The organism is Pseudomonas putida (assembly GCA_041879295.1).
GTDB classification, from domain to species: Bacteria; Pseudomonadota; Gammaproteobacteria; order Pseudomonadales; family Pseudomonadaceae; genus Aquipseudomonas; species Aquipseudomonas putida_Y.
On the sequence record CP047152.1, the window covers coordinates 2,347,960 to 2,462,515 of the forward strand.

The 114,556-nt window shown below is 61.4% G+C and carries 99 protein-coding genes and 4 pseudogenes (2 of these 103 running past the window's edge); 58 read left to right on the plus strand and 45 right to left on the minus strand.

Features of this window, described 5'->3' with window-relative positions; all coding sequences use genetic code 11:
- From GST84_10580 to argC, 3 genes are all read right to left on the minus strand, one after another.
- On the minus strand, window positions 1-1,347 hold the 5' portion of the coding sequence (locus GST84_10580; protein XGB12792.1) for a HAMP domain-containing protein. Its footprint begins 279 nt before the window's first position; the window shows 1,347 of its 1,626 coding nt (coding positions 1-1,347); it begins with the start codon at window positions 1,345-1,347; the stop codon falls past the left edge of the window.
- A gap of 277 nt (window positions 1,348-1,624) precedes the next feature.
- A complete protein-coding gene (locus GST84_10585) occupies window positions 1,625-2,311 on the minus strand; it encodes a GNAT family N-acetyltransferase (protein XGB12793.1) in 687 nt (228 codons plus the stop codon).
- A 78-nt stretch (window positions 2,312-2,389) separates the two neighbouring features.
- Complete coding sequence (argC, locus tag GST84_10590; GenBank protein XGB12794.1) at window positions 2,390-3,331, minus strand: N-acetyl-gamma-glutamyl-phosphate reductase; 942 nt, start codon at window positions 3,329-3,331, stop codon at window positions 2,390-2,392.
- Between the two features lie 156 nt (window positions 3,332-3,487).
- Here argC and GST84_10595 point away from each other — a divergent pair, with 156 nt between their 5' ends.
- Window positions 3,488-4,366: a LysR family transcriptional regulator gene (locus GST84_10595; GenBank protein ID XGB12795.1), complete on the plus strand. Its 879-nt coding sequence runs from the start codon at window positions 3,488-3,490 to the stop codon at window positions 4,364-4,366.
- Between the two features lie 63 nt (window positions 4,367-4,429).
- On the opposite strand, the gene GST84_10600 is transcribed toward GST84_10595, so the two are convergent.
- Entirely contained in the window at window positions 4,430-5,080 is a 651-nt protein-coding gene (locus tag GST84_10600) for an SH3 domain-containing protein (GenBank protein XGB12796.1), read from the minus strand.
- A gap of 281 nt (window positions 5,081-5,361) precedes the next feature.
- Between GST84_10600 and GST84_10605 the strand changes: the two genes are divergently transcribed.
- Together GST84_10605 and GST84_10610 are read left to right on the plus strand one after the other, a co-directional pair.
- Window positions 5,362-6,705, plus strand: a complete 1,344-nt coding sequence (locus GST84_10605; protein XGB12797.1) for an outer membrane porin, OprD family — start codon at window positions 5,362-5,364, stop codon at window positions 6,703-6,705.
- A gap of 188 nt (window positions 6,706-6,893) precedes the next feature.
- Window positions 6,894-7,373, plus strand: a complete 480-nt coding sequence (locus GST84_10610; protein ID XGB12798.1) for a VOC family protein — start codon at window positions 6,894-6,896, stop codon at window positions 7,371-7,373.
- 81 nt (window positions 7,374-7,454) lie between these two features.
- On the opposite strand, the gene GST84_10615 is transcribed toward GST84_10610, so the two are convergent.
- On the minus strand, window positions 7,455-9,200 hold the full coding sequence (locus GST84_10615; protein XGB12799.1) for a BCCT family transporter: 1,746 nt from the start codon (window positions 9,198-9,200) through the stop codon (window positions 7,455-7,457).
- A gap of 316 nt (window positions 9,201-9,516) precedes the next feature.
- Between GST84_10615 and GST84_10620 the strand changes: the two genes are divergently transcribed.
- The 4 genes from GST84_10620 (at window position 9,517) to GST84_10635 (ending at window position 11,730) form a co-directional block, all read left to right on the plus strand.
- Entirely contained in the window at window positions 9,517-9,834 is a 318-nt protein-coding gene (locus GST84_10620) for a hypothetical protein (GenBank protein ID XGB12800.1), read from the plus strand.
- Window positions 9,835-9,842: 8 nt separating this feature from the next.
- Window positions 9,843-10,043 (plus strand): DUF1289 domain-containing protein, encoded by a 201-nt coding sequence (locus GST84_10625; GenBank protein ID XGB12801.1) that lies wholly within the window; start codon window positions 9,843-9,845, stop codon window positions 10,041-10,043.
- A gap of 49 nt (window positions 10,044-10,092) precedes the next feature.
- Entirely contained in the window at window positions 10,093-10,734 is a 642-nt protein-coding gene (locus tag GST84_10630) for a LysE family transporter (GenBank protein XGB12802.1), read from the plus strand.
- 207 nt (window positions 10,735-10,941) lie between these two features.
- Window positions 10,942-11,730 carry a transporter substrate-binding domain-containing protein gene (locus GST84_10635; protein ID XGB12803.1) on the plus strand — a complete coding sequence of 263 codons (789 nt, stop codon included), beginning with the start codon at window positions 10,942-10,944 and terminating at the stop codon, window positions 11,728-11,730.
- Window positions 11,731-11,798: 68 nt separating this feature from the next.
- Here GST84_10635 and GST84_10640 read toward each other — a convergent pair whose 3' ends face one another.
- From GST84_10640 to GST84_10650, 3 genes are read right to left on the minus strand one after another with little or no spacing between them, the layout of a single operon-like run.
- Entirely contained in the window at window positions 11,799-13,142 is a 1,344-nt protein-coding gene (locus tag GST84_10640) for a c-type cytochrome (protein XGB12804.1), read from the minus strand.
- Window positions 13,143-13,158: 16 nt separating this feature from the next.
- On the minus strand, window positions 13,159-15,411 hold the full coding sequence (locus GST84_10645) for a molybdopterin-dependent oxidoreductase (protein XGB12805.1): 2,253 nt from the start codon (window positions 15,409-15,411) through the stop codon (window positions 13,159-13,161).
- Window positions 15,411-15,866, minus strand: coding sequence for a 2Fe-2S iron-sulfur cluster binding domain-containing protein (locus tag GST84_10650; GenBank protein ID XGB12806.1), 456 nt, complete (start codon window positions 15,864-15,866; stop codon window positions 15,411-15,413). The genes GST84_10645 and GST84_10650 overlap by 1 nt, the downstream gene beginning before the upstream one ends.
- Before the next feature lie 270 nt (window positions 15,867-16,136).
- On the opposite strand from GST84_10650, the gene GST84_10655 reads away from it, so the two are divergent.
- Complete coding sequence (locus GST84_10655) at window positions 16,137-18,323, plus strand: OsmC domain/YcaO domain-containing protein (protein XGB12807.1); 2,187 nt, start codon at window positions 16,137-16,139, stop codon at window positions 18,321-18,323.
- Window positions 18,324-18,532: 209 nt separating this feature from the next.
- On the opposite strand, the gene GST84_10660 is transcribed toward GST84_10655, so the two are convergent.
- From GST84_10660 to GST84_10695, 8 genes and pseudogenes are all read right to left on the minus strand, one after another.
- The gene (locus GST84_10660) at window positions 18,533-19,411 is read right to left on the minus strand and encodes a hypothetical protein (GenBank protein XGB12808.1); all 879 of its coding nucleotides are present in this window, start codon (window positions 19,409-19,411) and stop codon (window positions 18,533-18,535) included.
- 335 nt (window positions 19,412-19,746) lie between these two features.
- Entirely contained in the window at window positions 19,747-20,670 is a 924-nt protein-coding gene (locus tag GST84_10665) for a DUF4123 domain-containing protein (GenBank protein ID XGB12809.1), read from the minus strand.
- The gene (gene tssI / locus GST84_10670) at window positions 20,667-22,835 is read right to left on the minus strand and encodes a type VI secretion system tip protein VgrG (GenBank protein ID XGB12810.1); all 2,169 of its coding nucleotides are present in this window, start codon (window positions 22,833-22,835) and stop codon (window positions 20,667-20,669) included. Before tssI ends, GST84_10665 begins: the two co-directional genes overlap by 4 nt.
- 77 nt (window positions 22,836-22,912) lie before the next feature.
- The gene (gene hcp, locus GST84_10675) at window positions 22,913-23,428 is read right to left on the minus strand and encodes a type VI secretion system tube protein Hcp (GenBank protein ID XGB12811.1); all 516 of its coding nucleotides are present in this window, start codon (window positions 23,426-23,428) and stop codon (window positions 22,913-22,915) included.
- Between the two features lie 133 nt (window positions 23,429-23,561).
- Complete coding sequence (locus GST84_10680; protein ID XGB12812.1) at window positions 23,562-24,431, minus strand: DotU family type IV/VI secretion system protein; 870 nt, start codon at window positions 24,429-24,431, stop codon at window positions 23,562-23,564.
- Window position 24,432: 1 nt separating this feature from the next.
- Window positions 24,433-25,260 (minus strand): annotated as a pseudogene (tssK, locus tag GST84_10685) (type VI secretion system baseplate subunit TssK).
- Window positions 25,260-25,340: pseudogene (locus tag GST84_10690) on the minus strand (hypothetical protein). Before GST84_10690 ends, tssK begins: the two co-directional pseudogenes overlap by 1 nt.
- A gap of 5 nt (window positions 25,341-25,345) precedes the next feature.
- Window positions 25,346-25,501 (minus strand): annotated as a pseudogene (locus GST84_10695) (type VI secretion system contractile sheath small subunit).
- Window positions 25,502-25,917: 416 nt separating this feature from the next.
- Between GST84_10695 and tagO the strand changes: the two are divergent.
- From tagO to tssM, 3 genes are read left to right on the plus strand one after another with little or no spacing between them, the layout of a single operon-like run.
- Window positions 25,918-26,478, plus strand: a complete 561-nt coding sequence (tagO, locus tag GST84_10700) for a type VI secretion system-associated protein TagO (GenBank protein XGB15744.1) — start codon at window positions 25,918-25,920, stop codon at window positions 26,476-26,478.
- Window positions 26,466-27,929 (plus strand): type VI secretion system protein TssA, encoded by a 1,464-nt coding sequence (tssA, locus tag GST84_10705; protein ID XGB12813.1) that lies wholly within the window; start codon window positions 26,466-26,468, stop codon window positions 27,927-27,929. Before tagO ends, tssA begins: the two co-directional genes overlap by 13 nt.
- The gene (gene tssM / locus GST84_10710) at window positions 27,926-31,546 is read left to right on the plus strand and encodes a type VI secretion system membrane subunit TssM (GenBank protein ID XGB12814.1); all 3,621 of its coding nucleotides are present in this window, start codon (window positions 27,926-27,928) and stop codon (window positions 31,544-31,546) included. The genes tssA and tssM overlap by 4 nt, the downstream gene beginning before the upstream one ends.
- Window positions 31,547-31,623: 77 nt before the next feature.
- Here tssM and GST84_10715 read toward each other — a convergent pair whose 3' ends face one another.
- Window positions 31,624-33,477 carry an ATP-binding cassette domain-containing protein gene (locus GST84_10715; GenBank protein ID XGB12815.1) on the minus strand — a complete coding sequence of 618 codons (1,854 nt, stop codon included), beginning with the start codon at window positions 33,475-33,477 and terminating at the stop codon, window positions 31,624-31,626.
- 450 nt (window positions 33,478-33,927) lie between these two features.
- On the opposite strand from GST84_10715, the gene dapA reads away from it, so the two are divergent.
- On the plus strand, window positions 33,928-34,794 hold the full coding sequence (dapA, locus tag GST84_10720) for a 4-hydroxy-tetrahydrodipicolinate synthase (protein XGB12816.1): 867 nt from the start codon (window positions 33,928-33,930) through the stop codon (window positions 34,792-34,794).
- A 228-nt stretch (window positions 34,795-35,022) separates the two neighbouring features.
- On the opposite strand, the gene GST84_10725 is transcribed toward dapA, so the two are convergent.
- A complete protein-coding gene (locus tag GST84_10725; protein ID XGB12817.1) occupies window positions 35,023-36,711 on the minus strand; it encodes a M24 family metallopeptidase in 1,689 nt (562 codons plus the stop codon).
- A 79-nt stretch (window positions 36,712-36,790) separates the two neighbouring features.
- Between GST84_10725 and GST84_10730 the strand changes: the two genes are divergently transcribed.
- The 4 genes from GST84_10730 to GST84_10745 all read left to right on the plus strand — a co-directional run bounded on the left by GST84_10730 (window position 36,791) and on the right by GST84_10745 (window position 44,037).
- The gene (locus GST84_10730) at window positions 36,791-38,287 is read left to right on the plus strand and encodes an aminotransferase class I/II-fold pyridoxal phosphate-dependent enzyme (GenBank protein XGB12818.1); all 1,497 of its coding nucleotides are present in this window, start codon (window positions 36,791-36,793) and stop codon (window positions 38,285-38,287) included.
- 270 nt (window positions 38,288-38,557) lie between these two features.
- Window positions 38,558-40,183, plus strand: a complete 1,626-nt coding sequence (locus tag GST84_10735; protein XGB12819.1) for a HAMP domain-containing protein — start codon at window positions 38,558-38,560, stop codon at window positions 40,181-40,183.
- 740 nt (window positions 40,184-40,923) lie between these two features.
- Window positions 40,924-43,638 (plus strand): magnesium-translocating P-type ATPase, encoded by a 2,715-nt coding sequence (gene mgtA / locus GST84_10740; protein ID XGB12820.1) that lies wholly within the window; start codon window positions 40,924-40,926, stop codon window positions 43,636-43,638.
- 21 nt (window positions 43,639-43,659) lie between these two features.
- Window positions 43,660-44,037 carry a DUF2493 domain-containing protein gene (locus GST84_10745; GenBank protein ID XGB12821.1) on the plus strand — a complete coding sequence of 126 codons (378 nt, stop codon included), beginning with the start codon at window positions 43,660-43,662 and terminating at the stop codon, window positions 44,035-44,037.
- 106 nt (window positions 44,038-44,143) lie between these two features.
- Here the strand turns inward: GST84_10745 and GST84_10750 are convergent, their stop codons facing one another.
- The 3 genes from GST84_10750 to GST84_10760 form a co-directional block, all read right to left on the minus strand.
- Window positions 44,144-45,370, minus strand: a complete 1,227-nt coding sequence (locus GST84_10750) for an MFS transporter (protein ID XGB12822.1) — start codon at window positions 45,368-45,370, stop codon at window positions 44,144-44,146.
- Window positions 45,371-45,662: 292 nt separating this feature from the next.
- Window positions 45,663-46,538 carry a universal stress protein gene (locus GST84_10755; protein ID XGB12823.1) on the minus strand — a complete coding sequence of 292 codons (876 nt, stop codon included), beginning with the start codon at window positions 46,536-46,538 and terminating at the stop codon, window positions 45,663-45,665.
- Between the two features lie 206 nt (window positions 46,539-46,744).
- Window positions 46,745-47,563 carry a helix-turn-helix domain-containing protein gene (locus tag GST84_10760; protein XGB12824.1) on the minus strand — a complete coding sequence of 273 codons (819 nt, stop codon included), beginning with the start codon at window positions 47,561-47,563 and terminating at the stop codon, window positions 46,745-46,747.
- 1,234 nt (window positions 47,564-48,797) lie between these two features.
- On the opposite strand from GST84_10760, the gene GST84_10765 reads away from it, so the two are divergent.
- The 14 genes and pseudogenes from GST84_10765 (at window position 48,798) to GST84_10830 (ending at window position 62,023) form a co-directional block, all read left to right on the plus strand.
- Entirely contained in the window at window positions 48,798-49,679 is an 882-nt protein-coding gene (locus GST84_10765; GenBank protein ID XGB12825.1) for a hypothetical protein, read from the plus strand.
- A 117-nt stretch (window positions 49,680-49,796) separates the two neighbouring features.
- Window positions 49,797-50,649: pseudogene (locus GST84_10770) on the plus strand (IS5 family transposase).
- A 176-nt stretch (window positions 50,650-50,825) separates the two neighbouring features.
- Window positions 50,826-51,140 carry a DUF2834 domain-containing protein gene (locus tag GST84_10775; GenBank protein XGB12826.1) on the plus strand — a complete coding sequence of 105 codons (315 nt, stop codon included), beginning with the start codon at window positions 50,826-50,828 and terminating at the stop codon, window positions 51,138-51,140.
- Entirely contained in the window at window positions 51,137-51,562 is a 426-nt protein-coding gene (locus GST84_10780) for an MAPEG family protein (protein XGB12827.1), read from the plus strand. Before GST84_10775 ends, GST84_10780 begins: the two co-directional genes overlap by 4 nt.
- 71 nt (window positions 51,563-51,633) lie before the next feature.
- Window positions 51,634-51,867, plus strand: a complete 234-nt coding sequence (locus GST84_10785; protein XGB12828.1) for a hypothetical protein — start codon at window positions 51,634-51,636, stop codon at window positions 51,865-51,867.
- A gap of 217 nt (window positions 51,868-52,084) precedes the next feature.
- The gene (gene pstS, locus GST84_10790; GenBank protein XGB12829.1) at window positions 52,085-53,116 is read left to right on the plus strand and encodes a phosphate ABC transporter substrate-binding protein PstS; all 1,032 of its coding nucleotides are present in this window, start codon (window positions 52,085-52,087) and stop codon (window positions 53,114-53,116) included.
- A 70-nt stretch (window positions 53,117-53,186) separates the two neighbouring features.
- Window positions 53,187-54,155, plus strand: a complete 969-nt coding sequence (pstC, locus tag GST84_10795) for a phosphate ABC transporter permease subunit PstC (protein XGB12830.1) — start codon at window positions 53,187-53,189, stop codon at window positions 54,153-54,155.
- The gene (gene pstA, locus GST84_10800) at window positions 54,152-55,045 is read left to right on the plus strand and encodes a phosphate ABC transporter permease PstA (GenBank protein XGB12831.1); all 894 of its coding nucleotides are present in this window, start codon (window positions 54,152-54,154) and stop codon (window positions 55,043-55,045) included. Before pstC ends, pstA begins: the two co-directional genes overlap by 4 nt.
- 17 nt (window positions 55,046-55,062) lie before the next feature.
- Window positions 55,063-55,881, plus strand: coding sequence for a phosphate ABC transporter ATP-binding protein (locus GST84_10805; protein ID XGB12832.1), 819 nt, complete (start codon window positions 55,063-55,065; stop codon window positions 55,879-55,881).
- Window positions 55,882-55,975: 94 nt separating this feature from the next.
- Complete coding sequence (locus GST84_10810) at window positions 55,976-56,674, plus strand: hypothetical protein (protein ID XGB12833.1); 699 nt, start codon at window positions 55,976-55,978, stop codon at window positions 56,672-56,674.
- Complete coding sequence (locus tag GST84_10815; protein XGB12834.1) at window positions 56,674-57,273, plus strand: hypothetical protein; 600 nt, start codon at window positions 56,674-56,676, stop codon at window positions 57,271-57,273. Before GST84_10810 ends, GST84_10815 begins: the two co-directional genes overlap by 1 nt.
- Window positions 57,274-57,664: 391 nt before the next feature.
- Complete coding sequence (locus tag GST84_10820) at window positions 57,665-58,852, plus strand: porin (protein ID XGB12835.1); 1,188 nt, start codon at window positions 57,665-57,667, stop codon at window positions 58,850-58,852.
- A gap of 140 nt (window positions 58,853-58,992) precedes the next feature.
- Window positions 58,993-60,156 carry a GfdT protein gene (locus GST84_10825; GenBank protein ID XGB12836.1) on the plus strand — a complete coding sequence of 388 codons (1,164 nt, stop codon included), beginning with the start codon at window positions 58,993-58,995 and terminating at the stop codon, window positions 60,154-60,156.
- On the plus strand, window positions 60,125-62,023 hold the full coding sequence (locus GST84_10830) for a PAS domain-containing protein (protein XGB12837.1): 1,899 nt from the start codon (window positions 60,125-60,127) through the stop codon (window positions 62,021-62,023). The genes GST84_10825 and GST84_10830 overlap by 32 nt, the downstream gene beginning before the upstream one ends.
- Window positions 62,024-62,068: 45 nt before the next feature.
- Here GST84_10830 and GST84_10835 read toward each other — a convergent pair whose 3' ends face one another.
- The 6 genes from GST84_10835 to GST84_10860 form a co-directional block, all read right to left on the minus strand.
- Entirely contained in the window at window positions 62,069-62,734 is a 666-nt protein-coding gene (locus tag GST84_10835) for a response regulator (protein ID XGB12838.1), read from the minus strand.
- A gap of 54 nt (window positions 62,735-62,788) precedes the next feature.
- Window positions 62,789-63,337, minus strand: a complete 549-nt coding sequence (locus GST84_10840) for a PQQ-dependent catabolism-associated CXXCW motif protein (GenBank protein ID XGB12839.1) — start codon at window positions 63,335-63,337, stop codon at window positions 62,789-62,791.
- A 153-nt stretch (window positions 63,338-63,490) separates the two neighbouring features.
- Complete coding sequence (locus GST84_10845; protein ID XGB12840.1) at window positions 63,491-64,282, minus strand: ABC transporter permease; 792 nt, start codon at window positions 64,280-64,282, stop codon at window positions 63,491-63,493.
- Complete coding sequence (locus GST84_10850; protein ID XGB12841.1) at window positions 64,279-65,019, minus strand: ATP-binding cassette domain-containing protein; 741 nt, start codon at window positions 65,017-65,019, stop codon at window positions 64,279-64,281. The genes GST84_10845 and GST84_10850 overlap by 4 nt, the downstream gene beginning before the upstream one ends.
- Window positions 65,016-66,005: a PQQ-dependent catabolism-associated beta-propeller protein gene (locus tag GST84_10855; GenBank protein ID XGB12842.1), complete on the minus strand. Its 990-nt coding sequence runs from the start codon at window positions 66,003-66,005 to the stop codon at window positions 65,016-65,018. Before GST84_10855 ends, GST84_10850 begins: the two co-directional genes overlap by 4 nt.
- A gap of 30 nt (window positions 66,006-66,035) precedes the next feature.
- Complete coding sequence (locus GST84_10860) at window positions 66,036-67,229, minus strand: ABC transporter substrate-binding protein (GenBank protein ID XGB12843.1); 1,194 nt, start codon at window positions 67,227-67,229, stop codon at window positions 66,036-66,038.
- 150 nt (window positions 67,230-67,379) lie between these two features.
- On the opposite strand from GST84_10860, the gene GST84_10865 reads away from it, so the two are divergent.
- Together GST84_10865 and GST84_10870 are read left to right on the plus strand one after the other, a co-directional pair.
- The gene (locus GST84_10865; protein ID XGB12844.1) at window positions 67,380-68,654 is read left to right on the plus strand and encodes a HAMP domain-containing protein; all 1,275 of its coding nucleotides are present in this window, start codon (window positions 67,380-67,382) and stop codon (window positions 68,652-68,654) included.
- On the plus strand, window positions 68,654-69,292 hold the full coding sequence (locus GST84_10870; GenBank protein XGB12845.1) for a response regulator: 639 nt from the start codon (window positions 68,654-68,656) through the stop codon (window positions 69,290-69,292). Before GST84_10865 ends, GST84_10870 begins: the two co-directional genes overlap by 1 nt.
- A gap of 295 nt (window positions 69,293-69,587) precedes the next feature.
- On the opposite strand, the gene GST84_10875 is transcribed toward GST84_10870, so the two are convergent.
- Together GST84_10875 and GST84_10880 are read right to left on the minus strand one after the other, a co-directional pair.
- A complete protein-coding gene (locus tag GST84_10875; protein ID XGB12846.1) occupies window positions 69,588-70,247 on the minus strand; it encodes a pentapeptide repeat-containing protein in 660 nt (219 codons plus the stop codon).
- A 66-nt stretch (window positions 70,248-70,313) separates the two neighbouring features.
- Window positions 70,314-72,209: a PQQ-dependent dehydrogenase, methanol/ethanol family gene (locus GST84_10880; GenBank protein XGB12847.1), complete on the minus strand. Its 1,896-nt coding sequence runs from the start codon at window positions 72,207-72,209 to the stop codon at window positions 70,314-70,316.
- Between the two features lie 254 nt (window positions 72,210-72,463).
- Here GST84_10880 and pedF point away from each other — a divergent pair, with 254 nt between their 5' ends.
- From pedF to GST84_10935, 11 genes are all read left to right on the plus strand, one after another.
- The gene (gene pedF, locus GST84_10885) at window positions 72,464-72,925 is read left to right on the plus strand and encodes a cytochrome c-550 PedF (GenBank protein XGB12848.1); all 462 of its coding nucleotides are present in this window, start codon (window positions 72,464-72,466) and stop codon (window positions 72,923-72,925) included.
- A 5-nt stretch (window positions 72,926-72,930) separates the two neighbouring features.
- Window positions 72,931-73,806: a transporter substrate-binding domain-containing protein gene (locus GST84_10890; protein ID XGB12849.1), complete on the plus strand. Its 876-nt coding sequence runs from the start codon at window positions 72,931-72,933 to the stop codon at window positions 73,804-73,806.
- 8 nt (window positions 73,807-73,814) lie between these two features.
- A complete protein-coding gene (locus GST84_10895; protein XGB12850.1) occupies window positions 73,815-74,576 on the plus strand; it encodes a quinoprotein dehydrogenase-associated SoxYZ-like carrier in 762 nt (253 codons plus the stop codon).
- A 39-nt stretch (window positions 74,577-74,615) separates the two neighbouring features.
- A complete protein-coding gene (locus GST84_10900; protein ID XGB12851.1) occupies window positions 74,616-75,539 on the plus strand; it encodes a quinoprotein relay system zinc metallohydrolase 1 in 924 nt (307 codons plus the stop codon).
- A 195-nt stretch (window positions 75,540-75,734) separates the two neighbouring features.
- Window positions 75,735-77,522, plus strand: coding sequence for a PQQ-dependent dehydrogenase, methanol/ethanol family (locus GST84_10905; GenBank protein XGB12852.1), 1,788 nt, complete (start codon window positions 75,735-75,737; stop codon window positions 77,520-77,522).
- A gap of 163 nt (window positions 77,523-77,685) precedes the next feature.
- Window positions 77,686-79,206 carry an aldehyde dehydrogenase family protein gene (locus GST84_10910; GenBank protein XGB12853.1) on the plus strand — a complete coding sequence of 507 codons (1,521 nt, stop codon included), beginning with the start codon at window positions 77,686-77,688 and terminating at the stop codon, window positions 79,204-79,206.
- Window positions 79,207-79,436: 230 nt separating this feature from the next.
- Window positions 79,437-79,508 carry a pyrroloquinoline quinone precursor peptide PqqA gene (gene pqqA, locus GST84_10915; protein ID XGB15745.1) on the plus strand — a complete coding sequence of 24 codons (72 nt, stop codon included), beginning with the start codon at window positions 79,437-79,439 and terminating at the stop codon, window positions 79,506-79,508.
- A gap of 51 nt (window positions 79,509-79,559) precedes the next feature.
- The gene (gene pqqD / locus GST84_10920; protein ID XGB12854.1) at window positions 79,560-79,832 is read left to right on the plus strand and encodes a pyrroloquinoline quinone biosynthesis peptide chaperone PqqD; all 273 of its coding nucleotides are present in this window, start codon (window positions 79,560-79,562) and stop codon (window positions 79,830-79,832) included.
- An 89-nt stretch (window positions 79,833-79,921) separates the two neighbouring features.
- Window positions 79,922-81,085 (plus strand): iron-containing alcohol dehydrogenase, encoded by a 1,164-nt coding sequence (locus GST84_10925; GenBank protein ID XGB12855.1) that lies wholly within the window; start codon window positions 79,922-79,924, stop codon window positions 81,083-81,085.
- Window positions 81,069-82,739 (plus strand): PAS domain S-box protein, encoded by a 1,671-nt coding sequence (locus GST84_10930; protein ID XGB12856.1) that lies wholly within the window; start codon window positions 81,069-81,071, stop codon window positions 82,737-82,739. Before GST84_10925 ends, GST84_10930 begins: the two co-directional genes overlap by 17 nt.
- Before the next feature lie 526 nt (window positions 82,740-83,265).
- Window positions 83,266-83,880, plus strand: coding sequence for a hypothetical protein (locus tag GST84_10935; GenBank protein XGB15746.1), 615 nt, complete (start codon window positions 83,266-83,268; stop codon window positions 83,878-83,880).
- Between the two features lie 42 nt (window positions 83,881-83,922).
- On the opposite strand, the gene GST84_10940 is transcribed toward GST84_10935, so the two are convergent.
- From GST84_10940 to GST84_10990, 11 genes are all read right to left on the minus strand, one after another.
- Window positions 83,923-85,272, minus strand: coding sequence for a D-serine ammonia-lyase (locus tag GST84_10940; protein XGB12857.1), 1,350 nt, complete (start codon window positions 85,270-85,272; stop codon window positions 83,923-83,925).
- A 247-nt stretch (window positions 85,273-85,519) separates the two neighbouring features.
- The gene (locus GST84_10945) at window positions 85,520-86,242 is read right to left on the minus strand and encodes a peptidase (GenBank protein XGB12858.1); all 723 of its coding nucleotides are present in this window, start codon (window positions 86,240-86,242) and stop codon (window positions 85,520-85,522) included.
- A gap of 73 nt (window positions 86,243-86,315) precedes the next feature.
- Window positions 86,316-87,095: a transglutaminase family protein gene (locus GST84_10950; GenBank protein XGB12859.1), complete on the minus strand. Its 780-nt coding sequence runs from the start codon at window positions 87,093-87,095 to the stop codon at window positions 86,316-86,318.
- Window positions 87,092-88,042, minus strand: coding sequence for a hypothetical protein (locus tag GST84_10955; GenBank protein ID XGB12860.1), 951 nt, complete (start codon window positions 88,040-88,042; stop codon window positions 87,092-87,094). Before GST84_10955 ends, GST84_10950 begins: the two co-directional genes overlap by 4 nt.
- 3 nt (window positions 88,043-88,045) lie before the next feature.
- Window positions 88,046-89,455, minus strand: a complete 1,410-nt coding sequence (locus tag GST84_10960; protein ID XGB12861.1) for a circularly permuted type 2 ATP-grasp protein — start codon at window positions 89,453-89,455, stop codon at window positions 88,046-88,048.
- A 421-nt stretch (window positions 89,456-89,876) separates the two neighbouring features.
- Complete coding sequence (locus GST84_10965; protein XGB12862.1) at window positions 89,877-90,248, minus strand: RidA family protein; 372 nt, start codon at window positions 90,246-90,248, stop codon at window positions 89,877-89,879.
- Window positions 90,249-90,275: 27 nt separating this feature from the next.
- On the minus strand, window positions 90,276-90,971 hold the full coding sequence (locus GST84_10970; GenBank protein XGB12863.1) for a DUF3726 domain-containing protein: 696 nt from the start codon (window positions 90,969-90,971) through the stop codon (window positions 90,276-90,278).
- A 2-nt stretch (window positions 90,972-90,973) separates the two neighbouring features.
- Entirely contained in the window at window positions 90,974-92,668 is a 1,695-nt protein-coding gene (locus GST84_10975; protein XGB12864.1) for a hypothetical protein, read from the minus strand.
- 26 nt (window positions 92,669-92,694) lie between these two features.
- Window positions 92,695-94,245: a BCCT family transporter gene (locus GST84_10980; protein ID XGB12865.1), complete on the minus strand. Its 1,551-nt coding sequence runs from the start codon at window positions 94,243-94,245 to the stop codon at window positions 92,695-92,697.
- A gap of 55 nt (window positions 94,246-94,300) precedes the next feature.
- Complete coding sequence (locus GST84_10985; protein XGB12866.1) at window positions 94,301-95,287, minus strand: membrane dipeptidase; 987 nt, start codon at window positions 95,285-95,287, stop codon at window positions 94,301-94,303.
- A 13-nt stretch (window positions 95,288-95,300) separates the two neighbouring features.
- Entirely contained in the window at window positions 95,301-96,743 is a 1,443-nt protein-coding gene (locus tag GST84_10990) for an aldehyde dehydrogenase family protein (GenBank protein ID XGB12867.1), read from the minus strand.
- 95 nt (window positions 96,744-96,838) lie between these two features.
- On the opposite strand from GST84_10990, the gene GST84_10995 reads away from it, so the two are divergent.
- Window positions 96,839-97,726, plus strand: coding sequence for a LysR family transcriptional regulator (locus GST84_10995; GenBank protein ID XGB12868.1), 888 nt, complete (start codon window positions 96,839-96,841; stop codon window positions 97,724-97,726).
- Between the two features lie 66 nt (window positions 97,727-97,792).
- On the opposite strand, the gene GST84_11000 is transcribed toward GST84_10995, so the two are convergent.
- The 4 genes from GST84_11000 to GST84_11015 form a co-directional block, all read right to left on the minus strand.
- Entirely contained in the window at window positions 97,793-98,722 is a 930-nt protein-coding gene (locus GST84_11000; protein XGB12869.1) for a LysR family transcriptional regulator, read from the minus strand.
- Between the two features lie 98 nt (window positions 98,723-98,820).
- On the minus strand, window positions 98,821-99,330 hold the full coding sequence (locus GST84_11005; protein ID XGB12870.1) for a flavin reductase: 510 nt from the start codon (window positions 99,328-99,330) through the stop codon (window positions 98,821-98,823).
- Between the two features lie 25 nt (window positions 99,331-99,355).
- The gene (locus GST84_11010) at window positions 99,356-100,390 is read right to left on the minus strand and encodes a methionine synthase (GenBank protein ID XGB12871.1); all 1,035 of its coding nucleotides are present in this window, start codon (window positions 100,388-100,390) and stop codon (window positions 99,356-99,358) included.
- A 26-nt stretch (window positions 100,391-100,416) separates the two neighbouring features.
- Window positions 100,417-101,400, minus strand: a complete 984-nt coding sequence (locus tag GST84_11015) for a DUF1852 family protein (GenBank protein ID XGB12872.1) — start codon at window positions 101,398-101,400, stop codon at window positions 100,417-100,419.
- Between the two features lie 231 nt (window positions 101,401-101,631).
- Between GST84_11015 and GST84_11020 the strand changes: the two genes are divergently transcribed.
- Together GST84_11020 and GST84_11025 are read left to right on the plus strand one after the other, a co-directional pair.
- Window positions 101,632-102,132, plus strand: a complete 501-nt coding sequence (locus GST84_11020; protein XGB12873.1) for a redoxin family protein — start codon at window positions 101,632-101,634, stop codon at window positions 102,130-102,132.
- Between the two features lie 86 nt (window positions 102,133-102,218).
- Window positions 102,219-103,157, plus strand: coding sequence for a LysR family transcriptional regulator (locus GST84_11025; protein XGB12874.1), 939 nt, complete (start codon window positions 102,219-102,221; stop codon window positions 103,155-103,157).
- Here the strand turns inward: GST84_11025 and GST84_11030 are convergent.
- Window positions 103,134-104,264 (minus strand): porin, encoded by a 1,131-nt coding sequence (locus GST84_11030; protein ID XGB12875.1) that lies wholly within the window; start codon window positions 104,262-104,264, stop codon window positions 103,134-103,136. The two genes, GST84_11025 and GST84_11030, sit on opposite strands and share 24 nt — an antisense overlap.
- Before the next feature lie 373 nt (window positions 104,265-104,637).
- Between GST84_11030 and GST84_11035 the strand changes: the two genes are divergently transcribed.
- The 12 genes from GST84_11035 to GST84_11090 all read left to right on the plus strand — a co-directional run.
- Window positions 104,638-105,939, plus strand: coding sequence for an MFS transporter (locus GST84_11035; protein ID XGB12876.1), 1,302 nt, complete (start codon window positions 104,638-104,640; stop codon window positions 105,937-105,939).
- Window position 105,940: 1 nt separating this feature from the next.
- Complete coding sequence (locus tag GST84_11040; GenBank protein ID XGB12877.1) at window positions 105,941-107,125, plus strand: amidohydrolase; 1,185 nt, start codon at window positions 105,941-105,943, stop codon at window positions 107,123-107,125.
- A gap of 128 nt (window positions 107,126-107,253) precedes the next feature.
- Window positions 107,254-107,511, plus strand: coding sequence for a hypothetical protein (locus GST84_11045; protein ID XGB12878.1), 258 nt, complete (start codon window positions 107,254-107,256; stop codon window positions 107,509-107,511).
- A gap of 65 nt (window positions 107,512-107,576) precedes the next feature.
- Complete coding sequence (locus GST84_11050; GenBank protein XGB12879.1) at window positions 107,577-107,819, plus strand: hypothetical protein; 243 nt, start codon at window positions 107,577-107,579, stop codon at window positions 107,817-107,819.
- Window positions 107,816-108,613, plus strand: coding sequence for an exodeoxyribonuclease III (xth, locus tag GST84_11055; GenBank protein XGB12880.1), 798 nt, complete (start codon window positions 107,816-107,818; stop codon window positions 108,611-108,613). Before GST84_11050 ends, xth begins: the two co-directional genes overlap by 4 nt.
- Window positions 108,614-108,729: 116 nt before the next feature.
- Window positions 108,730-109,410 (plus strand): thermostable hemolysin, encoded by a 681-nt coding sequence (locus GST84_11060; GenBank protein XGB12881.1) that lies wholly within the window; start codon window positions 108,730-108,732, stop codon window positions 109,408-109,410.
- A complete protein-coding gene (locus tag GST84_11065; protein XGB12882.1) occupies window positions 109,400-110,869 on the plus strand; it encodes an AMP-binding protein in 1,470 nt (489 codons plus the stop codon). The genes GST84_11060 and GST84_11065 overlap by 11 nt, the downstream gene beginning before the upstream one ends.
- A gap of 8 nt (window positions 110,870-110,877) precedes the next feature.
- Window positions 110,878-111,558, plus strand: a complete 681-nt coding sequence (locus GST84_11070) for a biliverdin-producing heme oxygenase (protein ID XGB12883.1) — start codon at window positions 110,878-110,880, stop codon at window positions 111,556-111,558.
- Complete coding sequence (locus GST84_11075; protein XGB12884.1) at window positions 111,545-112,351, plus strand: SDR family oxidoreductase; 807 nt, start codon at window positions 111,545-111,547, stop codon at window positions 112,349-112,351. The genes GST84_11070 and GST84_11075 overlap by 14 nt, the downstream gene beginning before the upstream one ends.
- Window positions 112,348-112,989, plus strand: coding sequence for a hypothetical protein (locus GST84_11080; GenBank protein XGB12885.1), 642 nt, complete (start codon window positions 112,348-112,350; stop codon window positions 112,987-112,989). Before GST84_11075 ends, GST84_11080 begins: the two co-directional genes overlap by 4 nt.
- A 2-nt stretch (window positions 112,990-112,991) precedes the next feature.
- Window positions 112,992-113,654, plus strand: a complete 663-nt coding sequence (locus tag GST84_11085; protein ID XGB12886.1) for a response regulator — start codon at window positions 112,992-112,994, stop codon at window positions 113,652-113,654.
- A protein-coding gene (locus GST84_11090; GenBank protein XGB12887.1) for a two-component sensor histidine kinase crosses the window boundary here: on the plus strand, window positions 113,651-114,556 show its 5' portion. The gene runs 459 nt beyond the window's last position; the window shows 906 of its 1,365 coding nt (coding positions 1-906); the start codon lies at window positions 113,651-113,653; its stop codon lies off the right edge, out of view. The genes GST84_11085 and GST84_11090 overlap by 4 nt, the downstream gene beginning before the upstream one ends.

Consider the following 114,556-nt stretch of genomic DNA (forward strand, 5'->3'; position numbering starts at 1 on the left):
CTGGCTGCTGTGCATTGCCGTTACCGCACGCTCGGTACCGTTCTGAATACCAGCAATCATCTGCTCGATCTCCGCCGTTGATTGCTGTGTACGGTGGGCGAGGGCGCGGACCTCGTCGGCCACCACGGCAAATCCACGGCCCGCTTCGCCGGCGCGGGCAGCCTCGATCGCGGCATTCAGTGCCAGCAGGTTGGTTTGCCCGGCAATCGCGCCAATCACGTCCAGAACCCGGCTGATCTCGTTGGCATTGCTGGCCAGTTGTTCGATCTCGCCCGAGGTGTCGCTCACGTCAGCCACCAGATGCTGGATGGATGCCAGTGCCTGGTTGACCCGGTCGCGGCCATCGCGGGTGGTCTGGTCGGCGCCTTTCGAGGCGTCGGCGGTGCTGACCGCATTGTTTGCCACTTCCTCGACCGCTGCGGTCATCTGGTTGACGGCCGTGGCCGCCTGGTCGATTTCCGCGCTTTGCTGGTGTAGGCCACGGCTGGTGTCTTCGGTGACGGTGTGCAGTTCTTCCGAGGCTGAGGCCAGCTGGTCGGACGAAGCGGCGATCTTGCGAATGGTATCGCGCAGGCTGCTTTGCATGCGGCTCAGAGCGCGGAGCAGCAGGGCTGGCTCATCGCGGCCGACAATCCGGATTTCCTGGGTGAGGTCGCCGAGCGCGACCCGTTCCGCGACGGCCACGGCATCGGCCAGGGGCGCCACAATGCTGCGCGTAAGCACGATAGCAATAGCGGCTAGAGCAAGCATGATCACAAGCAATGAAGAGATGATGGCCGTGAACGCTTCGTCTGCTACGTCACTGCTGCGCTGCGAGGCATCTTCGGCACCTTTGCTGTTGTAGTCGATCAGCGCCACCAAAGCCTTCATCATGCTGTCGGCACGCTGGGTGAGCGGGCCGCTGATCTGCTGCTTGGCCTCGTCCATACGCCCTGCGGCAATGTTCTGCAGCACTTTCACCTGCAGTTCGAGGTACTGCTGGTGCGCGTCATTGAATGTGTTGAACAGAGCAGGGTCGTCGGTAGCGATGAGGGTGTCAGCATAGTCCTTCAGGCCACCCTGGAGTTCGGCGTTGATGCCTTCGAGCATCTGCAGGTTGCGTGTGCGCTCGGTGGGGTTATCGTCCAGCGCGGCGCGCAGGGTGATGGCTCTGGCGCGACCGAGGTTGCTGCTGATCTCGCCCAGCGCTACCACGGAGGGCATCCAGGTGAGCCGGATCTCGTCAGTGGCCTTGTCCATCTGGCGGGTTTCGTAAAGTGCGATAAGGCCCATGACCAGGACCAGGGTACCCAACAGGGCGAATACGCTGGCAGCGCGAATGCCGATTTTCAAATTCCGTAATTGCATGGAAAGCTCCTTGCCGGTGGCGTGCAGGCGTCAGGAGCTGGCCGGAAAGCCGGGCCGCCGAGGTGGCGCCAGGCTCTTGATGCGCTGCGGATTAGTAGATTTGCCTCACCCTCTTGCATGTTTTTTGTTTGAATGATGCCATATGGCCATCATTATTGAACAGTCACTCAATGTAACAAGGTAATTGACAAAGCTGTCATTGTCTGAGGCTTTTCCAAGTGTTCGCGCCGAGTCATTGCAATCAGCGGGCCTTGATACCCGCGAACAGGCCCTTGAATCAATGCACGGTCTTGCGCTGACGCACACATTCCCGGGCTTGAGCGGCAAGTTCATCCAGCCGCTCATCGCGCATCTGCTCCGCTTCGATCATCGCATCCTCACCCTGCTGGTTGAGCAGATAGGTGTGAATCTGCAGCACTTCAGCCGTCTGATAGATCGGCGCAATGTCCAGGCGCCCGATCAGCGCACCACTGGCCTGGCCGGTACTACTCATCAGCACTTGCGGTCCATTGGCGGCCACCACTTGCATGCCCATCGCTTCGAACCACGGCACCTGTTTGGCAAAGGCGTTCAGCTCCACACAGGCATGGCGCGCCTGCAGGTCGCCCAGCAGGGCACGGGCGATGCCCTGGCGGCGATGGCTGGCAGAAACGGCCAGAAAGGCCAATGCACAGGCCTGCCCATCGTCCTGGGCTGGCAGCGAAAGAGCAAAACCCAGCAACTGGTCAGGTGCTTCGGCATCCAGCGCCAGGGTAAGCGCCACGGCCAGGCCACGGGTGCCATCCAGTGCTTGCAGGTACTGGTGGACTTCCATGCCGACGCCGTACTGGTACAACGGGTACAGCGGGTTGTCGACGGCGATGGCGACACTGCTCAATTCGCCAACATTGTGAATGACCAGCTCGCGGATCTGGTTCTGGAAAGATTCGGGCGGCACGCTGTCGAGGCGGCTCAGGATGAACATCTGGGGGGGCTCCGGCGGATGAGAATACAACCCGCGCGGTGCTGGCGCGGGTTGTACAGTCTAACCGGTTTTGCCGTATCAGCCGTGTGCCTGTAAGGCACCGAGCATCAGGTCGAGGTTTTGCACGGCAGCACCAGAGGCACCTTTGCCCAGGTTGTCGAACACTGCGGTGAGCAGCACCTGGCCATGCTCGGGGTTGGCGTACAGCGCCAGGCGCAGGTCATTGCTGTCATTCAATGCCTCGGGATCGAGGTTTGCCGCAGCGCCGCACTGATGCAGGGGCATCACCTGGACATGGCGGGCACCCTGGTAATGCTGTTCCAGGCAGGCTTGCAGTTGCTCGGCGCTGATGTGTCCAGGCAGCAGGCGAAGTTGCAGGGGAATGCTCAGTACGATGCCTTGGCGGTAGGCGCCATAGCCGGGCATGAACATCGGCCGCGCCGACAACCCCGCATGCTGCTGGATCTCCGGTACGTGCTTGTGCGCCAGCTCCAGGCCATACAGCTGTAGGGCAGGGGCTTTGGCGGCGCCGGGCTGTTCATGCCGCTCAACCGCCGCGCGACCGCCACCGGAGTAGCCAGAGACGGCGTGGATGCTCAACGGATAGTCAGCAGGCAGCAAACCGGCCTTGACCAGCGGGTGCAGCAGCGCGATGGCACCGGTGGGATAGCACCCGGGGTTGCTGACACGCTTGCTTTGCGCGATACGCTCGGCTTGCTGTTCGTCCAGCTCCGGCAGGCCGTACACCCAGCCAGGTGTGGTGCGGTGCGCAGAGCTGGCGTCGATCACTCGCACTTGCGGGTTGTGGATTGCGGCCACGGCCTCGCGGGCGGCGTCGTCGGGCAGGCACAGCAGGGCGATATCGGCGCTGTTGATCGCTTCGCAGCGGCGTTGCGGGTCCTTGCGCTCGGCCTCGGGGAGGGTCAACAGGCGAAGATCGGTACGGCCCTTTAGGCGGGCATGGATCTGCAGGCCTGTGGTGCCTTGGTCGCCGTCGATGAAAACAACAGGGGTATGCATGGTCGGGGTCCGGTTGGGGAAAGATGGCCTATGCTCGCCCGTAGCTTTGGTAATGAAAATTTGAATATGATGATCAATATATTCAGGTTCTCTGAATGACTTTTTGAAAAGCGTAGTGAACCTGTGGGTTTACCCGCGAAAGGACCGGCTCTGACAATGCGCGAAATCAGCCTCGACCGCCTCCGCACATTGGTGGTCATCAGCGACCTGGGCTCTTTTGCAGAGGCCGCCCGCCGGCTTAACCTGGCGCCGCCCACCATCAGCTTGCATGTGGCTGAGCTGGAGGCGCGAATCGGCGCCCCATTGCTCACCCGCACCCGCGGCCAGGTGCGGCCCACCGTCATCGGTGAAACACTGCTGGGGCGTGCCCGGCGCCTGCTGGCGGACGCTGACCTGGCGCTGGACGAAGTACGCCGGCAGGTCGAAGGGTTGACCGGGCGTGTGCGCCTGGGCGCCTCCACCGGTGCCATTGCCCATTTGCTGCCGCAGGCATTGGCGCGCCTGCGTGTGGAGCACCCTGGGATCGATGTGCAGGTCCAGGTGCTGACCTCCCAGGCGTCGCTCGCGCGCTTGCGTGAGGGCACACTGGATATCGGCCTTGTAGCCTTGCCGCAGGTGGCCGGTAAAGGATTGACGGTCACCCCTTGGCGGCGCGACCCGATTATGGCGTATGTGCCGGCCGACTGGCAGCCACCGGCCAGGATCACTCCGGAGTGGCTGGCGCAACGGGCGTTGATTCTCAACGACAGCACCACCCAGCTGTCGCGGGTTACCGGGGAGTGGTTTGCAGCGGCGGGGTTGTACCCCGAGCCGCGGATCGAGCTGAATTACAACGATGCGATCAAGAGCCTGGTCGGCGCCGGGTATGGGGCGACATTATTGCCGCAGGAGGGGGAGGCGGCCGAGTTGGACCGGCGCATTGCTCGTCGACCGCTGCGGCCGGGGTTGTGGCGGCAGTTGGGGATTGCTTGTCGGGAAGGGCAGGTGGAGCGCGCCACGGGGTATGTGCTGGAGGCACTGGAACGGTTGTTGTAGGGACGACTCCACTATTCCGCTATAGCAAGGCCTGCACGTTCCAGTTCCAGCGCCTTGCCGAGCTCAGAACCAGCGATCGTTCTTCTTGCGCCCACGGGTCAGTGCCGGCAGGATCAGCCCCGCCAGCAAGCCTGCACCGGCGATGCTGCCGCCATACACCATGTAACGCATCATCACCTGCTTGTTCTCATCTCCCAGGCGGGCCTGGGTATCGCGCAGGTCCGACTGGCTCTGATCGAGCTGCTCGTTCAGTGCCTTGTTGCGCGCCTCCAGCTCGTCAATCAACTGCTTGCGCGAATCAAGTGTTTCCTGCATCCCTTGCACGCGGTTCTTCCAGTTGTCGTCGATGGTCTTCAACTGCCCGGTCAGTTCGGCAACCTGGGCATCGAGCAATGGCAGGCGTTCGTTCTGCCCGGGTACCGTCTGTAGGTCGTTGCTGAGGATCCACACCACATCTCCGTTCTGCCCACGCACCTGGCTGTAATTGCCCTGGCTGCCGAGCAGGGTCAGCTTCTGCCCGGACTTGAGCGTGCCGACAATGCGGTGCCCGTCGGTCGGGCCGCTGCGCACGTAGGTGCTCAGGCTGTCGCTGACCCAGCGTGCGTCGCTGGCAGGCTCTTCGGCGTGCGCGGGGGCGGCGATACCCACCAGGGCGGCAATCAGGCCGATGCGCAGGGCAGGGAGGGCGGAAGCATTTGGGCGGGAATCGGGCATGTTGGGTCTTCGCTGAATTCGCTGGAACAGGACAAAAAGTAGGCCACGGTGGCTGGGCCGATGAACCGGTCGGTGAGTTGACCGTCAGCGAAAGACCGTTTTTTTGTCAGCAGGTTCACTGCCTGGCGTCGGAAATATCTGCAGAATGTTGCAGTACTCCACTCAGAGCGCTGCGTTGTCGATGACGCAATTGTAATACGCCGATCACCTTGGCGTTATCTGCCGGCCGTCAATCTCGGCCCGCCGACATAACAACAAATGCGACGTTCAAGGAGCATCGGATGACGTGCAGATCACCCCTGACATTGGCTGCTTGCCTGGCGTTGGCCAGCGTTGGCAGCCAGGTTGTTGCCGCAGAAGAAAGCGCGGACGGATTCGTGGCGGGCAGTACCCTCAGCGTGCTTAATCGCAACTTCTATTTCAACCGCGATAACCGCGATTCTGCGGCCCCAACACACAGCCCGAGCAAACAGCCTGACAGCGGCTACTCCGAAGCCTGGGGGCACGCCGTGATTACCCGATTTGAGTCGGGCTTCACCCAGGGCACCGTAGGTGTTGGCCTGGACGCGTTTGCCATGCTTGGCCTTAAGCTCGACACTGGCGGCGGCCGCAACGGCGGGCGCAGTTCTTTCGACGTATTGCCGGTTGACCGCGACGGCCAGGCACGTGACGAATACACCAAGGTGGGGGGCGCGGCCAAGGTGCGACTGTTCGACACGGTACTGAAGGTGGGCGATGTGTTCCCGGCCAACCCGGTGGTGGCTGCTGGCGATTCGCGGCTGCTGCCGGAGAGCTTTCGTGGGGTGACCCTGGAGAACACCAGCATCAAGGGCCTTGCCCTGCAAGCCGGGCGTCTGCATGCCATGAGCCAACCGATGTCCAGCGACCTGCGGGAGAACTTCGTGACGTTCTATGGCGGCCCGGTCGATTCGCCGTGGATCGCCTATGGCGGGGGGGACTACACGCTCAATGAGCATGTTGGCGTCAGCCTGTTCAGTAGCCGGCTCAAGGACGTGTGGAACCAGTACTACGTCGGCACCAGCCTGAGCTGGCCGTTGAGCGAGAAGCTGGCCCTGATTGGTGGTTTCAACTATTACAAGGCTGTTGATGAAGGGCAGCAGCGCCTGGGCGCCTTTGACAACGATATCTGGAGCGCCAAGCTGGGTGTGCGCTTTGGTGCTCACACCCTGGCCCTGACTCACCAGCGCAACAACGGCGACGACGACTTCGACTACCTGCGTCAGTCCGACTCGATCTTCCTCGACAACTCCATCCAGTACAGCGACTTCAACGCGCCCAAGGAGCGTTCATGGATGCTGCGCTATGACCTGAACATGGCCACCTACGGCGTACCTGGGCTGTCGTTCATGACACGTTACGGCAAGGGTACCGACGCCGATTACTCCAATGCCAACGCCACTTACATGCGCCGCGACGTCGCGGGCAACCCGCTGACCGACCAGAAACGCTGGGAACGTGACATCGAGGTCAAATATGTGGTGCAGACTGGCGCGGCCAAGGACCTGTCGTTGCGGGTTCGCCAGGCCACCACCCGGGCCACGGCGTTCGAGTCGGACCTGGACGAAGTGCGGCTGATCGTGGAGTACCCGTTGTCGATTCTGTGATTCCACTTCGGCAACCTCGTTGCTCCTTTGGTCTGGGTGGATTTTTTGGCGCTCCGCTTGGGGCGCCTTTTTTTGAATCGGCGTCGTCGCGGTTAAACCATGCATTGGCATCAGTTGGTCAGGCGTTACCGGTACGCCGGGGCTATGGGGCTAGACTCAAGGCTCACCTTCGATCTTGGAGCAAGACCATGACCGCCAAGAACACCATCTGCCTGTGGTATGACCACGAAGCTGAAGAGGCGGCGAACTTCTATGCCCGAACGTTCCCCGATAGCCGGGTGGTCGCTGTGCACCAGGCACCCGCCGATTACCCTTCAGGCAAGCAGGGCGATGTGATCACCGTGGACTTCACGGTAATGGGCATTCCTTGCGTGGGACTCAATGGTGGGGCGGCCTTCAAGCACTGTGAGGCATTTTCATTTCAGGTCAGTACCGCGGACCAGGCAGAGACCGACCGCTTGTGGGATGCCATTATCGGCAACGGCGGCGAGGCCAGCGTTTGCGGCTGGTGCAAGGACAAATGGGGGATTTCGTGGCAGATCACTCCACGCATCCTCATCGAAGCCATCAGCCACCCCGACCGAGCGGCGGCCAAACGTGCGTTCGAGGCCATGATGCAGATGGGCAAGATCGATGTGGCCAAGATAGAGGCGGCGTTGAAAGGTTGAAGCAGACCTGTGTTTTCAGCAGCAGCGGCCTCGTGCTGTGATCGGGCTGCGTGGCAGCCCGTGGTTTTCTGATTGAAGCAATCAGTTGCTGGTTACTTCGGCCTCTGCCGCTGTCTTGGTCGATGCCTTCTTCTCCTGCACTACAATGTAGAACTCCTCTCCATGCTTCACCGCCCCATACAGCACGGCCTTTTCGATCAGCTCGTTACCGCGCAGGTGGCGCAGCATCATCGGGTCCTTGCGCAGGTCGCGGTACAGCGCCAGGCATAGCAGTACCATCACCACCACGAATGGCAAGGCCACGACGATGGTCAGGTTCTGCAGCCCGGTCAGCGCCTCGCCAGGATTACGTGGGTCGCCGATCGCCAGCATGATCGCCGCCACCGTACCGGTCAGCGTGCCCCAGAAAATCACTGTGCGCCGCGATGGCGCGGTGGTGCCGTGCTCCGACAGCGTGCCCATCACCAGCGAGGCTGCGTCGGCACCAGAAACGAAAAAGATGCCCACCAGGATCATCACCAGCACCGAGGTTGCCGAGGCCAGCGGGTAGCTGTCCAGCAACTGGTACAGCGCGTGGTTACTGTTGACCGCACCGTTGGCCAGCTGGAAGGCGCCCTCGCGCACGGCCTCGATGGCGGCGCCACCGAAGATGGTGAACCACACCAGGCTGACCAGGCTTGGCACCAGCAGCACCCCGGTCACGAACTGGCGAATGGTGCGGCCGCGGCTGATACGGGCGATGAACATGCCCACGAAAGGCGTCCAGGAGATCCACCAGGCCCAGTAGAACACGGTCCAGCCGGCCAGCCAGCTGTTCATCTGCTCGCCGCCGCTGGCGTTGGTGCGGGCCATCATCTCCGGCAGCATCTTGATGTAGATGCCGAGCGAGGTCGGCAACAGATTGAGCATCAGCAGCGTCGGCCCGACCAGGAACACGAACACTGCCAGCACCAGTGCCAGTACCATGTTGGTGTTGGACAGCCACTGGATACCCTTGCCGATGCCCGACACCGCCGAGGTGACGAAGGCAATGGTCAGCAGGGTGATGATCGAGATGTAGAACAGTTTACCAGGGCTTTCGATCCAGCCGTTGTATTCCAGGCCGCCGGCAATCTGCAACGCGCCAAGGCCTAGCGAGGCGGCCGAGCCGAACAGTGTGGCGAAGATCGCCATCATGTCGATCAGGCGGCCGAGAGGGCCGTTTGCGTGCTTGCCGATCAGCGGCCGAAAGGCAGCAGAAATCAGCTGCGAGCGGCCACGGCGGAAGGTGCCGTAGGCGATTACCAGGCCAACGATGGCGTACATGGCCCAAGGGTGCAGGGTCCAGTGGAACAGGGTGGTGGCCATTGCCACCTGCATCGCCTCGCTGGTCTGCCCGCTGGCCGAGCCGGGCGGCGGCGATATGTAGTGCGACAGCGGCTCGGCCACGCCGAAGAACATCAGGCCGATCCCCATACCGGCGCTGAACATCATCGCTACCCAGGACACCGTGCGGAATTCTGGCTGTTCGCCATCGCGGCCCAGCGGCACCCGCCCGTAACGGCTTGCGGCCAGCCACAGCACGAACACCACGAAGAGGGAGGAGGTGAGCACGAAGAACCAGCCGAAATTGAGAATGACCCAGGATTGCGCGCTGGAGGCGCTGCTGGCCAGGCTGGCCTGGTTGAGGAAGCCCCAGAGCACGAACGCGATGGCCAGGAGGCTGGTGAAACCGAAGACGATCCAGTCAAGCTTGCCCTCGAAATGCCGGTCCTGGCGGGCTTCTGCGGTTTTCGAGGGGTCTGTGACGCCAAGATCGAGTGTTTCGGGGATGTGTTCCTTTGCCATGAATGATGAGGCCCCGTTGTGTCTTGCCTGAACGCGCAGGCTTGTTGTTGTGTGGGCTGCCGAGCGCGATGACGACCTCGGCGGGGTGGATTGCCGGCGGGATTATCCTGTGCAGCAAACAGCGGCTCATGTCCCCATAACGTCGTGGGGCGTCCATTACGCGACTTGGCAAATACTTTTAGTTCTGGGGGCAGTGGCCCTTTCTGCTTCGGCTTCTGGTACCCTGATGGCCATAACCCGGGCCCACACATACGAGCATCGTAGAAGTGCTGCTGCTTGCGGGCCTGGCCGCACCAGGAAACGGAGATTCGTCATAATGGCCACTGACCGTGTGAGCCTGATTCATTTCGATAAATTGAGCATGAGCCCTGCCGCTGCCGATCGGTTCCAGAAAGCCCTCGACGCGCTGGAAGCGCTCAAGCTGCAGGACCGTTACGTGTACCTCATCGCTCCCTATCTGGGTGATATCGCTGACGCCTCCGACGCTGATCAACTGGCCACAGCCCTGGAGCAGGGCTTGCGCGTGGTCGATGAGTTGCTGGCAGCCAGGTCGGTAACCAAGGTCAAGGCCGAGGAAGTGCGCCAGGTGTTCCACAGTGCTGGCGAACATGCGCGGGCAGAACTGCCTGGCTGAGTAGTGGCATGGCCAAAGACATCGACAACCCCTGCGTCTCGTTATGCCAGCTCAGCAGCGAGCTGTGCGTGAGCTGTGGCCGTACCCGTGACGAAATCCGCAAATGGCGGGGCATGAAGCGCCCCGAGAAGATGGCCACTGTGCAGCGGGCGGCGACGCGAATGAAGGCTATCGTCAAGAAGGCGGCAAAGCGGCAGAATACAGACTGAACCTGCGCTCAATAGACGCAGCCTCACCTGATTGTCTGACGAGCCTGAAATGGATTCTCACTCGCTGTTCGCATTCACCCTGGTCGCCGCCATCGCGATCGCCAGCCCCGGCCCTGCCACCCTGATGGCTATCAACAACAGCCTTGCCCATGGCCAGCGCAGCGCGATCTGGTCGTCGCTGGGCAATGGCACGGGCCTGTTCTGTTTGTCGGCTGCAGCCATGCTGGGGCTAGGCGCACTGCTGGCGAGTTCTGAAGTACTGTTCAATGCCGTGAAGATCCTGGGGGCGGGCTATCTGTTCTACCTGGGGGCGCGCCAACTGCTGAAGAAGAGCCCGATGCTGGAGCAGGGTGCCGCAGAGTGTGCGGCCAAGGTGCGGCCTACGCCGCTGAAACTGTTCAAATCGGCCTTTCTCACTGCAGTGACCAACCCGAAGGCGACCATGTTCTTTACAGCACTGTTTCCGCAGTTCATCGACCAAGGGGCTGCGCTATTGCCGCAGTTCCTGACCTTGACCGGGATTTTCGTGGCCTTGTCGCTCACTTCGCTAAGCGCGTATGCCGCCCTGGCTGCGCGGGCCAAGGGGGGGCTGACCCGGCCGTCGCTGTCGCGCTGGGTGAACAGGGTGGTGGGCACCACCTTTATCGGTTTTGGCGCGGCGATCCTGGCGATGCGACGGCAGGGTGCCTGAAAAGCCCAGTTTGTCGCCGGCCGAGCAGGCGCTCACTGTGTGTCCTTCGGCAAATTTATCGACGGGACGATGAAAGGCTCGTCTGCGGGTTGCTGATGGTCCAGACTGTCTACAGCGCGCAGATGATAGCTGCAGGCGACCACGGCAGGTGGCAGCCTTTGGCCACTACGCCGGATCGCCGGGTGTTTCATGTGCCGAGGGTCGTAGATGATCGAGCGTTGCTTTCGCCACGTCTTGCTCCTGATGTGCCTGTCACTGCTGCCCCTGGCTGCAACAGCGGATGATGCATGCCTACGGCTGACCGCCACAGGCAACCCGGAATACCCCCCGTACCTGTGGCGCGACCCGCTGAACCCTCAACGACTGATCGGTGCCAATGCCGACCTGCTCAAATACCTGGGCAAGCAGTTGGGGCTGGACATAGAGGTGGTTTACGCCGGGCCGTGGTCGCGAGCCCAGGAAGAAGTGCGCACCGGGCGGATCGACTTGATGGCCGGGTACTTCCTGACCGAAGCGCGCCGGCAGCATGTGGACTTCATCGCCCCGCCGTTTTTGCGTACCCCCAGCGTCATCTGGGTGCGCCAGGACAATGCCTTTGCCTACCAGCAATGGGCCGACCTCAAAGGCCGCAAGGGTGGCACTCTGGTCAACAACAGCCACGGCCAACAGTTCGATGAATACGCCGCGGCCAATCTCACCCTTGAAGCGGTGCCCAGTGCCAGACAGGCGTTCGAGAAGCTGATGCACAAACGCAGCGATTACGTGGTGTACGAGCAGTTTCCTGGCATGGTGCTGGCGCGCACGTTGGGCATCGCAGCCACTGTGCAGGTATTGCAGCCACCCGTGTCCAGTGAAGGGTTGTACCTGGCAATCTCCCGAGAGTCGCCCTGCAACCGGCCACCGCTGCGTGAGGCGCTGGCGCGGGAGATGGCGAAGATCGTTGGCGGGGCCTTGCCCGAGCAGTGGTTGAAACAGAACCTGGAGCGGTGGCAGTGACAGAGTAGCTCAAGTGCTGCGCGGTCTTTATGGGAGCAGCCTTGTGTCGGTACATGTACCTCTCCTATTCAACGCATATGCAAGATGATGGGGCTGCTGCTGGCCGGGTCGGTATGCCCACGCAGCTTGCCTACCGCCTGCGCATCCACCGCACCACCCTGGTTGCCCCAGGCTGTACGCACAAAGCCAAGCACGTCGGCAATCTCCTGATCACTCAGCTGTTCGCGGAAAGCCGGCATGCGATAGGCGTCCGGCACCCCAGCAGCCACCACCCGCTGCGAACCATTAAGTGTGATATTGATTGCCGAGGCGTTCTCCTTGGCCAGTGCCGAGGTCGCTCCGGCCAATGGCGGCATCCACTTGTCCTGGCCCTTGCCGTCTAGGCCGTGGCAGGAGGCACAGCGTGTCACGTAGGTGCGGGCTCCAGGGCTGTCCAACCGTATAGCTACCGATTCGGCTTGGTATTGCCATGGCTCGCCGTCACGTTGGGGGTCGCCGGGCAGCGACTTCAGGTAGTGGGCGATGGCGGCCAGGTCGTCGTCATGCATGAATTGCGTGGAGTTGTTGAACGCCTCTGTCATCGAACCGAATACCACTGCATGCCGGTTGCGCCCGGTCTTCAGGAACTGCGCGATCTCCGCCTCGCTCCAGCGCCCGAGTCCTGTGTTGTGGTCGGCGCGCAGGCTGGGTGCATACCAGCCGTCAAGCAGTGCACCGGACAGGAACGGCTTGCCGCTGTCATCCAGCGCCTTTTCATTGAAGGCCAGGCCGCGTGGCGTGTGGCAACTGCCGCAGTGCCCGGGGCCCTGGACGATATAGGCGCCACGGTTCCACTGTGCATCCTGCCCGGTCTTGTCGGTGTAAGGCCTGGTGGCGGCAAACAGGCCGTTCCACAAGGCAATGGGCCAGCGCAGGTTCAGCGGCCAGGGGATGTCGCTGGCCAGGTTGGCCTGCCGCGCCGGTTGCACACCGTGCATGAAGAACGCATACAGCGCCTTGACGTCCTCATCGCTGAGCTTGGCGTAGGACGGGTAAGGCATGGCCGGGTACAACCGCCGACCACCGGGCGCGACACCCTGGCGCACGGCGCGGTCGAAGTCGGCCAAGGTGTAGTTACCGATGCCGTTGTCGCGGTCAGGGGTGATGTTGGTGGCGTGGATCGCCCCCAGCGGGGTGGCCATTTCCAACCCGCCGGCGAACGGTTTGCCATCCGGCAGGCTATGGCAGGCCACGCAGTCACTGAGCCGGGCCACGTATTCGCCGCGGCTGACCAGCGCCGGGTCGGCAACAGTGGCCTGCGCATCGGCAAACGGCGAAGCAGGTTCGCGTGTGACATACCAGGCCAGTAGGCCCGCCGCGACCAGGCACGGCAGCGCGAGCCAGCCAGCGGTTCTTGCGAAACGATGGGTCATGAGGCGTCCCTTGCGATCAGCTGAAGGTGTGGCGGCTCAATGGCAAACTGCGCACGCGCTGGCCGGTGAGCTGCGCGACCGCGTTGGCCACCGCCGGGGCCACGGCGGGTAACGGTGGTTCGCCGATGCCGCCCATCTTCGCCCCGCTTTCGATAATGCGCACATGCACCCGGGCCATGCGCGAAGGCGGCAGGATCGGGTACAGGTCGTAGTTGCGCGCGCGCGGCTTGCCATCCACGTACACCGCTTCTTCCACCAGCGTCTGCGACAGGCCGAGGGCGACGGCACCATTGACCTGATGCTCGATGATCGCCGGGTTGACGATGCTGCCAGGGTCGATGGCTTGCCAGATGTCGTGCACCTTGACCTGGCCGTTATCGATTGAAACCTCGGCAATGACCGCAGCCTCCGAGCCGAACGGTGACGCCATGGCCACGCCGCGTGCGCGCTTGCTGCCGTCCTCGGCGGTGAACGGGCCGCGCTTCCAGCCGCCGGACAAGTCGGCCACTGCGTTCAGCAGGTTGGTCAGTCTCGGGTTGTCGCGCAGCAGGTGCAGGCGCAGTTCAAACGGGTCCTTGCCACCTTTGTCCGCCAGTTCGTCCAGGAATGATTCGTAGAAAAAGTCGTTCAGCGAGTTACCTACCGAGCGCCAGTAACCGAGCATGGCCGGGCCTTTGACATAGATCTGGGCGATGCGCTTGTTGGCGATGGCGTAGGACTTGCCTGACAGCCCCTCGAGCGCAGTCGGGTCGATCTTTTCCCCTTGTTTGCCGGCAAGGGCCTCGGTTGGGCCCTCGGTGGCGCTTACCGCTTCGAGCGCCACAGGCATACCGTCTGCGTCCAGCCCGGCGCGGAACTTCACCACTGCGACGGGGCGCAGTACATCGCGTAGAAACTCCTCCTCGCGGCTCCAGATAAGCTTCACCGGTCGGTCAACCGCTTTGGCCAGGGCAATGGCTTGCGGGTAGGGGTTGGCAGAGTCGTACAGGAAGTGGCGGCCAAAGAAGCCGCCCAGCAGCGGCGAATGCAGGTTGATTTGTGCAGGCGTCAGGCCAGTGCGCCTGGCAATGTCGTCACGGAACATGTCCGGCGCCTGGTTAGGCAGCCAGACGTCCAGGCTGCCGTCCGGGTTAAAGCGGGCGAGGGCGGACGGTGGCTCGAGCTGGGCATGATTCAGGTACTGGTTGTGGTAGCTGGCCTCGACCTTGGTATTGGCATTGGCCAAGGCGCCGGCAATATCCCCTTCGTTCTCTTCATCGCGTGACGGCCCTTGCACCGTCGCGAGGTGTTCGCGCCAGGCGTCACTGGAAAAATCGGCCGGCATCGGTCGCACTTTGCTGTCGGCGGCCGGTTCTTTCCAATCTACCTGGATCGCCTCTACTGCACGCTTGGCGTGCCACCAGCGTTCGGCAACCACGGCCACGGCGCCTGGCAGCTGATGCAGCGAATGTACGCCTTTCATGGCCTTGACCTGGTCTTCGTTGCGCAGGCTGCCGACCGTCATGCCCAGGCGCGGTGCATGCTGCACGGCAGCGTGGAGCATGCCGTCGACCTTGATGTCGATGCAGTACTGGGCCTTGCCGGTGGACTTGTCATAGGCATCCAGGCGGCGTACGGGCTTTCCTATCCAGCGAAACTGGCTGGGGTCGCGCAGCTTGACGCTGGCCGGGTCGGGCACCGGCAGGTCCATGGCGCGACCTGCCAGTTCACCGTAAGGAACGGAACGTCCACTCGTGGTATGTACTACGTTACCTGGCGTGGTGGAAAGCTCATCGAGCGGTACACCCAGGTGTTCGGCGCCCGCCTGCAGCAGCATGCCCCGGGCGAGCGCGCCCAGGCGGCGCATGGTCGGATAGCTCATGCGCACCGACATGCTGCCACCGGTGATGCGCATGCCGTTCTCCATTACCACGTAGGCTTCGCCTGGTGGAGCGCTATCGACCACGAAATGGGCCGGGTCGACATCCAGCTCTTCACCCACAATCTGCGCCATGGTGGTGAAAGGGCCTTGCCCGCCTTCCATGAAGGGGCTCAGCAGGCGCACCGTGCCGTCCGGGCGAATTTCCAGAAAAGCAGGCACCTGGGTGCCGCGTTCCGCAGTTGCCGCGGCGGCGGCTGCCTGCACGCGGGCCGAACCCATGGGTAAGCCGAAACCTAGTACCAGGGCACCGACTGCGGTGCCCGCAAGAAAGCGCCGACGTGACAGGTTGACCGTTTCGCCCAGCTGCAGCCTGAGCAGTTCGGCAGGCGTATCGACTGGCGTGTTCATCAGGCTTGCTCCCCCTGGGCCAGATCATGCACGGCGGCATGGATGGCGTTGTAGGTGCCGCAGCGGCACAGGTTGACCATGGCTGCATCGATCTGCGCATCGCTAGGTTTGGGCGTGTGCTTGAGCAGCGCCGTGGCTGCCATGACCTGGCCAGACTGGCAATAGCCGCATTGAGCCACCTGGTGCTCGACCCAGGCGGTGACTACCCGTTTACCGACGGGGTCGGCCTCGATCGCCTCGATGGTGGTGACCTCACGCCCCACCACACCGGCCACGGGGGTAACGCAGGCGCGCACCACATTGCCGTCCACCAGCACCGAACAAGCGCCACATTGAGCCAAGCCGCAGCCATACTTGGTGCCGGTCAGCCCCAGGTCATCGCGGATTACCCACAGCAGGGGCGTGTCGGCGTCCGCCTCGACCTGATAGGTCTTCTGGTTGATGCGTAGTTCCATGGTTTCACCTGCCCGTCACGGTTGTTGTCGCTGTGTTGTTTCTGCATGGGGAATACGTTGTCCCCCGGTGCAGAAACGCTAGCACAGGAGGATGACCGCTGGTCTGGTGGCGGGGATAGCTTCAGAGGATCAGGCAAGTAATTCGGTGGAATACGCAAGCCCGCTTCGAAAAATCAAGCCTGCGGGTGGCGCTGAGCAGGACTTGCGCAACGAAAACCCGGATAATGCCGGCCAATTTCGTTTTGCACGCTTAAATCACGGTAATCCCGCATGGAAATCAAGGTCAATTTTCTCGACAATCTCCGTCTCGAAGCCAAATTCGATGACTTCACGGTGATCGCCGACCAACCTATCCGCTACAAAGGCGATGGTTCGGCCCCCGGCCCGTTCGACTATTTCCTGGCGTCTTCGGCCTTGTGCGCGGCTTACTTCGTCAAGCTGTACTGCCAGACCCGCGATATCCCCACTGAAAACATCCGCCTGTCGCAGAACAACATCGTCGACCCGGAAAACCGCTACAACCAGATCTTCAAGATCCAGGTCGAACTGCCCGAGGACATCTCCGACAAGGACCGTCAAGGCATCCTGCGCTCTATCGACCGCTGCACGGTAAAAAAGGTGGTGCAGACCGGCCCTGAGTTCGTGATCGAAGTGGTCGACAACCTCGATGCCGATGCCCAGGGGTTGCTGATGCCGGTGTCGGACACCAGCACCTATATCCCCGGCAAGGACCTGCCGCTGGAGCAGACCATTGCCAACATGTCGGGTATTCTCGCCGGGCTGGGGATGAAGATCGAGATCGCCTCTTGGCGCAACATTGTGCCCAACGTCTGGTCGCTGCACGTACGCGACGCGCAGTCGCCGATGTGCTTTACCAACGGTAAAGGGGCCACCAAGGAAGCGGCGCTGGCCTCGGCGCTGGGCGAATTCATCGAGCGCCTCAACTGCAACTTCTTCTACAACGACCAATTCTGGGGCGAAGACCTGGCCAACGCGCCGTTCGTGCACTACCCGAACGAGCTGTGGTTCAAGCCGGGTCCGCGCGACGCGTTGCCGGCCGAGATCCTCGATGAGCACTGCCTGGCGATCTACAACCCAGATGGGGAGCTGCGTGGTTCGCACCTGTACGACACCAACTCGGGTAACACCGCGCGGGGCATCTGTTCGCTGCCGTTCGTGCGTCAGTCCGACCAGCAGGTGGTGTACTTCCCGTCCAACCTGATCGAAAACCTGTTCCTCAGCAACGGCATGAGCGCGGGCAATACCCTGGCCGAGGCGCAGGTGCAGTGCCTGTCGGAAATTTTCGAGCGCGCGGTGAAGCGCGAGATCCTCGAAGGCGAGTTGTGCCTGCCGGACGTACCGCAAGAGGTACTGGCCAAATACCCGGCGATCGTCGCCGGCATCCAGGGTCTGGAAGAGCAGGGCTTCCCGGTACTGGTCAAGGATGCGTCACTGGGGGGCGAGTTCCCGGTCATGTGCGTGACCTTGATGAACCCGCGCACGGGTGGCGTGTTTGCCTCGTTCGGTGCCCACCCGAGCCTGGAAGTGGCGCTGGAGCGCAGCCTCACCGAACTGCTGCAGGGCCGCAGCTTCGAAGGCCTGAACGACCTGCCGCAACCCACCTTCGAAAGCCATGCGCTGACCGAGCCGAACAACTTCGTAGAGCATTTCATCGACTCCAGCGGAGTGGTGTCGTGGCGCTTCTTCAGCGCCAAGGCCGACTTCGAATTCGTCGAGTGGGACTTCTCCGGGCACGGCGAGGACTCCAACCAGCAGGAGGCCGCGACCCTGTTCGGTATCCTCGAAGACCTGGGCAAGGAAGTGTACATGGCGGTGTACGACAATCTTGGCGCCACCGCTTGCCGCATCCTGGTACCGGGGTACTCGGAAATTTACCCGGTCGAGGACCTTATCTGGGACAACACTAACCGCGCGTTGTCGTTCCGTGCTGACATCCTCAACCTGCACAGCCTCGACAGCCGCTCGCTGAAGCTGCTGCTCAAGCGCCTGGACGACTGCGATGTGGATGACTACACCACCATCACTACGCTGATCGGTGTGGAGTTCGACGAAAACACAGTGTGGGGCCAACTGACCATTCTGGAGCTGAAGCTGCTGATCTGCCTCGCGGTTAAACGCTTTGAGGATGCCAAGGAGCTGGTTGAGGCATTCTTGCAGTTCAACGACAACACTGTCGACCGCGGTCTGTTCTACCAGGCGCTGAACGTGGTGCTGGAAGTGCAGCTGGATGACGAACTGGAGTTGGATGACTACGAAGCCAACTTCCGTCGTATGTTCGGCAATGTGCGCATGGATGCGGTATTGGGTTCGGTGGACGGCAGTGTGCGCTTCCATGGTCTGACCCCGACCAGCATGAAGCTCGAAGGCCTTGATCGCCACCTGCGCCTGATCGACAGCTACAAGAAACTGCACGCGGCCCGGGCCAAGTTCGTCTGACAGGCGCTGCGCCCAATCATCGCCGACAAGCCAGCGCCACAGGTATTGCACCACTCTTGAGATTTGTGCCGAACCTGTGGACGCTGGCTTGCCGACGATAGGCCAGGAGCCGTCCTACAGCCCTTTGATCTGGGCGTTATCCTCATTCTGTCTTGCCGCGTTGCCATCCAGGCGCATAGCGTTCTCTTCCTATCCACTTCAGGTGGTGACTATTCGGGCTTAGCGGGCCCACCTTCGAAAGCCTCCGCCGGTGGTGGCGCTGCACGGACATTGAAAAGCTTGCAGACACAGTACCAACAGAGAGCGACGGTCAGGTTGTAGGGGAACAGCACCGCCCAGAACGGCAATTGCCAGTTCTTTTTGCCCTGCATTTCACCGGGCTCACCGGTTCGCCAGGGGGCATAGTGGCGCCAGGCTTCTGCCGGGGTCAGGCAGATGGCGTGAAGTGGCTTGTGCCACCAGTTGGGTTCACCGGGCGGGGGGAGTTTGTCCGGGCCGTGGTCCATGAAGTGGCGCAGGTATTCCCACACTTCGGCGACATGCTTGACGCCGGGTTCGGTGGGTTCGTTGCTGTCGACCCAGAGGCAGTCTTTTTGATGCAGGCTGCCGTCTTCCCGGCGGGGGGCGAAGGCGAGGGCATAGCTGGTGCTGAACGATGAGCCGCCGTATTCGGTGCGCTTGAAGATACCACCTCCGGTGTTGGCCCATTCGAATATTAGTACCTTACTCAGACGTTGGTAATAGATTTTTTGGGTTGACCGATTGAAGCAGAAACTTGATAGGCGTTTTATGAAATATATTCGATAGGCTAAGAATGGGAGGAAGATGAAAGGTGTAATTAGTGTAAGGAGGATAAAGGTATGACTAAAGGTGTATGGGTTCCAGGCTTCACTGGTTAGTAAGTAAGGGTAGGTGAAGACAACGAGCGCAATGGTCATTGCACAGTACAGCTTTCCCATAAAGACTGAGTCTGTTACCCAGGGGTTTTTCAGGCATAAGGTGGTTTTTGACAAGCTTGATAGTTGCCCGCCAATAGCGGGCTTATGCCCTGAACTTGAGCCTGAATTGAATATCCAGATGGTTGCCATGATCAGCGCTCCAGACGAAAAATTGACAGGGTCTCATTATCTTCGTCCAGGCCTTGATTGGCGTTGTAGGTTAGATGAAGTGAGACATGATTTTGGTTGGTTAGGGTGTTTTCGAAATGTAGCACTAAGCCAGCATCTACAATGTGGCCGGTCGGGCTGATTGGAAAAACGTCAATTCCTTGGTCGTCACGGAGGGAACTCAAACTTCCTGACCATTCACTTACGCCTAGCCTGAACGCAGGCAGCAGCACTGTGAATTCTACGGTTGGTTGGGATGTGGCTACTTCGTTATGTGTGATAGCTGTCCAATTTGGCGGCGACCAGTGACGGAGGCGTTAGTCATGGGCAGGTTCCTTGCTTTCGACCAGTGCCTGGAGCTCGCGAAGGCGGGCCTGGGGCGACTCTTCGAGGTTGGTGTAGATTTTTCCCGCCTTGTCATTGCTCATCAGCCACATGTGCCCGGCTATCAGCCGGATGAATTGGCCCGCAACTTCCTCGCTCCGGAAATTGAGGGCTGTCAGTTGCGGCAGGAGTGTTTCTATCCAGAGCCGTATGTCCGCCAAGGTATGGTTGGCATGGGGCGGCATGGCCAAGACCTCATGCGCCAATGAGAGGACAAAGTGCTCGTGCATGCCTGCTTGCAGCCGATCAAGTTCAAGCTGCTGGAGGGTTAAAGGCAGTGCTGATTTTGAGCGGGCAGCAATCGGCTTGTTTTCGTGTGTTTTCCACTCATGAGCCGGCCCCCAGTTGACTCGCCATGCCAACCGAGACACCGGGCCAAGCCAGGCCTTGCGATGGTCGTCGTCCAGCGCATTCAGCCAGGCTGCAAGATGGTCCGGTGTGACATGGTGAGTGGCAACGCTCTGGTCAGGGAGCACGACTTGCGACAGGCTGGTGAAGTGGTCTGCCAGCGCTGCCAGGCCAACCTCGGCATCCAGCGCGATGGCTCCACCGATAGGCATCCAGGTCGTGATTGCATGGGCAAGCAGCTCGTGAGCGTCTGCAACGTCCACCAGCAAAGGCCCAAACTCATGACGGTCATCCAGGGCGCTGTTCTTCCATAACCATGCCTTTTGAGTATTCCGGCTGACAGCGTTTATAAGATCGAGTACCGATGGGGCATAAGCAGGAACCAGTTCACCTTCCTGCGGGATGGGCCGATAGGCCCAGTTCTCGATTGCACTGGTCATAAGCAGCAGAAAGCGGCAGTTGTGAGCGAAGTCTTCGCTGCGCGGAGGAGGTGATGACAAGGTGGTCATTGGACTTGCCCTCGGATACAGCGGCAATCGGGCAGGGGGCAGGAGCCATCAGGGCGGCGCCCACACAGGCGCTCCAGCGGCTTGCCAGTGTTCGGTGCACTGCTGATGGAAAAGGGGCTTGTCGTCCCATCTGCCGACTTGAGCATCTGGCCGGTGATGCGAATCGTCGGGCTGTCCAGTGTGATGCCTGTTTCGTCGATTCGAATGGAGCCCCCAGGGCCTTGGATGACTACGGCTTCCGATGCTCGAAGTTCATAACGGCGGGTACGTCTGCGGATATCCCCGCGGGCTTCCAGCTCGGCATGCCCTTCGACCCGTTGCTCGAAGTTGCCACCGATACGGGTGTGGTGATTGGCGGCGATCTGATCGTGACGGTGATTGCCGATGTTTTCGACACGGTCCTTGGCGATCCTGATCGTGTGGTTTCTACCGATGTCGAGCGCGGCATCCTGCCCAATGGTGATGCGCTCGTCATTGCCAACCGTTTCCGTACGGTCGTGGCCGATCAGGATCGATTCGTCGTGATCGACCTGCTCTTTGCGGTCATTGCCGACCTGCGTAGTCTCATCGTGCTTGACCACATTGTTCTGGTCCCTCTGGGCATGAATGAACACTTCCTCCTGGCCCAGTTCGTCTTCGAAGCGCAGCTCGTTGAAGCCATCGCCCTTGTGGGTCTGGCTCTTGATGGTCATGCGGGTCTTGTGATCGGGCAGGTCGTAAGGCGGCAGTTGGTCACCGCAGTAAGTGCGCCCGGTGATCATCGGCTGGTCGGGGTCGCCGTTGACGTAATGGATGATCACGTCCTGGCCGATCCGGGGGATGGCCATCGAGCCCCAGCTGCCCCCCGCCCAGCCTTGAGACACCCGCAGCCAGCACGAACTGAACTCGTTGTTCTGGCTTTCGCGGTCCCAGGGGAAACTGACTTTTACCCGGCCCCATTCATCGCAGTAGATTTCCTCGCCAGGCGGGCCGACGACGGTGGCCATGTGCGGCCCGTCGATTCGCGGTTTTTTCAATGGCGCAGGGCGCCATTCGGTCCGACCGGGAACCAGCACTGCGGTCTGCTCGTAGCGCGTGCTTACATCGGCCCCGGCAGCTTCTTCCTGCAGGCTGGTGAACTGGTGGCCTTTATGGGTAACCGTGTTCACCCGCCAATGCGCATTGAGGTCGTCACGTGGGTGACCGGTCAGGGTGAAACTAAGCCCCGGTTGCAGGCGCACGTCATCGCCCTGGACCTCGGCGATACGCACATCATGGCGCAGCGCTGTGATGCGGTTTTCGGTGAACGGCTTGCCCACGGCATCGCGTTTGTAGCGGCCTGGGTAATCGAAGTATTCGTAATCTTTGCTCTGATGCTCCAGGAAGGGCCCGGCGGCTCTGTGCTCCTGGCGGTAGGCCGGGTGGGTGAAGGTGTGGTCGCGCTGCACCTGGCGAGCGGTGCGCACCTGCTCGCTGTAGCGCAAGCGCTGAAGGCAGGGTATGGCTTGATCGCCACCGCTGTTGGCTTGGTACAGGACGCTGTCAGGGTCTACGGGCTCGTCGGCATCAAAGAAGCCCTCGTCGTCCGCCTCGTCCTTGATGGTCCCATGGCTGATCAGCCCGAGTGATTGCAGCCGATCGGTGATGATCAGCTTGTGCAGCTTTTCACTGTGCGCAAAGCGGTAGACGAAGCCTTCTTCAGCGGCAAGGCGGGCGATGAACGCCAAGTCCGTCTCACCGGCCTGAACACAGAATTCGCGCACCTGATGGTCCATGCTGGCGCGTAGTTCGTACTGGTCGATGCCCTGGCGCTTGAGCATCAGCTCGAGAATTTGCGGAACGGTCTTGTGCTGGAAGATGCGCCAGTTCGAGCGCAGCCTTGCGCGGGCCAGTTGCGGTTCGACCAAGGCGTGATAGTAAGTGCGGTAGAAGCCGCTCTCGCCCTGGCTGAAGCTGCTGACAAGGCCGTGCACGTACCGTACCGGGCGTTCTCCGTCCAAGATGGTGAAGAGCACGGGTTTGTCGAGCAAATGACCGAAGTCGATATCGTTTTCGAAGCTGATCAGTTTCAGCTCCAGTTCAAAGGGTGCGCTGATGCCCTCTCGGAGTTCGAACGACACCACTTCGAATTCAGCTTTGCCAACGAGAGCCTCAAAGCTGTAGCGCAAATCAGATTGGCTAGGCATAAAAGATCCTTGTCCGCCGTCTGAATCAACACAAAGCCCGGGCGGGCATGGCCGCCTGCCCGGGGCATTTGCACAGGTCAGGCGGCGGGTGCGCGCCAGTCGTCAGAGCCTTCGGTGTTGGCTACATCGTGAGCCCACGTGATCTTTCGATACGCCAGCGATACTTCAACCAGTTGGGTGTAGTTTTCATTGTCTTTGTCGAGTGCGTGGGGAAGCACGGTATTGATGCTGACGATGGTGGCGTCTTCGAGCGTGGTGGTGAAAAAATGCTCTTGTTTGCCTTCCGAGGAGGTGCGATACCAGCTGACCTCGACCGTTGGCAGCATTTCGCCGGTGGCAAGTGCCTGATACATCAGGGGGGTAGCTTTGTTCAGTGAACTGGTGAATATGAAAGGCTTATGCACGCGCTGGCCACTCGGTTGACCGCTCTGGGGGTCAGTGGGCGTAGTCACCTCATGCTTGATTTCCTGAACCAGAATCTGATCTTCATGGCCTTGTTGGAACACGTTGCCGACGGAGTCAGCGGTGAAGGCGCCAGCGGTGATGTTGCCTTGGGTCTGGCCTACGATCTTGATGTAAGCGGGTGTTGGCATGGCAGTTACTCCTGCGTCCATGTGGGTAAAGCACGCGCACCACAGGTGGCGTGGCCAACGGAAACGATGGGCTTGTCAGCGAGGCAAAAACCTCGCGAATTCGTTGAACTCAGTGGTGCTGTGTCACGGTTGGCTATTGCTGCAAAATGCCGTTCAGCGACTCCAGCACCTCGGTTGTGATCAGGTGCAGGCGATAGCTGTAGATCCCGTAGGCCACGGCCATGGCGATGGCGGAGATGACCAACGGGCTCCACCACGGCCATATCCGGCTCATGCGGAAGTTTTTTGGGGCGACGTTGGTGTAGGGGTCGCAGACTTCTTCGGGGGTGGGGCCGCGCAGTTCGCGGATGATCCCGTGCAGTTGGTGAATCAGTGCGTTGAGTGTTTCTTCGCCTTTCGGCGCGAGCGCATACTTGCCCTTCAGCCCAAGGCACAGGGCGAAGTACATGAACTCCAGTACGTCCTGATAACGCTTGGGCTCCTGCATCAGGCGGGTAATCACGGTGAAGATTTTTTCCCCACCCCAGGTCTCGTCGTGAAAGATGCTGAGCAGCGGCTCGTGGCTCCAGCAACTGCTTTTGCCCCAGGGCCGCTCCATCACGGCCTCGTCTATGAACAGGCACAGACCGTAGGAATACGCCAACAGCTGGGCGGGCTCGTAACCGTGCTGGCGCATTTCTTCCTGAATGTTGTCGATCTGGCTGCGTACTTGCTGGTGCACGTCCTGAATGTTTGGCAGCTCGTCCAGCGTACGCAGGCGTAAAACCAAGCCGAACAACGGTGATGCGGCATCCAGCATCAGATTGGCGAAGCCGCCCCGCAGCTGAAATTCCGGGTCAGCGGGGTAGCCTTCGGAAACGGGCTCTGGCTCAGGCTTGTCTGTGGGTGCTTGCCTATTGGTTGCCGCAGCCCGGGGGGCGGGTACTGGCTTTTCAAGGGTTGAATCAAGCGCGTTGACTACGGCGCTGTTTTGATCGGTGGGCGTATTGTTGTCTTTTCCCATGTCACTCACTCCTGATCGCCCAGAACTGCAGTTCAAGCCGTGGGAAGTCGCCCGCAATGTGGATGCCGAAACCATTCGCTTTGCTCATGCACGCCCAGGCCGGGTCGCGTCGGTCCAGCTCGAAGTAGCTGAAGCCCGCATGGAAGGGCAGGTCGCGGGGCGCCACGGGTAATGGCAACAATGGGATGCCCGGCAATTGCAGCGGCACCAGGTCACTCAGTGACTCAAGCGAGGTGATCTTGGCTTTCTGGATGAACCTCTGGCGCAACGCCTGTGGTGGCATGTCGGCGCGCACGGCGAGGATGAAGTCGGCTTCTTCGATCAGCCGGCGGTCTTCCAGCGTGGTCGTCATCACGCCGAATTGTTCACTCTCCAGCGGCAGTGAAACAGCACGCGGCCGCAAGACGGTGCTCAGAGATCTGCGCAAGGTGTCTTCCAGTGGTTTGAAAGAGGTGCGCAGCGCAGTGTGGTGATAGGCGGGGTACTCCTGCGGCAGCCTGTTCTGGTCAGTGAAGGTGACGAATTCGCCACAGGCCTGGCTCATGCACAGGTACAGCTGCTCGGGGTGCGTTTGCGCTTGCCTGGCCAAATGCTGGAAGCATGGCCACCAACGGTTCATGGCCTGCAGCAGGTTGAAGTCGCGAATGTCAGCGATTCCTGACTGGCCTGAGGCACCAATCCGGGTGGCAAGGCCGCGCGCCCGCTCGCGCAAGGTATGGGTAATTTCGTCAAGGAACCGCTGCAGCGCTGGCACCGCCCGTACCGAAACGCTGGTGGGGTAGAACGCTTCGTCTAGTTGCAGGCTGCCGTCGGGGCGCCGTTCCAGAACAGAAAAGCAGAATTGCCCCACAGGTAGTTGTCGTGCTGCCCGGAGATGTCTTCGTTGTAATTGAAGCTCTCGATCGGTTGACCTGGCGGTCCTCAAGCGCACGGCTGTCATCCAGGCCGAAGTCGCCCAGCACCAGCATCTTGTGCGGCAGTTCCACCTCAGCCTGCTCATCGCTAGTAGCGGGCACATACCTGATATTGACGCGTTCTTTCGGCGCAACGGATCCCGTATTTTTAGACATCGGTACGCAACTCCCTGTTGGGTTGTAGGATGTTCAGGTGCTAGTTGTGTTTATTGTTGTCCCGATCTTGTGGGAAGATTCCTACAAATGTTTAATTGGTTGGGTTGTTTGCCCGTTCTCTATAAAAACCATGCACGGAATACTGCTCTTTGGTCGAGCGTTAAGATGTAATTAAATATTTGTTTGTGTGCATTCGGTACTGTGTAATAGGCTTCTGCTGGATTTGTTTGAATCGGTCGCGTGGGCGCATGGGTATTGCTACTTGGTTGTAGGAAAGTTCTTTGTGCCATATAGGCCATTTGTACTATTCAGAGAGTAAATTCAGGATGATTAACCGCTGTGCATATGGCGCCGGTCTCTCGTTGCTGTTTTGTCTGCAGCCGGTGCTGGCAGGCTCCACGCGGGACTGTCCCCGGATTGTGTCCAACATCGAGCGACTGGCCTGTTTCGATCAGGCTGCTGGCACCCCGGCGTACACGCCAACGCGGCAATGGTCTGCACCGGAGCAGCAGGCCCCCACTGTGTTGCGCGTGATGGCAAATGAAGCTGAACGGGCACCGGATGACCTGACGTTTCGCATCGGGAGCCCGACCCAGGACGGGGCAGGCGCACCAGCGCTTGTGATTTCGGCGCCCGCCATCGCATCGGGTGACGAACGTGCCTACATGGCAATCAGTTGCATCCAGGCCATCTCCCGGCTACAGCTGATTGCCAGGCGTCCGATCGAAGCAAGCTGGGTCAAGGTACGCTTGAGCGGGGAGGGCTGGTCTACCCGTGAGACGCCCTGGCAAGTGATGGAGAACGGCCAAGTGCTCGATGCCGGGCGGGGCCTGCCCGCCATCGAGCAGATCAGGAAGCTGATCGGTGCCCAGCGTATCGAGGTTGTGAGTGATCACGGTGAGGTCGACGGGCTGATCTTCGATGCTCAAGGCCTTGACCCCTTGATCAGCCGGGCGCGAAGCACATGTCGGTGGTAGCGCAGATATCCGCGGAAGAGGTCACTCGGTTGCTCGCGCCGATTGATCCGGCAGTTCCGGCCGGCCTGTTCGATGTCGAGGACGAAACCTATCAGGCCATTGATCAGGAGATGGTCAAGCTGGGTGGGCTGCAGGACGCCTCGATCGACTGGGGCTTTATCGATGAAGCGTCCCGTCAGTACCTTAGCGAGCAATGCAAGCACCTGCGAATCGTTGCGCACCTGAGTGCCGCATGGTTGCGTAGCGGCTGCTGGCAGCGGTGGGGATGCACCTTGGCGTTGCTGGCCGGCATGCTCGAGTGCTACTGGGAGGCCGCTCATCCCAAGCCGGGACCGAAAGGCTTCCTTGGCAAGCGCAAGCTGGTTGCCCTGGTGATCGATCGCTTGGCCGAGGCACTCCCGCGTCTTGATCGTTTTACCTACACCCCGACCCACGCAGCGGCAGCGCAGGCTGCCTTGAAACGCCTGCAACAACAGGAAACGGGGCAGCTGGACACGGCAGCACTCGGCGAACTTGAGCGCCTGCTGCGCAAACACTCGGAGCTTGCCAACGGTGTTGGCGAGGCTGCTGTGCCCAAAACGCCGGCTGCAACCGAGAAGCCTGCACCGTTGGCCGATGTCATCGCCACACCTGTGTCACGCATGTCGATGGGCAATGAGCGTGAGACACGCCGGGCCGTGCTGTCCATGGCCGAGCTCATCAACCAGCAGGACCCTTACGACGCTACCGGCTACCAATTACGGCGTTTCGGTTTGTGGGCGCACATTCAGATTGCTCCCCAAGTCAGGCAGGGCAACCGTACGGAATTGATGGCGGTTCCGCTGGATATCACGCGGGTCTATGAAGAGGCCATAGCCAGTCAGGTGGTTGACCCCGCCTTGCTGCAGCGCGTTGAAAAGAGCCTGACGGCTTGCCCCTTCTGGATTCGTGGCAGCTTTCTGGCTGCGACCGTCGCCACACAGCTGGCGATGTGCGAAGTGGCCGAAGCCATCCGTGGTGCCACCGCCCGGTTTGTGCAGCGCATGCCGGCGCTGCAGCAGCTGTGCTTCAGCGACGGCATGGTATTTGTCGACGACCAATGCCTGGCCTGGCTCAAGGGCACCCAAGGGCCGTCCGGCCAAGGTGCAACCCCCCAGGAGTTCAGCGGCCTGCGCGAGGAGTTGGTAAGCCAGCTGGAAACCGGTGGCGTAGAACCGCTGCTCCTTCGGCTGCAAGGGCTGCAAGCGGGCTTTCGTGCTCCCCGTGAGCGCTGCCACACCACCGTGATTGCAGCCGATCTGCTGGCCGCGCGGGGTGTGTCCTGGCTGGCCCAGGACCTGTGCGCCAACGTTGCCCGAACCATGCAGCAAACCTCCGCCAGTGCGTGGGAACCCGAGGTATTTCAGCGGCTTCAGCAGTACGCCGCTTCCCCAGTGCTGGCAGTTCAAGACAAGGATCAGGAACCTCGATGAATCAAGTATGGACGCAACTCAAACGTTGGGGCTGGCCGTGGGTAACGCGCATTGGCCTGGCGCTGCCGCTGCTGCTCGGGCTTGGCGCTTTGCTGATGCTGGTCGCCATCTGGTGGCTTGGCCCGCAATGGACGTGGCGTGATCAGCAGCCGCTGGCAAGTGTGGCTCATCGCAGCGTGGCAAGCCTGTTACTCGTGCTGGTGCCGCTTCTGTGCTGGCTTGGGGTACTGCGCACGCGCTTTCGCCGCCTGCAAGCGGAGCGCCGCCAGGCACTGGCCGCCGAACAGGATGTAGCGCTACCGTTCGTGCAGGCGCAAGAGCGGGCCTTGAGCCAGGGGCTTGAGCGGTACCTCGACAATGCCGGTGGGCGACGCGCGTTGTACCGGCTGCCTTGGTATCTGGTGTTGGGCGACGAACAGTCCGGTAAAAGCAGCTTCATCGACCGCACCGATCAGCGCTTTACCCTGACGCGTATCGACCAGGCCCAGGCGCGGGGCCGACAGGCTGAAGCACTGGCCTACCCGGTAGGCTGGTGGGTCAGCGACGATGCCGTGATTATCGACCCGCCCGGTGTTTTCATCAGTCAAGAACCACTGGCGGGCTTGGCGGCCAACGATCCCTCTGACGCCTCCGCGCCGCCCGGCATCCAGGCCCGGTTGTGGGAGCACCTGTTGGGCTGGCTGCAGCGAAAGCGAAGCCAGCGGGCGCTCAATGGTGTGTTGTTGGTGGTCGACCTGCCGGCGCTGCTGCATGGCAAGCCCGAGCAGCGTGTCGCGCTGGCCCATGGGTTGCGCACCCGCCTGTACGAAGTGAGTAGTCAGTTGGGGGCGCGCCTGCCGCTGTACGTGGTACTGACCAAATTCGATCTGCTGGACGGCTTCGACCAGTTCTACAGCAAGCTTTCGGCCGCCAAGCGTGAAAGTCTGTTGGGGTTCACCTTCAAGCTGGATGCGGTTGACGCGTTTGACGCCTGGCTGGATGAGTATGACGAGCACTACGGGCGACTTCTCACCCAATTGCATGAGCAGGTCATCGACCGGCTGGATGTACTGGGCAAGACAGCACCGTGCGGGCGCCTGTTCTCACTGTATGCACAATTGATCGGGTTGCGCCCCATACTGCAGGCATTCCTACGCGAAACCTTGGCGAGTGACCGGTTCACCACGACCCCCTTGGTACGTGGTGTGTACTGGTCGTCAGTGGTACAGCAAGGCGACATGCGCAATGCCTTTGTCCGTGAAGCGGCTCAGCCCTACACGACGAAGCTTCCCCTGCGTGAAGGTAAAGCGCAGGGGAAGGCGTTGGTCTATTTCATCCAGCAAGCATTCAGGCGGGTTATCTACCAGGAAGCCGGGCTGGCGGGTGACAATGTTCGGGTTGCGCGCAGCAAGCGCCACTTGCTGTGGGTGGGCTCTGGTGTAGGCATCCTGGCGTTCAGTATCGCCATTGCCAGTTGGCAGCGTTACGCCGATATCAATGGCGCCAAGGCTGCCAGTGTGCTCGCCAAAAGCCAGGAGTACAGCGGTCACGAAGTCGATATGCGTCTTGATCCGACCGGGCGCAACCTGCTGGAGCCGCTGGACCAGATTCGCGACGCGGTGGCGGTGTTTGGCGACTATCGTGCAGCCTGGCCGGTGGTTGCCGATTTGGGTTTGTATCAAGGGCGCAACATTGGTCCCTTGGTTGATGAGGCGTACCTCAGCTTGTTGTCGAAACGTTTTTTGCCGGCCTTGGCCAGTGGTGTGATCGATGCCATGAACGCAGCACCACCTGGCAGCGAGCAACAAATGGCCGCGCTCAGGGTTTACCGGATGATCGAGGACCGTAACAGCCGCCGGCCCGAATGGGTCGAGGACTGGATGGCCCGTCAGTGGCAACGCGCCTTTCCTGGCCAGGGGCAGTTGCAGCGTGACCTCATGCAGCACCTGAAATACGCCTTGGCCTATGCCGATACCGATTTGCCGCAGTACCGCCAGCGGGTCAGCGAAGTGCAGCAGGCGCTGCGCAAATTGCCGTTGCCACAGCGGGTCTATGCAGGGCTGAAACAACAATCGTACCAGCAGTTGCACGCCGGGCTGGACCTGCGCCACCAGGTAGGGCCTGCGTTCGATGTGGTGTACCAGCCGTCTTCCGGGGACAGGCAAGGGGATGAGGATGTAAGGCTGGCCGCCATGCTCACCGCCAAAGGTTTCAGGGAATACTTCGCGCCGCGCAGCCAGCAGTTCGCTGAAATGGCGATGGTTGATCAATGGGCATTGGGGGAGCGCAGTCAACTCGACTATTCGGACGTTGACCGCGATGCGCTGACCGAGCGGCTTTATAACCTCTACAGCGCCGATTATATTGACAGCTGGCGGCGCGCCCTGAACGCTTTTACGGTGGCTGACTTCCGTGATCTGGACCATGGTGTCGCGATCCTGGAGCAGTTGACCGGCCCCACAGCACCTTTGCAGCGGCTGCTGGACACGGTCAGGGATAATACCTCGCTTGCACCTCCAGCAGGTGTTGAAGCACCGGGTGAGCTGAGTACGTTGTGGGCAGCAACCGGAAAGCTTGAGCAACAGCAAGCGTTGGCCATCCAGCGGGCGTTTGCAGGCTTGGGCGCCATGCTGCAGGCGACAGGAGAAAAACCGAGCTACTACGATGAAACCCTGGGCGCTGTTGCGGCCGTGCTGGACTACGCCAAGGCCATACAGGACAGCCCGGACCGCGGCAAGGCCGCGTTGCAAGCCGTGCATCAGCGCTTTGCGATGACAGGGCAGGACCCGATCGGCACCCTGCAACGTGTTGCCACAGGTTTACCGGAGCCCATCAGCCACCAGGTCAGAAAGCTCGCCGACCAGACTGCCCAGGTGCTGAACGTTGAAGCACTGCGCGAACTGGAGCGACGTTGGGATGCTGAAGTGTACAGTTTCTTCCAGCAACGTCTGGCAGGCCGCTACCCCTTTATGGTGAAGGCACCCGATGCTTCTTTGGATGACTTCGAAGCGTTCTTCGGGCCGAAAGGCCGCCTGCAGCAGTTTAATGATCGGTATCTCAAGGTTTTCCTGAAGGACAACCTTGAGGCCTTGCAGTCCACTCAGCACGGGCAATCCCTGATTCGTGCCGACGTAATCGAGCAGCTCGAGCTGGCGGATCGCATTCGCGAAACCTTCTTCGATCAGCGTGGCAAGCTGAGTGTGCAGTTCAGCATCGAGCCCTTGGGGCTCAGTGCGAACCAGCGTACCAGCCTGCTGGACTTGGATGGCCAGTTGATTGCCTACACCCATGGGCCAAGCCATATCACGGGTATTGTCTGGCCCAATACCCTGGGGCAGCAGGTCCGTAGCAATCTCACCTTGCTAAGGCAAAATGGCAACAGCAGCAGCCTGGAATACCGTGGCCCTTGGTCGATGTTCCGCTTGCTCAGCCGCGGCGCGCTCAATGGCCGGACTGCGACCAGCGTGGATCTGAGCTTCAGGACCGGAGATGGCGTGATGCGCTATCGGCTTAACGCTGAAAAAGCCTTCAATCCCATTACCCAGCAACCATTCAAAGGCTTCCGCTTGCCCCGAGGCCTATTGCAACAGCCAGCCAGTGTGGTGCAGGCGGTGCTATCGGATGGGCGGCGACCATGAGCATCGTCAGGGGCGCAGTTCATTGACTGGGCAAGCTTTCGAAACCTGGGTATGCGCTGGCTGCCCCCGGCCTTTACTTACTCCACAGCCTCGGCCACGCCCTGATCCTCACCCAGGAATCCGCCACTCTGGTGCTGCCACAACCGTGCATAGGTACCCTTTTTAGCCAACAGTTCGGCATGGGTGCCTTGCTCGATGATGCGCCCTTCATCCATCACGATCAGCCGGTCCATGGCTGCGATCGTCGACAACCGGTGGGCGATGGCGATAACGGTCTTGCCCTGCATCATCTCATCCAGGCTCTCCTGAATGGCCACCTCCACCTCCGAGTCCAGCGCGCTGGTGGCTTCGTCCAGCAGCAGGATCGGTGCGTTCTTCAGCATCACCCGGGCAATTGCAATGCGCTGGCGCTGGCCGCCAGACAGCTTGATGCCGCGTTCACCCACCAGGGTGTCGTAACCGCTGTTGCCCTGGCGGTCGCTGAGCTGGCTGATGAAACCATCGGCCTGGGCACTGGCCGCAGCGGCGCGGATCTGTGCTTCGGTGGCATCGGGGCGGCCATAGGCAATGTTGTCGCGAATCGAACGGTGCAACAGCGAGGTGTCCTGCGTGACCATGCCGATGGCGCTGCGCAGGCTGTCTTGCGTGACCTTGGCGACGTTCTGCCCGTCGATGCGTATTTCCCCTTTGTCCACGTCGTAGAAGCGCAGCAACAGGTTGATCAAGGTGGACTTGCCGGCGCCGGAGCGGCCGACCAGGCCGACTTTTTCGCCCGGACGAATGTGCAGCGTCAGCTCATTGAGCACCTGGCGCTCACCGTTGTAGTTGAAACTGACCTTGTCGAAGCTCACCGCGCCACCCGTGGTGACCAGCTCTGCAGCACCCGGCACATCCTGCACCTTGGGGCCGCGGGTGAGGGTGGCCATACCGTCCTGCACGGTGCCGATGTTTTCGAACAGCGAGGTAATTTCCCACATGATCCAGTGCGACATACCGTTGACGCGCAAGGCCATGGCGGTAATCGCCGCCACGGCCCCGGTGCCGACCTGTCCCTGGTGCCACAGCCACAGTGCATAGCCACCGGCACCAAAGATCAAGCCCACCACCAGCGCCTGGTTGACGATTTCGAACTGGCTCACCAGGCGCATCTGGCGAAAACCGGTCTGCTTGAAGTCTTCCATGGCTGCGCGCGCAAAGTGCGCTTCGCGGTTGGAGTGCGAAAACAGTTTTACCGTGGTGATGTTGGTGTAAGCGTCAGAAACCCGCCCGGTCATCGACGACCGGGCATTGGCCTGCTCCTGGCCGACCTTGCCCAACCGGGGTACGAAATACAGCATGGCCAAACCGAACAGCACGACCCAGGCAATGAAGGGCAGCATCAGTTTCAGGGCAAAGCCGCCGGCCAGGGCAATGATCGCGATGAAATACACGCCAATCCCGGGCAGGATTTCGATAAGGGTGAACAGCACATCGCGCACTGCCAGTGCCGTCTGCATCACCTTGGTTGTGACCCGGCCAGAAAACTCGTCAGAAAAGAACGACAAGCTCTGGCGCAACATCAGGCGGTGAAAATCCCAACGCAGCCGCAGCGGCAGGTTGATCGCCAGCACCTGGTGCTGAACCATGGTGCGCAGCGCCACCAGCCCGATGCTGACCACTAGGACGATGCCGATCCCCCACAGCACACGGCTTTCCTCGGGGCCAACAGTACCGCCTGCCTGCCAGGACGCGAGCAGGTCGACCACCTGGCCCAGGAACGCGAATAGCCAGGCTTCGTATATCGACACCCCGGCACTGAGCAGCGCCAGCGCCAGGATGTAGCCACGGGCGCCGCGGGTACAAGCCCACATGAAGCGCAACAGGCCAACGGGCGGCGGTGGTACCTCGTCGGGTGGGAAGGGGTCGAGCCTACGTTCAAAGATACGCAGCATGCTTGTCTCCGAAAAAACGGTTTTTGCTTAACCGGTAACCATACAGCACATCAAAGCATTCGCCTGTAGGTAGGCGCCGCTGAAGCAGGTCCGTGTGGTCGGCGCCTGAAACCCACTGCATTGCTATAGCGGTGAAGCAAGGCCTGATCTGAAGCGTGCGACTGCGGGCTTGCCTGTGGCGACTTTTCCCGCCATTATCCAGCCATACCTACGCAACGGGCTTGCCAGCATGTCCACATCCAACCACGCCATTTCCGCTTCGGGCTTCATCGCTCAGGCAGACGCGTGCGTTGCCGTTGCCAAGAAATCCAAGAAACAGCCGCTCATCTGACCGAGGCGCGCTGTCTCGTCAGGTGGGCTGACGAGACAGAAGGCGCCAGGTATCCCTGCCACCACTTCCACTCTTTGCCCTGCTGACGCTGACTTTCGGTCAACATCAGGAGTTTTTGCATGTCGAATTTCCGTGGTATCTGGATCGCCCTCGTCACGCCAATGCGCGCTAATGAAATTGACTTCCCAGGCCTGGAAAAGCTGGTGAAGAAGTTGCTCGAAGACGGTGTGACCGGTTTTGTGGTGTGTGGGACCACGGGTGAGGCGGCGGCGCTGTCCAAGGCCGAGCAACTGGCGGTGCTGGATGCCATGCTGGCCTGGGTGGAGCCTGGCAGGGTGGTGATGGGCCTGTCAGGTTACAACCTGCGTGAGTTGCTGGCCTTCCAGGCTGAAATCCAGCAGCGTGACATTGGCGGGCTGCTGGTTCCCGCACCTTGCTACATTCGCCCTTCGCAGGCTGGCATCGAAGCCTTCTTCGCCACCGTGGCCGATGCCGCCAGCGTGCCAGTGATCGTCTACGACATTCCCTACCGCACCGGCGTACGCATCGAACGCGAAACCCTGCGCCGTATCGTGCGCCATCCACGCATTGCGGCAGTGAAAGACTGTGGCGGTGACAGCGAGACGACCATGGCCCTGATCGAAGACGGCCACGCCCAGGTGCTGGCCGGTGAAGACCTGCAAATCTTCAATAACCTATGCCTGGGTGGGGCAGGGGCCATTTCGGCCTCCGCACATGTGCGCGCCGACCTGTACGTACGCATGGTGCAGCAGGTCGACAGCGGTGATTGGGCCGCCGCGCGTGGCACGTTCTACCAGTTGCTGCCCTGGATCAAGGTGGCCTTTGCCGAGCCCAACCCGGCTGTGGTCAAGGCGGCGTTGCAGCTGCAAAGCCTGATTGCAGACGAGCTGCGCGAGCCCATGCAGGCGTGTACGGATCCCACCCGAAGCAAGCTGCAAAGCGTGCTGTGTTCACTCGACGCGTGAAGCGGCAGCGGTTGATGGCGGGTTGAAGAGCAGCCACGCTCTGGGCCTGGGCCTGGGCCTGGGCCTGGGCCGGCAGGCGCTTTTCCACTGGCTGATACACCAGCCCGGCAAACTCACCCACGTTGCCTGCCAGGGTGAAGCCGTAGCGTTGGTAGGCGGGTACAGAAGACAATGACGCCTTTTACCGTCATCACCTCAGCTCTGGCATGGTGTGCGTTGATTGCGGCCTCAAGCTGCCGTGGCAGCGCCCGGCTTGCGTTCGCCAATCAGGATGTCTTCGAAGAATGCCCCGACAGGTTCGGTAGGGTGGCACAGCTGTATCTCCAGCACCCACACCACCTCGCTCGGGACAATCTCCACCTCGGCCAGCTTGTCCTGGCTATACAACACATGCGGGAAGTCGGCGATGCGATGCCCGGCCAGGTTGCGCTCCAGCTGCCAACCTTTGGCTTGGGCACTGCGCTCGGCGAAGTCATACAGTTCACGCCCGGTCAACCCGCGGCCCCAGGCCTGACGGGTCTCGTCGAACACCTCATGCAGTGCCTCCACGCAGGCGTGGTGCAAAGCGTGCTGGCCAAACACGAAGGTATCGCCATAGTCACCTTCATAGCCATCCCATACCGGCCCAACGTCGACCACGACGATGTCCGTGGTACGTAGCACACGTTGAAGGTCAATGCCTTGCCGTGGCGTACGCACGGTATCGTCACCAAAACGGATGTAGGTGGGGTGCCAGGTGTGTGAGGCGCCCATCGCCTGCAGGGTATGCGCGGCCATCTCCAGTGCCTGGGCGGTGGTCATGCCGACCTGTAGTTGGCTGGCAATGGCGGCCACGGCCCGTACCGACTGTTCGCGGGCTGCGAGCATGCCGTCCAGCGAATAACGTGGGCCGACCTTTTCCAGCTGAGGGTGCAGCGTGCTGGCTGATGAAGCCTGCGTTGTCAGTGCACCGCTGGCGACAAAGGCCTCGGCCACAAAGCGATGGGGTTGTACCCCTGCTGCAAGGCATTGCTCGCGGGCCTGGGTGATCATCGTGGCATTGCCACAGGCATATACCTGGGTTTCGTCCCAGCGATGCGTCTGGCTGAGCGCCACCTGTTGTATACGTGCCTGGGCCGAGAGCACCGGTTGCCAGCGAAAGTGCGGGTGCACACGGCTGGACACATCGAGAAATTCGCGGTCATAGAAATCCGCCGGCGAAGAGCCGCCCCAGTACAGCGTGACTTCGGCATCGCCGGCCAAGGCCGTCAGCAGCAGCGGCTTGATGCCGGCGTAACCTGTGCCGGTGGCGAAAAGGATCAGCGGGCGCTGGTCATCGTGCTGCCAGGTACAGGCGCCCAACGGGCCTTCGAGCTTTACCGTTGCACCTGCTTGCAGGGTGGGCAGCAAACCTTCGGTGAACAGCCCACCGCTGACCTTGCGGATGTGAAACACCAGTTGCCCTTGTTCCTGGGCAGGCAGGTTGGCAATGGAGAAACAGCGGCTGTCACCGTTGTCCAACTGAAACCGCATGTACTGGCCCGCCCGCACCTCCAATGGCTGAGCAGGCTGCAGCACCAGCTCGACAATATCTGCGCTCAGCGCGCGCTGGCCAACGACCTGTGCCTGGGTTTGCAGTGCCGGGGCGTCCAGTGACCAGCCGGGTATTTCCAGGCGCATGTCGCTGCAGGCGTGGCTCTGGCACAGCAACATTTCGTCGGCGGCCAAGGGATAGGAAGGCGGCGGTGTGTCCGCATCCCGCTGCTTGTCCTGATGCTGCCCCGACACCACCTTGACCTTGCACGAGCCGCAGGCGCCGCGGCGGCAGGAGAAGGGTACCGGCAGGCCGCTGGCGAGCATGGCATCGAGCAGCAACTCCTGGCTGGCTTCGAAGGTTTTGCCCGAGGGCGACAACTCAATGACGTGGCGGCTTTGCATGAACACCTCGGGGCAAATGGAGGTTTCGATTGTTGCTATAGTCCAGGACCAGCAGAACCTCCAGTTTTGGATATTTCGTATGGTCCAGCTTCGTAAATGGCAGCCACTGCTCAAGCTCGATGGGGCGCAAGCTTCGTACCGGCAGATCGTCGAAGGGCTGGTGGCCGCAATCAGCGAGGGTCGCCTACGCCCTGGCACGCCGTTGCCGGGCACGCGGGAGATGGCGCAACTGCTGAACGTCAATCGCAAGACCGTGATCCTTGCTTATGAGGAAGCCGAAACCAAGGGTTGGCTGCAAAGCGTGCAACGCCGGGGCACCTTCGTCAGCCAGCAACTGGCGCCAGGCACCGCGGCCGTGCCCAGTGCCGTGCGGCCTTTTGCTCTGGCGCTGCCAGAGGAGCCTGCCGTTGCCTACTTCAAGGCGAACGAACAGGCTGTAGCGCAGCAAGGGCGGCCAGGGGCCTTGTTCTTCGACAACGGCGCCTGTGACCACCGCCTGCTGCCACAGGCTGTACTGCACCGTTATTACCGCAATGCCTTGCGCAGCAGCTTCACCAGCAACAGCGTGCGCCATGGCAGCGAGTGCAGCAGCCGCAATCTGCGCAGCGCCCTGGCCGATATGCTGCGGCACAATCGCAGCCTGAACGTTGGCGCCGAGCATATCTGCCTGACCCAGGGGGTGCAGATGTCGCTGTCCCTGGTGGCCAGTGTGTTGCTCAAGCCGGGTGACGTTGTGCTGGTCGAGCGCCTGAGTTACCCCCCCGCCTGGGAGATCTTCCGTCAGCTGGGTGCCCGCCTGGTGACTGTGGAGCTGGACCATGAGGGGTGCCGGGTCGATCAGCTAGATGCCCTGTGCCGGCAGCACAAGGTGCGGATGATGTACATAACACCCCATCACCAGTTCCCGACCACGGTCAGCCTGCCAGCCGGGCGCAGGCAACAGCTGCTGGAGCTGGCCCGCCAGCATGCCTTTTGCGTGGTCGAAGAAGATTACGACTACGAATACCACTTTGCCGGGCGGCCTTATCTGCCGTTGGCCAGCGACCGCCAGCAGCGGCACGTGATTTACATTGGCTCACTGTCCAAGCCTTTGGGCAGCACGTTCCGTTGCAGCTATATCGTGGCACCGGTGGAAGTGACAACCGTGCTGGAACGCAGGGCGATGTTGACCCTGGGGCAGGGCGATGCAGTCATGCAGCAGATGTTGGCGGACCTGATCAATGATGGCGAACTGAAGAAGCACTTGCGCCGGGTCAACCGCGAGTACCGGCGCCGGCGCGAAACCTTGTTGGGGTGCTTGCGCGATGCGTTTGGCGAACAGATCAGCGTGCAGGCGCCAGAAGGTGGCCTGGCGCTGTGGGTGAGGTTTGCCGATGAGATCAATGTGGATCAGTTGGTCGACAAAGCGCTGGAACGGGACCTGGTGGTGCGCAGTGGGCGACAGTTTTCACCGTTTGGCCATGCCGAGAATGCCTTGCGCCTGGGGTTTGCTTCGCTGGATGCGGATGAGATTCGGCAGGCGACCCAACGCCTGGCAGACGCCGCGAAAGCGATTGGCAAGGCGCGGTGGCTGTAGGCATGGCCTTCTGTCGCGACAGGGGATGGCACGGGCTTCGCCCGTGTTCGCGGGCAAGCCCGCTCCCACAGTGATCGCGGTGGGCTCAGGATTTGTGCAGGAGGGTTACGCCCCCAAGGGGCGCGAGGCCTCTGGGCCTCAACGCATTCCGTTCGGTTACCGCACATAACCGTATTTCGGCGCCTCAAGCCTGCGCCAGCACCTCCGATAGCAGCACACCCACCATCGAATCTTCGATCAGAAGTGGTGCCAACAAGGAGTACTGCCCGCATGCTTGCCAATCTGAAAATTCGCACCGGAATGTTCTGGGTGTTGTCGCTGTTCAGCCTGACCCTGCTGTTTTCGACGGCCAGTGCCTGGTGGGCTGCCGTGGGTAGCGACCAGCAGATCACTGAACTGGACCAGACTGCGCACCAGTCGGACCGGTTGAACAATGCGTTGCTGATGGCGATTCGCTCCAGCGCCAATGTGTCTTCGGGCTTTATCGAGCAGTTGGGTGGCCATGACGAGAGTGCAGGCAAGCGCATGGCGCTTTCGGTGGAGCTGAACAACAAGAGCCAGGTGTTGGTCGACGAATTTGTCGAAAACGCCCGCGAACCCGCCCTTCGCGGGTTGGCAACCGAGCTGCAGGCAACCTTTGCCGAATACGCCAAGGCGGTGGCCGGGCAGCGTGATGCGACCCGCCAGCGTTCGCTGGAGCAGTATTTCAAGGTCAACAGCGATGCCGGTAATGCCATGGGACGGCTGCAAACCCTGCGCCAGCAACTGGTGACCACACTGAGCGAACGTGGCCAGCAAATCATGCTCGAGTCCGACCGGCGTCTGGCCCGGGCGCAATTGCTGAGCCTGTGCCTGCTGGGCATGACCGTGGTGCTGGCGGTGCTGTGCTGGGCGTTCATTGCCCAGCGTGTGTTGCACCCCCTGCGTGAAGCCGGGGGGCATTTCCGGCGCATTGCCAGTGGCGACCTGAGCGTGCCGGTGCAAGGGCAGGGTAACAACGAAATCGGCCAACTGTTCCATGAGCTGCAGCGCATGCAGCAGAGCCAGCGCGACACCCTTGGGCAGATCAACAACTGTGCCCGGCAGCTGGACGCCGCCGCCTCGGCGTTGAACGCGGTCACCGAGGAAAGCGCCAACAACCTGCGTCAGCAGGGGCAGGAGCTGGAGCAGGCCGCGACTGCCGTGACCGAAATGACCACGGCAGTGGAGGAGGTGGCGCGCAACGCGATCACCACCTCGCAAACCACCAGTGAATCCAACCAGCTGGCCGCGCAAAGCCGCCGGCAAGTCAGCGAAAACATCGACGGCACCGAAGCCATGACCCGCGAGATCCAGACCAGCAGTGCGCACCTGCAGCAGTTGGTGGGGCAGGTGCGGGACATCGGCAAGGTGCTGGAAGTGATCCGCTCGGTGTCCGAGCAGACCAACCTGCTGGCGCTCAATGCTGCCATCGAGGCGGCCCGTGCCGGTGAGGCCGGGCGCGGCTTTGCGGTGGTGGCGGATGAGGTGCGCACACTGGCCTATCGCACGCAACAATCGACCCAGGAAATCGAGCAGATGATCGGCAGCGTGCAGGCGGGGACCGAGGCTGCGGTGGCTTCCATGCAGGCCAGCACCAACCGCGCCCAGTCGACACTGGACGTGACCCTGGCCTCGGGGCAAGTGCTGGAGGGCATCTACAGTGCGATCGGCGAAATCAACGAGCGCAATCTGGTCATTGCCAGTGCGGCCGAAGAGCAGGCTCAGGTGGCGCGGGAAGTAGACCGCAACTTGCTGAACATCCGCGAACTGTCGAACCATTCCGCGGCGGGTGCGCAGCAGACCAGCGAGGCGAGCAAGGCGTTGTCGGGGCTGGTGGGGGAGATGACGGCGTTGGTGGGGCGGTTCAAGGTTTGAGGCGCTGCGCCTGCGTGGAACATTAAGATAAGGTTAAACTTATTTAAAGTTCCCCTTGCGGGTTGACTTCGATACTACGCTTGAATAAAGTTCGACCGCCCCGAGCACGGGGCCTTTTTTCCCTTCACTGAAGAATTCAATGGACACAGTATCTAGTCGCTGCCTGACCCCTGCCGTATGGCCCGGTCAGGCACTTGAACCGGAACACCGGTCCCGACACCCCGGTCGGGCAAGCCGCGCCAGAGCCTGATGCTCCCCGTGACTTGCCGCCGCCGGTGTTGGCCGGTTGGAGGCAAGCTCATGAACCTCACTTCATTCGTTTCACATCGCCAGCCTGCGTGCCTTGCACCGCGGCAGGCCCGCGCCTGGCCGCGGCGTCTGCACGGCTACCTTGACCACCACCAGCACCCCCCAAGTAGTTACGGGGTGCTGGCGCGTCTTCATGCACGCTTGAGCCCCCGCACTTCTCACTGAATAAAAGATATTGAACGGTATCTTTGTACTCGAACTTTTTACGTTAAAAGTTCGCGGGATAACTATTGCCCTGTGTTCATGAAAAGGAATCAAACCATGGATTGCGCGAGTAGAAAGTTCGCTGCCGAAACAACTTCCGACTCTCGGCAGCGGACAGACAACTGTCGGAAAGAACCAGCATTATTCAGCGACCCGACATGCCTTCGTTCACCGCCTGAGTGAAACGTCTGTGTGTCGTGCCGCCGCAGCGGCAGGAGCACAGCAACATGACTGTCAAACACCGTAACACCTCATCGGCCAAGGCCGAACGCGAAACCCGCCTGTCCACCCGCGCCGCCCGTGAAGCGCGCAATGGCCTGGCCGTCACCCTCGCTAATCTCGATGCCAGCGAACAGGGCCTGACCGAGCACGAAGCCGCCAAGCGCCTGGCGCGCGATGGGGCCAACCAGGTTGCCCACGACCCGCAACCCCACGCCCTGGTGCAGCTGCTCAAGGCCCTGAACAACCCGTTCATCTATGTACTGCTGACCCTGGCCGGGATCAGCTTTGTCACCGACTACTGGCTGCCGGTCAGCGCAGGCGAAGCAGACGACGCCGACCTGACCAAGGTCATCATCATCATGACCATGGTCAGCCTCAGCAGCCTGCTGCGCTTCTGGCAGGAGTACCGCTCGAACAAGGCTGCCGACGCGCTCAAGGCAATGGTGCGCACTACCGCCACTGTGTTGCGTCGCGAGCAGGTCGGCCAAGCCCCGCGCCTGCGCGAAGTGCCCATGGACGAACTGGTGGCTGGCGACATCGTGCAGCTTTCTGCAGGTGACATGATTCCCGCCGATATCCGCCTGCTCGAAGCGCGTGACCTGTTTATCAGCCAGGCCGTGCTCACTGGCGAAGCGTTGCCGGTCGAAAAGTACGACACCTTGGGCAATGTCGCGCAGAAGTCCGCCGCCGAGCATGGCGGCCGCCAGGACAACCTGCTCGAGTTGCCGAACATCTGCTTCATGGGTACCAATGTGGTCAGTGGCCGCGCCCGCGCCGTGGTGGTCGCCACCGGCCGACGCACTTATTTTGGCTCGCTGGCCAAGGCCATTGCCGGTTCGCGCAGCCAGACCGCTTTTGACCGCGGCGTGAACAGCGTCAGCAGCCTGTTGATCCGCTTCATGCTGGTGATGGTGCCAGTGGTATTCATGATCAACGGAGTGGTGAAAGGCGACTGGGGTGATGCCTTCCTCTTCGCGCTTGCCGTGGCAGTGGGCCTGACCCCGGAAATGCTGCCGATGATCGTCAGCGCCAACCTGGCCAAGGGCGCCGTGGCCATGGCCCGGCGCAAGGTGGTGGTCAAACGCCTGAACGCCATCCAGAACCTCGGCTCCATGGATGTGCTGTGCACCGACAAGACCGGTACGCTCACCCAGGATCGGATCATCCTCGAGCACCATGTGCGCTTCGACGGCCAAACCGACAAGCACATCCTCGAACTGGCCTGGCTCAACAGCTATCACCAAAGCGGCATCCGCAACCTGATGGACCAGGCCGTGCTGCATTTCGCCGGCCAGGACCACCAGTTCCAGGCGCCTTACGCCTACGCAAAGGTCGACGAACTGCCGTTCGACTTCATCCGCCGCCGCCTGTCAGTGGTGGTGAAGAATGCCTTGGGCGATCACCTGCTGGTAAGCAAAGGGGCGGTCGAGGAGATGCTCGCCATCGCCACCCATGTGCAGAAAGGCGACAAGGTCGTTGCCCTTGATCCGTGCCGTCGCCAGCAGCTGATGGCCAGGGTCGATGCCTTCAACCAGGACGGCTTCCGCGTGCTGGTGGTTGCCACCCGGGAGATCCCGGCGGCCGAAGGCAAGGCGCAGTATCACACCGAAGATGAGCGCGATCTGGTCATCCAGGGCTTGCTGACCTTCCTCGACCCCCCCAAGGAAACTGCCGGCCCGGCCATCGCCGCCTTGCGCGACATGGGCGTGCAGGTAAAGGTACTGACCGGCGACAACCCGGTGGTCACGTCCAAGGTCTGCCGTGAAGTGGGCCTGGCGCCAGGCCAGCCCTTGCTCGGCCAGGACATCGAGGGCATGGACGACACCACCCTGAAGCTTCAGGTGGAGGAGCGCACCGTCTTCGCCAAGCTCACCCCGCTGCAGAAATCACGGGTGCTCAAGGCCCTGCAGGCCAATGGTCACACCGTGGGCTTCCTTGGCGACGGCATCAACGACGCCGCCGCCCTGCGCGACGCTGACGTCGGTATCTCGGTGGACAGCGGCACCGACATCGCCAAGGAATCAGCCGACATCATTTTGCTGGAAAAGAGCCTGATGGTGCTCGAGGAGGGCGTGCTCAAAGGCCGCGAAACCTTCGGCAACATCATGAAGTACCTGTGCATGACTGCCAGCTCCAACTTCGGCAACGTGTTCTCGGTCCTGGTGGCCAGTGCGTTCATTCCGTTCCTGCCGATGCTGGCGATTCACTTGTTGCTACAGAATCTGATGTACGACTTTTCCCAGCTGTCGTTGCCCTGGGACCGCATGGACAAGGAGTTCCTCAGCAAGCCACGCAAATGGGATGCCCGCAACATCGGCCGATTCATGTTGTGGATAGGTCCTACGTCGTCGATCTTCGACATCACCACGTTCGCCCTGATGTGGTACGTGTTCGCCGCCAACAGCGTCGAAATGCAGGCGCTGTTCCAGTCCGGCTGGTTCATCGAGGGGTTGCTGTCCCAGACGCTGGTAGTGCACATGCTGCGCACTCGCAAGGTGCCGTTCTTCCAGAGCACCGCTGCATTGCCGGTGGTATTGGCAACAGGGCTGGTCATGGTATTGGGTATCTATATCCCGTTCTCTCCTGTGGGCGCGATGGTTGGCCTGGTGCCGCTGCCGTGGGAGTACTTCCCTTGGCTGGTCGCTACCCTGCTGGGCTACTGCGTGGTCGCCCAGGCCATGAAGACCCTCTACATCCGCCGTTTCGGCCAGTGGTTCTGAGTCATTCAAGGAGAGCCGACCATGCGAGTACTGATCTGTGCAGGACGCAATTACGCAGACACCCGGCGCTGCCGGCAGGCCTTGGACGACGTCCAGCGCCAGCGGCCGATCCGGGTGTTGATCCACGGTGGCAGCCAGTTTCTTGGCGGGGAAATTGAAAGCTGGGCACGCGAGCATGGCGCCGATCTGGTGCGTTACCCGCCAAACTGGCAGCTGCACGGCAAGCAGGCCGAACGCTTGCGCAATCTGTTCATGCTCAATGACAGCCGCCCTGACTTGTTGCTTGCCTTGCCCGGCGGGGATGACACCGAGGAGCTGCTGGCCAGGGCCCGTGGCGCCGAGGTTCAGGTGATGTGCGCCAGGCAACCACGTCAGCCTGAGCGGGGCGATTGCAGCTAATGCAAGCGCCTGGGGCCGTGCGGTACCTGTGGGAGCGGGCTTGCCCGCGAAGCAGGCGCCTCGGTTTCACGGCCTCAAGCATTGCGCAGCCGCCCTGGGCGGCTGCTCAGCCTGGCTGCGTCGCCAGATCGTTGCTGACGTTGCGCCCCAGCACCAGCACGGTGACAAAGCCACAGCCCACCAGCGCCGTGGCCAGGCTCAGCAGTACCGCAGTGCCCATATGGTCTACGACTTGCCCGCCGAAGAACGAGCCCACGGCAATGATTACCTGGAACATGGCCACGAACAGTGGCATGCCACGCTCGACGTCCTTGGGCGCCACGACAAACATCCAGATATTGGCGCAAGCCGGGAACGCACCGAAGGCAAAGCCCCACAGTGCGATCAGCATCGCGGCACCCGTCATGCCGGTGGCGAAGTGCGGGAACAGGGCGGTGCTGACTGCGATCATGAGCGCGACCAGCATCAGCGTATGCCGCACGCTGCGGTTGGCAGCAAAGCCGGCGAAGATGTTACCCATGAAGCCGGCCACGCCATACAACAGCAATAATGAACCGATCGTAGGCCCGTCAAAGCCGGCATTCTGTTTGAAAAACGGTGCGACATAGGTGTACGCAGCAAAGTGTGCCAGGCCGATCAGCAATACGGCGATCAAGCCGACCCGTGCTTGCGGGTTGATGAACAACGCCGGCAGGTCGCGAATGCGGATGGCCTTTTCCGGCATCAGCCGCGGCAGCAGGAATACCTGTGCCAGCAGCACCGGTACGCCTACCAGTGCAGTGACCAGGAACGTCATGCGCCAGCCCATCAGGCCACTCAGCCAGGTGCCCACAGGCACGCCCACTACCGTCGCCAGGGTTACGCCCGCCATGATGATGGAGTTGGCTTTGGCTACGCCCATCCCTTCAGGTGCCAGGCGGCCGCTGAGGGCGATGGCTGTGGCCCAGAAGCCGCCAATACTGATACCCAGTAGCACACGGCCGGCCAACAGCAGGCTGAAGTCGCCGGCGTAGGCCACGATGGCGTTGGCAATGATCATGATCAGCGTCAGGCCGATCAGCAGGTAGCGCCGGTCCAGCGCGCCCACGCCTACGGAAATCAATGGGGCGGCCAATGCAGCCATGATGCCGGGCAAGGTCACCATCAGGCCGGCAAGGCCTGCACTGATGCCAAGGTCGCTGGCCACATCGTTTAGCACCCCCACCGGGAGGAACTCACTGGTGACCAGGGCGAACGCACCCACGGCTACCGAGAGGATTGCCAGCCATTGCTGGGTGACACTCTGTTGATTGTGTTCGGGAAGGCCGCGAGGGGCCTGGCTGTTGCTTGGCATGGGTTAGGTTCCATGAGGGATCTCGCCTGTAGCAGGCGCAAGAGCGGGGGGATTTGCAGGCGATTGTAGAGACGGCCTTGCCTGGCCGACAGGCAGGCCGCTCGATAGTAATCATCAGCGCAATCGATGAAACGTCTTGCGTAGAGCGGCTGCTCTGAGCAATGGCGTCCCGCTTGCGAATGCTATGGGCGGGGGCTTTATTCCCTAACCCGTTCGCCGTCAGGCTAGCCAAGGGCGCTTGTGCTTGACCCGGACAGGTGCAACAGGCGGCAGTGCAGCGTGCTTATGCCGCCTATGGTGCCACCAGCACATCACACAGTGATTCGTTCAGCACATGCTTGGTGACGCTGCCGACCAGCAGCTCCTCCAGCGCGCTTGCTCCCTGCTTGCCGACCACAATCAGGTCGCACTCCAGCTCCTGCTCCTGCTCGACAATGCACCAGCCCGGGTTACCGTGCACCAGGACCTGCCGTGCATCGGCCATGCCGGCAGCCTCACTCAACGCCGCGAGTTGTGCTTCTGCATCCTTGCGAATGACATTGCGGTAGTGGGTGAGGGTGCCGTGGTCGATATGGGCGAAGCGCACGCTGGCTTCAAACGGGGCTTCGTACACATGCAGCAGAATGATCTCCGCTTGCGGGGCAATGGCCTTGGCCAGTTTGAGGGTGCGCAGTGAAACGGGCGAAAAATCGACTGGCACCAGCACAGTGCGGTAGGCATCACGAGGGGCCGGCTTGACCACGAGCAAAGGGCAGGGCATGTGGTTGAGCATTTTCTGCACGGTTGAACCCAGCAGCAGGCGCCGCGCCACGCTCTGGCCCCTGGCCCCACACACCAGCAGGTCGCTGTGCTTGTCCTGCACCACCCGGTTGATCTCCGTGATCACCGAGCCGCCGGCGACCTGCACGCCAGCGGAGATACCGTAACGCTGGAACAGCAGTGCTGCCAGTGCGTGGGTTTTCTCGCCTGCGCAATCCAGTACGCGTTTCAACAGATCGTCATCAGGCGTCACCAACTGTTTGAGGCGCTCGAAGGGTGCCGGGTTGGCAACGTAGAGCAGGTCCAACGAGGCCTGTTGCGCATCGCTCAGGTAGGCAGCGCGCTCAGCGGCGTTGCGGGCATGTGGGGAAAGGTCGGTGGCAACCAGTATGTGTTTCAGCGGGTTCATGTGGGGCTCCTTGGCCAAGGCCGCGCACAGCGATCAAGCGGTAAACCTTGAGCACTGTGCGCCTGGCGGTGCTTGAGTCATTCCTTGCGTGCAGCCATCGTCGCGCGAACTCGGCGCGAGGGCTTGATTTGGGTCAATGACGTGTAGGTGCGGCGGCGGATCATGCCGGCAACAGCACGCAACCGGGCGCAGCCAGACCCTGACGTTCAGGCAGTAACGGCCGACCACTGCTCGAACGCTGCCTGCATGCTTTGCCGGGTCTGTGCGTCGGCGGGGATCAGGTGTTCGATGCGCAGTGACTGCACGGTGACATCCAGCGGCATGCCGAAGGTGGTGAACGTGGACAGGAACCTCAGCTCGCCATACGGGGTGTTCACGCGGGTCAGCAGCAAAGGGGTGGCTGTTGCCATCTGGCACGGGCTTGCCGGGGGCGGCAAGTCGCGCAAGCGCGCTGCCAGTGCCGGATTGCCTGCGGCCTCCCTGGATGCGCGGTGCCAGGCAGCAGCGCGGATTTCCGGCGCGTTGGCCATATGATCACCCAGACCACCGGGGCACAGCAGTGTCTGCAGCAGGTTGAGGCCGGTCGCCGGCTGTGCGCTGACACCGGCCATCGCCAGCAGCAGGCCGGTACTGGCATTGGCGGCGATGACGTCCCAGTTGCTGTCGATGACGATCGCCGGAGCGGGGTTGTTCACCTGCAGAATATGCTCGATGGCAGTATTCACCAAGGCCAGTTCAGGCGCATCGAGTGGTGTGGCGGCGTAGCGGGGCGCGTATCCTGCAGCAACGAACACTTCGTTGCACCGCTCCAGCGGTGCATCCAGGGCCGACAGGAGGGCATGCAAGGTGCCTGGGCTGGCTTTGGCGCGTCCTGTTTCCACACAGCTCAGATGACGCTGCGACAGTCCCGTCAGCAGCGCCAGTTCCAGCTGGCTGAGTTTGGCCTGACGGCGCAGTTCGCGAAGATGCTGGCCCGCTGAGATGTGTGGGGCAGGGGTGCTGCGATGGAACAGATGATGATTCATGCGTTGCCCTGATCGTCCTTGAGTACAAGCAACCCTATCAATTTGCGCGGCGTTTGTGTTGGTGGTTGTCAGGCCGCCGCGAGTGCTGCCTAGGCGTGATCGGAAGGCTCGTCAGTCCCCTTTCTGGATCTTGCGCAAGATGTTTCGCCTTTTGCGCGCCATACATACCGGTAGGGCTGAGCGTTGTGCAGCGCTAAAAATGTATTAATGGAACCGGCCAATTCGCATGTCGAACTGAGGCTGCCGTCGCGTGGGTAAACAGTGATATCCCGAAAAATGCGCTCAACTAAGTTAATCCAGGAGTTGAAGGTCGGAGTGAGTGTATATGAAATACGTTGATGTCGCTTGAATAACTGTTTGAAGAGAGGCGTTTCCCTCAGCTGTTTTTTCGATCAAACTCGCCTTCTGCGGGATTTCCTGATGCTGTGCAACATGAATTAACAGATTGTCTCGTTGTTTTTTGCAATGGGATACTACTCAGCTAGCCTTGGATGTGCTTGAGGAAATGACGACATGGATGTCGGGTGTTGGTGGCAAGGAGAACTTCCTGGCTAACAACCCTCGGCGCTGGCTAGTACTATTCGTGCTGTCTTTTGCGCTGCTGTTGGTCGCGATCGGTATGGCCGTTCTCTAGATCGCGCTTCTGACCCTCACCCATGCATCTCGATACATCCACTACCGACAAGTTTTTGATCGTCAACATGTATCCATCGATCGTCGCTGGCTTGCTATTGGGTGCGGGCATCCTCGGTGACAGGGTGGGGCGCCAACGCCTCTTTGTTGGAGGTCTGGCGATTGGAAGCAGGTTGTTCGCTGGGTCATGTTTTCCGCGATCGGAATACTTATCTTCAGCGCTATCATTGCAGGTATGAATTTCCGACGGACCCCCGTCTTGTTCAACAAATAAGCACAATTTTTCAAAATGATGTTTGTTGATCTCCACCTGGGTGTCGCTCAGGAGAAACTGATAGATCTGCTACTAGGGGACTTCTGAAATGATGCTGGATTTAATGGGTAGATTTCAATGGGGCTCGGATTTCTACCAGATAACGGTCCACCGAATAGATCATGGTGCTTGGTGCTCCTGATCCTGTCCTCTTCTTCCTCCGTTGGCTATATAAGCGTTACACGCATAGCAGGAGTTTGTCAGCATGAAAACTGGTATTTATGCCAGTAGTGGTTTCAGGCTTGTTATGAGACAGTCGTGCTAAAGGCAGCTTTGAGGTGCACGCTGATGGCACGAAAAATTAAAAATAGCATGGATGAAAGTCAATGCCAGTTGTGGCGGGCTCTCAGCTATACACCTTATGGATACTGCTCGGGATGTTCACAGTTAATTGCATTTAATGGCGAGCGAGAAGATCCAGTAACTGGGCACTATCTGTTGGGTAATGGCCATCGAGGGCTCAATCCTGTCTTAATGCGTTTCAACTCCCCAGACAGTATGAGTCCGTTCGGGCGGGGTGGGACTAATTCTTATTGTTATTGCCTTGGGGATCCAATAAATTTACGAGACCCGAGCGGGCGTTTTCCAGTGCCAACATTTTTATCTCGATTCTTCAGGTGGGCTGGCCTAAAAGCTGGCTTCATTAAGGAAGCGAAAGGGGCGGGTCGGTTATTCAACGCGGTTACTACAAGCCAGACCAAAATATATACCCGAGAAACGAGAGCGAGGTCTGCCTCCGCACCGTCGCTTGCTTCTAGTGCGCCTGGTGTGGAGGACATCAGTGACTGGGATTATCTTGGAGCTCACGGAAGTTCGAAGGAGCATGGCCCCAGCTTGATGTCAGGGCTTGATCCAGCGTTTCAAGGTTCCAGCCATGCTCAACTGTTTGGAAAGGGATTCTATCTTGCTCCTGATCCGTACCACCCTTTTATGTACGCTCGAAGTCTTTGGATGCGCGGGAAAACACCAGAGTTATACGGAGTTTATATCAAATACGCCAGTCGCCTCAAATTAGGGCGAGACTATTCGATTAGAGTGCGTGAGGGCGTCGCAGAGATGCGTAGAAATTTAGAAATTGTCATCAGGGAGCCTGCATATCATTTAATTGCAGTCCGGTCAGGTATAAGAGATTCTGTAGTGCTTCTTAGGCCTAACGAGGCGCCATTTTGAGGGGCAGTGGAACCTTGTGTAAGCTTAGGTTCTGTATGAAGACCTTTGAAACCTCACTGGAGTCTCTGGAAGCCGATTTTCCGTAGATTTCTCGCTTTTTAGGCGAAGGATTCTGCCATGTCCAAGCGATACGAACTTTCCGATGCAGAATGGGAAATAGTCGCGGACCTCTTCACCGCACATCGACGTACAGGACGCCCAAGAGTCGATGATCGCTTGATGCTCAACGGCGTTTTATGGGTGCTGTGCTCCGGTGCAACCTGGCGGGACATGCCAGAACGATTCGGGCCTTGGTCGACGGTCTATCAACGATTTCGAGACTGGCGAAATCAAGGAATTTTCAACAAGATGCTCACGCGGTTACACCTCAAGCTCAATGCGCAGGGCCTGATTGACTTGAACACTTGGTGCATCGACTCAACCGCCGTGAGAGCCACCCGTGCCTCTTCAGGCGCAGGCAAAAAAGGGGGGCGAAGAACCAACGGACCACGCACTTGGACGAAGCCGGGGCGGGTTGGCGACGAAAATTCACATGGTCAGTGACGCTCGTGGCATCCCACTCCACTTCACGCTCTCAGGCGGAAACGCCAGCGACATCTCCCATGCTCAACGACTGCTGGACGGTGTCCACATCCCTTCGAGTCGAGGCCGGCCACACAATCGTTGCCGTTTGCTCTTGGCCGACAAAGGGTATGACGCAGAATCCTTGCGGCAATGCTGCGACCGCTATCGGATGCAACCGGTGATTCCGCTACGTGACATGAAACGTATGCCGAAGCCGGGTTTGCCGCGGCTGTTTGACAGGCCCAAGTATCGGCAACGCAATTCTATCGAACGTCTATTGGGTTGATTGAAGGAGCACCGCCGTCTGGGTACACGCTATTGCAAGCTGGCGGAAAGCTTCGCTGCGATGGTCTCGCTGGCTTGCTGGCGGCGGTGTCTACGACATTACTTTTCATACAGTGCCTAGGGAAGGTTTCAAGTAGCCCGGTAATTTGGGCAGCCTTCTGGATTGAGCAAAGGCAGTGGGCGATGATCATACGTTGCCCTGATCGTCCTTGAGTGCAATGTCCATGACCTCACGGGTCATTGAGTGCAAGCAACCCTATCACTACTGTGCCGGCAAACCCTATCAAGGAGAGCCATATGGGCTTGCGTATCTGCGCGCTGGCGGTACTGGTGCTGTTTTCGCTGTACACCGGCTGGACGCTGCTGATTGCCGAGCAATCGCTGCTGGCATTCGGGTTGGCACTGCTGGCGCGGCCGGACACCGCCCAGGTGGTCATCGACCTGTACCTGATGGCCGGGCTGGCCGGTTGCTGGATGATGAGAGACAACCGCGTGCGCGGCAGAGCCGGGATCGCGGTGCTGCCTTACCTGATGCTGACCGTCATGTTCGTTTCGCTGGGGCCGTTGCTGTACCTGGTAACCAGAGGCGTTGCCGAGGGGCGCCAGCCATGAGCGGTGCTCTGCAGGTCTATGCGCTGTGCGTGGTGGTGCTGTTCCTCAAGATGTTCCTGGTTTCCTGCTATCAGGGCTATCACCGCTTGCGCTTCGTCGCGTTCACCAACCCGGAGGACGCTGCCGTGTTCAGGCGCGTCGCCCAGGCCGTTGAACGCCCGCAGGTGACACGTGCTGCCAAGGTATGGGCCAATGATCTGGAGAACATTCCCATATTCTTTGCCCTCGGCGGGCTGGCTGTCGCGTTGGAAGCAGCCACGCAACCGGTGCTGTGGCTGAGTACGGTGTTCACGGTTGCCAGGGTCCTGCATACGCTGGCCTATCTGCGGGGCCTGCAGCCATGGAGAACGTTGTTCTATGGCATCGGGGTCATTTGCCTGCTGGGCTTCTGCTCACTCATCGCAGCGAAAATAGTCGGCTGACCCAAAATATTGCATGAGTCATCTTGATGCTTTCACATAGCAGTACTAATACTTAAGCACTGCCGAAGGGGATGATCATGCAGACACGCTTCGTTGTGGTTCCCGCAGTGCCACCCAAGAAAGAGGCTTATCCTCGACGGCTTGGCTTTCCTGCCGCACTGGCGGAGGGGTACGACCTCTATGACACGCAAGACAAGATGCGTCTGAGCCTGAACTTTTCCACCCGTGCCCAAGCCGAGTTCGAATGTGCATGCCGCAACCGCTGTGGGGATGCCGGTGATGCAGATCTCGCCAGTATTGGTTGATCGCCTGCTGTGGCCCGTTCTTGTTTCTGGTGCTGCTTTGCAGGGTCTATCGCCACATTCAAGCGTTTGCGATGAGGCTGGAACCGTTTCAGGGTCCCGGCTCAGCGGCTGATGGCACAGGCAAAAAGCTCTACCGCGCGGCTTGCCATTCAACAGTCACAAAGTTGTAACACAGCTGATGCAAAGTGTGCTGGCCATCACACGGAGCACTTTTTTGATGAAACGCCTGATGAAGTCTGCTGCACTCGCCGTTGCGGTTTCCCTTTGCGCCACCTCGGCAGCCTTTGCTGCAGAAAACGTCCGCTTGACCGGTTCGGGCGCCAGCTTCCCTGCACCGATCTACCTGACCTGGTTCAAGGACTTCAGCAAGAACACGGCTGGCGTCACCGTCGATTACCAGTCCAAGGGCAGCGGTGCGGGCGTTCAGGACTTCCTGAACAAGACTGTCGACTTCGCCGCCAGTGACTCGGCTATGAGCGAAGCAGACATTGCCAAGGTTGGCGAAGGCGTGCAGTTGCTGCCAATGACCGCCGGTGAAATCGTCCTGGCTTACAACCTGCCGGGTAACCCTAAAGGGCTGAAGCTGCCGCGCGACGTCTACTCCAATATCTTCCTCGGCAAGATCACCCAGTGGAACGACCCGCAAATCGCTGCGGCCAACCCTGACCTGAAGCTGCCTGCCACCCCGATCACCGTGGTCGTGCGTGCCGACTCCAGCGGCACCACTGCCGTCTTCACCAAGCACCTGTCGGCCATCAACGCTGACTTCAAGCAAGGGCTGGGTGAAGGCAACACCGTCAACTGGCCGGCCACCGACAAGTTCATCAAGTCGCCGAAGAACGACGGCGTCACCGCCACCGTCCGCCAGACCCCGGGCGCCATCGGCTACATCGAGTACGGCTTCGCCAAGCTGGCCAAGGTCGACTTCGCCATGTTGCAGAACAAGGCTGGCCAATACGTCGTGCCGAATGCCGAGAGCGGTGCCGAAGCACTGGCTGCGGTGAACATGCCGGAAAACCTGGTGGCCTGGCTGCCTGACCCGGACGGTGCCAAGTCCTACCCGATCACTTCCTATACCTGGATGATTTTCCGCAAGGACAACGGCAACCCGGAAAAAGCCAAGGCCATGCGTGAAATGGTCGAGTACAGCCTGACCAAAGGCCAGACCATCGCCGACTCGATGGGTTACATCCCGCTGCCGCCGTCGGTAGTCGACCAGGTGCGTAAAGCGTCCGCCAACATCCAGTAATACCCAGGCGCTCCCGGTATCGGCATGAAGCCGTGCCGGGGGTGTTTGTCCTTTGTCCCGGAACTCGCCAATGAACACTCCTTTTGCCATACCGGATAACCCCGACTCCGCGTGCCAGCCACCGTCTGCGAAAGACTTTCTGGTCGATCGCACCTTTCGTGCGCTTGCGCGCATTGGCGTGGTGCTGGTGCTGGCGCTGGTCTTCGCGCTGGTCTACGAAGTCGGCCGCAAGGCACTGCCTGGGATTGAAAAGCACGGTTTTGACGTGTTGTTCGGCAGCGTCTGGGACGTTAACCAAGGCAAGTACGGTATTCTGCCAGCGATCTGGGGTACGCTTTACAGCGCCTTGATCGCCCTGTTGATCGCCGGTTTCTTCGGCGTCAGCATGGCCATTTTCCTGACCCAGGATTTCCTTCCGGCCAAGCTTGCCGCGGTGTTTCGCACCATCGTCGAGCTGCTCGCCGCCATCCCCAGCGTGGTGTACGGCCTGTGGGGCATCTATGTGGTCATCCCGGCGATTCGCCCGCTGACCGCCTGGCTGAACAGCGAGCTGGGCTGGATCCCGTTTTTCGGCACCTCCTTGAGTGGCCCAGGCCTGCTGCCTGCGGCGCTGGTACTGGCGATCATGATCCTGCCGACCATCGCTGCGGTTTCCCAGGATGCGCTGACCAGTGTACCGATGAAAACCAAGCAGGCTGCCTACGGTATGGGTACCACCCACTGGGAAGCCATCCTCAAGGTGATGGTGCCCTCGGCGGCGACCGGCATCTTCGGTTCGCTGGTGCTGGGCCTTGGCCGTGCACTCGGTGAAACCATGGCGCTGGCCATGCTGGTCGGCAACGCCAACACCATTTCCCTGTCCTTGTTCGCACCGGCTAACACCCTGGCGGCGCTGTTGGCGCTGAACTTCCCGGAAGCCGGCCCGAACGAGGTCGAAGTGCTGATGTACGCCGCACTGGTACTGATGTTCATCACCCTGCTGGTGAACGTCCTCGGCTCGATGATCATGCTCTACGCCCAGCGTGGTAACAAACAATGACTGACCTGACGACCCCTGTAGTCGCGTTGCCCAGCCTGCAGCGCAAGCTGGAAGGCCGCGCCCTGCGCAGCCTGGTACTGACCACCCTGGCGTGGTTTGCGGCACTGGTGGCCAGCGTGCCGCTGATTTCCGTGCTGTACATGCTGATCACTCGCGGCGGGGCACGCCTTAACCTGGAAGTGTTCACCGAGCTGCCACCGACCGGCTTCGAGATGGGCGGTGGTTTCGGTAACGCCATGGCCGGTACCTTCGTCATGGTCGGCATTGCCGCCGCCATCGCTGTGCCGGTCGGTATCCTGGCAGCGGTGTTCCTGGCCGAGCTCGGCCCCGACAGCAAGCTGGCCAATGCTGCGCGCTTTGCCGCCAAGATGCTCACTGGCCTGCCATCGATCCTGGCCGGTGTGTTTGCCTACGCCCTGGTGGTGATGACCACCGGTACCTACTCGGCACCGGCAGGCGGCGTGGCCCTGGCGGTGCTGATGCTGCCGATCGTGGTGCTGACGGCCGAAGAGTCGATGAAGATGGTGCCCAAGATCATGAAGGATGCTGCCTACGGCATGGGCTGCACCCGTGCCCAGGTGATCTGGAAGATCGTTCTGCCCACCGGCCTGCCGGCCATCCTTACCGGGGTGATGCTGGCCGTGGCTCGCGCCGCTGGCGAAACCGCGCCACTGCTGTTCACCGCGTTGTTCAGCAACTACTGGATCTACCACGACGGCGACCTGGCGGTGATGAACCCCACAGCCTCGCTTGCGGTACTGATCTACAACTTCTCCGGCATGCCGTTCGACAACCAGCTGGAGCTCGCCTGGGCGGCCTCGCTGGTACTGGTAATGATCGTGCTGGTCATCAACATTTTGAGCCGAGTCTTCGGCAAGCCCAAGTATTGAGAAAGGGAGCATCCAACTTGAACGTATCCACTGCGCAAAGAGCCGCTCCCATGGTCAGCGAAGCCCCCATCGTCATGGACTGCAAGCTCGACAAGATTTTCTACGGTAACTTCATGGCCGTGCGTGACAGCCATGTGCCGATCAGGAAAAACGAGATCACCGGTTTCATCGGCCCTTCGGGCTGCGGCAAGAGTACCGTGCTGCGTAGCTTGAACCGTATGAATGACCTGGTGAAGGGTTTCCGTTTCGAAGGCCATGTGCACTTCCTTGGGCAAGATGTCTACGGCAAGGGTGTCGACCCTGTTGTAGTACGCCGCTATATCGGCATGGTGTTCCAGCAGCCCAACCCGTTCTCGATGAGCATCTTCGACAATGTGGCCTTCGGCCTGCGCCTGAACCGCTACAAAGGCGACTTGGGCGATCGCGTGAAGCACGCCTTGCAAGGCGCCGCGCTGTGGGACGAAGTGAAGGACAAGCTCAAGGTCAGCGGGCTGTCACTGTCCGGTGGCCAGCAGCAGCGCCTGTGCATCGCCCGTGCCATCGCCACCGAGCCGGAAGTGCTGTTGCTGGACGAGCCCTGCTCGGCACTCGACCCGATTGCCACCCGCCGCGTGGAGGAGCTGATGGTCGAGCTGAAAAAGGACTACACCATCGCCCTGGTGACCCATAACATGCAGCAGGCGATTCGTGTGGCCGACACCACCGCGTTCTTCTCGGTGGATATTTCCCAGGGCACCCGCACCGGCTACCTGGTCGAGATGGGCCCGACCGCGCAGATTTTCCAGAACCCGCGTGAGCAACTGACCAGCGACTACATCAGCGGCAAGTTCAGCTAAGCCATACAAGCTCAAGGTGGGCGGGTGTTGCAGCCAGGAAGGTTGCAACACCCGGCCGCGTTACCTTCCGTTAAAGTGTTACCCGGGATTACCAATGCGAGCGACGCGTCGTCTTGATCTGTCAGCGGTAGAGCGCGCACTGCGCGAGGTGCAGGGCCGTTTTGCCGAACTCAGCCAGCATTTCACCGAACCGCGGGACCCGTTTACCGACGAGGTGCTGCTGAATGTGGTTGAAGGCTATGCGCTGATTGACGACTATGTCGCTCGCGGTATCGACCTGTTCGACCTGCAACAGCTGAACCTGATGCTGGAAATCAATGCCACCGTGCTATGCGGCAGCGATCCGGCCCGTCGTCTGGAATTCGCCCCGCACCTTGCGGCAACCGAAGCGCACTTTTTCAACAACGTGGAAGGTGGCATCAAGGATTTGTACAACTGGTACTGCGCGTACCGCAGCGATTCCATCTGGAAGCGGGCAGCGGGTGTGTATGTACGGATCCTCAGCAAGCCGCAGCTGTTCATCGAAGGCAACAACCGCACGGGTTCGCTTATTGTCAGCTATTTGTTGATGCGTGCCGGGCTGCCGCCATTCGTGCTGTCGCTGGACAACGCCGAGGGTTACTTCAACCCGTCCTCGGTCATACGCAACTCCGCCAAACACGGTGTCAAGGCTTTGTACGAACTCCCCAAGATCAAGAAAAAGTACGCCGCGTTCCTGGAAGCGAAGGCGCCTGAGCCCGGCAAGTTCTTCCTGAACGGCACGCCCGTGCCTGCCTGTGAGGGGAGCCGCTGATGCAAGGTTCATCCCTGTTCGCACGAGGGCGGCAAGCCATCGAACGCAAGCTCAAGCGTGGCCAGGTACGCATTTCGTTCGATATCGACGACACGCTGGCCTGCCTGCCCGAACACGCTGCTGCCGAAGACAGCAAGCTGCCGGGTTTCGTCCATCGCTGGCTGGGTGAGCCCCTGCGCAGCGGCACCCGCGAGCTGATCCGCGACCTGCGCGGCCAGGGCTGCAGCATCTGGATCTACACCTCCTCGGGGCGTACCCCGGCTTACATCCGCCGCTGGCTGATGCTTTACGGCATTCATGTCGATGGCGTGGTCAACAGCGATCGGCACCAGCACATCCTGGCCCAGAACGGGCTGGAAAACTCACCCTCCAAGCTGCCTTCGGCTTTTGATATCGATCTGCACGTAGATGATTCCGAAGGTGTGCGCCTGGAAGGTGTCGACCACGGTTTCCGCGTGGTGGTGGTGTGCCCGAAGGATGAGCACTGGGCGCAGAAGGTGAAGGACGCGGTGGTGGATGTGCAGGCACGGCTGGCCTGGCAGCAACCGCACCGTTATGAAATGCCCGCTTGCCAGCGTTCGCAGGCACTGGCTTCCTGAACGGACGCAATGCCAGCGACCGCGTAGCATCCTTCGCGGGTAAACCCGCTCCCACAGACGCTCGCAACCTTCGGGTCTTGCACGGCACCTGTAGGAGCGGCTTTAGCCGCGAACACCGGCAATGCCGGTGCCATCCCCCGCGCATCTTCAACACAGCCACGCCTGCAATTGACCGTACTAACCCGCTCATGCAGCGGTACTGATACCTGCCTACCACTCATGTCTAAGTCCTAAGTCTCGAACCCAGACCCAAGCAGGTACCGGGACCAAATCACCGGGCCACACCCTCCCGCCCCAAAGCACTCGCCACCCCACGCCAAAGCAGCGTTCCTGGCAATTTGCCCACTTCTGATAATCGCCTCCGACATCCCGTCCCCGTTTGGAGCGCGCCATGCACAACAACAATAAGCACCTGCCGCCTCGTTTTCTCGCAGCCGCCATCGCCAGCTTTTCTGCGCTTGGCCTGAGCAGCGTCGCCGAAGCCGAGATCATGCTGTACGACAAGGACCAGACGACGTTTTCCACCGATGGCTATATCAACGCCTTCTACGTCAACAGCGAGGTCGACCGCGAGGGCGAGCAGTTTGACCGCCGCCAGTCGCGGGTGAAGATGGGCTTCTTGCCCAACTACCTGGGCTTCAACATGGGCAAGCAGGTGGATGACCTGAAGCTCGGCGCGCGTGCCTCGTTCTGGGTAACCATCAACGACAGTGAAACCAACGGCACCGACACCGCCATCGACGTACGCCAGTTTTACGGCACGGTGGCCAACCCTGAGTGGGGCGAGGTGCTGATCGGCAAGGACTTCGGGCTGTTCGCCCGTTCCAACATCCTGCTCGACGAACTGCTGGCCGGCTATGGCCAGGTCAGCGACACCCTGGGGCTGGTGGACGGCGGCGGGGTGTCATTCGGCAACATTGGCAGCGGTTACCCGTACCCGTTCCCAACCTCGCAGATCACCTACCGCACGCCAGTGATGGACGGCCTGCGGGTGGCGGTGGGCATCATGGACCCGGTGGACACCAACGACAGCAGCCCGACCGGAAAGGCCTACCAGGAAAACCCACGCACCGAGAGCGAGATCACCTACCAGTTCGACCTGGGTGGGGCGCAGATCTACAGCTGGATAAACGGCAGTTACCAGACCTCGGACAATACTGACTCCACGGTAGAAACGGTCACTTCCAAGGGGGTGGGTTACGGGGTGCAGGCAAAGATGGGCGGCTGGTCGCTGACCGGCTCGGGGTTCCAGGCCAAGGGCATCAACCCGTTCTTCACCAACAATGCCGGCGAACCGGTTTTGCGCAATGTCGACAGTGACGGCTACCTGCTGCAGGGCTCGTACAAGTTCGGCAAGAACCGCGTGGCGCTGTCCTATGGCAAGACCAAGGACGATGGCAATGGTGCGGTTGACAGCGGTGCGGACTACGAGACCCGGGGTGTGGCGCTGTTCCATGACATCAACGACAACCTGAAACTGGTGGCCGAGTACAACCAGTTTTCCATCGACGGGCATGACACCAGTGCGCAGAACGAAGACACCGATACCTTTGCCGTGGGCGCGGTATTGACCTGGTAAGCGCCCGGGGCCGCAAGGCGGCCCCGATTGACGCGGCCTTTTACGCCCATGGAACCGCCCACCCGCTACCCAAGTAGCATTCGTCACCCGCTACCACCTCCTTAAACTGATCGCTCAGCCACCCCGTGCCGGAGACCACGATGCAACAGGCTCATAACGACGGTGTGGTCAGTGCCATGTCTCAGGCTACCGACGCACGGCTGGCCGCCCAGGACCTGGCGCGGCAGTTGCTGCACCCGCATTTGGGTTTCGTGCTGTTCTTCTGTTCCGCCGAATACGACTTGCAGGCTTTGGGCGAAGCGTTGGAGCAGGATTTTGGCGGCATACGCCTGGTCGGCTGCACCAGCGCCGGTGAAATCACCCCGCTGGGCTACGGCCGCAATTGCGTGACGGCGGTGGGCTTCGATCACCGGCACTTTTCGATCGCCACCGCGTTGATCGATGAGATGGAGCGCTTCAGCCTGATCGACGCGCAGCAGATGGTCGAGCGGCTGGTCGGCACCTGCCGCAGCAATACCCTGGCGCCAATCAAGGGCCACAGCTTTGCACTCACGCTGCTCGATGGCTTGTCCAGCCGCGAGGAAATGGTGCTTGCCGCACTCAGCGCAGCACTGGGGGATATCCCGCACTTCGGCGGCTCGGCCGGTGACGACAACTACCTGAACCGCACCCATGTGTATTACGGCGGTACATTCCACAACGGCGCAGCCGTGGTGGTGCTGGTCAACACCTGGCTCGACTTCGAAGTGTTCACCACGCATCACATCCTGCCGCGCCAGGAAAAGCTGGTGGTAACCGGTGCCGACAGCGCCCAGCGCCGGGTTTTCGAACTGAATGCCGAGCCGGCGGCCGAGGAATATGCCCGCCACATCGGCGTGCCCGTGGATGCGCTCGATCACCGGGTGTTCGCCGCCCACCCGCTAGCCGTGCGCATTCATGATCAGTACTACGTGCGGGCGATCCAGCAAATGCATCCTGACCTCAGCCTGAGCTTCTACTGCGCGGTGGAGAACGGCATCGTGCTCACGGCCATGACTCCGGGCCCGCTGTTGCCGAACCTGCACCAGCTGTTCGATGGCCTGCACCAGCGCCTCGGCCCGTTGTTGCTGACTATCGGTTGTGATTGTTTCCTGCGGCGGCTGGAACTGGAGGCCCATCACGGCCTGGAGCCGGTCGGCGCGTTCCTGCGCGAGCAACGGGTGATCGGTTTCAACACCTACGGAGAACAGTTCAATGGCATGCACATCAACCAGACCTTCACCGGGGTCGCCATTGCCCGCAACCGGCCTCCTGTCGGTCGCTGAACTGCAGGCCGAGCTGACTCGGCTGCAGCACCAGAACCACAAGCTGCAGCGCATCAATGACGCATTGATCGAGCGCATCGAGTCGGGTGTGACCCGGGGCAATGACCCATACGCCGCGTTCCAGCATTCGGTGGTGCTGGCCGAGCAGGTGCGCGAACGCACTGATGCGCTGAACCAGGCCATGGCCGAGCTCAAGGCCGTCAACCGCCTGCTCAGCGAGGCCAGGCAACGGGCCGAGACGGCCCACCAGCACCAGATTCGCCTGATTACCGACAACGTCCCGGCGCTGATCGCCTACCTGAACGCCGATCTGGTCTACGAATTCACCAACAAGGTTTACGAAGAGTGGTATTGCTGGCCGCATGGCGTGATGCTGGGCCAGAGCCTGCGCGCGGCCCACAGCGAGCAGCACTACCAGCGCCTGGAAGGCTACGTGGTACGGGCGCTGGCGGGGGAGAGCGTGACGTTTGAATTTGCCGAAACCAATATCAACGGTCAGGAACGCTATATGCTGCGCTCCTACGTACCGAACCGCCTGGCCAGTGGCGAAGTGGTGGGTATCTTCGTGTTGATTCGCGACATCACCGAGCGCCGCAACACCGCACAGGCCTTACACCAGGCCTATCAGCACCTGGAGCAACGGGTGCGCGAACGCACTGCCGAACTGACCAGCCTCAACGACCAGTTACTGCGTGAAATTGAAGAGCGCAGCCAGGCCGAGTCGCGTCTGCGCGAGGCCAAGCGCGAGGCCGAGCAGGCCAACCTGTCGAAAACCAAGTTCCTTGCTGCGGTCAGCCATGACCTGTTGCAACCGCTGAACGCGGCGCGGTTGTTCACCAGCGCGTTGCTCGAACGCGACGAGCCGCAAAACGCTGCCCACCTGGTGCGTAATGTCAGCAATTCGCTGGAGGATGTGGAAAACCTGTTGGGCACGCTGGTGGATATTTCCAAGCTCGATGCTGGCGTGATCAAGGCCGATGTCGCCCCGTTCGCCCTCAGCGAGCTGATGGACAACCTGGCCGCCGAATACGCCCAGGTGGCGCGTAGCGAAGGGCTGGCGCTGCACTTTGTGGGGTGTTCTGCCGTGGTGCGCAGTGACATTCAGCTGCTGGCGCGCATCCTGCGCAACCTGCTCAGCAATGCCATTCGCTACACCCGCAGTGGGCGCGTGGTGCTGGGGTGTCGGCGCCAGCGCGGTGGCGTGCGGATTGAAGTATGGGACAGCGGCATCGGCATTGCCGAAGAACACCTGGAAGACATGTTCCTGGAGTTCAAGCGTGGTGATGTGCAGCGCCCGGACCAGGACCGTGGGCTGGGCCTGGGCCTGGCGATCGTGGAGAAGATCGCCGGCATCCTCGGCCACCGGATCCGCGTGCGGTCATGGCTGGGCAAAGGGTCAGTGTTCGCAGTCGAGGTACCGCTGAGCGCCACCGCCCCCAAAGCCCAGCCGAGCCAGGCGATATGCGAGCCGATGCTCGAACGCCTGCGCGGGGCGCGGGTGTGGGTGCTGGATAACGATGCGGCGATTTGTGCGGGCATGCGTACCTTGCTGGAAGGCTGGGGCTGTCGGGTGGTCACTGCGCTGTCGGAGGAAGACCTGGCGCGCCAGGTCGACAACTACCACGCCGAGGCCGACCTGCTGATTGCCGACTACCACCTGGACAACGACTGCAATGGTGTCGACGCCGTAGCGCGGATCAATGCCCGCCGTGCCCAGCCGCTACCGGCGCTGATGATCACTGCCAACTACAGCAACGATCTCAAGCAGCAGATCCGCGAGCTGGGTCACACGCTGATGCACAAGCCCGTAAGGCCGATGAAACTCAAGACGGCGATGAGCCATCTGCTGGCCAGTGGCGTGGCATAACGGGTGGCCGCTTCGCGGGTTTATCCGCGAAACGGCGGGCAGGGATCAACGGCGCAGATAATCAGCAAAATCGATATCGCCGGCACTGAGAATGGCTTGTACCCGGTTGTGCACATTGAGTTTGCGCAAGATCGCCGAAACATGGGCCTTGACCGTGGTTTCGGCGATGTCCAGCGTGTAGGCGATCTGCTTGTTCGATTCACCTTTGGTCATGCGCTCGAGCACCAGCAGTTGCTTACGGGTCAGGGCTTGGAGCATTTCCGGCGGGAAGCTCGGGGCATCGTTATGGCGCCGGTTGGTACTGCTTTTCTGCGCGCGGATGATGTCTGGCGGCAGGTAGACATTGCCATTGAGGATCTGCTCGATCGCTTCGATCATCTGTGAGCGTGGCGACGACTTGGTGATGAAGCCCACGGCACCATAGGTAATGGCCTGCAGCACGATCTGCTTTTCCTGCTCGGCCGAAACGATGACCACCGGCGTGGTCGGCGCCTCGTTACGCAAGGTGATCAAGCCATTGAGGCCGTGCATGCCGGGCATGTTCAGGTCGAGCAGGATCAGGTCGAGGTCGTCATGCGCCTGGGTCAGGGCCAGGGCGCTTTCAAGGTCGGCGGTCTCCATGACCTCGCTGCCCTGGAAACCATCGCTGATGACGTTGTGGATGGCTTCGCGAAACAGGGGGTGATCGTCGGCAATCAGAATTTTGTACATGGCCTTTTCACCTTGTTTTTATTGGATGGAGCGGGGCACGCATATGCAGGCGTTTCAGGGGAACGGTACCGGTTGTGCCGGCTGCAATGGCAGGTTGGCTTGCTGCCAGGCATCCAGGCCGTCGCGGTACCAATACAGGTTGTTATAGCCCAAGGCTTTCGCGCGTTTTACCGCGTTCCAGCTTAACCAGCAATCGGAGCGGCAGTAAAAGACCAGCGGTTGGTCCGGGTGACCGGCCGTGGCTTTTTGCAGGTTACGCACGAAGTAGTCCTGCCATGCCGGGCTCAGTGCGCCGTCGCCGGTGTTGGCCAGCCACAGGCTGCCGGGGAGGTTACTGTGCGGTTCGTCTTCTATGAAGCGACCTTGCAGCCATTGACGGCGATAGACGTCGATCAGCACCGGCCTGGGCGTCTGGCCCAGCAGGCCTTGCAGTGTGGCGGTGTCGATGACCTGGCCGCCTTCGACCTGTTGCGGGGTCGGGCTGCGATAGTGCGTGGTGCGATAGCCGTCGGCGGAGAACAGCGGCGTGGTGTCGGCGTGGGCGATACCCAGCGACAGACTCAGCGCAAGGGCAACCAACAAAGGGCGCGGGGCACGTGGCATGGTTTTATCCTTCTTGTTATAGGCCCATTACATGCCAGGGACGGTGCGTTGTGAATGCGACGATTAGACAGCAAAGGCGGTACTAAAGTAGTAGATGGCCGGGCGCAAAGGGCGCTGCGCGCCTCTCCACATGAACCTTCGGCTTGTGGCCGCTCAGCGTGGTTTGCGCAGCGCCGCGTGCTGGGGGTTGAAGGTGAGTATCGCCAGCAGGGTGAACAATGCGGTCAAGCCCAGGCATACCGCCAGCGCCAGCAGGTTCAATCGCTCATAAAGTGCAAACCGCACCAGCTCTACGGCATGGGTGAACGGGTTCACAGCACACAGCCAGTACAACCACTGACTGGCCTCGCGCATTTTCCACAGCGGGTACAACGCCGAAGACAGGAAGAACAGCGGGAAGATCACGAAATTCATCACCCCGGCAAAGTTCTCCAGCTGGCGAATCGCGTTCGACAGCAATAGCCCCAGGGCGCTGAGCATGAAGGCTACCAGCAGCAACGCTGGCAGTGCCATCAGCAAGCCCGCAGCCGGTGGCTGTACCCCGTATAACCAGGCGATGGCGAGGAAGGCATAGACTTGCAGCAGGGAAATCAACGAAGTTGCCAGCAGTTTGCTGCCCAGCAGGAATGGGCGTGGCAGCGGGCTGGTCAGCAACACGCGCATGCTGCCCATCTCGCGGTCGTAAACCATCGACAGTGAGCCCTGCATGCCGTTGAACAGCAGAATCATGCAGGCCAGGCCGGGGATGATGTACACCTCGTAGGGGATGTAGGTGTCGTAGGGCTCGATGATGGCAATGCCCAGTGCTGCGCGAAACCCGGCAGCGAATACCAGCAACCACAGCAGCGGACGCACCAGCGCGCTGAGCAGGCGTGTACGCTGCAGCACGAAGCGCAGCCACTCGCGCAGCATGATGCCGTTGAAACATTGCCAGTAAGCGTTCATCGGGCGTTGGCTCCTGAGGGGGCGTTGGTCAAGCGGGCAAAGGCGTTATCGAGGTCACCGCCATGCTCAAGGCTCAGCGCATCGGCGGTGCCACTGGCCACCAGGCGCCCCTGATGCAGAATCAACAGGTCATCGCTAGGCTGCACTTCGTCCAGCAGGTGAGTGGCCCACAGCACGCTGAGCTGCTGCTCGCAGCACAACCGGCGCAGGTGCTGGTTAAGTGCCAGGCGGCTGGCCGGGTCGAGGCCGACGCTGGCTTCGTCCAGCAGCAGCAGGCGCGGCTCATGCAGCAGCGCGCGGGCAATTTCCACCCGCCGCCGATGGCCGATGTTCAGCTCACGCACACGATCGCGCCGACGTTCGCCAAGGCCTTGGCGGGCCAGTTCGGCTTCGACCCGCAGGCTGCTCTGGCGCCGCGACAGGCCATGCAAGGCGGCGTGGTAGCGCAGGTTTTGCTCAACGCTCAGGTCCAGGTCCAGGGTGCTTTGCTGAAACACCACGCCCAGCTGGCGCAAGGCCGGGCGTGCAGCGTTGCGTAGCGAGCAGCCGCACACGCGGATGTCGCCATGCTGCAGGTCGTACAGGCGAGTGAGCAGGGCAATCAAGGTCGACTTGCCGGCACCATTGGGGCCCAGCAATGCGGCGAAGCGCCCGGGTGCCAGGCTGAAACCGACCTGCCTGAGTGCCTCGCGCTGGCCATAGGCAAAGCTCACGTCACTGACATCGAGGGCGTTCATGGTGTCACCACCACACCCCAGGGGTAGCGCCCGACCTTCACCGACTTGAGCACTTTGAGGTTCTTTGCATCAATGACCGAAACGTCACCGCTGACACCGTTGGTGGCCAGCAACTGGCGCTGGTCCGGGGTGAATGCCAGCTGCCAGACCCGCCGCCCGACCAGCAGGTAGTCGAGCACATCAAAGGTCTTGGCATCGACCACCGCCACGTGGTTGGCCGGGCCCAAGGCGACAAAGGCGTACTTGCCATCGGCGCTGAGCTTGATGCCCACTGGCTGGACTTTGTCGGGGTGTACGCCCTTGATCTGGAAGTTCAGGGTTTTCAGCACCTGGCGCGTGGCCACGTCGAGTATGGTCACCGTGCCGCCGATCTCTGCCGAGGCCCACAGGTGCGAACCGTCTTTGCTGAACTCGACGAAGCGCGGGCGCTGGTCGACCAGCGTGCTTTCGGCCAGGGTCTGGGTGCTGGTGTCGATCCAGTGCAGCATGTTGGTGGTCTCGCTGGTGTTGACCGCCCACTTGCCGTCAGGGCTGACCGCCATGCCTTCGGGTTCGATGCCAACGTCGATCTGCCCGAGTACCTTGTCGGTGACGGTGTCGATCACGGTCACCAGCGCGTCGTCCTCGTTGGACACATACAGCCAGCGGTCGTTGGGGTGCAGGGCGAACTGCTCGGGGTCCTTGCCGGAAGGCAGCTCCTTGATGATCTTGCGGGTGGCCACGTCCATCACCTGCACCCGGTCCGAATCGCTGGCGCAGATATACAACAGCTTGCTGTCGTGCGACAGCAGCAAGCCACGCGGGCGCTGGCCCACCGGCAGGGTTTCGGTGACTTCCAGCGTTTGCATGTCGATCAGGCTGAGGCTGTTGTCCTTCTCGTTGGAGACCCAGGCGGTGGCAGCCATGGCGTGACTGCTGGCCAGCGCCAGGGCGCCCGACAGCAGGCTGGGGTAGATCAGGGCCCGGTGGAAGAGGGGGCGGCGCATGGCGAATTCCTTATTGTTGTGGTTGTCGGGTCAGGGGTAGCTACACGTCACTTCGGGCTTGTCATAGCCCAGGCTGTCCATTTCGTTGAAGGGATGCAGGAAGCCCTCCTGCGGCGAGGTGCTGACCAGGGCGCGGGGCTGAACCAACGGGATCGGCTGGCGCAGTTCGCCGTTCCACGGGCGGTAGCTGAGCTTGCGCCCCTTGAAGCCGTCCAGCGGCAACTGCTCGCTGAGCAGCAGTTGCTGAACCGCGCGAGGTTCGGCCAGGCGCAGCTTGCTGGCCGCACTGGCGACACTGCGTACAGCCATCCAGGCGGCGAAGTCACGGTCATTCATCCAGCGCCCGGCCTGGGCCTCGAAGCGTTTTTGCAACTGCGCCGCCCCGAAGGTTTCCACCGTCTTGTGCCAACCCGTGGGGGTCAGGCCCTGGGTACCGGCCACCGGGCGCGGATACCACGTCTGGTAGGGCAGGTACTCGCCGAAGTCACCGCGCTCGTCGGCCACCAGCACCACGTCGTATTCGGCAGTCTGGGTGAACAACGGCATGTCGGCCTGGGCGCTGCGGCGCTGGTCGTTATCGAAGGTCCAGGTTTTTTCCGCGACCAGTTGCACGCCAAAACGCTTCACCGACCGGCGTAGGGCAGCGGCGTACGCCTGGTCGTCCGGGGTCTGGCCGACCACCAGCAGTGCCCGTTGCCATTTGCGCAGTACCAGAAACTGCGCCAAGGCATCGGCCAGCATGGCCCGGCTCGGCAGGCTGTGCAGGACATTGCCCAGGCACTGGCTGCTGCGCAGGCTGTCGTCGGGGCTGCCGGCGTTGAACAACAGGCTGTCGGGCAGGGCGGCAGACAGCGCGCGCAGGCTGGCGGCCGGGGCATTCACCACGAACAGGCGCAGGCCTTGGTCATGCTGAGCCCTGGCGGCTTGCAGCAGGGCCTCGGGGCTGTCGACGTTGGCGCTGGTCAGCTGAAATTGCTGCTTCAGGAAACGCCCGGTGCTGTTGCTGTCGACAATGGCCAGTTCGGCGCCTTGTAGCCCGGCATCGCCGGGTTCGGGGATGACATTGGACAGCAGCGGGCCAGTGGCGGGGCGATAGCCCAGGTAGCCGATGCGTATGTGCAGCGGGGCTGCGGCCTGGCCCTGAGCGGCGGGCGCCAGGGGGGCAGCCAGTGTTGCGGCCAAGGCCAGCAGGCAGGTCAAGGCAAGGTGGGCAGGCTGGCGCATAACACACTCCACGGCAGATGGCGCCAGCATAGGAAGCCCGCCGGGAGGGGGAAATATGCAGAAAGTAGCGCTCGGCCGGTACCAAGGTAGTAATTCAGTGCGGGGGCCGCAGTTTTACGATGGTCCACAACGGCCTGAGGAGAACCGCTTGTGCGCCTTGTCAACCTGTCGGCCCTGTGGCGAGTCAACCTCTGGGTCACGTTATGCTTCGCCTTGGTCACGCTGGCTTGTGCCGGGGTGCTGTTGCACCAGGCGGTGGCCGACGTCGAGCGTGAGTTGCAGTCAGCCGAAGCCGTGGTGGCGTACCTGGGCGACACCGCCGAACGCGACCCGGCAAACCTGCAGCCCAGTTTGACCAAGAGCCTGCGCCATGTGCGGGTGCATTGGCTGGCAGCGGGTGAGGTGCCAAGGCTGCCGCAAGAAGCCGGTATCGATGCCTGGCTCGGCCGCCAGTTGTTCGGCGAGCGCTACCACAGCAGCCGGCTGCTGGACTTGAGTGATGGCCGCCGCGTGTTGATTGCCGTGGATGCGCGGGATGAAATCGATGAAGTCTGGGACTCCCTGCAACAACTGCTTGGCGTTTGTGGCCTGGCGTTGTTGCTGAGCTTGTTGACCATCCGCTGGGCGGTGCGGCGGGCCATGCGCCTGCTGGATGAGCTGCTGGGCGCCTTGCACCAGGTCTCGGGCGGGCGATTGACGGCACGCCTGCGCGAGGCCGGCCTGCCGGAAGCGCGCCAGTTGGCGAAACACTTCAACCGCATGGCCGCAACCCTGGAGCAGGCTCAGGCCGACAATGCCCAGCTGACCCAGACCCTGCTGGCAGTGCAGGAGCAGGAGCGTACCCAACTGGCGCAGACCCTGCACGATGATCTGGGGCAATATCTGGCAGGCATGCGTGCCCAGCTATGCCTGCTGCGTATGGTGGCCGAACAGCCAGAGGTGGTGACGCAGACGGCGCAGGCCCTTGAACTCAACTGCGAGCGCCTGCAGCAAGGTTTTCGCGCGCTGGTGCACAACTTGTATCCGGTGGCGCTGCACTACATGCCGCTGGCCGAGGCCTTCGGGCTGTTGGTGGGCCAGTGGCAGGCCAGCCAGGGTATCGAATGCCGGCTGCGGGTTGGCGAGCACTTGCCGGCGCTGACTGGGCCGAGCAGAACGCATTTGTACCGCTTGTTGCAGGAGGCCCTGACCAACGTCGCCCGGCATGCCGGTGCCAGCCAGGTGCGGGTACGCCTGCAGCGCAGTACCAAGGGCTTGCGCCTGTTCATTCGCGACAACGGCTGCGGCGCCCACCAGCCCCAGCGCCCAGGGGTAGGCCTGCACTCGATGGCCGAGCGCGCCCGCAGCCTTGGGGGCGAGCTACGCATTTTCAGCCGCCCGGGCGGTGGCTGGGCGCTGGCCCTTAACATTCCCGAGGAGGTGTGATGAATATCGTGTTGGTCGATGACCACGCCGTGGTCCGCCAGGGCTACGCCAGCCTGCTGCGGGCGGTGCTGCCATTGGTGCAGGTGCGCGAAGCTGCCAGTGGTGAAGAGGCGCTGGCCAGGGTCCAGGAGCAGGTACCCAATCTGGTGATCATGGACTTTGGCCTGCCCGGTATCAGTGGCCTGGAAACCACCCGTCGCCTGCGCCAGCGCCTGCCGCAGTTGCGGGTGCTGTTTTTCAGCATGCACGACGAGCTGCCGCTGGTGCGCCAGGCGCTGGATGCGGGGGCTTCGGGCTACCTGACCAAGAACTCTGCGCCCGAGGTGCTGATCGAGGCGGTGCAGCGGGTGTTGGCCGGGCATGCCTACATCGAGCAGCCCCTGGCCACCCAGCTGGCTTGCCTGTCACAGCAAAGCACCAGTGACCCGCGGTTGCAGCGCATGACCCAGCGCGAACTGGAGATATTCACGATGCTGGCCAAGGGTACCCCGGCGCGGGTGATTGCCGAGCAGTTGTGTATCAGTGCCAAGACCGTGTCCAACCACCTGACCTTGCTCAAGAGCAAGTTGCAGGTCAGTTCGCATGCCGAGCTGGTGCATCTGGGGATTGACCTGGGGGTGGTGCGGGTGGCGGGGTGAGGTAAGTGTTCTGGTTTTGAAGGTTCGGCGCCTGTGAGATCGAGCGCCGCCCGCGCGGCGCATCGCGAGCTGTGCTCGCTCCTACATTTGTTTCGGGCCATTATCGTCTGTGCCAGCGCGCGCGACCGCCTTGTTCGTCCGACGCGATGTCGAGCCATGCACCCAGGCGCTCGCGCGCAAATCCCACAGGAATAACTGGCCCGAAACAAATGTAGGAGCGAGCACAGCTCGCGATGCGCCGCGCGGGCGGCGCTCGATTTCACAGGCGCCGAACCTGCCAAGGCGAACCCTTCGCTCATTCGTCCCAGGTTTCAGGGCACCCCTTGCACCCCTCCATGTTGGCCTCCTGAAAATTCCCGTAATGCTGCCGCGCCCCGCGCAAATCGGCGCGTGCCAGGTTACTCTGGCCAAACTTGGCCTCCTGCAGGTTGGCATCGCCCAGGTTGGCCTCTTGCAGGTCAGCCTTGCTCAACCAGGCCATCTCCAGGTCCGCCGCCTGCAAGTTGGCCCGCTGCAGCTTTGCCCCGGACAGCCTGGCGAACTGCAGGTAGGCTGCACGCAGGTCGGCCTTTTCAAACTGTGCACCCTGGGCGAACAAGCCCCAGCCTTGAATGGCCACCAGCCTGCTGTTGCTCAGGTCGGCCAGGCGCAGATTGCTCTGTTGCAAGCTGGCGCGGGTCAGGTTGGCCCCTTGCAGGCGGGCTTTTTCCAGGTTTGCCAGGTCCAGCTGGGCATGGCGCAGGTCGGCATCGCGCAGGTCGGCACCGGCCAGGTTCATCTTGCGCAGGTCCTGGTTGGCCAGCTTGGCGCCGCGCAGGTTGGCCCCCGGGCACTGGCTGGCTTCGGCAATCACGCAGCCGTTGATGGTCAAGGGGGCATCGTTGCCGGCGTCGTCGGCGTTTACTGCCAGGGCGGGGGATAGCGCCAGCAGCAAGGTAAAGGGCAGGTAATTCATGGCGAAAGCCTCTGGGCAGGAGAAGGGCAGAAGCGGGGAGGGGCGCAAGCCGCTCCCCGCTGCAGGTCAACGCTGTGCAGTCTTGTTGTCCCAGCTCGGGATCTTGAACACCCAGAACGAACCACCCTGAGCCACCGGTTTGGTCAGCTCGGCCATGTCGCCGCCCCACAGCGGTACCGCACCGCCGTAGCCCACGGTCACGCCGATGTACTGCTCGCCGTCCTGCTCCCAGGTGATGGGCGGCGAGACGATGCCGCTGCCAGTCTGGAACTTCCACAGCTCTTTGCCCGTCTTGGCGTCGAAGGCCTTGAAGAAGCCGTCGCCCGTGCCGGTGAATACCAGGTTGCCCTTGGTTGCCAGCACCCCGGCCCACAGCGGCAGGTGCTCCTTGTGTTCCCACACCAGTTTGCCGGTGGACGGGTCCATGGCGCGCAACGTGCCGACGTGGTCGTCGTACATGCGCTTGATGCGGAAGCCCATGCCCAGGTAAGCCGAGCCCTTCTTGTAGTTCACTTCCTCGGTCCAGTATTCCTCTTTCCACTGGTTGCCGGGGATGTAGAACAGCCCGGTGTCCTGGCTGTAGGCCATGGGGTTCCAGTTCTTGCCGCCCAGGAACGGTGGCGAGACTTCCACCGGCTTGCCCTTGGTTTCACCCGGCAGCGGCTTGGCCGGGCGTTGGCCGGGGTTTTCCACCGGGCGGCCGGTCTTCAGGTCGATATGGCTGGCCCAGGTGATGTTGTCGACGAAGGGGAAGGCGTTCTGCAGCTTGCCGTTGTTGCGGTCGACCACATAGAAGAAGCCGTTGCGGTCGGCGTGGGCGGTGGCCTTGACCACGTTGCCGTTCTTGTCCTTGTAGTCGAACAGCACCAGCTCGTTGTTGCCGGAGAAGTCCCAGGCATCGTTGGGGGTGTGCTGGTAGAACCACTTGACCTCGCCGGTACTCGGGTCGACGCCGACCTGGCCGGAGGTGTACAGGCTGTCGAAGTCATGCGGGTTGCCGTCTTTCGACGTGCGCGCCCAGGTATTCCAAGGGCCGGGGTTGCCAGCGCCGACAATGATGGTGTTGGTTTCGGGGTCGAAGCTCGCGCTTTGCCAAGGGGCTCCGCCGCCGTGGCTCCAGGCTTCGACCTTGCCGGTTTCGGTGGTAGGGTCGTCTGGCCAGGACGGCGCCTTGACGTCACCGGTCGGGGTGCTGTCCTTGCCGTTCAGGCGGCCCATGTGGCCCTCGACGAAGGGCCGCATCCACACTTCTTCGCCGGTGTCCGGGTCGCGTGCGAACAGCTGGCCGACCACGCCGAATTCATCGCCGGAGCTGCCGTGGATCAGCAGCACCTTGCCGCTGGTCTTGTCCTTGATCAGCACTGGCGCACCGGTCATGGTGTAGCCGGCGCTGTGGTCGCCGAACTTCTTGTTCCACACCACTTTGCCGGTGCGCTTGTCGAGGGCGATGACACGCGCATCGAGGGTGCCAAAGTAGATCTTGTCGCCGTAGATCGCCGCCCCGCGGTTGACCACGTCGCAGCAGGGACGAATGTTGTCGGGCAGGCGGTGGTTGTAGGTCCACAGGCGTTTGCCGGTCTTGGCATCGAGGGCGAATACCCGTGAGTACGAGCCGGTGACGTAGACCACGCCATCGCTGACGATGGCCTGGGATTCCTGGCCGCGCTGCTTCTCGTCGCCGAAGGAGTAGGACCAGGCCGGGGTCAGCTTGAACACGTTCTTGTCATTGACCTGGGCCAGCGGGCTCCAGCGCTGGGCATTGGTGCCCATGCCGTACTGCAGCACGTCCCGGGTGGTCAGGTGGTCATTGGCGATGTCTTCCCAGGTGACGTTCTTGCCGGCAGGTGCAGCGGGTGTGCTGGCCGCTGTTGCCACATTGCCCAGGGCCAGGCTACCGGCCATCAGCAGGACGCGCACGCTCAGGGCCAGCGGGGAAAGGGCGGGTAGCGATCTTATTGTCATGGTTGCAGTTCCCAGTGGAGGTTTTGGCCTGCACAGGGTGGGGCGCAGCGGCTATCGCGGGATACGGAAAAAGTCCCGCCCTTGCCGGGAAAAGTTCCCGCACGGCACCTCAATTGGCCCTTCGCCACAAGCCCTACTACCAAGGGATGACGGCCCGGCCACCAAAGCAGCATTCGGTCGCCCGCAGGGTGTTTCTAAGATGGCGGCACGGCCTCTGTGGTTGAGGCCTTGTGTGCAATGGTGAGGGCATAACAATGACAACAAAATGCAATGTGTTGCTTGCTGCTGGGTTGCTGGCCGCATCTGTGCTGACCGGTACAGCCTGGGCCCATGGCAACGTGGTGCCCCAGGCAGTGGAGACCAAGGGCCTGACCCCGATCAAGGACGCTGGCGTGAGCCTGGACGACGACGGCTGGGCGGCGGTCAACCCGTACCGCAGCTCACCCGAGCACGACAAGGCCGTGGAAATCGGCGCCTCGGCCTACAACCAGAACTGCGCCGCCTGTCATGGCCTGGAGGCCAAGTCTGGTGGTATCGCCCCTGACTTGCGCATGCTCGATGCAGGTGATGCTGGCGATGAATGGTTCGTCGAGCGGGTGCGCCACGGCGCGGTTCGCGACGGCCGCGTGTACATGCCGAAGATGGCCGATTACCTCAGTCAGGAAGCCCTGTGGGCGGTGCGCACCTACCTCGACAGCGTGCACGTCGAGGAGTGACGGCCATGCGTCTGTGGGCGGTGCTGTTGAGTGGCCTGCTGCTGTGTTGCGCGGCGGCCCAGGCGCAGGTGCGCAACTATGACGCGATCATCGCTGCCGGCGAGCTCAAGGTGGCGGTGTACAAGGATTTCGCCCCCTACAGTTTTCAGGACCACGGCCAGCCGCGTGGTGTCGATGTGGAGCTGGCGCAGGCCCTGGCCACGGCCTTGGGGGTACGCCTGCAACTGATCTGGGCGCCACCCGGAGAAAAGCTCGACGATGACCTGCGCGACTACATCTGGCGTGGCAGCCCGCTGCGTCATCAGCAATTGGCCGACCTGATGATGCGGGTGCCTTACGATCGCGCCTACGCGCAGCGGCGCAACGAGCTGGGGGAGCTGGAAAACGCCCAGGTGGTGATGTTCGGCCCCTATCAGGAGGAGCGTTGGCAGGTGGCCTACGATCGCCGTCGCCTGCCGTCGGTGGCCAGTGTCGCGGTATTCCAGCAGCATCCTGTCGGGGTCGAGGTGGACAGCGTGCCGTCGTTTTACCTGACGTCGGTGTTCAACGGCATGCTTAGCGCCAGGACCCACCATTACCCCAGCGTGCAGCAGGCATTTGCTGCGATGCAGGCCGGCCAGGTAGACGCTGTGATGGCGATGCGCGGCGAGGTTGACTGGCAGCTGCACCAGGCCGCCGACCCACAACTGGCCTTGGCAGAAAACGCCTACCCAAACCTCGGTAAACAGGCTTGGGAAATCGGCATGGCCGTGCATGAAAGCAACCGGCAGCTGGCCTACGCGGTGGAGGAGGCCATGGAGGAGATGATTCGCGATGGCCGGCTCAAGGCGATGTATGCCGCATACGGCCTGCGTTACGAGGTCCCGGAGATGTACCAATAGGAGTGGCCATGAACTGGCGAGCAACTTTCCTGCTGGCCTGCTGGATGCCCTGGGCCGCCCAGGCAGCGACACAAGGCACCTCCACAGACCCGGTGCCTTCCGTGATGTGGGACTTCTACCACAAGCAGTTGCTGGCCCAGGCTGCATTCGTGTTCGATGACCGTGTGAAGCTTCTGGCGCCACCCTTTGCCGAGGATGCACGGCAGGTGCCGCTGGAGATCGACGCCCGGGCGTTCACAGGCGAGGTGGTGCGGATAATCGCCTGGGCAGAGCTGAACCCTCTGCCGCGCATCGTCGACTTTCAGCCCGGCGAGCGCGTGTTGCCCTGGTTGTCGATCCGCATCCGCATCGAACAGGCCACACCGTTGCGCGCCGCCGTACTGACACGCGATGGCCTGTGGCACGTCGGTTCTACCCTGATCGATGCTGCCGGCGGCGGTTGTACCGCACCCAGCGTGGTGCGCACCCAGCCCGGCTGGGAGGAGCACCTCGGTGAGGTGCTGGGCGGGCGCTACCCGCGTGGTGACAGCAGCCGCCTGCGCCTGCAGGTGGCCCACCCGATGGATAACGGCCTGGTCAGTGGCATTCCTGAATTCTTTCTCAACCATGCCGAGTTGCAAGGTGCAGATGGCCAGCGCCTAGCCAGCCTGGAGCTGTACCCGGCGGTCAGCGAAAACCCCAACCTTGGCTTTGACATTCAGGGCCCTGGTCCAACCCGGCTGCTGCTGCGGGACAACAGCGGCAACCAGTTCGAGGCGGCGCTGCCCTGAGCGCGTTGTCTGATTCCCCCCCTGACCCGAGGCACTGTCATGCGTTGGATCCTGCTGTTGCTGCTGTGCCTGGGGCTGCCAGCCCAGGCTGATCTGGCGTACCGGCTCACACCGCGGCAGATCGCCGAGGGCACCTGGTTGCTGGAAGGCAGCACCGACAATTTCGCCAAGGCCAATGGCGGCAATGTGGTCAACACCGCGTTCATCGTCACCGACAGCGGTGTGGTGGTGATCGACAGCGGGCCGTCGAAGGGCTATGGCGAGGCGTTGCGCAAGGCAATTGCCACCCTCACCGACAAGCCGGTAGTGGAAGTGCTGTTGACCCATCATCATCCTGACCATGTACTGGGCAACCAGGCCTTTGCCGATGTGCCGATCGGTGCCCTGGCCGGCACCCGCGACCTGCTGCGCCAGCAGGGCGATGCCATGGCCGAGAACATGTATCGCCTGGTTGGCGACTGGATGCGCGGTACCGAAGTGGTACTGCCGACCCGGGTGTTGCAGCCGGGTGTGCATGAGGTGGGTGGGCACCGCCTGAGGTTGCTGGGGCTGGGCGGGCACACGGGGGCCGACCTGGCGATTTTCGATGAAAAGACCGGCGTACTGTTCGCCGGTGACCTGGTGTTCTACCAACGCGCCCTGACCACGCCTAACAGCCCAGGGCTGGACGTGTGGCTCAAGGACCTGGATACCCTGCAGGCACTGCCTTGGAAGCAGCTGGTACCCGGGCATGGCCCGGTGGCCAGTGATGCGCAGCCGTTCGTGCAGATGCGTGACTACCTGGGCTGGCTCGATGGCCTGATGCGTGATGGCGCGGCGCGCGGTGACGACATGGCCGAGATGATCCGCAGCCCCATTCCTGAACGGTTTGCCGGGATCAGCCTGACGCGTTATGAGCTGATCCGCAGTGTCAGTCACCTGTACCCCCGGTATGAGCGCCAGCAGTTACGGCGCTTGCTATGACATTGTTTGTGCCTGTCAGCCCCCGTGCCGCCCACACAGCGCTCTGTGTCTGCACCCACCCATCGCTCAGGCCCCTACCAAGGAACTAGAAAACTCCGCACTGCGGGCAATTGTTGGCAATCGGGTCGGGACCAAGAATTCCCGACACACCGGGAAATTTTCCCGGGCACAACAAAAAAACCAAAGGTAGCCGTCATGACCCGATCCCCACGTCGCCCCTTGTTCGCCGTGAGCCTGGTGCTCAGCGCCATGCTGCTTGCCGGCGCGGCTCACGCCGCTGTCAGCAATGAAGACATCCTCCAGGACCCGAAGAACCCCCAGCAGATCGTGACCAATGGCCTGGGCGTGCAGGGCCAGCGCTACAGCCCGCTGGATATGCTCAATGTCAATAACGTCAAGGAACTGCGCCCGGTCTGGGCGTTCTCCTTTGGCGGCGAGAAGCAGCGCGGCCAACAGGCCCAGCCGCTGATCAAGGACGGGGTGATGTACCTGACCGGCTCCTACTCGCGGGTGTTCGCCGTGGACGCCCGCACCGGCAAGAAACTGTGGCAATACGATGCACGTCTGCCGGATGACATCCGCCCCTGCTGCGACGTGATCAACCGCGGCGTCGCGCTGTACGGCAACCTGGTGTTCTTCGGCACGCTGGACGCCAAGCTGGTGGCCCTGAACAAGGACACCGGCAAGGTGGTCTGGAGCAAGAAGGTCGCCGACCACAAAGAAGGCTACTCCATCAGCGCCGCGCCGATGATTGTCAATGGCAAGTTGATTACAGGCGTTGCCGGCGGCGAGTTCGGCGTGGTGGGCAAGATCCAGGCGTACAACCCGGAGAACGGCGAGCTGCTGTGGATGCGCCCCACCGTGGAAGGGCACATGGGCTATGTGTACAAGGACGGCAAGGCGATCGAGAACGGCATTTCCGGCGGTGAGGCGGGCAAGACCTGGCCTGGCGACCTGTGGAAGACCGGCGGCGCTGCGCCTTGGCTGGGCGGTTACTACGACCCGGAAACCAACCTGATCCTGTTCGGTACCGGCAACCCGGCCCCGTGGAACTCGCACCTGCGCCCCGGTGACAACCTGTACTCTTCCTCACGCCTGGCGCTGAACCCGGACGACGGCACCATCAAGTGGCACTTCCAGAGCACGCCGCATGACGGCTGGGACTTCGACGGCGTCAACGAGCTGATCTCGTTCAACTACAAGGACGGCGGCAAGGAGGTCAAGGCTGCCGCCACGGCGGACCGCAACGGTTTCTTCTACGTGCTCGATCGTACCAACGGCAAGTTCATCCGCGGCTTCCCGTTCGTTGACAAGATCACCTGGGCCACGGGCCTGGACAAGGACGGCCGGCCGATCTACAACGACGCCAGCCGCCCGGGCGCACCAGGCAGCGAGGCCAAGGGCAGCTCGGTGTTCGTCGCCCCGGCCTTCCTCGGCGCCAAGAACTGGATGCCGATGGCCTACAACAAGGACACAGGGCTGTTCTACGTGCCGTCCAACGAGTGGGGCATGGACATCTGGAACGAAGGCATCGCCTACAAAAAGGGCGCGGCGTTCCTCGGTGCCGGCTTCACCATCAAGCCGCTCAACGAAGACTACATCGGCGTGCTGCGCGCCATCGACCCGATCAGCGGCAAGGAAGTGTGGCGCCACAAGAACTACGCGCCGCTGTGGGGCGGCGTGCTGACCACCAAGGGCAACCTGGTGTTCACGGGTACGCCAGAGGGCTTCCTGCAGGCATTCAATGCCAAGACCGGCGACAAGGTCTGGGAATTCCAGACCGGGTCAGGCGTGCTGGGCTCGCCCATCACCTGGGAAATGGACGGCGAGCAGTACGTTTCGGTGGTCTCCGGCTGGGGCGGCGCGGTGCCGCTGTGGGGTGGCGAAGTGGCCAAACGGGTCAAGGACTTCAACCAGGGCGGCATGCTCTGGACCTTCAAGTTGCCCAAGCAGTTGCAGCAAACAGCGAGCACCAAGCCCTAACGCCTGCCTACTGCCGCTTGCCGCCGCTGATCCGGTGACAAGCGGCCCTACTACCAAATGACGAGAGCCCCGCTGCCAACGATGCATTCGCCCGGCACGCGGGGCTTCTTACCATCGGTGCATCGCCTGTCGTGGGACAGGCACCGACCCGCAGAGGCTCAGCATGATCTACGCACAACCCGGAACTCCAGGCGCCGTCGTATCCTTCAAACCCCGTTATGGCAACTTCATCAATGGCGAGTTCGTGCAGCCGTTGGCTGGCCAGTACTTCACCAACAGCTCGCCGGTCAATGGCCAGCCGATTGCCGAATTCCCGCGCTCCACGGCCCAGGACGTAGACCGCGCCCTGGACGCCGCGCATGCCGCCGCCGAAGCCTGGGGCAAGACCTCGGTGCAAGACCGCGCCCTGGTACTGCTCAAAATTGCCGACCGCATCGAACAGAACCTGGAAGTGCTGGCGGTTACCGAAAGCTGGGACAACGGCAAGGCCGTACGCGAAACCTTGAATGCCGACGTGCCGCTGGCAGCGGACCACTTTCGCTATTTTGCCGGTTGCATCCGTGCCCAGGAAGGTGGCGTAGGTGAGATCAACGAAGGCACCGTGGCTTATCACATCCACGAGCCGCTGGGTGTGGTGGGGCAGATCATCCCGTGGAACTTCCCGCTGCTTATGGCCGCCTGGAAGCTCGCCCCGGCCTTGGCCGCTGGCAACTGCGTGGTGCTCAAGCCCGCGGAGCAGACGCCGCTGTCGATTACCGTCTTTGCCGAACTGATCGCCGACCTGTTGCCGGCAGGCGTACTGAACATCGTCCAGGGCTTTGGCCGTGAGGCCGGCGAAGCGCTGGCCACCAGCAAGCGCATCGCCAAGATCGCTTTCACCGGGTCCACCCCGGTGGGCTCGCACATCATGAAGTGCGCGGCCGAGAACATTATCCCGTCCACCGTCGAACTGGGTGGCAAGTCGCCGAACATCTTCTTCGAAGACATCATGCAGGCCGAGCCGGCGTTCATCGAGAAGGCTGCCGAAGGCCTGGTGCTGGCGTTCTTCAACCAGGGCGAGGTGTGTACCTGCCCGTCACGGGCGCTGATCCAGGAGTCGATCTACGAACCGTTCATGGCCGAGGTGATGAAGAAGATCGCCAAGATCACCCGCGGCAACCCGCTGGATACCGAAACCATGGTGGGTGCCCAGGCGTCCGAGCAACAGTACGACAAGATCCTTTCGTACCTGGAGATTGCCCGGGAGGAGGGCGCGCAGTTGCTCACCGGCGGTGGTGCCGAGCGGCTACAGGGTGACCTGGCCAGCGGTTACTACATTCAGCCAACCCTACTCAAGGGCAACAACAAGATGCGCGTGTTCCAGGAAGAAATCTTCGGGCCGGTGGTGGGCGTGACCACCTTCAAGGACGAAGCCGAAGCGCTGGCTATCGCCAACGACAGTGAATTCGGCCTGGGCGCCGGCCTGTGGACCCGCGACATCAACCGCGCCTATCGCATGGGACGCCGGATCAAGGCCGGGCGAGTGTGGACCAACTGCTACCACCTGTACCCGGCGCATGCGGCGTTCGGGGGGTACAAGAAGTCCGGTGTTGGCCGCGAAACCCACAAGATGATGCTCGACCACTATCAGCAGACCAAGAACCTGCTGGTGAGCTACGACATCAATCCGCTGGGCTTCTTCTAGACCGCGTCGCGGCCTTCGCGGGCTCGCCCGCTCCCACAGGTTCACCGCTGGTTCCAGAACCGGTGAAGAACCTGTGGGTGCGGGCGAGCCCGCAAAAGGGCCGGCACATGCATGGCCTACCCGTACCAACGCACCCCGCAAGCTCGTTCCAAAGTAGCATTCGGTCCGGTCCACCCCCGTGCATTAATGCTTCTACCGGAATCCTCCGGCACAAGAAGAGGACTTGCCCTATGTGGACTAAACCCGCCTATACCGACCTGCGCATTGGCTTCGAAGTGACGATGTATTTCGCCAACCGTTGATGACGGCCCGGCCATCGCCACGGTGGCCGGATCCTCCTGGAGTATGCGCCTGTGAACCTGATAGATCGCCAGCAAGCCCTTGCCTTGGGGCGAGGCTTGCGCCTGGACTGGGCGCCACAGAAGGGTTGCCACGTGCTGTTGTACGCCGGGGGCATCATCGAGCTCAATGCCAGTGCCGGCTGGGTCCTGGAGCTGCTGGACGGCCACAGTACCGTGGCAACGGTCATCGACCGCCTGGCACAACGCTTCCCCGATGTACCGGAGCTCGAAGAGGACGTGCTGGCATTTTTGGAGGTGGCCCGCGCCAAATCCTGGATAGAATGACCGGTAGCCCCGCTTTGGTCTGGTTGCTTTCGTGGTGGGATGCTTTACGCTGGCGTTTATCTTCCAGAACAATAAGAACAGGCTTACCGATGAGCCAGAGTTTCAGCCCCCTTCGCAAGTTCGTATCGCCTGAAATCATCTTTGGTGCCGGCTGCCGGCACAATGTGGCCAATTACGCCAAAACCTTCGGTGCGCGCAAGGTACTGGTGGTCAGCGACCCTGGCGTGATCGCCGCCGGCTGGGTGGCGGATGTGGAGGCCAGCCTGCAGGCCCAGGGCATCGACTATTGCCTGTACACCGCCGTGTCACCCAACCCGCGGGTCGAAGAGGTGATGCTCGGCGCCGAAATCTATCGGCAGAACCACTGTGACGTGATCGTCGCCGTTGGCGGCGGCAGCCCGATGGATTGCGGCAAGGCCATCGGTATCGTGGTGGCCCATGGACGCAGCATCCTCGAATTCGAAGGCGTGGACATGATCCGCGTGCCCAGCCCGCCGCTGATCCTGATCCCGACCACCGCCGGCACCTCGGCGGACGTGTCGCAGTTCGTGATCATATCCAACCAGCAGGAACGCATGAAGTTCTCCATCGTCAGCAAGGCGGTGGTGCCGGACGTGTCGCTGATCGACCCGCAGACCACCCTGAGCATGGACCCGTTCCTGTCGGCCTGCACCGGCATCGATGCGTTGGTGCATGCCATCGAGGCCTTCGTGTCTACCGGCCACGGGCCGTTGACCGACCCCCATGCGCTGGAAGCCATGCGCCTGATCAATGGCAACCTGGTGGAGATGATCGCCAACCCCACCGATATTGCGCTGCGCGAGAAGATCATGCTCGGCAGCATGCAGGCGGGGCTGGCGTTCTCCAATGCGATCCTGGGCGCAGTGCACGCCATGTCGCACAGCCTGGGCGGTTTCCTCGACTTGCCCCATGGCTTGTGCAACGCGGTGCTGGTGGAACATGTGGTGGCGTTCAACTACAGCTCGGCGCCGGAGCGTTTCAAGGTGATCGCCGAGGTGTTCGGGATCGACTGCCGTGGTCTCAATCACCGGCAGATCTGTGGGCGCCTGGTGGAGCACTTGACTGCCCTGAAACATGCCATTGGCTTCCATGAAACCCTGGGCCTGCATGGGGTGCGCACGTCCGATATCCCGTTCCTGTCGCAACACGCGATGGACGATCCGTGCATCCTCACCAACCCCCGTGCGTCGAGCCAGCGTGATGTCGAGGTCGTCTATGGCGAGGCCCTCTGACGAGCAGCAGCGGGCGTTGGCCGGGCTGCTGGGGCTGGGTGACCACTCGGCGCGCAAAAGCCATTATCCGGAGCTGTCCGCCCGCCTGGACGAGCTGGAGGCCGAACGCAACCGTTACAAATGGCTGTTCGAAAACGCCGTGCACGGGATTTTCCAGGCCAGCCTTCAGGACGGCATGCGCGCCGCCAACCCGGCGCTGGCCCGCATGCTTGGCTACGACGACCCGCAAGCGGTGCTTTTTTCCCTGACTGACCTGGCCGCCAACCTGTTTGATGGCGGTGCCAAGGAGTTGCAGGCGATCACGGCGGTGCTCGCCCGTGAGCACAGCCTGCACGGCTACGAAACCCGTTTGCGGCGCAAGGACGGCAGCCATCTCGATGTGCTGATGAACCTGCTGCTAAAACCCGGCCATGAAGGGCTGGTGGAGGGGTTCGTTGCCGACATCACCGAACGCAAGCTGGCCCAGCAACGCCTGCAACAGCTCAATGACGAACTGGAGCAACGGGTCGCTGCGCGTACCGATGAATTGCTTGAGGCCCGTGATGCCGCCGAAGCCGCCAACCGCAGCAAGGACAAATACCTCGCTGCCGCCAGCCATGACCTGCTGCAGCCGTTGAACGCCGCGCGCTTGCTGATCTCGACCTTGCGCGAGCGGCCATTACCAGAGGCCGAGCATGTGCTGGTGGAGCGTACCCACCAGGCCCTGGAGGGCGCGGAAGACCTGCTGACCGACCTGCTGGACATTTCCCGGCTCGACCAGGCTGCCGTCAGGCCGGACGTGGCTGTGTACCGCCTGGACGAGGTGTTCGCGCCGCTGGTCTCGGAGTTCAGCTCGGTGGCCGATGCTGCAGGCCTGAAGCTGCATGCACGCATAGCCGATTACGCCATCAGCACTGACTTGCGGCTGCTGACGCGCATTCTGCGCAACTTCCTCAGCAACGCTTGCCGGTACACCGACGAGGGGCGGATCCTGCTCGGGGCGAGGCGCCGCGGCGGCCAGTTGCGGCTGGAGGTGTGGGATACCGGGCGAGGCATCGCGCAGGATCGGCTGCAGGCCATTTTTCTCGAGTTCAACCAGCTGGACGTTGGCCGTGCTGCCGATCGCAAGGGTGTTGGCCTGGGGCTGGCCATCGTTGAACGGATCGCCAAGATTCTCGGTTACCGGATCGAAGTGCGCTCGTGGCCGGGGCGTGGCTCGGTGTTCAGCATCGAGGTACCTCTTGGCAAAGAAGTGCCGCTGGCTGTTCATCAGGCTGTGCCGCTGCCCAGCGCCGGTAATCCGCTGCCGGGCCGCCGCCTGCTGGTGCTGGACAACGAAGTGAGCATACTCGAGAGCATGGGCGCGCTGTTGGGGCAGTGGGGGTGCGAAGTGGTTACGGCTACCGACCAGGAGGGCGCCTTGCTGGCGTTGCAGGGGCGAGCCCCGGAACTGATCCTGGCCGACTACCACCTGGACCATGGCGTGGTGGGTTGCGAGGTGGTGAGGTACCTGCGTGAGCATTTTGCGACTGCCATACCGGCAGTGATCATTACCGCAGACCGCAGCGATCAGTGCCGGCGTGGCTTGCAGAAGCTAGGGGCGCCGCTACTGAACAAACCTGTGAAACCCGGGAAATTGCGGGCGGTGTTGAGCCAGTTGCTCCTGGTGCATTGACCGGGTAGTCGTTCACCAGTCGGCGAAATAGAGCACTTAAATGGCCTGTCGCGAAGTTTGGATCCACGGGCCTTTAAAACTTACCATTCGGTCAGCTTGCAAGCAGTTAGTAAACTAACTAATACGACTTTAAATACCGCTGGTCGGTGCTTTTGCTCAAGAAATGAACGATTTACCCGTGGGTCGCTCATATTTGCCAGCAAGTGTGTGCTTCAAGCAGCGCACTTCGCACCTCTCCCCAGAACGTAATGGACGTTCAACTTGATCTGAATCGCAGGGATGCACACGGGGCATTTTTACCTCTGACGATGGAGTAACGCCATGCCCAACCGAGGCTCAACGGTTGAGCCACTGTGTGCAATTGAGTAACCATTCGATGTTTCAATTAACGATATGAATTTGGTCTTCCTAGTGCGATCAAGTCGTACGCATGTTCGTTGCAAGGCCATCTAGCGCTGATGCATTACGTGGAGAATTCGACGTGGAGTTTAATACAATTATTAGCCTGTTCGGGCAGAAAGAATCCATGGAACTGGTGCGGCTGTCGGTCATTTATGTTCATTTACTGGCCTGTTGTATCGCCATCGGCCTGGTCTTTACCAGCGATGCCGAGATGGTCAGGGCCTTGTTGAAGGGGCATCAACAGGCCAGCCATGACGGTAAGCACATGGCGCGATTGCAGGCGTCCGTTGCCAATGCCTTGATATTCTTGTGGCTTACCGGTGCTGCGGTCATTGGTATCGATTATCTTGAAAAGGGCATGAGTTATTTCGCCAATCCCAAACTTCACGCAAAAGTCATTATTGTCTTGCTCCTGACCTTTAATGGCATGTTGTTGCATCGTTATGTATTACCTGCCTTGCTCAAGGCCGGTTCTTTGCTTGACCTGAATATAGGCGTGCGGATGTTTGCGCTGTTTTCTGGTGCACTGTCAGGTGTTTCCTGGTTATATGCAGCGATGCTGGGCGTCGGTCGGCCACTGGCCTGGAAGTATTCGCTGACCGAGTTGCTGTTGGCCTATCCGGTGATGATCCTGCTTGGCTTTGCCCTGATGGCCGCACTGACCCAGTGGGCGCGAAAACGCAATATGGTCAAAGCGACGCCAGCACCTGTGTGGCCGCTGGCGGGCATTCCTTGCTGATGGCCTGAAGCACTGCAACGGCGCTGCGAACCGGCGCTTCGGTTACACGTTTGCCTGCTCGCTGCGCCCTTTGGCCAGATAAGCGTTGAACTCTTCTTCCGGCACCATGCTGCCCCCCGTTCCCCAGACGAGGTGGGTGGCCTGTCGCAGCCGGGCTGGGGTGAAGCGTTGGCGGGCCAGGTACTCGTCGGCTTGCAGCACCCGTAGCATACCCGGTACGCCGGCCAGGGCAGAGGGCTCCAGTTTGACCTTGTCCTGCTCATGGGCGATGACCATCAAGCGGTACAGCTCTTCGTCGGTCACGGTGTAGTAACCATCGATCAGCCGCTGCATGGCTTTGCCGACAAACCCAGATGGGCGCCCGACCGCCAGGCCGTCTGCGGCGGTGATGTTGTCGATGCCGAAGTCCTGCACGTTGGTTTCATCATGCAGGCCGGTATAGACACCCAGCAGCATGCAGGGGGAGTGGGTGGGTTCGGCAAAGACGCAGTGCACCGCATCGCCGAACATCAGCTTCAGCCCGAATGCGACACCGCCCGGGCCGCCCCCTACGCCGCAGGGCAGATACACGAACAACGGATGGTCTGCGTTCACCTGAATGCCAGCCTGGTCGAGTTGCCGTGCCAACCGTTCGGCGGCGACGGCATAGCCGAGAAACAGCTGTGGGGAGTTTTCGTCGTCGACAAAATAACAACTGGGGTCTGAGGCCGCCTGCTGGCGACCCTGCTCGACCGCTACGCTGTAGTCGCACGCGTGTTCTACCACTGACACGCCGTTGGCCCGCAGCTTGTCCTTCTTCCATTGCCGGGCGTCGGAGGACATGTGCACGCTCACCTTAAAACCCAGCTTGGCGCTCATGATGCCAATCGACAGCCCCAGGTTACCGGTCGAACCCACGGCGATCGTGTGCTGACTGAAAAATGCGCGGGCCTGGTCGCTCGCCAGTTGGGTGTAGTCATCCGTTGGCGTGATCAAGCCGGCCGCCAGGGCCAGGTCCTCGGCGTGCTTGAGCACTTCATGGATACCGCCCCGGGCCTTGATCGAGCCGGAGATGGGCAAGTCACTGTCCGCCTTGAGCCACAGGTTGCCTGCGTTCTGCAGTGATCCTTCTTCGACAAGCACCCGGCGCAGCTGTGGCAGCGGGATGACAGGCGACTCGATGACCCCGCCGGCAGCGGCTGTTTCGGGGAACACAGTGGCCAGGTAAGGCGCGAACCGCTGCAGCCGCGCGCTGGCCGCTTGCACGTCAGCAGCCGTCAGGCCCACATCGTGCAGGGCTTCTGCAGCCTTGGCGATACCCGGGTTGAACCAGCTGGTCTGCTTCAGGGCAACCAGATCGGCGATGATCGGATGGCTTTGTTGCCAGGCTTCCAGGGTTTTTCCGTGAATCATGATTTCACCTGCAGGCAGTCTGTTGTCCGCCTGCAGCAGTCTCGTGACAGGGGGAAGGGGCAGGATAACCCACGGAGTCTCGAACATTACACATTGGCTTTACTGAGGTGTTGCCTGTACCGGCCCCTTCGCGGGCTCGACCTTTCCCACAGGACATCCCAGCCTTAAAGGCTTGCGCAGTACCTGTGGGAGCGGGCAAGCCCGCGAAGGGGCCGGTACAGGCAAAGGATCTGAACCGTTTGCTTGTTCAGCCATAAGGCGGCGCTGGCAGTTCGGCCAGGAGGGTTTTCAAGCCGTCGCTCCACTGCCTGCGAATCTGCTGGTAATAGGCATCGTCGCTGGTAATGCGCTTGCGCGTCATGCTTTCCAGGCTGTTATCACGGTACACCAGCAAGTCCAGCGGCATGCCCACCGACAGGTTGCTGCGGATGGTGGAGTCGAACGAAATCAGACCGCAGCGCAGCGCTTCATCGAGCGGCGTGCGGTAATCCAGGTTGCGGTCGAGTATTGGCCTGCCGTACTTGCTTTCACCCAGTTGCAGAAACGGGGTGTCCGGCGTGGCCTGAAAGAAATTGCCTTGCGCATACACGTTGTAGATGGCCATGGGGCCGCCGGCTATCTGGCCGCCGACGATGAATGAACTGCTGAGGTCGATATCGGCCGTGAGCTTGCTGCGGTCTCTTCTGACCACCTCGCGCAGGGTGTCGGCGACCAGCACCGTTGCATCGTACAGCGTGGCAACGTTCAGCAGGTGGGGGCCGTTGCCCTGGGTGCGTTGCTGCAGCAGGTTGATCACCGACTGCGAGGTCGCCAGGTTGCCGGCGGTCTGCAGCACGATCAGCCGCTCGCCCGGCACGCTGAAGACGAACAACTTGGTAAACGTGGAGATCTGGTCGATGCCGGCGTTGGTGCGTGAGTCGCTGATGAAGACAAGCCCGTCCTCCAGGTGCATGGCGACACAGTAAGTCATGCGGTTTCCCTTGCGTTGCGTGTGAAAGGGTCTTGCCGCACTCGCGCGGCAAGACCGGTCTGAAGCCAGCCTGTCACTGGCGATGCACGTGGACACTGGCCTGCATCGATTCGGCGCCGCCGCCGCGGCGTACGCCCCTGACCGGACAGGCGTCGAGGTAGTCCAGGCCCACCGCCAGCTTCAGGTGACGCTCTGGCCGGGTCAGGCGGTTGGTAATGTCGAAGCTGTACCAGGCATCGTCGACCCAGGCTTCGGCCCAGGCGTGGCTGGCCAGGTGTTGTTCATCCTCGGTGCACAGATAGCCGGACACATAGCGTGCCGGCACCCCCAGGCTGCGTGCGCAGGCCAGGAAGGCGTGGGTGTGGTCCTGACACACGCCCGCGCCACCGCTGAAGGCTTCGATGGCCGTGGTGCCCACCGACGTGGCCCCAGGGCTGTAGGGCATGTGCTCGGCCAGGCCTTGCATCAGCCCGATCAGCGCTGCCCGGTCGCGGTGACTGCCACATTGCCGGGCGGCGAAAGCAATCAGGGTGTCGTCGGCCTGCGTCAGGTGGCTGCCGCGCAGGAACGGCAGGGGCGACTGGCTCTCGGTTTCGTGTTCGCAATCCGGGTCGATCTCGACCTGGCCGTGTGCGGTAAGCGCCAGGTGGCCATGGGGTTTGTCGAGTGTCAGCACGTGCAGGATGTTGCCATAAGGGTCGATCTGGCCCTTCACCTTGCAGGGCAGGTCCAGTTGCCATTGATTGATACGTTGGCGTTCGCTGCTGCGCGGTGTCAGGCGCAGGAACTGGATACTGTTGCACACGTCGCTGGCGTAGCTATAGGTCGTGTCGTGGCGAATGGACAGTTTCATACAACCTCCAGGTAGGAGTGATGGACGGCCTGGCCCAGTTGGTTGATGCGGCCAATGAAGTCGCTCAGCCAGGGGTGCAACCCGGCATCGAGGATTTCGTCGATTGCGGTGTAGCGCAGGCGCGCATTCAGTTCGGCGGCCATGCGCTGGGCGGCACGCCCGGTACTGCCCGGCAGGCCCGCCAGGATCAGGTCCAGTTCCTCGATGCAGGCATGTAGCGAGCGCGGCACGTCTACCCGCAACAGCAGCAGTTCGGACACCGGCCGGGCACTGGGCGCGGCGCGATAGAGCTCGTTGAAGGCCTCATACGAGGTCAGCGCGCGCAGCAGGGCGCTCCATTGGTAATAGCCGCGGGCGGAGTCGTCGCTGACCTCTTCGGAGGCCTCGCCGAACATTTCATAGCGCGAATCGAGCAGGCGCAGGGTGTTGTCCGCCCGCTCCAGGAAGGTCCCCAGGCGAATGAAGCTGTAGGCATCGTTGCGCATGATGGTGCCGGAGGTCGCACCGCGGAACAGGTGCGATCGTTCCTTGACCCAGTCGCAGAACTGGCTGATGCCATAGCGACCAAGGCCATTGCTGGCAATGTTGCGCATTTCGATCCAGGTGGCGTTGATGTTCTCCCACATGTCGGCGGTGATACGGCCGCGTACTGCATGGGCATTGGTCCTGGCGGCCTGCAGGCAGCAATAGATGCTGCTGGGGTTGGTGGCGTCGAGGGCGAAGAAGTGCAGCATGCGCTCGGTGTCGAGTTCATTGTGCCGACGCAGGTAGTCGTCCAGCATGCCCGAGGCCATCAGCGACATTGCCAGTTCGGTATGGCCGTCGCTGCGCCCGGCCTGGGGCATCAGCGATAGCGAGTAGCTGACCTCGAGCATGCGCGCGAGGTTTTCTGCACGTTCCAGGTAGCGGGACATCCAGTACAGGTCGGAAGCGGTTCGCGAAAGCATGGCTCAGTCCTCCACCACCCAGGTGTCCTTGGTACCGCCGCCTTGCGACGAGTTGACCACCAGCGAGCCTTCCTTGAGCGCCACGCGCGTCAGGCCACCGGGCACCAGGCGGGTTTCACTGCCCGACAGCACGAACGGGCGCAGGTCGATGTGACGCGGTGCGATGCCGCTGTCGACGAAAGTCGGGCAGGTTGACAGGCACAGCGTCGGTTGAGCGATATAAGCGTGCGGGCGGGCTTTGATGCGCCCGCGGAAGTCCTCGATCTGGGCTTTGGTCGACGCAGGCCCGACCAGCATGCCATAGCCGCCGGAGCCCTGGGTTTCCTTGACCACCAGTTCGGGCAGGTGGGCCAGTACATGGGACAGCTCCGCCGGCTTGCGGCACTGCCAGGTCGGCACGTTGTTCAGGATGGGCTCTTCGCTCAGGTAAAAGCGGATCATGTCGTCGACATAGGGGTAGATGGATTTGTCATCGGCCACGCCAGTGCCGACGGCGTTGGCCAGCACCACATTGCCGGCGCGGTAAACCGAGACCAGCCCCGGCACGCCCAGCATCGAATCAGGGTTGAAGGACAGCGGGTCGAGGTAGTCGTCGTCCAGGCGGCGATAGATCACGTCCACCTGCTGGGGGCCGGCCGTGGTGCGCATGTAGACATGCTCATCACGCACGAACAGGTCGGCGCCTTCGACCAGCTCGATGCCCATTTCCCGGGCCAGGAAGGCATGCTCGAAATAGGCGCTGTTGAAACGGCCGGGCGTGAGCAGCACCGCGGTGGGGTTGTCCAAGGGGCTGGCGCTCTTGAGCGTGTCCAGCAGCAGGTTGGGGTAGTGGTCGATGGGCGCGATACGCTGGGCGGCAAACAGTTCGGGGAACAGGCGCATCATCATCTTGCGGTCTTCGAGCATGTAGCTGACGCCGCTGGGGGTGCGCAGGTTGTCTTCCAGCACGAAATAGCTGCCATCGCCGTCACGTACCAGGTCGACACCGGCAATATGCGCATACAGCCCACGGTGCAGGTCCAGGCCCTGCATGGCGATCTGGTAGCCCTCGTTGGCCAGCACTTGCTCTGGCGGGATGATGCCGGCCTTGAGGATGCGCTGGTCATGGTAGATGTCCTGCAGGAACAGGTTCAGCGCCTGTACCCGTTGAATGCAGCCACGCTCGACCGTGCGCCACTCGCTGGCGCGGATGCTGCGCGGGATGATATCGAAAGGGATCAGGCGCTCGGTATCCTGCTTGTCGCCATACAGGGTGAAGGTGATGCCAGCGCGGTGAAACAGCAGGTCGGCCTCGCGCCGACGCTGTTCCAGCAACTCCAGCGGGGTGTTGGCCAGCCAGCGGGCGAACTCCTGGTAATGCGGGCGGCAGTTGCCGTCCGCTTCGTACATTTCATTGAAAAAAGCCCGGGACATACCCACTCCTTGCCGCCGTTACCGGCAGCTTCATTGCGGTTCATCTGCGTCTTTCAGGGTGCTGCCTTGCTGGGGTAAGTGGGAGCTGTGTCTCGCGTTAACCTCGGTCTCGGTAGATTGCCTGTGCGTTGAGCACAATCAGTCTTTGCAATAAAAGTGCCGAATACGCCTGGCGGTTCTGGGGATGCAGGAAATGTGAGGGGCACACCCCTGGCAGCAAGGGCCGGCGCATCAAAAAAGGGCGCTTTTGATTCGGGCGCGGGTTTTGAATCGAAATGGGGCACCGGCCGGTGCCCGGCGGGAGAAAAAGGGAATATTCCGGGTGCATGACTTGGGGGGAAGGGGGCATGCATCGAGTGCCGCGCGGGCGGCACCCGATTGAACAAACGCTGAATATCGCGAGGCGAGCGCCTTCAGGCCCTCAGAGGCAGGCGTAGACCACCAGCTCCACCAGCATTTCTTCCCGGGCGAGGCCCGCCACCACTACGGCCGCGCGGTTGGGGTAGGGCGCCTGGAAATACTCGGCGTACACAGCATTTACAGTTGCCAAATAGCGGCGGTCGGTCACGTAGATCAGTACCTGGGTCACGGCATCCAGCGAGCTGCCAGCGGCTTCCAGGGTGTGGCGCAGGTTGTCCAGTGTCTGGCGGGTCTGTGCCTCGATGCCGCCGGCAACCACCTGGCCCTGCGTATCGATTGGGATCTGCGCAGTGTACAACGTACCGTTGCCGACGACCGCCCATTCCAGTGGCGCCCTGGAGGCGAACAGCTCGGTCTTTATCGCATGCTTCATGGGTTGTTTCCTCAGTGGCAAGGGTTTTCAGTCGGCGTCGCTGCCGCCGCCTGCACCGTGGCGACGTGAGGCATCGGTGCTCTCGACAAGGATGTGTTCGGCCAGCTGCCTGAGCCTTTGCCAGGTATGTTCGTTGACTGTAAAACCTTGCTGCAGTGTGCGCTGCGGGTCGGTTATTGCCTGGGCTGTCTGGCCTGCTCGGGTGAACAGCACCGTTACGTCTTGCGCGGCCGCTTCAATGGCCTGGGGCCGGGTTTCACTGCTCAGTTCCGGGCGCGGCATGCCGGCGGTAAAATCGGCCAGGTGGCATTGGCGGGCGTCCTCCCAGCGGGCTTGCACGTGCAGCCCCTGCACAGCTGCCCGGCTCAGGTAGCCCAGCAACAGCAAACGGTTGTGACAGTGGCGTATGCGCAGTTCGGCCTGACCACAGCGCATGGCCTTGGCTGCCACCAGTTCCACCACCGTGGCGGCGCAGCGCAACACGCTCTGGCCCTTGGCGTCGATCACCAGCAGGGCGTTATCCTCATGGCACAAGGCGTATGGCCGTGCAGCTTCGGCTTGCAGATAACGCAACGCCTTTTCCAGTGCACCGACGCCATCGAGCCCCTGCAGTTGCAACCAGCCCACGAGTTCGGCGGCATCCTCGCAGTCGCCCGGGGCGAAGCCCATGCCTTCGAATGCCTTGCGGCACATCACCTGTATTTCGTTAAGCGATACGCGCATGGTCAAAGCTCCCTTTGCGGCATGACTGCGAAATTCCAGTCGTCTGCGAACGGCTGACCGATGTCGCTGACCAGCGGCGCGCCCTGGAACAGCGTGATACGCACCCAGCGGCTTGACTTGGGGTCGAATTTCCCCGCGCCGAAAAATGCCAGTTTGCAGCGCAGCAGGTGAATCGGCAGCATGTCCCGGGCCAGCAGATTGGCACGGATTTCACCGAAGTTTGTTTTTGCCATGCCTTGCAGGCGGCGTACCGCGCCCTTGAACCTCGGTTGGGCGATCAGGAAGTGAGCGGTCAGCGCCTGAGGCTGCCGTTGCAGGTGCTCCAGCAGCGCGCCATGGCACTGCTGGATATTGCGGGCAATACCCAGCTGCATTTCTTTTTCGGCCCCTGGCTCCTCTGCGCGAATGCCCAGGCGCGGCTCTTCTTTTTCAGCTGAGCGGTACCAGAAGAAGTGCTCCGCATCGGCAGCACTGAAGTCGTAGCGCAACGCCCAGCCATACTGCTGCTCGATGAGCTGGCGCAGTTGCCCAAGGGGCATCTGGGCGTCCAGCTGCCAGCTTTCGTTGACCCCCATGTGCTCGGCCAGGGGCGTGACCTGCTCGGGGTACAGCTCCAGCAGCAGGCTGACCAGAAGCTCCTGGCAGCCCACCCCCGTGTGTAATTGCGCCCAGGCCAGCAGGCGCGGCCAAAGGCCCGCGCCGTCGGCTTGCGTGCCAAGCCAGGTGGCCAGTAAAGCAAGCTCGGCCAAGGTTTGCAGGTTCTGCTCATGCTGGCGCTGGTCTTCGGTCCGGGACTGGCTCAGGTGCAACTGGGCGCGCGCCAGCAATTGCTGCAGGCGCGCCAACGGGGCGGGCTCCGCCGGCTGCGCCAGCACCAGGGCCAGGGCCGTTTCCCGCGTACTGATCCAGTGCTCCACCAGTTGAGGGTGGTTGATCAGAAAAGGGGCCATTCCCAGCCCGGTCGCGTTGCCGACCCCCAGGTAGCGCTGTAGCGCCGGGGCCAGTTGCACTGCCCGCTGCGGGGCGAGTGCCTGGGCCATGTGGTTGATCTGCTCGATGCTGAAGTGACGCAGCAGGTAGACGGTGAACATCTGCGCGCTGAACGGCTGGTTGAAGTCCGGGTTATCTTGCAGGCAACCAAAATCGGCGATGCCGAACTTGCCGTTACCGTAAACCGCGGTGGTGCGATACAGGTAGCCGACTTCAGCCAGTTGCTGTGGATCGGGCTGGCGACCTTCTGCCAGCGCTGCCAGAAACCGGTCGAAATTGCGCAAGCTACGGTTGGCCCGCGACAACACCAGCACGCGTGCATCGAAGCGGCCGGCTTCCTGCAGCGGCACGTTGCGTTGCAGGTCGGCCAGTTGTGCCGAGTCGACATCGCCGGCCACCAGCACGAAGCTGACGTCCCACTGGTCGGCGATGACCCGATCGCTGCGCTTTTCCGGCGGCAGGTAGGCCGAGAAGATCACGCAGTGGTAATGGCCGTTCGGCGTTTCGATGCGGTAGATCGCAGTGCCGAAGCCTTGGCCATCGAGGTCGAAACAGCTGCGCCGGATTTGCCAGCGCTGTTGCATCATCCGCCGCATGCTGCTGCGCACGAAGCTTAGCGGGCTCTGGAAGTGGCTACCCAGCCGGGCCAGGTCCATGACTTGGCTGGCAGGGCGCAACGCGGGTATTGCAGGCACGCTGTTGGGCATTGTTGTTGTACCTGGATGGATCATGTTCAGACGCCTTGTTCACGGGCCATGTGTCGAGCGATGCGCACGGCATCCCACAGGGCTGGCAGGATCACCAGCGACACCGGCACCGCGGTGATGACAATGAAGGATTGCAGGGCCGTCACACCGCCTGCGCCAATGGTGATCAGTACCACCGCCGCCAGGCCCATGCCGATTGCCCAGAAACCGCGCAACCACTTCTTCGGTTTATCGTCGCTGGACATCGCCAGCGCCACGGTGAAGGCCATGGCGTCGCCATTGGTGGCCACCGAGATGAAACTCAGGAACAGGAACAGCGCGCTGACAAGGCCACCCAGTGGCAGGTTCTGCGTCACTCCCAGCAGCAGGTCTTCAGGCTTGGCGCCATGGGCGGTGACGCTGCCTGGCGTTTGCAGCTCCAGGCCGATCCCGGTACCGCCTACCACGGTGAACCAGAACATGGTCACCAGCGGTGCGATGATCGACAGCGTCATGATGATCTCGCGGATGGTGCGGCCCCGCGAGATCCACGCGACGTACAGTGCCACCATGGGCGCGTAGCCGATGAACCAGCCCCAGTAGAACACCGTCCACCAGTCCAGCCATTTGGGGTCGGCGCGGAACATCGTCAGGGGGATGAAGTGCTCCACGTGCAGGGCAAAGGCCGCCGGGAAACCGCCGAGGATGAACAGCGTCGGTCCGAATACCACCATGAACAGTGCCAGGCCGATCATCAACCAGACGTTGATCTCGCTGACAAAGCGGATGCCTTTGAGGCCCACCAGGCACGAGACAGTGTACATCGCGGTGACCAGGACAATGGTCAGCGACTGGGTGACGATAGTGTTGGGCAACCCCCAGGCGGCGTGCATGGCGCTGCTGATCTGCAGGCCAAGGAAACCGATCGGACCGATGGTGCCGGCCACTACCGCGATGATCGAGGCAGCGTCGGCCAAGGTGCCGATCGGGCCCTTGAGCGCTCGCTTGCCGAACAGGGGGTAGAGCAGGGTACGCGGCGCCAGCGGAAGGCCTTTATCGTAATGCAGGTGCATCAGCACGATCGCCAGCAGGCTACCCAGCACGGCCCAGGCCAGGAAACCCCAGTGCACGAACGATTGCGCCAGTGCCGCGGTGGCCGCTGCTTCGCTGTGCGGTTGCAGGCCGGCGAAGAAGGGCGGTGGGCTGGCAAAGTGCATCAAGGGTTCGGCAGCGGCCCAGAAGGCGCCACCACCTGCCAGCAAGGCGCACATGATCACTGCGATCCAGTTGAAGGTGCTGACGTCCGGGCGCTGGGTGACCCCGCCCAGGCGTACACGCCCGCATCTGGAAAAACCGATGAACAGGCTGACGGCGAAGGTTGCCAGCATCAGCACTTGCCAATAGAGGCCAAAGGCCTTTGTCGACCAGGCGAACAGGGTATTGACCAGCGCCGACACGGTGTCGATGTCGATCAGTGCCGCCAGCAGGAAGGCGCCGAGGAATCCGCCGCTGATCAGGAACAACGGCCAGTCGATATCGCGTGCCATAGGCAGGCCCATGGCCTGGCCGTCGGCCTGCAAGGTGGTTGGGTTTTTCATGAAACCTCCGGAACCTGCGATTGTTTTTATTGTTGATGCTGTCCGTGCAAAGGGTTCAGGCCTGTGCCGTGGTGGCGGTCTCCAGCAGGCGCAACCAGTTCAGCCCCATGATGTTGCCCACGTCTTGCTCGGCAAAGCCGCGGGCGCGCAGGCCCTGGGCGATGTTGCGGAAGTCGCGGCTGTCGCGGAACCACTGCAAGGGCGCCGGCCAGTTGGCGTTGTCCCTGGAGCCTTCGCCGTAGTCCTTGTCCTTGCTCCAGCGGCCGTTGCGCATCCATTCCAGCACCGACAAGGGTTGCGCCTGGCACAGGTCGGTGCCGATGCCGATATGCTCCACACCCATCAGGTCGGCGGTGCGCGCGACCATGTCGCAGAAACTTTCCAGGCTACAGTCCGAGGCACCCTTGAGATGGAACGGGTAGGTGCTGAACCCCAGCAGCCCGCCGGACTCTGCGATCCCGCGTAGCACCGCATCGGACTTGTTGCGCTTGGCGGCGTGGAAGCTGGCAGGGTTGGCGTGGGAGATGATCACCGGTCGGCTCGACAGTTCGATGGCCTCAAGCGTGCTTCGCTCGGCGCTGTGAGACATGTCGATGAGCATGCCGACGCGGTTCATTTCGGCGATCACCTGGCGGCCGAAGCGGCTGATGCCGTTGTCCTCGCGCTCATAGCAGCCGCTGGCCAGCAGGCTTTGGTTGTTGTAGGTCAGCTGCATGACGAGCACCCCGAGCTGGCGGAAAACCTCTACCAGGGCAATGTCGTCCTCGATCGGCGAGCAGTTCTGGAAGCCGAAGAAGATACCCACCCGGCCCTCCTCGTGGGCCAGGCGGATGTCGCTGGCCGTACGCACCGGGCGGATCAGCTCGGGCCATGTCTCGAAGCGGCGGTTCCACTCGCCCAGGCGCGACAGGGTTTCGCGGGCGTTTTCGTGGTAGGCGATGGTGGCGTGCACCGCGCTCAGGCCACCGGCCTGCATCTGCTGGAATATTTCCTGGCTCCAGTTGGAGTACTGCAGGCCATCGATCATTAAAAGGTCGTGCATGGCATGTATTCCTTCAGGGCCGCAGGTAGGTGGTCTTGACCACGGTGTAGAAGTCGCGAGCGTATTGCCCCTGTTCCCGGGGACCGAAACTCGAGGCTTTACGGCCCCCGAATGGCACGTGGTAGTCGGTCCCGGCGGTGGGCAGATTGACCATCACGCAGCCGGTCTGGGCGCGGCGCTTGAAGTGGCTGGCGTGGCGCAGCGACTGGGTGATGATCCCGGCTGTGAGGCCGTACTCGGTATCATTGAGCGTGGCCAGCGCCTCTTCAAAATCGCGCACGCGGATCACGCAGGCGATGGGGCCGAACACTTCCTCGCGGTTGATGCGCATGTCGTTGCGGCTGTTGATGAACAGGGCAGGGCGCATGTAGTAGCCATCGGAGGCCAGTTGCAGGCGCTCGCCACCTTCGATCAGGGTGGCGCCTTCGGCCTGGGCCAGTTGCAGGTAGGCCAGGTTCTGTTCCAGCTGGCGCGCGTCAGCTACCGGGCCGATCTGTACGCCAGCCTCCAATGCATGGCCGACCTTGAGCTGGCGCATGCGCAGGCGCAGCGCCTCGACGAAGCGGTCGTGGATGCCGTCGCAGACGATCAGCCGTGACGACGCAGTGCATTTCTGCCCAGTGCCAAAGAAGGCCCCGTTGAGCGCGCATTCCACGGCCAGTTCGAGGTCGGCGTCGTCCATGACTACCAGGGCATTCTTGCTACCCATTTCCAGTTGGCAGCGCACCAGGTTACCGGCGGTGGCAACCGCTACGCGTCGGCCCGTCTGCAGAGAACCGGTGAACGTCAGGGCATCGATCTCGGCGGACTGGATCAGGGCCTCGCCGACGTCAGCACCGCTGCCCATCACCAGGTTGAAGGTGCCGCTAGGCAGGCCCTGACGGCTGATGATCTCGGTGAGCGCCCAGGCACTGGCCGGCACCAGGTTGGCCGGCTTGAACACCACGGCGTTGCCGAAGGCCAAGGCCGGGGCGATTTTCCAGGCAGCGGTGGCCATGGGGAAGTTCCATGGGGTAATGATGCCCACCACACCCACCGGTTCGCGATGCACTTCGATGTCGACCCCTGGGCGCACCGAGGCGGCAGTCTCGCCCATCTGGCGCAGCACTTCGGCGGCGTAGTAATGGAAGAACTGGCCGCTGCGGTTGACCTCGCCGATGCCTTCGGCCAAGGGTTTGCCTTCTTCTCGCGACAGCAGTTCGCCGAGTTCTTCCTTGCGGGCGATCAACTCGTCGCCGATGGCCATCAGCACTTGTTGGCGGCTTTCCAGAGCACTGGCAGCCCACAGGGGTTGAGCGGCGCGGGCGGCCTGGATGGCCTGGCGGGCCTGTTCGGCGCTTGCTTGATGGTACTGGCCGATCAGGTCGCCAGTGTCCGAGGGGCTGTAGTTGCCCAAAGTGGCGTGGCCTTCACACCACTGGCCATCGATGTAGTTGTTGTAGGTCTTGTGTGACATGGATGAACGCCTCCGTTTGCATGGCATTCATCATGCGAGCAATATGCAGCAAATAAAAATTAATAAAAAAAATGCTTTGATAAGGAATGCTAACCATGTTGCCCGAGCTGAAAATCGCGCAGTTGCGTTACTTCGTACTGGTCGCCGAACATAAGAGTTTCCACGCGGCCGCCCGCCAGGCCTTTCGCACCCAGCCTGCGATATCCCTGGCCCTGCGTGAACTGGAGCAGAAGCTGGGGCAGGCACTGGTCGAAAAGGGCGGTGGTCGGGTAGAGCTGACGCCATTTGGCGAGCATTGCCTCCCGTTGTTTCGTGGCTTGATGGAGCACCATGACCGTATTGCCCGTGAAGTCATGCTGTTTGCCCGGCATGAAATTGGCCAGGTCAGTATCGCCACCGTGCCTTCTGTGGCCAGCCGAATGCTGCCAGGGCCGCTGGCCCGCTTCGTGGCCGCGCACCCCAATGTGCAGGTCAGCATTCAGGACGGTACGGCCGAACGTGTGCAGCAGTTGCTCGCTCAAGGGCAAGTGGATTTCGGCATCAGCAGCCTGTGGGTGGACGATGACCAGCTTGAATTCGCCCCCATCGTGAATGATCAGGTTGGCGTGGTGTGCCGCAGCGACCACCCGCTGGCGCAGGCGGGGGGGCAGCTGCATTGGGCGCAGTTGCTGGGCGTGCCGATGATCCGCAACGGTACCTCGCAATTACTGGCGGGTACCGAGGCCGAGGGTTTGCTGGCCGATAGCCGGCTGTTCATTTCCAACATGATTTCGTTGATCGCCATGCTGGAGGAGGGGGTAGGGATCAGTACCTTGCCGTACCTCGCTTTTCCGCAGGAGAACGAAAAACTGGCGTTCGTACCTCTTGTGGAGCCCAAGGTAGAACGGCATATCGGCATGCTCACCCGCAAAGGGCGCAGCTTGTCACCTGTGGCGGGGGCACTGATGGCGTTTCTGCAAGTGCAATTGGCGAAGGCTAGCTGATTCGTTGGCCGTAGGGGCATGGCGCGCCATGGCCGGCACAGAGGTTCGCAAACGCACGCCCGGCTTTCAGAGAACCGGGCCTGAAGGCACGCTGACACCTGCCAGCGTGGTGAACGAGATGTCCTTGGCCGTCAGCAGAAAATCACTCACGTACGGCACCTCCAGCATGTCACTGCGCAGTGCCGCATAGAGGTTTGCTTGCAGGCCGTGTTCGCCAAGGCGCTTGGCGGTTACATAGCCGCGCGAACTGTATTCGTGCACGGCCCAGTTGGGCAGGCAGCAGACGCCGCGCCCGGACGCAACCAGTTGCATCATCATCACGGTCAGTTCTGAAGTGCGTACTTGTGCGGGCTCGACGTCGGCGGGGTCGAGGAAGCGGGTGAAGATGTCCAGGCGGGTGCGTTCGATCGGGTAGGTGATCAGTGTCTGGCTGGCGATATCGGCGGGCTCCAGGTACGGCTTGTGGCGCATGGCGTGGTGGTTGTCGATGGCCAGCAGCGCCTCGTAGCTGAACAACGGCACGTAGCTGATACCTGGCAGTGTCACTGGGTCGGAGGTCACCACCAGGTCCAGGTCGCCGCGCTCCAGGGCTGGCAGTGGCGCGAAGGAAAAGCCGGAGGCGAGGTCCAGTTCCACTTCAGGCCAGGCGCTGCGGAACTCATCCACTGAAGGCATCAACCACTGGTAGCAACTGTGGCACTCGATGGCGATGTGCAGCCGTCCGGCGCAGCCGCCGGCCAGTTTGCCCAGGTCCCGTTCGGTATTGCGGATCTGAGGCAGCACCTGATCGGCCAGCTGCAGCAGCTTCAGCCCCGCGCTGGTGAAGCGCACCGGCCTGGATTTGCGCACGAACAGAGGCATGCCGATGCGCTCTTCCATATCGCGGAACTGGTGCGACAGGGCTGATTGTGTCAGGTGCAGTCGCTCGGCGGCCTCGTGCAGGCTGTCGGTTTCACGCAGCGCGTGGAGAGTTCGCAGGTGGCGTAAATCGATCATGAGTAAAATGGCGGATCAACGCAGTAATGGCGGGTTTTCTTCACTGCTGCATGATCCTGACAATTCCTTTGATGGGTTTTCCGTGAGTGGGGTGAGGCTCAAGCCGCGTGAGGCGCGGCGAGGTTGCAGTACTGCCCCTTGAAATACAGCAGCGGCTGCGTGGCAGCAGTGGCCTGCAGGTTCAACGCTTTGACTTCGCCAATCACGATCAGGTGGTCCCCGGCGGCATGTTCGGCGTGAATTTCGCAATCAAGCCAGTGCAGGCTGCCGGCAATGATCGGGTTGCCCAACGGCGATGCTTGCCATTCGACGCCGTGCCACTTGTTGGCGCCGCGCCGTGCAAACTGGTTGGAAATGCCGACCTGCTCACCTGACAGGATGTTGACCGTGAAGCGCCCAGCCTGGCGAATTTTCGGGTAGCTGGCCGAACTGGACATCACACTGAATGACACCAGCGGCGGGCTCATCGATACGCTGTAGAACGACTGGCAGGTGAAGCCGATCGGCTCACCTTCATGGTGCGATGTAATCACCGTGATGCCGGAGGCGTAGTGCCCGAGTGCCTGGCGAAAAGTCGACGGCTCGATCGCCGTACCGGAAAGCAACATGGTAGGTCCTGTGGCTGCATTCATTTCAGCGTGCGTTAGCGAGTTCCTGACGGACGATGGCCGCGCCTGCACTCAACGCCTTGAGCTTGCCGCTGGCTACCTGGCGAGGCAGGGGCGCCATGCCGCAGTTGGTGCAAGGGTAGAGCTTGTCGGCATCGACGAATTGCAGTGCCTTGCGCAGGGTGGCGGCGACCTGTTCGGGTGTTTCAATGACATGGGTGGCCACATCGATGGCGCCGACCATGACTTTCTTGCCGCGAATCAGCTCGAGCAGGTCCATCGGAACATGCGAGTTATGGCATTCCAGCGAAATGATATCGATGCTGGACTGCTGCAGTTTGGGGAAGGCCTGTTCATATTGCCGCCATTCTGAACCGAGGGTCTTTTTCCAGTCGGTGTTGGCTTTGATGCCATAGCCATAACAAATATGGACGGCCGTTTCGCACTTGAGGCCCTCGATGGCCCTTTCCAGGGTAGCCACGCCCCAGTCATTCACGTCGTCAAAGAAAACATTGAATGCCGGTTCGTCGAACTGAATGATGTCCACGCCCGCGGCTTCCAGTTCTCTGGCTTCCTGGTTGAGAATCTTGGCGAATTCCCAGGCCAGTTTCTCGCGGCTTTTGTAGTGGTTGTCATACAGTGTGTCGATCATGGTCATGGGGCCGGGCAGCGCCCACTTTATCGGCTGTGTGGTGTGCTGGCGCAAGAATTTGGCATCTTCGACAAACACCGGTTTTTGTCGAGCGACAGCACCCACCACCGTCGGTACGCTCGCATCGTAGCGATCACGGATTCTGACGGTTTTCCGTTGTTCGAAATCAACACCGCTGAGGTGCTCGATAAACGTGGTGACAAAGTGCTGGCGGGTTTGTTCGCCGTCACTGACGATGTCGATACCGGCGTGTTGTTGTTCTTGCAAGGCCAGGCGCAAGGCATCCTGTTTACCTTCGATCAGTTGCTCTTCTTGCAACTTCCACGGTGACCAAAGTGTTTCGGGTTGAGCAAGCCAGGCGGGTTTAGGCAGGCTGCCGGCCGTGGAGGTGGGTAGCAATGTGTTCATGAACAGTGACCTTGTGCTTTGAATGTTCAACGTGGGTATTGAGCGGACCATTGCGCTAGTGTGGCCTGGTAGGGTTTGACAAATTGCTCCTCGGCAAATTTGCCCTGCTCGATTGCTAGGCGGCTGCGCTCTTCCCGGTCGTAGACAATGCGCGTGAGCGAGTAGTCCTGGTTGTTCAGGCTGGGCTGGTAGGCCTTGCCTGCAGGCGAATTGGCGTTGTAGATCTCGGGGCGGTAGATCTTCTGGAAGGTGTCCATGGTGCTGATGGTGCTGATCAGCTCAAGGTCGGTGTAGTCAGCGAGCAAGTCACCGGCAAAATAAAACGCCAGCGGGGCGACGCTGTTCGGCGGCATGAAATAGCGCACCTTCAAGCCCATTTTCTTGAAGTATTCATCTGTCAGCGAGTATTCATCCTGCTGGTATTCAACACCTAGCACAGGGTGCTGATTTTCGGTGCGCAGGTAAGTCCTGCTGCTCGATACGCTCAGGCAGATAACCGGTGGTTTGCTGAAATGCTCCTGGTAGGTTTGCGAGTTGACGAAGCATTTGAACAGGTTGCCGTGCAGCTCGCCGAAATGATCAGGTGTGCTGAAGGTCGACCGATGCTTGTTATGCTCAAGTAACAGTACGCTGAAGTCGTAATCGCGCACGTACGAGGAGAAGTTATTGCCTACCATGCCTTCGAGGCGAGTATTGTTCTTGCGGTCGACAATATAGGTTTTCAATATTTCGATCAGTGGCAGGGCATTGCCGTACTGCGCGCTTTCAAGGTTCATTTCCACCGATATGATGTCCAGCTCTACGCGGTAACGATCATGTTCGGGGTTGTCCCAGTGCGCCAGCGCATTGAAACGGTTATTGATCATCGTCAGGGTATTGCGCAGGTTCTGCTGGCGGTTTGCACCCCGTGCCAAATTGGCGAAGTTGGTCGTGATGCGGGTGTTTTCGGCGGGGCGATAATGTTCGTCGAACGCAATGCGCTTGACGGTGAATGTTGGCGCTTTATTCATGGTGACGGCTTCCAGATGCCTGGGTGTGAGCAACCCAGTGCTTGTCAGTTGCGTAGGCTGAGTCGTTCACAGCGTAATCTTGATGTGTTTGATTGAGGCGTATCCTAGGCGGGGCGCTGCATGAATGATATTGAAGTTATTTCACAGATTTTTTAGCCCTGCTCATGATGCGTTGCCTGGTCGAGTGCGGCATCATGGCCGCCTGGCCTTCACCTCACCCAGGAGACAGCGATGATCAAAACCGGCGATCAACTGCCCGACATTACCCTTTATCAATACAACAACGACGCAGGCGCCTGCGCGATCGGTCCGAATGCCTTTTCCATTCGCGAGCGTTGCAAGCGCAAGAAGGTGCTCATCTTCGCGTTGCCGGGTGCATTCACGCCTACGTGCTCTGAACGTCATGTTCCCGGTTATGTAACGGCGGCCCCTGCGTTGTTTGCGGCTGGCATTGACGAAATCCTGTGCATCTCGGTGAACGATGCCTTTGTCATGAACGCCTGGGGCAATAGCTTGCAGGTCGGGGACGCGGTGAAAATGATCGGCGATGGTAATGGCGAATTCAGCGAGGCGCTTGGCCTTACCCAGGACCTTTCGGCACGCGGTTTGGGGCGGCGCTCGCAGCGGTATGCGATGTTGGTCGACGACCAGATAGTCAAGTACATTGCGGTTGAAAGCCCCGGCAAGTTCGAGGTCAGCGATGCGGCCAGCATGCTGGCTGTGTTGCGTTAGCCATACCTTTCAGGCCTTGCCGACAACGACTGTCAGGGCTGCCAGAACACCTTTCGAACCGGCCGCTAACAACAAGGTACAGACGGTTGAAACTTCACCAACTCCGGGCGCTGGTCGCCATTCATAACGCAGGAAGCATCCTCGAAGCCTCCAAGCTCATGCACATTACTCAGCCCGCACTGAGCCGTTCGATCAAGGAGCTGGAGCGAGAGGTGGGGTTTACCCTGTTGCAGCGGTCGCACAAAGGCATGGCCCTTACCGACGAAGGCAAGCGTGTCATCCGCCATGCCAACCTCGTGGTAGAGAGCATACGCCGCCTGCAGATCGAAGCGGCGAGCATTCAGGATGCGGCGCTGGGCGCCGTGTCGATCGGGGTTACGTCGTTGACGGCGATGCTCGATGGCGTCGATGAAAGCATTCTGGCCTTTCGGCGCAAGTACCCGCGGGTGAAGATCACCATCACCGACTTGCGCCCCAGTCAGATCCTGCAGCGCTTGCGCGATGGCAGCCTGGACTTTGCCATTACTTCGCAGCAACCGCTGAGTCGGCTGAACCTGGACTGGGAGGCACTGGGCAGTATCAAGGGCACGGTGATTTGCCATGCGTCGAATCAGCAGAAGTTCAGCCAGTCACTGCGCACCTTGCAATACGCACCTTGGATCAGCCTGGACGAGTTGTCCGACCAGGCTTCGCAGTTTCACCAATTGTTCGAAGCCAACGGCCTTCGGGTGCCGCAGAACACCGTTGAATGTACGTCAGTGATGATGGCGCTGAAGCTGTTGAAGAACACTGAATCGTTGATGACCATCAGCGAACTGGCGGTGGACCAAGGGTTTACCTACGGTATCGATTGCGAGTTCGTAGCCATGGCGGTGCAGGAGTTGATTCCGGATTACCCCATCAACCTGGTCTGCATTGACCGCCACAGCCTCACGGCACCTGCCCAGGAGCTGTTCCACAGCTTGCGCGGGCAGGTGCTCAAGCAGACCCGCCCCGTGGTTTCAGAAGTGGTAGTACATGCCTAGCGAGACGTTGCCTGGGTTATCGCCAGCCTGCTCCACCGGGGTGCCGGCGTAGGTGACCGACGAGGCGCGTTGGTTGGCGATCATGCCGAGGCGTCCATAAATGGCCCAGCGGGGGTTGATGAAGTGGTCATAGCCGATCATCACACCCCAGGCGTCCTTGTCGCGGGCGCTGACCTGGCGTTGCATCACCGCCAGGCGCAGCACGTCCAGTTCGCCCACCGGCGTCATCATGCCGAATGTGTACAGTGTGGTGCTGGGTGTGCCGGCCTGGTCCACGTCCTGGCGTTGCCAGGTGAGGCTGGTGGCCAGCGGGCCGAAATCGTAGAACGCCGACAGGCTCTTGAAATCGTTGGCGGTCTGGCGTGAGACGCCGCCGTCGTCCCATGGGTCGCTGTAGTAGCGGTTGTAGGAGGCCAGCGCAATCACCCGGCTGTTGCGGTATTGCAGCCGGGCGCCACCGCCACGCACGGTGCGCCCCGAGCTGGCGGCATCGTCGAAGCCGAAGCTTAGCGCGGTACCGAGGCTGAAGCCGCTGAGGGTCGGGCTGGTGTAGGCCAGGGTGTGCTTGGGGCGCAGGTCAAGGTAGAAGGCGCCCTTGCCGGCGGCAGGCAGGGCCAGGTAGGTGTAAGGCGAGCCATAGGTGGCCAGGAACGGGTCGGCATAGGTGGGCGTGCCCATGCTGTAGGTCTTGCCGAACTCGAGCTTGCCCAGGGTGCGCGAGCGTAGGGCGACTGTTGCCAGGCGCAGGTTACCGACGGTGTCCCAGGTGCCCTCCAGGGCCTCGCCATTGAGGTTGAAGCCCTCCTCGACGTCAAGTTCCACGACGGTATCGGGGCCAAGCCCCTTGCGCGCGTACAGCCCGAGCTTGTTGGTCCAGGCGCCGCCACCGGCCAGCTTGGAACCCGTGTGGTGCTGCGAATCGTGATAGCTGGCGAATGCATCCACGGTGCCGTAAACCTTGAGCTTGTCATCGAAGCCGTGATCCAGCCCGTAGTAACCAAAACCCGGTGCTATCCGAGCGATCGTCGGAAAACCCTCTGCCTGTGCCTGCGCAGCAAGGCAAGCCCCTTGGATCATCAACAGCAACGACGTAGTGCGAGTGTTCATTCACGACTCCTGGCCAGCACAGTGATGTGGTGGCGCTAGCGTCGGTGAACAGAACGTTGCAGCGTGATTGCTTATTCGGTCAGGTCATGCCGTTTGGTTAATCAAGGACCGGCGCGGCATGTGGATTGGCGAGCGCATCCGCTTTAGACGGGCTTCGAACAAGCGTCAACGCTGCGCTACGGCTGCTGATTTGTGGGCGTTTTTGGGGCCGCGTGCGGAGCAAGGGCGAACTGTGCGCCAGCGCAGGGCAATTTGGCCAACGATCGTTCCGGTTAATTAACCATTGGTTATCCCTATGCCGAAACTGCAAGTGTATTGAGTGCCCGATTGGCTGATATTCGCTGCACGCCGCGATTTGCCAACGGAGATAACAATGATCAGACCGCTCCCCACATCGCCGAGCCTGCAAAAGGGTGCGCATTCAGCCGCGCAGGTATCGTCCTCCCGTAAAACCTTGATCGCCTGCTCCCTGGGCAATGCGCTGGAAATGTACGACTTCACGATCTACAGCTTCTTCGCTGTACTGATCGGCAAGCATTTCTTTCCCTCCGACTCGGCAATGGCGTCATTGTTGATGTCGCTGGCCACCTTTGGTGTCGGTTTTCTGATGCGTCCGGTCGGGGCGATGGTCATCGGTCGCTATGCTGACCGGCATGGACGCAAGGCAGCTTTGAGCCTGACCATCGGGCTGATGACCCTGGGCACCGCAATGATTGCCTTTGCGCCCACGTATTCACAGATCGGGATTTTCGCCACGCTGTTGCTGGTGACCGGCCGGCTCATCCAGGGCATGTCGGCTGGCGGGGAGGTCGGTACCGCGTCAGTGTTCCTGATGGAATCCAGTGCGGTCGGCAATCGCTGCCAGAGCGTCAGCTGGCAGGCCGCCAGCCAGGGCTATGCCGCCTTGGTGGGGGCCGGCTTTGGCCTGGCCCTCAGCCAGTTGCTCGACCCCGCGGCGCTGGAAAGCTGGGGATGGCGCATACCGTTCATTTTTGGCCTGCTGATCGGGCCGGTCGGTTGGTATATACGCACGCGTTTGCCGGAAACTCATGAGGCCGCACCGGCGCAGAAGGGGGAGCAGGGGCTGGATGCCGAACTGCTCAAACGCATCGCCCAAGGCATCGGCCTGATGGCCAGCTCGACCATTGGCATGTACCTGTTCGTGTTCTACATGCCGACCTACCTGACCACGGCCTTGCATTACCCACCCGGCAGCGCCATGGCGATTGCCTGTATCAGTAGCGGCTGCATGGCAGTCATCTGCCCGTTGGCCGGCAAATTCGCCGACAAGTATCAGCTCAGAAAACGCCTGCTGGTGTGGACGGTCGCCGCGCCGGTGGTGTTGACCCTGCCAGTGTTCTATCTGCTTGGGCACGTGCAGCACATGGGCCTGGCCATGATGGGCGTGGCGATCCTGATCTTGCCGACCTGTATCGGTGCCGGTGCGTTCTTCGCGCTGATCATGGAGGGCTTCCCGAAAGCCAGGCGGTCCTTCGGCACCTCGGTCAGCTACAGCCTGGGTGTGACCTTGTTCGGTGGCTTTTCGCCGTTGGTGGCCACCTGGTTGATTGCAGCGCTGGGCACGCCGTTGGCGCCTGCCTACTTTTTGCTGGCCGGCGGTGTTGTAAGCCTGGCCTGCCTCAGGTACTTCCCCGAAAACAAAGGATGCGAGTGATATGGGTATTTTGCAGAGCAATCAAACACCGGGCTCAGCCGCCGAGCTGGAAGAGTTCGTCATGCTGCGCCGGCAGATCCACGCTGCGCCGGAAATTGGCGGCGACACCCCGGATACGGCGGCCCTGGTAGCCGACAAGCTGCAAGCTTTGGGCTACGAAGCGCATCGCAATGTGGGCGGGCATGGTGTGGTCGGCGTGCTGAAAGTGGGGGACAACCCGCGCAGCATCGGTTTGCGTGCAGACATGGACGCACTGCCCATGGGCGAAAAGAATGCGTTTGCGCATGCCAGCAAGATCCCCGGCCGCATGCATGCCTGTGGCCATGACGGGCATACCGCGATCCTGCTGGCAGCCGCTGCGCAACTGGCGGCTACACGCCAGTTCAACGGCACGTTGAACGTGATATTCCAGCCCGACGAGGAAGGCCTGGCGGGGGCCAAGGCGATGATCGACGACGGCCTGTTCGAGCGCTTTCCGTGCGACTCGGTGTATGCGCTGCATAACATGCCCGGCCTGCCGGTGGGCACTTGCGTGGTGCAGGCGGGGCCAACCATGGCGTCCTCCGAGCGTGTCAGCATTCGGATTACCGGCAAAGGCGGGCATGGGGCGATGCCGGAACTGTCGGTAGACCCGGTGATGGCGTTGAACAGCCTGATCAGTGGTATCCAGACCATCAAGTCGCGCAACCTCAGCGTCGAGGACTACGCCGTGATCAGCATCGGCATGATCCAGGCCGGCACTGTCTACAACATCATCCCTGACGAGGCCTGCATGTTGCTGAGCGTGCGCACCGACACGGCCCAGACCCAGCAGAAGATCAACAGCCGCATTGACGCCCTGGCCAAGGGGCACGCTGAAAGCTTTGGCGTGGAGATCGACGTGCAATTCACCCAACTGGCGCCCGCCTTGTGCAACAGCGATGACGAAAGTGCGTTGCTGCGTGAAAGCCTGAGGCCGTTGTTCGCCGACGGCGCGCTGCTGGACAAGATGCCCAAGAAGGTCATGGGCACCGAAGACTTTGCCTACATGTTGCAGGCGCGGCCTGGCTGTTACTTCATGCTGGGCAATGGCACGGGCGAGTTCCATGGTTGCTCGGTGCATAACCCCCACTACGATTTCAATGATGCGTTGGTGAAGATTGGCGCTGATTGTTGGGTGAAGTGGGTTCAGGACTATCTGCGTTGACCCTGCGTCATCTGCGCTGGAATGGTCTACGCTCTCAGCCGAAGCGCGTCGTTACAGGCTTCATCCCGATATCGTCGCTCTGGCGATTCACACCGACGGACCATGCTCGGTCCAAAGAGGGTGCTGCAATGGCGACTATCGACACCGAGAACCTTGCAAAGGGGCTGCAGCAGGTTGAAGCCTGCTGGCAGGCGTATACCTTGTCACAGCGGCTTGTCGAAGGCCTTGAGGGCATCGACCTGAGCAGTGCCATTGAAACCGCCAACCGCGATTTCACAAGGTTTCAGAACCAGTGCCAGCTTTTTTATGCCGAAGTGCGCAAGAGGGCAGCCGATGCGGACAAACTGGAGAGCGACATGGCACTGTATCCCCATTACTTTCAGTGACACCTGATTGAACGTCGCGCTGTGCCCGGGTTCTGACAAGCAAAGGGTACGGCGAGGACGCTTTCATGAGCATCGAACGCAACATTCCCGAGCTTGAAGCCTGGTACGCCCAGTACGACGACATCAGTTACCGGCGCGAGTCACCGGATGCCTACCACCATGAACTGCTCCGCACTGCCGAGGCCCTGCGCGACGACGGTGCCATCGACTGGGACGACTGGTTGGCGCTCAAGGCGCTGGCCGATGAAGCGCATATCCGCGCGCTGGAAGATGCCGTGCAGGCCCATGTGAGCGACCCGGACGCATGAAAGCGCTGAAGATTGCCACCTTCAACATCAATGGCATCCGCAGCCGTCTGCCGGCGCTCTTGGCCTGGCTGGAGCGGGAGCAACCTGACATCGCCTGCCTGCAGGAGCTGAAGGCGGCCGATCAGCAGTTCCCTCGTGCGGAGCTTGAGGCGGCAGGCTATGGCAGCCTTCATCATGGGCAACCGTCATGGAACGGCGTGGCCATTCTGGTGCGGGGCAGCGATCCGCTTGAGGTTCGCCGCGGCTTGCCCGGCATGGAAGAGGACGGCCAGAGCCGCTATCTGGAAGCTGCGGCACACGGGGTATTGGTCGCGTGCCTCTACCTGCCGAACGGCAACCCGCAGCCCGGGCCCAAGTTCGATTACAAGCTGCACTGGTTCGAATGCCTGATCAAGCATGCACGCAGCCTCTATGAAAGTGGCCACCCCACGCTGCTGGCAGGGGATTTCAATGTCGTGCCCACTGACATGGACATCTATAACCCGCGTTCCTGGATGAAGGACGCATTGCTGCAACCTGAGTCGCGAGCGTGTTACCAACGACTGCTTGACCAGGGCTGGCTCGATGCCATACGCCATCTGTACCCGGACGAGCGTGTCTACACCTTCTGGGACTATTTCCGTAACCACTGGGCGCGCAATGCCGGGTTGCGAATCGATCATCTGTTGCTCAACCCCGAGCTTGCGCCTTATCTGAAACGGGCGGGTGTCGATGCGTGGGTGCGTAACGAGGCCAAGGCCAGCGACCATGCACCCGTCTGGATCGAGCTGGGTACGCGTCGTGCTCGGTCATAGTCAATCCAGCACATGAACGAATGCCTGGCTGATGCGCTTCGACGGTAGTCGACTTCAGATTGCATTCAGATTCGGCCCTGATAATTCCCTCCGTCGCACCCAGGCGGGGAAATTTCATGACTCAATCTCATCAATGGCACAGTTTGCTTCCGTTACCCATCGGTAGCCATGCCGATCATCAGGCGCATCTTTCTCTTCACCTCAGCGACGATCAAGGGCGCGGCGAGCTGGAGCACTTCATACACGAGCGCTTTGCCAGCGTGCACCAGGCGGATGTGCAGCATTACCTGCCGGAACTGCTTGCCTTGCAGGGTAGCCACGGTCGCCTGATCGCGGCGGCAGGCATGCGACCGGCCAGCGAAGGGCCGCTCTTCCTTGAGCGGTATCTGGACGAGCCTCTGGAATCTGCTGTTTCACGGGTAACCGGTGCCTCACCGGATCGCAACTGCATGGTAGAAGTAGGCAACCTGGCCTCGCTCAGCGCCGGCAGCGCTCGAATAATGATCATCGCCGTGACGTGGTTGCTGGCCATGCGCGGTTTGGAGTGGGTGGCATTCACGGGCGCCGCGACACTGTTCAACAGTTTCCGGCGACTGGGGCTGGTGCCCACTGTTCTGGCCTCAGCGGATCCTGCTCGCATGCAGGGCCAAGTGGACCAGTGGGGGACCTACTACGACCAGCGACCACAGGTATTTGCCGGCAACATAGGCTTTGGCTTCGATGCCCTGAAACAGGCGGGCATGTTCGAGCGGCTTGGGTTTCCCATGTTAGCCCTGGAGACCGGCCATGCGGCATGAACTGACTGCCTTTCAGGCACTGTTGCGCCAGCACGCCGTGGAACATCCTGACGCCGTGGCCGTCCAGGGAGATGCGCAGCGTTACACCTACCAGCAACTGCTTGACGAAGTCGAATCTCGCGCGGCCAGCCTGCGCAACCAACCTGCGGGAACCTTCGCCGTGGTGCTGGATAACGGGCCCGAAGCGCTATTCTGGGATCTGGCGGCGCTGTTCGCTGAACGTGCCAGTGTGATAGTGCCGTCGTTTTTCAGCGCAGCCCAGTTCCAGCACTGCTTGCAGCAAAGCGGAGTGACGGCGGTCGTGTGCGAGGCGCAGTGGGCTGATCAGCTCACTGCGCTTGGCTTTGACCAGCAGGCACCAGCGAATGTCTGGCTGCGTGACAGTGTTGCCGCCCCGGCGCTGCCTGAGGGCACTGCCAAGATCACTTACACCTCCGGTAGCACCGGCACGCCCAAAGGCGTGTGCCTGAGCGCTGAAATCATGCTGCGTGTGGCGCATGAGCTGGAGGCCGCCAGCCGCCCAGCCGAGCCGCAGCGATACCTGGCGGTACTGCCACTGGGGGTTTTGCTGGAAAACCTGGGCGTCTACGCCGCGCTCATGGCTGGCGCTTGTGTGCAGCTCTACCCGCAGCAGCAGTTGGGGATGGGAGGGGCAAGCCAGGTCGACTTCAAGCGCCTGCTGGGCGCAATCGCCCTCAGTGGTGCGCAGAGCCTGATCCTGGTGCCGCAGCTGCTGATGGGGTTGGTGACAGCGATCGAGCGTGGCCTGATGCGGGTCGGCCCACTGCGTTTGGTGGCGGTAGGCGGTGCTCGGGTATCGCCAAGCCTGCTCGCGCGGGCCGAGGCGGTCGGTTTGCCAGTGTTCGAAGGTTACGGCTTGTCCGAGTGCGCCTCGGTAGTGGCGCTCAATCGCACAGGGGCTGTACGCCCGGGGAGCGTTGGCAAGCCGTTGCCGCATGTGCAGGTGCGCATCGCCGAGGATGGCGAAGTTCTGGTGGCCGGCTCGATATTGCTGGGCTACCTGGGAGAGCCGCCTGTAACCGGGCAGTGGTGGGCAACAGGCGATGTAGGCCACCTCGATGAGGAGGGCTACCTGTATCTGGATGGCCGCAAGAAGCACCAGTTCATTACCAGCTTCGGGCGCAACGTCAACCCGGAGTGGGTGGAAGCCGAGCTGAGCCAAAGTGGCGTGATCGCCCAGGCTTTCGTGCATGGCGAAGCCCTGCCAAACAACCTTGCCTTGCTCTGGCCCCTGGATCCCGGCATCAGCGACGAGGCCATCGAACAGGCCGTACAGCAATGCAACGCGCGGTTGCCCGATTACGCCCGGGTACACGCCTGGCGCCGTTTACCTGTGCCTCTGAGCACGCTTGACGAAACCTTGACTGCCAATGGCCGCCCGCGACGTGAGGCGATCTTGCAGCGTTACCACACCCTGTTATCCGACATCTCGTTGTGAGGTTCACAATGTCCTTTTTCGACACCCTGCAAGTACAAACCGCCCAAGAGCGTCAGGCGCTGTTCGCCGTACCGGTGATCCGCGAGGCCCTGGCCGGCCAGGTCAGCCTGGACAGCTACGTCGCGTTCCTGACTCAGGCTTATTACCATGTGCGCCATACCGTGCCGCTGATGATGGCCTGTGGGGCACGATTGCCGCTACGGCTGGAGTGGCTGCGCGGCGCGGTCTGCGAATACATCGAGGAGGAATACGGCCACGAACAGTGGATCCTCAACGACATCAAAGCGTGCGGCGGTGACTGGGAGGCCGTGCGCGATGGCCAGCCGGTGCAATCCATCGAGCTGATGGTTGCCTACCTGTACGACTTGATCGCACGCGGCAACCCGGTCGGGTTGTTCGGCATGGTCAACGTGCTCGAAGGCACCAGCATCGCCCTGGCCACCCAGGCGGCGGGCGTCATCCAGAACACATTGGCACTGCCAGACCAGGCGTTCAGCTACCTTAGCTCGCACGGTGCGCTCGATCAGGACCACATGGTGACCTACAAACAGTTGATGGACCGTCTCGACGATGCCGGTGACCAGCAGGCCGTCCTCCACGCGGCCAAGGTCGTCTACCGCTTGTATACCGAGATGTTCCAGGGCTTGCCGCGTGCCGGGCAGCAAGAGGTGCACCATGCGTTTGGCTGAGTCCGTGGTGATCCTCACCGGCGCCAGTGGGGGCATAGGCCTGGAGTTGGCTGAACAGCTCTGCGCTGCCGGTGCCCAGGTGTTGGCGGTCAGCCGGCATATGGGCAAGCTGGCTGGCCTGATGAACCGGTACCCCGACCGGCTGCGCTGGCAGGAAGCCGACCTGCGCAGCCAGTCAGGGCGCGAACACGTCATCGAGCGGGCACGCGAGATGGGGGCTGTCAATGTGCTGATCAACGCGGCTGGCGTGAATCGCTTCGCTCTGCTCGACCAGCTGGATGAGCATGCGCTGGACGAGCTATTGGACATCAATCTGAAGGCGCCTTTGCAACTGACACGCGCCTGCCTGCCGTTGCTGCGCGCTCAGCCCAAGGCGTTGGTGGTCAATGTCGGGTCAACCTATGGCTCGATCGGCTACCCCGGCTACGCCACCTACTGCGCCAGCAAGTTTGCGCTGCGTGGTTTTTCGGAAGCGCTGCGCCGCGAGTTGGCCGATACCACGGTGAACGTGCTGTATGCCGCCCCACGGGCAACCCGTACAACGATGAACAGCAGCGCCGCGACTGCGCTCAATCAAGCGCTGAAAGTTGGCATGGACGACCCTGCGGACGTCGCTCGTGCTGTGCTTCAGGCGGTGCAATCCGAGCGCACCGAGCTTTATCTGGGGTGGCCGGAAAAGCTCTTCGTGCGTATCAACGGCATGTTGCCGGGCATGGTCGATCGCGCACTGCGCAAGCAACTGCCTGTCATTCGCCGCTATATCGGCAGCCATTCCAAGGAGTCGAACAAATGAAGCGTCTGTTCATTGCCAGCTTGCTGGCATTCGCACCCTTCACCTGGGCTTTGGACCAGGCAGGCAGCCAGCGCCTGAGCGATTTGCAGCAGCGCTGGGCGCAGATTCAGTACCAAATGCCCAAGGACAAGCGTGCCGACGCCTTCGAAAAGCTGGCAGGCGATGCAGCAACATTTGTTCATCAGTATCCCGGCACACCTGAACCCTTGATCTGGGAGGGCATCATCAACAGCAGTTGGGCGGGGGCGACGGGTGGCCTCAGTGCACTGGGCAAGGTCAAGGCGGCGAAAGCCAGCCTGGAGCAGGCCATGAAGCTGGAGCCCAACGCGCTGCAAGGTTCGGCCTACACCAGCCTGGGTACGCTGTATGATCAGGTGCCAGGCTGGCCTATCGGTTTCGGTGATACCGAAATGGCCGACAAGATGCTGCGCAAAGCCTTGCAGATCAACCCCAACGGTATCGACAGCAACTATTTCTGGGCTGATCATCTGTATCGGCAGAAGCGCTACCCTGAAGCTACCGCAGCCCTGCAGAAAGCCTTGCAGGCACCGCCCCGGCCGGGGCGTGAGTTGGCTGACCAGGGCCGGCGTGCCGATATCGATGCTTTACTCAAGGCCATCAAGGACAAACAGGACTGAACATGCGGCTGTTGCTGGTTGAGGATGACATTGCACTGGGGGAGGGGATTTGCGACGGCTTACGCCAGGAGGGGTACACCCTCGACTGGTTGTGTGACGGTGTCAGTGGCTTGCATGCGCTGCAACACGAGACCTTCGACCTGCTGATCCTGGATCTTGGATTGCCCCGTATGGATGGCATCGAGCTACTCAGGCGATTACGCGCAGGCGGCGACAGCTTGCCGGTGCTGATCCTCACCGCGCGGGATGCTCTCGATGATCGCATTGCCGGCCTGGATGCCGGCGCCGATGATTACCTGGTCAAGCCTTTCGACCTCAACGAGCTCAAGGCGCGCTTGCGCGCCTTGCTGCGGCGCAGCGTAGGGCGCGCCAAGGTGCTGATCGAGCATGCCGGGGTCAGCCTGGACCCGGCCACCCAGCAAGTGCACTACAATGGCGTCGAAGTTGTGCTCACCCCCAAAGAGTATGTGCTGCTGCATGAGTTGCTGGCACATCCCGGCAAGGTATTCACGCGTGAACGCCTGACTCAACTGCTGTATGGCTGGGATGAAGAGCCGGAGAGCAACACGCTGGAGGTGAACATCTACCACCTGCGCAAGAAGCTGTTCAACGGCCTGATTCGCACGGTGCGCGGCATTGGCTATCTGGTCGAGGTCAAGGCATGAGCTCGCTACGCCAGCGTACGCTGTGGCGTGTGATGCTCTTGCTGCTACTCGGCACCGGCCTGCTTGCGCTCTATAACTACCATGACAGCAGCCACGAAATTAACGAGGTGTATGACGCGCATCTCGCCCAGAATGCGCGTTTGCTGCAAGGCGTCATGAGCATGCCGGTACAAGAGGGCTCGCGTGAGGCGCTGTATCAGGCCTTCAACGATGCCTTGGGCAAAGCGGGGCGGCACCAGGTGGGCCACCCTTACGAAAGCAAGCTGGCGTTCCAGGTCTGGGGTGAAGGCATGGCATTGCTGGTACATACACCCAGTGCGCCGTCAATTGACCCACCACCCACTGCTCCAGGGTTCTACGACTTTTCCAGTGGTGGTGAACAATGGCGCGGTTTCGTTTTGCCGGTGCCGGAAAAACACTGGCTTATCTGGGTGGGTGAGCGTGATGATGTGCGCTACGACCTGATCGACCGCATCGTTCGCCACACGCTGTTCCCGTTCCTGCTTGGCAGCCTGGCATTGGCACTGCTGGTGTGGGCTGCGATCGGCTGGGGGCTACGGCCACTGCAGAACATGGCCAATGTCATCCGCAGGCGCCATGCCGATTCGCTGGAGCCGCTGCAACTGGTACCGCTTCCCACTGAACTGGAGCCCATGCAGGCGGCCATCAATCGCCTGCTGGCGCAAATCGACGATCTGCTGCGACGTGAACATCGCTTCATTGCCGATGCTGCCCACGAAATGCGTACGCCTCTGGCCGTACTGCGGCTGCACGCGCAGAACGCGCTGGCCGCCAGCAATGATGCCGAGCGCGAGAAAGCCTTGGGCTTTCTTGTGGGCGGGGTCGATAGGCTGACACGGGTGGTCAACCAGTTGCTGACATTGGCCCGCGTTGAGCCAAAA

What these genes read in the sequence shown, in the direction of transcription:
- GST84_10925 (XGB12855.1), top strand. Translation starts at nt 79,922, where the DNA reads ATGAGCCAGAGTTTCAGCCCCCTTCGCAAGTTCGTATCGCCTGAAATC.
- pedF (XGB12848.1), top strand. Translation starts at nt 72,464, where the DNA reads ATGACAACAAAATGCAATGTGTTGCTTGCTGCTGGGTTGCTGGCCGCA.
- GST84_11070 (XGB12883.1), top strand. Translation starts at nt 110,878, where the DNA reads ATGTCCTTTTTCGACACCCTGCAAGTACAAACCGCCCAAGAGCGTCAG.
- GST84_11015 (XGB12872.1), bottom strand. Translation starts at nt 101,400, where the DNA reads ATGAATAAAGCGCCAACATTCACCGTCAAGCGCATTGCGTTCGACGAA.
- GST84_11030 (XGB12875.1), bottom strand. Translation starts at nt 104,264, where the DNA reads ATGAACACTCGCACTACGTCGTTGCTGTTGATGATCCAAGGGGCTTGC.
- GST84_10825 (XGB12836.1), top strand. Translation starts at nt 58,993, where the DNA reads ATGCAACAGGCTCATAACGACGGTGTGGTCAGTGCCATGTCTCAGGCT.
- GST84_10650 (XGB12806.1), bottom strand. Translation starts at nt 15,866, where the DNA reads ATGGAACTACGCATCAACCAGAAGACCTATCAGGTCGAGGCGGACGCC.
- GST84_10970 (XGB12863.1), bottom strand. Translation starts at nt 90,971, where the DNA reads ATGCGCGTATCGCTTAACGAAATACAGGTGATGTGCCGCAAGGCATTC.
- GST84_10750 (XGB12822.1), bottom strand. Translation starts at nt 45,370, where the DNA reads ATGCCAAGCAACAGCCAGGCCCCTCGCGGCCTTCCCGAACACAATCAA.
- GST84_10845 (XGB12840.1), bottom strand. Translation starts at nt 64,282, where the DNA reads ATGAACGCTTACTGGCAATGTTTCAACGGCATCATGCTGCGCGAGTGG.
- GST84_10620 (XGB12800.1), top strand. Translation starts at nt 9,517, where the DNA reads ATGGCCACTGACCGTGTGAGCCTGATTCATTTCGATAAATTGAGCATG.
- GST84_10940 (XGB12857.1), bottom strand. Translation starts at nt 85,272, where the DNA reads ATGATTCACGGAAAAACCCTGGAAGCCTGGCAACAAAGCCATCCGATC.
- GST84_10895 (XGB12850.1), top strand. Translation starts at nt 73,815, where the DNA reads ATGAACTGGCGAGCAACTTTCCTGCTGGCCTGCTGGATGCCCTGGGCC.
- GST84_11085 (XGB12886.1), top strand. Translation starts at nt 112,992, where the DNA reads ATGCGGCTGTTGCTGGTTGAGGATGACATTGCACTGGGGGAGGGGATT.
- GST84_10760 (XGB12824.1), bottom strand. Translation starts at nt 47,563, where the DNA reads ATGAATCATCATCTGTTCCATCGCAGCACCCCTGCCCCACACATCTCA.
- GST84_10840 (XGB12839.1), bottom strand. Translation starts at nt 63,337, where the DNA reads ATGCCACGTGCCCCGCGCCCTTTGTTGGTTGCCCTTGCGCTGAGTCTG.
- GST84_10880 (XGB12847.1), bottom strand. Translation starts at nt 72,209, where the DNA reads ATGACAATAAGATCGCTACCCGCCCTTTCCCCGCTGGCCCTGAGCGTG.
- pstA (XGB12831.1), top strand. Translation starts at nt 54,152, where the DNA reads ATGACTGACCTGACGACCCCTGTAGTCGCGTTGCCCAGCCTGCAGCGC.
- GST84_10995 (XGB12868.1), top strand. Translation starts at nt 96,839, where the DNA reads ATGTTGCCCGAGCTGAAAATCGCGCAGTTGCGTTACTTCGTACTGGTC.
- GST84_10875 (XGB12846.1), bottom strand. Translation starts at nt 70,247, where the DNA reads ATGAATTACCTGCCCTTTACCTTGCTGCTGGCGCTATCCCCCGCCCTG.
- GST84_11045 (XGB12878.1), top strand. Translation starts at nt 107,254, where the DNA reads ATGGCGACTATCGACACCGAGAACCTTGCAAAGGGGCTGCAGCAGGTT.
- GST84_10640 (XGB12804.1), bottom strand. Translation starts at nt 13,142, where the DNA reads ATGACCCATCGTTTCGCAAGAACCGCTGGCTGGCTCGCGCTGCCGTGC.
- tssM (XGB12814.1), top strand. Translation starts at nt 27,926, where the DNA reads ATGAATCAAGTATGGACGCAACTCAAACGTTGGGGCTGGCCGTGGGTA.
- GST84_10930 (XGB12856.1), top strand. Translation starts at nt 81,069, where the DNA reads ATGGCGAGGCCCTCTGACGAGCAGCAGCGGGCGTTGGCCGGGCTGCTG.
- GST84_11060 (XGB12881.1), top strand. Translation starts at nt 108,730, where the DNA reads ATGACTCAATCTCATCAATGGCACAGTTTGCTTCCGTTACCCATCGGT.
- GST84_10635 (XGB12803.1), top strand. Translation starts at nt 10,942, where the DNA reads ATGATCGAGCGTTGCTTTCGCCACGTCTTGCTCCTGATGTGCCTGTCA.
- GST84_10985 (XGB12866.1), bottom strand. Translation starts at nt 95,287, where the DNA reads ATGCACGACCTTTTAATGATCGATGGCCTGCAGTACTCCAACTGGAGC.
- GST84_11075 (XGB12884.1), top strand. Translation starts at nt 111,545, where the DNA reads ATGCGTTTGGCTGAGTCCGTGGTGATCCTCACCGGCGCCAGTGGGGGC.
- GST84_10820 (XGB12835.1), top strand. Translation starts at nt 57,665, where the DNA reads ATGCACAACAACAATAAGCACCTGCCGCCTCGTTTTCTCGCAGCCGCC.
- GST84_11065 (XGB12882.1), top strand. Translation starts at nt 109,400, where the DNA reads ATGCGGCATGAACTGACTGCCTTTCAGGCACTGTTGCGCCAGCACGCC.
- mgtA (XGB12820.1), top strand. Translation starts at nt 40,924, where the DNA reads ATGACTGTCAAACACCGTAACACCTCATCGGCCAAGGCCGAACGCGAA.
- GST84_10665 (XGB12809.1), bottom strand. Translation starts at nt 20,670, where the DNA reads ATGACCACCTTGTCATCACCTCCTCCGCGCAGCGAAGACTTCGCTCAC.
- GST84_10725 (XGB12817.1), bottom strand. Translation starts at nt 36,711, where the DNA reads ATGCAAAGCCGCCACGTCATTGAGTTGTCGCCCTCGGGCAAAACCTTC.
- GST84_10850 (XGB12841.1), bottom strand. Translation starts at nt 65,019, where the DNA reads ATGAACGCCCTCGATGTCAGTGACGTGAGCTTTGCCTATGGCCAGCGC.
- GST84_10625 (XGB12801.1), top strand. Translation starts at nt 9,843, where the DNA reads ATGGCCAAAGACATCGACAACCCCTGCGTCTCGTTATGCCAGCTCAGC.
- GST84_10730 (XGB12818.1), top strand. Translation starts at nt 36,791, where the DNA reads ATGGTCCAGCTTCGTAAATGGCAGCCACTGCTCAAGCTCGATGGGGCG.
- pstS (XGB12829.1), top strand. Translation starts at nt 52,085, where the DNA reads ATGAAACGCCTGATGAAGTCTGCTGCACTCGCCGTTGCGGTTTCCCTT.
- GST84_10815 (XGB12834.1), top strand. Translation starts at nt 56,674, where the DNA reads ATGCAAGGTTCATCCCTGTTCGCACGAGGGCGGCAAGCCATCGAACGC.
- GST84_10735 (XGB12819.1), top strand. Translation starts at nt 38,558, where the DNA reads ATGCTTGCCAATCTGAAAATTCGCACCGGAATGTTCTGGGTGTTGTCG.
- GST84_10950 (XGB12859.1), bottom strand. Translation starts at nt 87,095, where the DNA reads ATGAAACTGTCCATTCGCCACGACACGACCTATAGCTACGCCAGCGAC.
- GST84_10870 (XGB12845.1), top strand. Translation starts at nt 68,654, where the DNA reads ATGAATATCGTGTTGGTCGATGACCACGCCGTGGTCCGCCAGGGCTAC.
- GST84_10605 (XGB12797.1), top strand. Translation starts at nt 5,362, where the DNA reads ATGACGTGCAGATCACCCCTGACATTGGCTGCTTGCCTGGCGTTGGCC.
- GST84_10860 (XGB12843.1), bottom strand. Translation starts at nt 67,229, where the DNA reads ATGCGCCAGCCTGCCCACCTTGCCTTGACCTGCCTGCTGGCCTTGGCC.
- GST84_10855 (XGB12842.1), bottom strand. Translation starts at nt 66,005, where the DNA reads ATGCGCCGCCCCCTCTTCCACCGGGCCCTGATCTACCCCAGCCTGCTG.
- GST84_11005 (XGB12870.1), bottom strand. Translation starts at nt 99,330, where the DNA reads ATGTTGCTTTCCGGTACGGCGATCGAGCCGTCGACTTTTCGCCAGGCA.
- GST84_11035 (XGB12876.1), top strand. Translation starts at nt 104,638, where the DNA reads ATGATCAGACCGCTCCCCACATCGCCGAGCCTGCAAAAGGGTGCGCAT.
- GST84_10975 (XGB12864.1), bottom strand. Translation starts at nt 92,668, where the DNA reads ATGCCCAACAGCGTGCCTGCAATACCCGCGTTGCGCCCTGCCAGCCAA.
- GST84_10910 (XGB12853.1), top strand. Translation starts at nt 77,686, where the DNA reads ATGATCTACGCACAACCCGGAACTCCAGGCGCCGTCGTATCCTTCAAA.
- GST84_10960 (XGB12861.1), bottom strand. Translation starts at nt 89,455, where the DNA reads ATGTCCCGGGCTTTTTTCAATGAAATGTACGAAGCGGACGGCAACTGC.
- GST84_10630 (XGB12802.1), top strand. Translation starts at nt 10,093, where the DNA reads ATGGATTCTCACTCGCTGTTCGCATTCACCCTGGTCGCCGCCATCGCG.
- GST84_10715 (XGB12815.1), bottom strand. Translation starts at nt 33,477, where the DNA reads ATGCTGCGTATCTTTGAACGTAGGCTCGACCCCTTCCCACCCGACGAG.
- GST84_11080 (XGB12885.1), top strand. Translation starts at nt 112,348, where the DNA reads ATGAAGCGTCTGTTCATTGCCAGCTTGCTGGCATTCGCACCCTTCACC.
- GST84_10810 (XGB12833.1), top strand. Translation starts at nt 55,976, where the DNA reads ATGCGAGCGACGCGTCGTCTTGATCTGTCAGCGGTAGAGCGCGCACTG.
- GST84_10785 (XGB12828.1), top strand. Translation starts at nt 51,634, where the DNA reads ATGATCATGCAGACACGCTTCGTTGTGGTTCCCGCAGTGCCACCCAAG.
- tssI (XGB12810.1), bottom strand. Translation starts at nt 22,835, where the DNA reads ATGCCTAGCCAATCTGATTTGCGCTACAGCTTTGAGGCTCTCGTTGGC.
- GST84_11040 (XGB12877.1), top strand. Translation starts at nt 105,941, where the DNA reads ATGGGTATTTTGCAGAGCAATCAAACACCGGGCTCAGCCGCCGAGCTG.
- GST84_11010 (XGB12871.1), bottom strand. Translation starts at nt 100,390, where the DNA reads ATGAACACATTGCTACCCACCTCCACGGCCGGCAGCCTGCCTAAACCC.
- argC (XGB12794.1), bottom strand. Translation starts at nt 3,331, where the DNA reads ATGCATACCCCTGTTGTTTTCATCGACGGCGACCAAGGCACCACAGGC.
- GST84_10835 (XGB12838.1), bottom strand. Translation starts at nt 62,734, where the DNA reads ATGTACAAAATTCTGATTGCCGACGATCACCCCCTGTTTCGCGAAGCC.
- GST84_10595 (XGB12795.1), top strand. Translation starts at nt 3,488, where the DNA reads ATGCGCGAAATCAGCCTCGACCGCCTCCGCACATTGGTGGTCATCAGC.
- GST84_10935 (XGB15746.1), top strand. Translation starts at nt 83,266, where the DNA reads ATGGAACTGGTGCGGCTGTCGGTCATTTATGTTCATTTACTGGCCTGT.
- GST84_10615 (XGB12799.1), bottom strand. Translation starts at nt 9,200, where the DNA reads ATGGCAAAGGAACACATCCCCGAAACACTCGATCTTGGCGTCACAGAC.
- hcp (XGB12811.1), bottom strand. Translation starts at nt 23,428, where the DNA reads ATGCCAACACCCGCTTACATCAAGATCGTAGGCCAGACCCAAGGCAAC.
- GST84_11050 (XGB12879.1), top strand. Translation starts at nt 107,577, where the DNA reads ATGAGCATCGAACGCAACATTCCCGAGCTTGAAGCCTGGTACGCCCAG.
- GST84_10585 (XGB12793.1), bottom strand. Translation starts at nt 2,311, where the DNA reads ATGTTCATCCTGAGCCGCCTCGACAGCGTGCCGCCCGAATCTTTCCAG.
- GST84_11020 (XGB12873.1), top strand. Translation starts at nt 101,632, where the DNA reads ATGATCAAAACCGGCGATCAACTGCCCGACATTACCCTTTATCAATAC.
- GST84_10775 (XGB12826.1), top strand. Translation starts at nt 50,826, where the DNA reads ATGGGCTTGCGTATCTGCGCGCTGGCGGTACTGGTGCTGTTTTCGCTG.
- dapA (XGB12816.1), top strand. Translation starts at nt 33,928, where the DNA reads ATGTCGAATTTCCGTGGTATCTGGATCGCCCTCGTCACGCCAATGCGC.
- GST84_10955 (XGB12860.1), bottom strand. Translation starts at nt 88,042, where the DNA reads ATGCTTTCGCGAACCGCTTCCGACCTGTACTGGATGTCCCGCTACCTG.
- GST84_10680 (XGB12812.1), bottom strand. Translation starts at nt 24,431, where the DNA reads ATGGGAAAAGACAACAATACGCCCACCGATCAAAACAGCGCCGTAGTC.
- GST84_10765 (XGB12825.1), top strand. Translation starts at nt 48,798, where the DNA reads ATGGCACGAAAAATTAAAAATAGCATGGATGAAAGTCAATGCCAGTTG.
- GST84_10965 (XGB12862.1), bottom strand. Translation starts at nt 90,248, where the DNA reads ATGAAGCATGCGATAAAGACCGAGCTGTTCGCCTCCAGGGCGCCACTG.
- GST84_11000 (XGB12869.1), bottom strand. Translation starts at nt 98,722, where the DNA reads ATGATCGATTTACGCCACCTGCGAACTCTCCACGCGCTGCGTGAAACC.
- GST84_10660 (XGB12808.1), bottom strand. Translation starts at nt 19,411, where the DNA reads ATGGCAACCATCTGGATATTCAATTCAGGCTCAAGTTCAGGGCATAAG.
- GST84_10980 (XGB12865.1), bottom strand. Translation starts at nt 94,245, where the DNA reads ATGAAAAACCCAACCACCTTGCAGGCCGACGGCCAGGCCATGGGCCTG.
- GST84_10990 (XGB12867.1), bottom strand. Translation starts at nt 96,743, where the DNA reads ATGTCACACAAGACCTACAACAACTACATCGATGGCCAGTGGTGTGAA.
- GST84_10890 (XGB12849.1), top strand. Translation starts at nt 72,931, where the DNA reads ATGCGTCTGTGGGCGGTGCTGTTGAGTGGCCTGCTGCTGTGTTGCGCG.
- GST84_10645 (XGB12805.1), bottom strand. Translation starts at nt 15,411, where the DNA reads ATGAACACGCCAGTCGATACGCCTGCCGAACTGCTCAGGCTGCAGCTG.
- GST84_10945 (XGB12858.1), bottom strand. Translation starts at nt 86,242, where the DNA reads ATGACTTACTGTGTCGCCATGCACCTGGAGGACGGGCTTGTCTTCATC.
- tssA (XGB12813.1), top strand. Translation starts at nt 26,466, where the DNA reads ATGTCGGTGGTAGCGCAGATATCCGCGGAAGAGGTCACTCGGTTGCTC.
- GST84_10900 (XGB12851.1), top strand. Translation starts at nt 74,616, where the DNA reads ATGCGTTGGATCCTGCTGTTGCTGCTGTGCCTGGGGCTGCCAGCCCAG.
- GST84_10780 (XGB12827.1), top strand. Translation starts at nt 51,137, where the DNA reads ATGAGCGGTGCTCTGCAGGTCTATGCGCTGTGCGTGGTGGTGCTGTTC.
- GST84_10905 (XGB12852.1), top strand. Translation starts at nt 75,735, where the DNA reads ATGACCCGATCCCCACGTCGCCCCTTGTTCGCCGTGAGCCTGGTGCTC.
- GST84_10610 (XGB12798.1), top strand. Translation starts at nt 6,894, where the DNA reads ATGACCGCCAAGAACACCATCTGCCTGTGGTATGACCACGAAGCTGAA.
- pstC (XGB12830.1), top strand. Translation starts at nt 53,187, where the DNA reads ATGAACACTCCTTTTGCCATACCGGATAACCCCGACTCCGCGTGCCAG.
- GST84_10745 (XGB12821.1), top strand. Translation starts at nt 43,660, where the DNA reads ATGCGAGTACTGATCTGTGCAGGACGCAATTACGCAGACACCCGGCGC.
- GST84_10755 (XGB12823.1), bottom strand. Translation starts at nt 46,538, where the DNA reads ATGAACCCGCTGAAACACATACTGGTTGCCACCGACCTTTCCCCACAT.
- GST84_10600 (XGB12796.1), bottom strand. Translation starts at nt 5,080, where the DNA reads ATGCCCGATTCCCGCCCAAATGCTTCCGCCCTCCCTGCCCTGCGCATC.
- GST84_10655 (XGB12807.1), top strand. Translation starts at nt 16,137, where the DNA reads ATGGAAATCAAGGTCAATTTTCTCGACAATCTCCGTCTCGAAGCCAAA.
- xth (XGB12880.1), top strand. Translation starts at nt 107,816, where the DNA reads ATGAAAGCGCTGAAGATTGCCACCTTCAACATCAATGGCATCCGCAGC.